Source organism: Streptomyces sp. NPDC091377, from assembly GCF_044757045.1.
Taxonomy (GTDB): domain Bacteria; phylum Actinomycetota; class Actinomycetes; order Streptomycetales; family Streptomycetaceae; genus Streptomyces.
Map to the genome: position 1 here is coordinate 113,083 of NZ_JBIVUE010000001.1, position 111,869 is coordinate 224,951.

Annotated in this window: 102 protein-coding genes, 7 pseudogenes and 1 riboswitch (1 of these 110 running past the window's edge); of the genes and pseudogenes, 64 read left to right on the top strand and 45 right to left on the bottom strand. The window is 70.8% G+C overall.

The features are described from left to right. Positions 1-171: 171 nt before the first annotated feature. From ACIQNG_RS00535 to ACIQNG_RS00545, 3 genes are read right to left on the bottom strand one after another with little or no spacing between them, the layout of a single operon-like run. Positions 172-408 carry a hypothetical protein gene (locus ACIQNG_RS00535; RefSeq protein WP_401481947.1) on the bottom strand — a complete coding sequence of 79 codons (237 nt, stop codon included), beginning with the start codon at positions 406-408 and terminating at the stop codon, positions 172-174. After that, a complete protein-coding gene (locus ACIQNG_RS00540; protein WP_401481949.1) occupies positions 405-821 on the bottom strand; it encodes a hypothetical protein in 417 nt (138 codons plus the stop codon). Before ACIQNG_RS00540 ends, ACIQNG_RS00535 begins: the two co-directional genes overlap by 4 nt. After that, a complete protein-coding gene (locus tag ACIQNG_RS00545; RefSeq protein ID WP_401481951.1) occupies positions 821-1,237 on the bottom strand; it encodes a recombinase family protein in 417 nt (138 codons plus the stop codon). Before ACIQNG_RS00545 ends, ACIQNG_RS00540 begins: the two co-directional genes overlap by 1 nt. Before the next feature lie 119 nt (positions 1,238-1,356). Here ACIQNG_RS00545 and ACIQNG_RS00550 point away from each other — a divergent pair, with 119 nt between their 5' ends. The 4 genes and pseudogenes from ACIQNG_RS00550 to ACIQNG_RS00565 all read left to right on the top strand — a co-directional run. Continuing rightward, complete coding sequence (locus ACIQNG_RS00550) at positions 1,357-2,400, top strand: helix-turn-helix domain-containing protein (RefSeq protein ID WP_401481953.1); 1,044 nt, start codon at positions 1,357-1,359, stop codon at positions 2,398-2,400. Beyond that, on the top strand, positions 2,397-3,086 hold the full coding sequence (locus tag ACIQNG_RS00555; protein WP_401481955.1) for a YdcF family protein: 690 nt from the start codon (positions 2,397-2,399) through the stop codon (positions 3,084-3,086). Before ACIQNG_RS00550 ends, ACIQNG_RS00555 begins: the two co-directional genes overlap by 4 nt. Then, a complete protein-coding gene (locus ACIQNG_RS00560; RefSeq protein ID WP_401481957.1) occupies positions 3,028-3,840 on the top strand; it encodes a WbqC family protein in 813 nt (270 codons plus the stop codon). Before ACIQNG_RS00555 ends, ACIQNG_RS00560 begins: the two co-directional genes overlap by 59 nt. Before the next feature lie 128 nt (positions 3,841-3,968). After that, a pseudogene (locus tag ACIQNG_RS00565) lies at positions 3,969-4,094 on the top strand (flavoprotein); the annotation flags it as partial. 22 nt (positions 4,095-4,116) lie between these two features. Here the strand turns inward: ACIQNG_RS00565 and ACIQNG_RS00570 are convergent. From ACIQNG_RS00570 to ACIQNG_RS00595, 6 genes and pseudogenes are all read right to left on the bottom strand, one after another. Continuing rightward, positions 4,117-6,087, bottom strand: a complete 1,971-nt coding sequence (locus tag ACIQNG_RS00570; RefSeq protein WP_401481959.1) for a relaxase/mobilization nuclease domain-containing protein — start codon at positions 6,085-6,087, stop codon at positions 4,117-4,119. Positions 6,088-6,091: 4 nt separating this feature from the next. Next, positions 6,092-6,493: a plasmid mobilization protein gene (locus tag ACIQNG_RS00575; RefSeq protein ID WP_401481961.1), complete on the bottom strand. Its 402-nt coding sequence runs from the start codon at positions 6,491-6,493 to the stop codon at positions 6,092-6,094. Between the two features lie 389 nt (positions 6,494-6,882). Further along, positions 6,883-7,596: pseudogene (locus ACIQNG_RS00580) on the bottom strand (DUF3631 domain-containing protein); the annotation flags it as partial. A gap of 199 nt (positions 7,597-7,795) precedes the next feature. Continuing rightward, positions 7,796-8,653, bottom strand: coding sequence for a hypothetical protein (locus ACIQNG_RS00585; protein ID WP_401481963.1), 858 nt, complete (start codon positions 8,651-8,653; stop codon positions 7,796-7,798). 157 nt (positions 8,654-8,810) lie between these two features. Beyond that, entirely contained in the window at positions 8,811-11,627 is a 2,817-nt protein-coding gene (locus ACIQNG_RS00590; protein WP_401481965.1) for a hypothetical protein, read from the bottom strand. A 402-nt stretch (positions 11,628-12,029) separates the two neighbouring features. Further along, positions 12,030-12,356, bottom strand: a complete 327-nt coding sequence (locus ACIQNG_RS00595) for a trypco2 family protein (protein WP_401481967.1) — start codon at positions 12,354-12,356, stop codon at positions 12,030-12,032. 186 nt (positions 12,357-12,542) lie between these two features. On the opposite strand from ACIQNG_RS00595, the gene ACIQNG_RS00600 reads away from it, so the two are divergent. Together ACIQNG_RS00600 and ACIQNG_RS00605 are read left to right on the top strand one after the other, a co-directional pair. Then, complete coding sequence (locus ACIQNG_RS00600; protein ID WP_401481969.1) at positions 12,543-12,740, top strand: transposase; 198 nt, start codon at positions 12,543-12,545, stop codon at positions 12,738-12,740. Between the two features lie 105 nt (positions 12,741-12,845). Then, a pseudogene (locus ACIQNG_RS00605) lies at positions 12,846-13,067 on the top strand (site-specific integrase); the annotation flags it as partial. Positions 13,068-13,142: 75 nt separating this feature from the next. Here ACIQNG_RS00605 and ACIQNG_RS00610 read toward each other — a convergent pair. Beyond that, entirely contained in the window at positions 13,143-13,799 is a 657-nt protein-coding gene (locus ACIQNG_RS00610; RefSeq protein ID WP_401438459.1) for a hypothetical protein, read from the bottom strand. Positions 13,800-14,167: 368 nt separating this feature from the next. Between ACIQNG_RS00610 and hemL the strand changes: the two genes are divergently transcribed. The 9 genes and pseudogenes from hemL (at position 14,168) to ACIQNG_RS00655 (ending at position 23,575) form a co-directional block, all read left to right on the top strand. After that, on the top strand, positions 14,168-15,487 hold the full coding sequence (gene hemL, locus ACIQNG_RS00615) for a glutamate-1-semialdehyde 2,1-aminomutase (RefSeq protein ID WP_401481971.1): 1,320 nt from the start codon (positions 14,168-14,170) through the stop codon (positions 15,485-15,487). Then, positions 15,484-16,212, top strand: a complete 729-nt coding sequence (locus ACIQNG_RS00620; protein WP_401481973.1) for a histidine phosphatase family protein — start codon at positions 15,484-15,486, stop codon at positions 16,210-16,212. Before hemL ends, ACIQNG_RS00620 begins: the two co-directional genes overlap by 4 nt. A gap of 186 nt (positions 16,213-16,398) precedes the next feature. Continuing rightward, on the top strand, positions 16,399-17,799 hold the full coding sequence (locus tag ACIQNG_RS00625) for a hypothetical protein (RefSeq protein ID WP_401481975.1): 1,401 nt from the start codon (positions 16,399-16,401) through the stop codon (positions 17,797-17,799). Positions 17,800-17,865: 66 nt separating this feature from the next. Beyond that, positions 17,866-18,507 carry a TlpA family protein disulfide reductase gene (locus ACIQNG_RS00630; RefSeq protein WP_401481977.1) on the top strand — a complete coding sequence of 214 codons (642 nt, stop codon included), beginning with the start codon at positions 17,866-17,868 and terminating at the stop codon, positions 18,505-18,507. Positions 18,508-18,535: 28 nt separating this feature from the next. Beyond that, positions 18,536-19,333, top strand: a complete 798-nt coding sequence (locus tag ACIQNG_RS00635; protein ID WP_401481979.1) for a cytochrome c biogenesis CcdA family protein — start codon at positions 18,536-18,538, stop codon at positions 19,331-19,333. A gap of 3 nt (positions 19,334-19,336) precedes the next feature. Further along, positions 19,337-21,220, top strand: a pseudogene (locus tag ACIQNG_RS00640) (cytochrome c biogenesis protein ResB); the annotation flags it as partial. Between the two features lie 338 nt (positions 21,221-21,558). Then, positions 21,559-22,686 (top strand): c-type cytochrome biogenesis protein CcsB, encoded by a 1,128-nt coding sequence (gene ccsB / locus ACIQNG_RS00645; protein WP_401438441.1) that lies wholly within the window; start codon positions 21,559-21,561, stop codon positions 22,684-22,686. Between the two features lie 23 nt (positions 22,687-22,709). Next, positions 22,710-23,084: a nuclear transport factor 2 family protein gene (locus tag ACIQNG_RS00650; RefSeq protein ID WP_401481981.1), complete on the top strand. Its 375-nt coding sequence runs from the start codon at positions 22,710-22,712 to the stop codon at positions 23,082-23,084. Between the two features lie 80 nt (positions 23,085-23,164). Beyond that, the gene (locus tag ACIQNG_RS00655; protein WP_401438436.1) at positions 23,165-23,575 is read left to right on the top strand and encodes an SRPBCC domain-containing protein; all 411 of its coding nucleotides are present in this window, start codon (positions 23,165-23,167) and stop codon (positions 23,573-23,575) included. Here the strand turns inward: ACIQNG_RS00655 and ACIQNG_RS00660 are convergent. Both ACIQNG_RS00660 and ACIQNG_RS00665 read right to left on the bottom strand, forming a co-directional pair. Then, a complete protein-coding gene (locus ACIQNG_RS00660; protein WP_401481983.1) occupies positions 23,547-24,296 on the bottom strand; it encodes a MerR family DNA-binding transcriptional regulator in 750 nt (249 codons plus the stop codon). The genes ACIQNG_RS00655 and ACIQNG_RS00660 overlap by 29 nt on opposite strands. Further along, positions 24,293-24,766, bottom strand: a complete 474-nt coding sequence (locus tag ACIQNG_RS00665; RefSeq protein ID WP_401481985.1) for a PLD nuclease N-terminal domain-containing protein — start codon at positions 24,764-24,766, stop codon at positions 24,293-24,295. Before ACIQNG_RS00665 ends, ACIQNG_RS00660 begins: the two co-directional genes overlap by 4 nt. Positions 24,767-24,855: 89 nt before the next feature. Between ACIQNG_RS00665 and ACIQNG_RS00670 the strand changes: the two genes are divergently transcribed. Beyond that, positions 24,856-26,307 (top strand): menaquinone biosynthesis decarboxylase, encoded by a 1,452-nt coding sequence (locus tag ACIQNG_RS00670; protein ID WP_401438427.1) that lies wholly within the window; start codon positions 24,856-24,858, stop codon positions 26,305-26,307. Further along, complete coding sequence (mqnP, locus tag ACIQNG_RS00675) at positions 26,304-27,206, top strand: menaquinone biosynthesis prenyltransferase MqnP (RefSeq protein WP_401438424.1); 903 nt, start codon at positions 26,304-26,306, stop codon at positions 27,204-27,206. The genes ACIQNG_RS00670 and mqnP overlap by 4 nt, the downstream gene beginning before the upstream one ends. Before the next feature lie 186 nt (positions 27,207-27,392). Here the strand turns inward: mqnP and ACIQNG_RS00680 are convergent, their stop codons facing one another. Continuing rightward, positions 27,393-28,010, bottom strand: coding sequence for a rhomboid family intramembrane serine protease (locus tag ACIQNG_RS00680; protein ID WP_401481988.1), 618 nt, complete (start codon positions 28,008-28,010; stop codon positions 27,393-27,395). Positions 28,011-28,102: 92 nt separating this feature from the next. Here ACIQNG_RS00680 and ACIQNG_RS00685 point away from each other — a divergent pair, with 92 nt between their 5' ends. The 9 genes from ACIQNG_RS00685 (at position 28,103) to ACIQNG_RS00725 (ending at position 36,880) form a co-directional block, all read left to right on the top strand. Next, the gene (locus tag ACIQNG_RS00685; RefSeq protein WP_401481990.1) at positions 28,103-28,882 is read left to right on the top strand and encodes a UbiX family flavin prenyltransferase; all 780 of its coding nucleotides are present in this window, start codon (positions 28,103-28,105) and stop codon (positions 28,880-28,882) included. Positions 28,883-29,042: 160 nt separating this feature from the next. Next, complete coding sequence (locus ACIQNG_RS00690) at positions 29,043-29,501, top strand: Lrp/AsnC family transcriptional regulator (RefSeq protein WP_401438416.1); 459 nt, start codon at positions 29,043-29,045, stop codon at positions 29,499-29,501. A gap of 84 nt (positions 29,502-29,585) precedes the next feature. After that, complete coding sequence (locus ACIQNG_RS00695) at positions 29,586-30,704, top strand: radical SAM protein (protein WP_401481992.1); 1,119 nt, start codon at positions 29,586-29,588, stop codon at positions 30,702-30,704. 8 nt (positions 30,705-30,712) lie between these two features. Further along, positions 30,713-31,237 (top strand): GNAT family N-acetyltransferase, encoded by a 525-nt coding sequence (locus ACIQNG_RS00700; protein ID WP_401438413.1) that lies wholly within the window; start codon positions 30,713-30,715, stop codon positions 31,235-31,237. A gap of 138 nt (positions 31,238-31,375) precedes the next feature. Then, a complete protein-coding gene (locus ACIQNG_RS00705) occupies positions 31,376-31,714 on the top strand; it encodes a DUF4229 domain-containing protein (RefSeq protein WP_401481994.1) in 339 nt (112 codons plus the stop codon). Positions 31,715-32,001: 287 nt separating this feature from the next. Further along, positions 32,002-32,079 (top strand): putative leader peptide, encoded by a 78-nt coding sequence (locus ACIQNG_RS00710; protein WP_401482497.1) that lies wholly within the window; start codon positions 32,002-32,004, stop codon positions 32,077-32,079. Positions 32,080-32,163: 84 nt separating this feature from the next. Continuing rightward, the gene (locus ACIQNG_RS00715; protein WP_401438404.1) at positions 32,164-33,519 is read left to right on the top strand and encodes a dicarboxylate/amino acid:cation symporter; all 1,356 of its coding nucleotides are present in this window, start codon (positions 32,164-32,166) and stop codon (positions 33,517-33,519) included. Positions 33,520-33,679: 160 nt separating this feature from the next. After that, positions 33,680-34,435 carry a TetR/AcrR family transcriptional regulator gene (locus ACIQNG_RS00720; protein WP_401481996.1) on the top strand — a complete coding sequence of 252 codons (756 nt, stop codon included), beginning with the start codon at positions 33,680-33,682 and terminating at the stop codon, positions 34,433-34,435. Between the two features lie 480 nt (positions 34,436-34,915). Next, complete coding sequence (locus ACIQNG_RS00725) at positions 34,916-36,880, top strand: AMP-dependent synthetase/ligase (RefSeq protein ID WP_401481998.1); 1,965 nt, start codon at positions 34,916-34,918, stop codon at positions 36,878-36,880. A 184-nt stretch (positions 36,881-37,064) separates the two neighbouring features. Here the strand turns inward: ACIQNG_RS00725 and ACIQNG_RS00730 are convergent, their stop codons facing one another. Then, the gene (locus ACIQNG_RS00730; protein WP_401482000.1) at positions 37,065-38,051 is read right to left on the bottom strand and encodes a LysR family transcriptional regulator; all 987 of its coding nucleotides are present in this window, start codon (positions 38,049-38,051) and stop codon (positions 37,065-37,067) included. A 192-nt stretch (positions 38,052-38,243) separates the two neighbouring features. Here ACIQNG_RS00730 and ACIQNG_RS00735 point away from each other — a divergent pair, with 192 nt between their 5' ends. Further along, on the top strand, positions 38,244-38,786 hold the full coding sequence (locus ACIQNG_RS00735; protein ID WP_401438393.1) for a DUF6817 domain-containing protein: 543 nt from the start codon (positions 38,244-38,246) through the stop codon (positions 38,784-38,786). 9 nt (positions 38,787-38,795) lie between these two features. Here the strand turns inward: ACIQNG_RS00735 and ACIQNG_RS00740 are convergent, their stop codons facing one another. From ACIQNG_RS00740 to ACIQNG_RS00750, 3 genes are read right to left on the bottom strand one after another with little or no spacing between them, the layout of a single operon-like run. Then, positions 38,796-39,608: a class I SAM-dependent methyltransferase gene (locus tag ACIQNG_RS00740; RefSeq protein WP_401482002.1), complete on the bottom strand. Its 813-nt coding sequence runs from the start codon at positions 39,606-39,608 to the stop codon at positions 38,796-38,798. A gap of 60 nt (positions 39,609-39,668) precedes the next feature. Next, positions 39,669-39,983: an AzlD domain-containing protein gene (locus ACIQNG_RS00745; protein ID WP_401438387.1), complete on the bottom strand. Its 315-nt coding sequence runs from the start codon at positions 39,981-39,983 to the stop codon at positions 39,669-39,671. After that, positions 39,980-40,714 (bottom strand): AzlC family ABC transporter permease, encoded by a 735-nt coding sequence (locus ACIQNG_RS00750; RefSeq protein WP_401482004.1) that lies wholly within the window; start codon positions 40,712-40,714, stop codon positions 39,980-39,982. Before ACIQNG_RS00750 ends, ACIQNG_RS00745 begins: the two co-directional genes overlap by 4 nt. 74 nt (positions 40,715-40,788) lie before the next feature. Here ACIQNG_RS00750 and ACIQNG_RS00755 point away from each other — a divergent pair, with 74 nt between their 5' ends. Beyond that, positions 40,789-41,487: a helix-turn-helix domain-containing protein gene (locus ACIQNG_RS00755; RefSeq protein ID WP_401482006.1), complete on the top strand. Its 699-nt coding sequence runs from the start codon at positions 40,789-40,791 to the stop codon at positions 41,485-41,487. A 188-nt stretch (positions 41,488-41,675) separates the two neighbouring features. Here ACIQNG_RS00755 and ACIQNG_RS00760 read toward each other — a convergent pair whose 3' ends face one another. Next, positions 41,676-41,879 (bottom strand): cold-shock protein, encoded by a 204-nt coding sequence (locus ACIQNG_RS00760; RefSeq protein WP_003992177.1) that lies wholly within the window; start codon positions 41,877-41,879, stop codon positions 41,676-41,678. A 316-nt stretch (positions 41,880-42,195) separates the two neighbouring features. Between ACIQNG_RS00760 and ACIQNG_RS00765 the strand changes: the two genes are divergently transcribed. From ACIQNG_RS00765 to ACIQNG_RS00785, 5 genes are all read left to right on the top strand, one after another. Beyond that, positions 42,196-43,044, top strand: a complete 849-nt coding sequence (locus ACIQNG_RS00765) for a menaquinone biosynthetic enzyme MqnA/MqnD family protein (RefSeq protein ID WP_401438378.1) — start codon at positions 42,196-42,198, stop codon at positions 43,042-43,044. A 163-nt stretch (positions 43,045-43,207) separates the two neighbouring features. Further along, the gene (locus tag ACIQNG_RS00770) at positions 43,208-45,067 is read left to right on the top strand and encodes a serine/threonine-protein kinase (RefSeq protein ID WP_401482008.1); all 1,860 of its coding nucleotides are present in this window, start codon (positions 43,208-43,210) and stop codon (positions 45,065-45,067) included. 2 nt (positions 45,068-45,069) lie between these two features. After that, positions 45,070-45,813, top strand: coding sequence for a prepilin peptidase (locus tag ACIQNG_RS00775; protein ID WP_401482010.1), 744 nt, complete (start codon positions 45,070-45,072; stop codon positions 45,811-45,813). Between the two features lie 157 nt (positions 45,814-45,970). Further along, complete coding sequence (gene mqnC / locus ACIQNG_RS00780; protein WP_401438369.1) at positions 45,971-47,185, top strand: cyclic dehypoxanthinyl futalosine synthase; 1,215 nt, start codon at positions 45,971-45,973, stop codon at positions 47,183-47,185. Positions 47,186-47,199: 14 nt separating this feature from the next. Next, positions 47,200-47,802, top strand: a complete 603-nt coding sequence (locus tag ACIQNG_RS00785) for a hypothetical protein (RefSeq protein ID WP_401482012.1) — start codon at positions 47,200-47,202, stop codon at positions 47,800-47,802. 96 nt (positions 47,803-47,898) lie between these two features. Here ACIQNG_RS00785 and ACIQNG_RS00790 read toward each other — a convergent pair whose 3' ends face one another. Next, positions 47,899-48,900, bottom strand: a complete 1,002-nt coding sequence (locus tag ACIQNG_RS00790) for a chitinase (protein ID WP_401482014.1) — start codon at positions 48,898-48,900, stop codon at positions 47,899-47,901. 120 nt (positions 48,901-49,020) lie between these two features. Here ACIQNG_RS00790 and ACIQNG_RS00795 point away from each other — a divergent pair, with 120 nt between their 5' ends. Further along, the gene (locus ACIQNG_RS00795) at positions 49,021-49,719 is read left to right on the top strand and encodes a demethylmenaquinone methyltransferase (protein WP_401438357.1); all 699 of its coding nucleotides are present in this window, start codon (positions 49,021-49,023) and stop codon (positions 49,717-49,719) included. A gap of 192 nt (positions 49,720-49,911) precedes the next feature. Here the strand turns inward: ACIQNG_RS00795 and ACIQNG_RS00800 are convergent, their stop codons facing one another. Then, entirely contained in the window at positions 49,912-50,250 is a 339-nt protein-coding gene (locus ACIQNG_RS00800; protein WP_401482017.1) for a PASTA domain-containing protein, read from the bottom strand. Between the two features lie 106 nt (positions 50,251-50,356). Continuing rightward, positions 50,357-50,866, bottom strand: a complete 510-nt coding sequence (locus tag ACIQNG_RS00805; RefSeq protein ID WP_401438351.1) for a GNAT family N-acetyltransferase — start codon at positions 50,864-50,866, stop codon at positions 50,357-50,359. 98 nt (positions 50,867-50,964) lie between these two features. Here ACIQNG_RS00805 and ACIQNG_RS00810 point away from each other — a divergent pair, with 98 nt between their 5' ends. Beyond that, a complete protein-coding gene (locus tag ACIQNG_RS00810; protein WP_401482019.1) occupies positions 50,965-52,254 on the top strand; it encodes a geranylgeranyl reductase family protein in 1,290 nt (429 codons plus the stop codon). 493 nt (positions 52,255-52,747) lie between these two features. Here ACIQNG_RS00810 and ACIQNG_RS00815 read toward each other — a convergent pair whose 3' ends face one another. The 9 genes from ACIQNG_RS00815 to ACIQNG_RS00855 form a co-directional block, all read right to left on the bottom strand. Beyond that, a complete protein-coding gene (locus ACIQNG_RS00815) occupies positions 52,748-53,482 on the bottom strand; it encodes a hypothetical protein (protein WP_401482021.1) in 735 nt (244 codons plus the stop codon). Between the two features lie 87 nt (positions 53,483-53,569). Beyond that, complete coding sequence (locus ACIQNG_RS00820) at positions 53,570-54,379, bottom strand: phosphotransferase family protein (protein ID WP_401482023.1); 810 nt, start codon at positions 54,377-54,379, stop codon at positions 53,570-53,572. 90 nt (positions 54,380-54,469) lie between these two features. Next, positions 54,470-54,931 carry a glycine-rich domain-containing protein gene (locus tag ACIQNG_RS00825; protein ID WP_401438341.1) on the bottom strand — a complete coding sequence of 154 codons (462 nt, stop codon included), beginning with the start codon at positions 54,929-54,931 and terminating at the stop codon, positions 54,470-54,472. A 328-nt stretch (positions 54,932-55,259) separates the two neighbouring features. Then, entirely contained in the window at positions 55,260-55,697 is a 438-nt protein-coding gene (locus ACIQNG_RS00830; protein WP_401482025.1) for a hypothetical protein, read from the bottom strand. Between the two features lie 56 nt (positions 55,698-55,753). After that, entirely contained in the window at positions 55,754-56,983 is a 1,230-nt protein-coding gene (locus ACIQNG_RS00835; protein ID WP_401438337.1) for a helix-turn-helix domain-containing protein, read from the bottom strand. A gap of 148 nt (positions 56,984-57,131) precedes the next feature. Further along, complete coding sequence (locus ACIQNG_RS00840; RefSeq protein WP_401482027.1) at positions 57,132-57,389, bottom strand: hypothetical protein; 258 nt, start codon at positions 57,387-57,389, stop codon at positions 57,132-57,134. Next, positions 57,386-57,649, bottom strand: coding sequence for a hypothetical protein (locus ACIQNG_RS00845; protein WP_401482029.1), 264 nt, complete (start codon positions 57,647-57,649; stop codon positions 57,386-57,388). Before ACIQNG_RS00845 ends, ACIQNG_RS00840 begins: the two co-directional genes overlap by 4 nt. Positions 57,650-57,716: 67 nt before the next feature. Then, on the bottom strand, positions 57,717-58,100 hold the full coding sequence (locus ACIQNG_RS00850; protein WP_401482031.1) for a hypothetical protein: 384 nt from the start codon (positions 58,098-58,100) through the stop codon (positions 57,717-57,719). Between the two features lie 183 nt (positions 58,101-58,283). Next, complete coding sequence (locus ACIQNG_RS00855) at positions 58,284-59,144, bottom strand: C40 family peptidase (RefSeq protein WP_401436501.1); 861 nt, start codon at positions 59,142-59,144, stop codon at positions 58,284-58,286. Positions 59,145-59,966: 822 nt separating this feature from the next. On the opposite strand from ACIQNG_RS00855, the gene ACIQNG_RS00860 reads away from it, so the two are divergent. The 15 genes and pseudogenes from ACIQNG_RS00860 to recQ form a co-directional block, all read left to right on the top strand. Next, positions 59,967-60,326, top strand: coding sequence for an NADH-quinone oxidoreductase subunit A (locus ACIQNG_RS00860; protein ID WP_007383963.1), 360 nt, complete (start codon positions 59,967-59,969; stop codon positions 60,324-60,326). Between the two features lie 13 nt (positions 60,327-60,339). Then, positions 60,340-60,894 (top strand): NuoB/complex I 20 kDa subunit family protein, encoded by a 555-nt coding sequence (locus ACIQNG_RS00865; protein WP_401436503.1) that lies wholly within the window; start codon positions 60,340-60,342, stop codon positions 60,892-60,894. After that, on the top strand, positions 60,891-61,646 hold the full coding sequence (locus ACIQNG_RS00870; protein ID WP_401436506.1) for an NADH-quinone oxidoreductase subunit C: 756 nt from the start codon (positions 60,891-60,893) through the stop codon (positions 61,644-61,646). Before ACIQNG_RS00865 ends, ACIQNG_RS00870 begins: the two co-directional genes overlap by 4 nt. Beyond that, positions 61,643-62,965 carry an NADH-quinone oxidoreductase subunit D gene (locus ACIQNG_RS00875; protein WP_401436508.1) on the top strand — a complete coding sequence of 441 codons (1,323 nt, stop codon included), beginning with the start codon at positions 61,643-61,645 and terminating at the stop codon, positions 62,963-62,965. The genes ACIQNG_RS00870 and ACIQNG_RS00875 overlap by 4 nt, the downstream gene beginning before the upstream one ends. Next, positions 62,962-63,855 (top strand): NADH-quinone oxidoreductase subunit NuoE, encoded by an 894-nt coding sequence (gene nuoE, locus ACIQNG_RS00880; RefSeq protein ID WP_401482034.1) that lies wholly within the window; start codon positions 62,962-62,964, stop codon positions 63,853-63,855. Before ACIQNG_RS00875 ends, nuoE begins: the two co-directional genes overlap by 4 nt. After that, a complete protein-coding gene (nuoF, locus tag ACIQNG_RS00885) occupies positions 63,855-65,201 on the top strand; it encodes an NADH-quinone oxidoreductase subunit NuoF (protein WP_401436512.1) in 1,347 nt (448 codons plus the stop codon). Before nuoE ends, nuoF begins: the two co-directional genes overlap by 1 nt. Continuing rightward, positions 65,198-67,702 (top strand): NADH-quinone oxidoreductase subunit G, encoded by a 2,505-nt coding sequence (locus tag ACIQNG_RS00890; RefSeq protein WP_401482036.1) that lies wholly within the window; start codon positions 65,198-65,200, stop codon positions 67,700-67,702. Before nuoF ends, ACIQNG_RS00890 begins: the two co-directional genes overlap by 4 nt. Next, positions 67,699-69,063: an NADH-quinone oxidoreductase subunit NuoH gene (gene nuoH / locus ACIQNG_RS00895; RefSeq protein ID WP_401482038.1), complete on the top strand. Its 1,365-nt coding sequence runs from the start codon at positions 67,699-67,701 to the stop codon at positions 69,061-69,063. Before ACIQNG_RS00890 ends, nuoH begins: the two co-directional genes overlap by 4 nt. Beyond that, a complete protein-coding gene (nuoI, locus tag ACIQNG_RS00900; protein ID WP_401436521.1) occupies positions 69,056-69,658 on the top strand; it encodes an NADH-quinone oxidoreductase subunit NuoI in 603 nt (200 codons plus the stop codon). Before nuoH ends, nuoI begins: the two co-directional genes overlap by 8 nt. Beyond that, positions 69,655-70,497, top strand: coding sequence for an NADH-quinone oxidoreductase subunit J (locus ACIQNG_RS00905; RefSeq protein ID WP_401436523.1), 843 nt, complete (start codon positions 69,655-69,657; stop codon positions 70,495-70,497). The genes nuoI and ACIQNG_RS00905 overlap by 4 nt, the downstream gene beginning before the upstream one ends. Further along, positions 70,494-70,793 carry an NADH-quinone oxidoreductase subunit NuoK gene (nuoK, locus tag ACIQNG_RS00910; RefSeq protein ID WP_401482040.1) on the top strand — a complete coding sequence of 100 codons (300 nt, stop codon included), beginning with the start codon at positions 70,494-70,496 and terminating at the stop codon, positions 70,791-70,793. The genes ACIQNG_RS00905 and nuoK overlap by 4 nt, the downstream gene beginning before the upstream one ends. 15 nt (positions 70,794-70,808) lie before the next feature. Further along, a complete protein-coding gene (gene nuoL / locus ACIQNG_RS00915) occupies positions 70,809-72,722 on the top strand; it encodes an NADH-quinone oxidoreductase subunit L (protein ID WP_401482042.1) in 1,914 nt (637 codons plus the stop codon). Between the two features lie 5 nt (positions 72,723-72,727). Next, positions 72,728-74,299: an NADH-quinone oxidoreductase subunit M gene (locus tag ACIQNG_RS00920; RefSeq protein WP_401436530.1), complete on the top strand. Its 1,572-nt coding sequence runs from the start codon at positions 72,728-72,730 to the stop codon at positions 74,297-74,299. Further along, positions 74,296-75,954 carry an NADH-quinone oxidoreductase subunit NuoN gene (nuoN, locus tag ACIQNG_RS00925; protein ID WP_401482044.1) on the top strand — a complete coding sequence of 553 codons (1,659 nt, stop codon included), beginning with the start codon at positions 74,296-74,298 and terminating at the stop codon, positions 75,952-75,954. The genes ACIQNG_RS00920 and nuoN overlap by 4 nt, the downstream gene beginning before the upstream one ends. Before the next feature lie 333 nt (positions 75,955-76,287). Next, positions 76,288-78,190 (top strand): annotated as a pseudogene (gene recQ, locus ACIQNG_RS00930) (DNA helicase RecQ); the annotation flags it as partial. Positions 78,191-78,632: 442 nt separating this feature from the next. Here recQ and ACIQNG_RS00935 read toward each other — a convergent pair. Both ACIQNG_RS00935 and fahA read right to left on the bottom strand, forming a co-directional pair. Further along, complete coding sequence (locus ACIQNG_RS00935) at positions 78,633-79,571, bottom strand: M56 family metallopeptidase (RefSeq protein ID WP_401482046.1); 939 nt, start codon at positions 79,569-79,571, stop codon at positions 78,633-78,635. Positions 79,572-79,810: 239 nt separating this feature from the next. Next, a complete protein-coding gene (gene fahA / locus ACIQNG_RS00940) occupies positions 79,811-81,025 on the bottom strand; it encodes a fumarylacetoacetase (RefSeq protein ID WP_401482048.1) in 1,215 nt (404 codons plus the stop codon). A gap of 415 nt (positions 81,026-81,440) precedes the next feature. Here fahA and ACIQNG_RS00945 point away from each other — a divergent pair, with 415 nt between their 5' ends. Beyond that, positions 81,441-82,265 (top strand): HAD family hydrolase, encoded by an 825-nt coding sequence (locus tag ACIQNG_RS00945; protein WP_401436544.1) that lies wholly within the window; start codon positions 81,441-81,443, stop codon positions 82,263-82,265. A 106-nt stretch (positions 82,266-82,371) separates the two neighbouring features. Here ACIQNG_RS00945 and ACIQNG_RS00950 read toward each other — a convergent pair whose 3' ends face one another. Together ACIQNG_RS00950 and ACIQNG_RS00955 are read right to left on the bottom strand one after the other, a co-directional pair. Then, positions 82,372-82,821, bottom strand: a complete 450-nt coding sequence (locus ACIQNG_RS00950; protein ID WP_401436861.1) for a transglycosylase SLT domain-containing protein — start codon at positions 82,819-82,821, stop codon at positions 82,372-82,374. 62 nt (positions 82,822-82,883) lie between these two features. Then, positions 82,884-83,033: riboswitch (cyclic di-AMP (ydaO/yuaA leader) on the bottom strand. Positions 83,034-83,342: 309 nt separating this feature from the next. After that, positions 83,343-85,574 (bottom strand): CocE/NonD family hydrolase, encoded by a 2,232-nt coding sequence (locus tag ACIQNG_RS00955; RefSeq protein WP_401482051.1) that lies wholly within the window; start codon positions 85,572-85,574, stop codon positions 83,343-83,345. A gap of 350 nt (positions 85,575-85,924) precedes the next feature. On the opposite strand from ACIQNG_RS00955, the gene ACIQNG_RS00960 reads away from it, so the two are divergent. The 4 genes from ACIQNG_RS00960 (at position 85,925) to ACIQNG_RS00975 (ending at position 90,647) form a co-directional block, all read left to right on the top strand. Continuing rightward, positions 85,925-86,935: a polyprenyl synthetase family protein gene (locus ACIQNG_RS00960; protein ID WP_401482053.1), complete on the top strand. Its 1,011-nt coding sequence runs from the start codon at positions 85,925-85,927 to the stop codon at positions 86,933-86,935. Between the two features lie 265 nt (positions 86,936-87,200). Next, the gene (locus tag ACIQNG_RS00965) at positions 87,201-88,415 is read left to right on the top strand and encodes an outer membrane lipoprotein carrier protein LolA (RefSeq protein WP_401436553.1); all 1,215 of its coding nucleotides are present in this window, start codon (positions 87,201-87,203) and stop codon (positions 88,413-88,415) included. A gap of 215 nt (positions 88,416-88,630) precedes the next feature. Next, positions 88,631-89,680, top strand: coding sequence for an ABC transporter ATP-binding protein (locus tag ACIQNG_RS00970; RefSeq protein ID WP_401482055.1), 1,050 nt, complete (start codon positions 88,631-88,633; stop codon positions 89,678-89,680). Further along, the gene (locus tag ACIQNG_RS00975) at positions 89,667-90,647 is read left to right on the top strand and encodes an ABC transporter permease (protein WP_401482057.1); all 981 of its coding nucleotides are present in this window, start codon (positions 89,667-89,669) and stop codon (positions 90,645-90,647) included. The genes ACIQNG_RS00970 and ACIQNG_RS00975 overlap by 14 nt, the downstream gene beginning before the upstream one ends. 44 nt (positions 90,648-90,691) lie before the next feature. Here the strand turns inward: ACIQNG_RS00975 and ACIQNG_RS00980 are convergent, their stop codons facing one another. Further along, positions 90,692-91,288, bottom strand: coding sequence for a flavodoxin family protein (locus ACIQNG_RS00980; RefSeq protein WP_401482059.1), 597 nt, complete (start codon positions 91,286-91,288; stop codon positions 90,692-90,694). Between the two features lie 90 nt (positions 91,289-91,378). Then, on the bottom strand, positions 91,379-92,677 hold the full coding sequence (locus ACIQNG_RS00985; protein ID WP_401482061.1) for an amidase: 1,299 nt from the start codon (positions 92,675-92,677) through the stop codon (positions 91,379-91,381). 191 nt (positions 92,678-92,868) lie between these two features. Between ACIQNG_RS00985 and ACIQNG_RS00990 the strand changes: the two genes are divergently transcribed. Then, on the top strand, positions 92,869-94,299 hold the full coding sequence (locus ACIQNG_RS00990) for a tetratricopeptide repeat protein (protein WP_401482063.1): 1,431 nt from the start codon (positions 92,869-92,871) through the stop codon (positions 94,297-94,299). A gap of 19 nt (positions 94,300-94,318) precedes the next feature. Here the strand turns inward: ACIQNG_RS00990 and ACIQNG_RS00995 are convergent, their stop codons facing one another. Continuing rightward, positions 94,319-95,293, bottom strand: a complete 975-nt coding sequence (locus ACIQNG_RS00995) for a M28 family metallopeptidase (RefSeq protein ID WP_401482065.1) — start codon at positions 95,291-95,293, stop codon at positions 94,319-94,321. A 246-nt stretch (positions 95,294-95,539) separates the two neighbouring features. Then, positions 95,540-96,028 carry a VOC family protein gene (locus ACIQNG_RS01000; protein ID WP_401482067.1) on the bottom strand — a complete coding sequence of 163 codons (489 nt, stop codon included), beginning with the start codon at positions 96,026-96,028 and terminating at the stop codon, positions 95,540-95,542. A 21-nt stretch (positions 96,029-96,049) separates the two neighbouring features. On the opposite strand from ACIQNG_RS01000, the gene ACIQNG_RS01005 reads away from it, so the two are divergent. Beyond that, positions 96,050-96,679, top strand: a complete 630-nt coding sequence (locus tag ACIQNG_RS01005) for a CGNR zinc finger domain-containing protein (protein WP_401482069.1) — start codon at positions 96,050-96,052, stop codon at positions 96,677-96,679. Position 96,680: 1 nt separating this feature from the next. Here ACIQNG_RS01005 and ACIQNG_RS01010 read toward each other — a convergent pair whose 3' ends face one another. Next, positions 96,681-97,193 (bottom strand): winged helix-turn-helix transcriptional regulator, encoded by a 513-nt coding sequence (locus ACIQNG_RS01010; RefSeq protein WP_401482071.1) that lies wholly within the window; start codon positions 97,191-97,193, stop codon positions 96,681-96,683. Between the two features lie 234 nt (positions 97,194-97,427). Here ACIQNG_RS01010 and ACIQNG_RS01015 point away from each other — a divergent pair. Continuing rightward, positions 97,428-98,567: pseudogene (locus ACIQNG_RS01015) on the top strand (MFS transporter); the annotation flags it as partial. An 80-nt stretch (positions 98,568-98,647) separates the two neighbouring features. Here ACIQNG_RS01015 and rarD read toward each other — a convergent pair. The 6 genes from rarD to ACIQNG_RS01045 form a co-directional block, all read right to left on the bottom strand. Continuing rightward, positions 98,648-99,679 (bottom strand): EamA family transporter RarD, encoded by a 1,032-nt coding sequence (rarD, locus tag ACIQNG_RS01020; RefSeq protein WP_401482498.1) that lies wholly within the window; start codon positions 99,677-99,679, stop codon positions 98,648-98,650. A 439-nt stretch (positions 99,680-100,118) separates the two neighbouring features. Next, complete coding sequence (locus tag ACIQNG_RS01025; RefSeq protein ID WP_401436868.1) at positions 100,119-101,120, bottom strand: 2-oxoacid:ferredoxin oxidoreductase subunit beta; 1,002 nt, start codon at positions 101,118-101,120, stop codon at positions 100,119-100,121. Positions 101,121-101,298: 178 nt separating this feature from the next. Next, on the bottom strand, positions 101,299-103,227 hold the full coding sequence (locus tag ACIQNG_RS01030) for a 2-oxoacid:acceptor oxidoreductase subunit alpha (protein ID WP_401482073.1): 1,929 nt from the start codon (positions 103,225-103,227) through the stop codon (positions 101,299-101,301). Positions 103,228-103,466: 239 nt separating this feature from the next. Then, positions 103,467-104,138, bottom strand: coding sequence for a LuxR C-terminal-related transcriptional regulator (locus tag ACIQNG_RS01035; protein ID WP_401436579.1), 672 nt, complete (start codon positions 104,136-104,138; stop codon positions 103,467-103,469). A 393-nt stretch (positions 104,139-104,531) separates the two neighbouring features. Then, complete coding sequence (locus tag ACIQNG_RS01040; protein WP_401436582.1) at positions 104,532-105,866, bottom strand: sensor histidine kinase; 1,335 nt, start codon at positions 105,864-105,866, stop codon at positions 104,532-104,534. A 388-nt stretch (positions 105,867-106,254) separates the two neighbouring features. After that, complete coding sequence (locus ACIQNG_RS01045) at positions 106,255-107,523, bottom strand: sensor histidine kinase (RefSeq protein WP_401482076.1); 1,269 nt, start codon at positions 107,521-107,523, stop codon at positions 106,255-106,257. Positions 107,524-107,721: 198 nt separating this feature from the next. Between ACIQNG_RS01045 and ACIQNG_RS01050 the strand changes: the two genes are divergently transcribed. From ACIQNG_RS01050 to ACIQNG_RS01075, 6 genes and pseudogenes are all read left to right on the top strand, one after another. After that, complete coding sequence (locus tag ACIQNG_RS01050; RefSeq protein WP_401482078.1) at positions 107,722-108,132, top strand: NADH-quinone oxidoreductase subunit A; 411 nt, start codon at positions 107,722-107,724, stop codon at positions 108,130-108,132. Continuing rightward, positions 108,123-108,818 carry an NADH-quinone oxidoreductase subunit B gene (locus ACIQNG_RS01055; RefSeq protein ID WP_401482080.1) on the top strand — a complete coding sequence of 232 codons (696 nt, stop codon included), beginning with the start codon at positions 108,123-108,125 and terminating at the stop codon, positions 108,816-108,818. Before ACIQNG_RS01050 ends, ACIQNG_RS01055 begins: the two co-directional genes overlap by 10 nt. Continuing rightward, positions 108,815-109,900: an NADH-quinone oxidoreductase subunit C gene (locus tag ACIQNG_RS01060; protein WP_401482082.1), complete on the top strand. Its 1,086-nt coding sequence runs from the start codon at positions 108,815-108,817 to the stop codon at positions 109,898-109,900. The genes ACIQNG_RS01055 and ACIQNG_RS01060 overlap by 4 nt, the downstream gene beginning before the upstream one ends. Then, positions 109,897-110,865 carry an NADH-quinone oxidoreductase subunit H gene (locus ACIQNG_RS01065; RefSeq protein ID WP_401436596.1) on the top strand — a complete coding sequence of 323 codons (969 nt, stop codon included), beginning with the start codon at positions 109,897-109,899 and terminating at the stop codon, positions 110,863-110,865. The genes ACIQNG_RS01060 and ACIQNG_RS01065 overlap by 4 nt, the downstream gene beginning before the upstream one ends. A 2-nt stretch (positions 110,866-110,867) precedes the next feature. Continuing rightward, positions 110,868-111,417, top strand: a pseudogene (locus tag ACIQNG_RS01070) (NuoI/complex I 23 kDa subunit family protein); the annotation flags it as partial. Between the two features lie 397 nt (positions 111,418-111,814). After that, on the top strand, positions 111,815-111,869 hold the 5' end (the start) of the coding sequence (locus tag ACIQNG_RS01075) for an NADH-quinone oxidoreductase subunit J (RefSeq protein WP_401482084.1). The gene runs 719 nt beyond the window's last position; 55 of the gene's 774 nt are visible here — the first part of the coding sequence; the start codon lies at positions 111,815-111,817; its stop codon lies beyond the right edge, outside the window.

Sequence of the window (111,869 nt, forward strand, 5' to 3'; positions counted from 1 at the left end):
CTTCTCGGAGTGGGGAACGTCTCGATCGGCTACGTCCGGCAGGGACGGGAACTCAGGGACGGGCTGGAGAGGCGGCGACCGCCACGCCAATCACGAAGCCGCATGAGGCGGAGATCAGCATGATCAGCAGCGGGCCCGTGTAGCGAGCCAGTCGGCTCACGACGCGGCCCATCAGGGCTTCCACCATGCCCGCCGCGGCCGCGTGATGGTCTCCCGGTACGTGTGATGCGAGGGGTTGCGGCCTCCGTGCTCGAACACCCAGCTCTGGGGTTCGGCGAAGTCGACGCTGGGCGGCGAGTTGTCACCACAGACCGAGCACTGCATCGCATAGGTTGCCGGCTCGGCGTCGGGCTCACGGTCGGGCTGGAGCGTCCATTCCTTGGGGCACACGACTGCTCGGACACTCACCAGCCCACCTCCTTCAGATCGGCACTGACATAGGGGTGCTGGAGCGCGGCGTGGAGGGCGTCGGTATCGGTGAGGGTGTCGTCGTCAGGCAGCTCGCACCAGCCGCCCAGCCACTCGTCGATCTGTTCCAGGCTGGGCGCGACGAGCCAGGAGTTGGTGGACAGATGTCGTACCGGCAGTGCGCCCCACCTTTCGGCGGTGCCGGTTCCAACGGCGTAGTAGAGGCGTTCGTTGGGCCCGTCGTAGAGCACCGGACCGATCGCCGCACCGGTGGCACGCAGGTGGGCCAGGGCCAGGAACCCGATGTCCGCGGAGGTTCGTACGAGGTCCCAGCCGTCGCCGACTCGGAGCAGGCGCAGGCCAGGGACGTCGTTGACCATGGGTGCGCTGCGCAGCGCTTCACGAAGGGACATCACGTCCCCCCTTGGCGCAGGAGGCCGGGGTTCGCACTGAGGAAGGGCGCGGGGTCCGTTGCCGGCCTGGTGGAGCGGACCACGATCAGACGAGTGCCTGGCGCCGTTATCTGCCGCTGTCGGTCGGTCGCAACGCGCCTCGGGCCGAGGTGGCTGAGGGCGGGAACCACGGCGCCATAGATGTCGGGCAGTTCGAGCGCGTCGAGGAGGCCGACGAAGGCGGGAGACCGGACGGCAGTCGTCGCCTCTCGGTCCGTGAACACTCCGCACAGGCTCAGTTCGTGCTGCCGGCAGTACTCGGTAAGACAGGAGACGAGCGCCGCGTGGCGGGCGAGGCCACCGGTGACATGGCGCAGGTAGCCGAAGACCTGGGGGAACGCGACGGGGCGGCGTTCCGTGATGAGTTCGTCGTCCATGTCCCCAGCGTCGGCTGCCGCGAACGGCCTTGAAATGACCTGCTGTTGCACTTCCGTTGCACTTCTCGCCCCGCGTCGTCACCGAGAGTGCTTCTATACGTGACGGAGGGAGGCCATCCGTGGTCAGCGTGCAGCAATGGACCGGCCGGGAAGCGAGCGCCCTGCGCGCAGCGCTGCGCATGAGCATGCGCGCCTTTGCCGAGCACCTCGGTGTCGCGCTGCGCACGGTCGCCAAGTGGGAGAGCCTCGGCACCGAAACCCAGCCGCGCCCGGACACCCAAGCCATCCTCGACACCGCGCTTGCCCGCGCGGACTCCGCCGCCCAGGCCCGGTTCGAGGCGCTGCTGTTCCCCGAGCGCAAGAGCGCGCGACCAGCGGACTTCGAGACCTGGACCGAGGACATCGAGCGCGCGGTCGTCTGCATCAGCCGCCAGGACTTTCCCTTCGCCGCGACCTTGCTGAACCGCTGGCTGGGACGCCTCGACCCGCATCGCCTGGACGACAAGGGCCTGTACCTCTACGGCCGTTCCCTCGTGCTTCTCGGCGACCTGCAACGGGATCAGGGGGCGATCCTCGGCCCGCTCTCCGCCGGGCATTCCTACACCTCAGCTCGGGGCATGTTCACCGAGCTCGACATCCCGCGCCGAGTGGCCCAGATCGATCTTTCCCTCGCTGTCGTCCAGGAGATGTCGGGTCTGCTCGACGCCTCTGCCCGCCAGTACGAACTGCTTACCAGAGACGAGCGCTTGAGCCCTCGCGATCGAGCCAGGGCGCGGCTCTGGGTGGGTACCGCGCTGAGCAAGGAGGGCAACAACGAGTACGCCACCCAGGTTATGACAGCCGCCACCCGTGCCTTCGAGGACCTCGGTGAGCCGGAGGACTGGTCGGTTGCCCACCAGAAGCTGGCCCTCGCACACCGAGGCGCCGGCGACCTGAAGCAGGCACTGCGCTACATCGACATCGCGCGCACCACCGGCACGGTCGACTCCCCGATGCAGCGAGTGCGGCTGGACACCGCCTACGGTCACATCCTTCTGTCGGACGCGGCGACCCGGAATGATGGGCTGTCCGTCCTCGATCAGGCGGCTCACATGGCCCAGGAGTATGGGCTGAGTCACCAGCTGCGCAGCATCGAGGGCATCCGAAAGGGCCAGCAGGGATGAGCCAGGGAGTGCCAGTGCCGGAGCACGAGCAGCGCCAGATCACCGACGAGCAGTTCCACGACGCGACGCTGATCTGGAACTACCACCAGATGGGCCACGAGCAGCGGCCTTGCTCGGCGGCGATCGGCTTGGGCAGCCACGACCTCGGCGTGGCTACCGCGGCGGCCGATCTGTACCGCGGCGGTCTCTTCCCGGTCGTGGTGTTCAGTGGCGGCAACAGCCCCACCACCCGCGCTCGCTTCCCCCGTGGCGAGGCCGTCCACTACCGCGAGCACGCCCTGAGTCTTGGCGTGCCGGACGAGGCGATTCTCGTGGAGCCGAAGGCCGCGAATACCGGGCAGAACATCACCTTCTCCCGCGAGCTGCTGGCCAACGCCGGTGTAAAGGTGGAATCGCTGCTTCTGATCTCCAAGCCGTACATGGAACGCCGCTCGTACGCGACCTGCCGCAAGCTGTGGCCCGAGGCCGATGTCGTGTGCGCCTCCGAGCCGCTGGAGCTGGACGACTACATCAAGTCCATTGGCGACGAGAAGCTCGTCGTCGACATGCTCGTCGGGGACCTGCAACGGGTGATTGAGTACCCCAAGCTCGGCTTCGCCGTCGAGCAGGACGTACCAGGGGATGTGTATGACGCCTACGAGCGCCTCCTGCGCGCCGGCTTCGACAGCCGCCTCATCAGCACCTGAGCCACCTCGCCTCAGCCCGCCAGGCGGGGTATGCGCGATCCATCAGCCGAACTTGTTCCCACGGCTGTCCACCTTGGCAAAACTCTTCGCCGCCGACCGGTGGATCGTCCTTGACGATGTGCAGTTCGCTCGGCGCGACTACCAGCACCGAGCCCGCCTCGCCGCTCTGGACGATCTCGGTCGGCAGCAGTGGCTTTCGCTCCCAACGCACCTTCCCCATGGACGCCCCACCTTGATCAACCGGGCGAAGCTGGCCGATCCTCGTCGTTCGCGCCGGACGGTCGAGCTGCTCGTGCGCCAGTACTACGGTCGCAGCCGCCACTGGGCTGCCGTGCGTGAGGTCCTGGAAGCGGTCTTGAACACGCTCGATACCTCGGACCGCGTGGCCGACATAGCGAAAACATCGACGATCGCCCTGCTCACCGCTCTCGGTTGGGCGGGGAAGGCGCTGGACAGTAGCGAGATCCCGACCCGCCAAGGCCGGTCCGAGCGCCTTGCCGACCTGGCGGCGGCCACGGGCAGCACCCACTATCTATGCGGGACCGGCGGTAAGAGCTACCTCGACAGTGGTCCCTTCGACGCTCACGGCATCCCCGTGCTGACCTTCCACACCCCTGTGGACACCGATGACCCGCTCTGGCAGTGGGCCCGGCGGTGCAGCGGTCTCTGGGCCATTAGCAAGATCGGACCCGAGGAACTCGCCAACCGACTGGCGGCACAACGAGAAGCTCATCGTCTTGGAGTCCACACGTGACCGAGCCGACCCCCCGGGAGCAGCAGCACTTCCTTTATATCGTCGTATGCGCGACCCGGGTCGCCGGCGACGTCGCCAACCTGATCACGGCTGCCCAAGAGGCGAACTGGGACGTCGGCGTCATCGCCATGCCGCGGGGTCTGGGTTTCATCGACGCGGCGGCCATCGAGGCTCAGACCGGCTACCCCATCCGCTCGGCTTGGCGCTCACCCGGCGATCCTCGCCCGCTGCCGCCTGCCGACGCCATGGCGGTGGCCCCCGCCACCTTCGACACGGTCAACAAGTGGGCGACGGGGATATCCGACACCCTGGCCCTGGGCATCCTGTGCGAGGCGTACGGCTTCGGCATCTCCACCGCTGTCCTGCCGTATGTGAACTCGGCCCAGGCGGCCCATCCCGCGTACCGGCAGAGCCTGGAGCGGCTGCGGGGGTGTCCTGATCGCCTCGTACGAGCCGCATCGGCCGAAGGCCGGGGGTGGGGCGGACCGCTTCCGTTGGGAGGAGGCGCTGGACCTGCTCACTCCCAAGCTGTCCGCGCGGGCGTGAGCAGCGCCGCTGTGCCGGTTGCGGCGGTGGCGGAGGAGTGGCTGCCGCAGGTTGGACGGCATGGTTGGGGCGTTGCGTGATGCCGCGAACCCTCGCTGCCTCGGCTCGTGGACCGGGGGCGTGGCGTTCGCCGAGGCGGCGGATGCGCCAGGTCAGTGCGCGGGCTGGGCTGTGGGCGTCGTCGAGCGTGCGCCGGCTGAGGGCCTGGTCGAGGATCGTGGTCGGGTTGTGCCCGGCTGTTTCCGCCTCGGCCAGCACGGTGGCCAGGGCATCCCAGGCGGGGTCGGTCAGGATGCGTTCGGCGTGTTCGGGGGCTGCCTGGTGGAGGTAGTGGGCGTAGCGGCGTTTGGTCTGCGGGCTGGGTGCGCGGCTGGAGAGGTTGGTCAGGACGGGTACGGCGATCTGCGCGTACGAGGTCTGCAGGTGGATGAGGGTCTGTTCGGCTGCTGCCTGCTGTTGGACGTTCTGGCGGGTGCGGTGCCAGTGCATCGCGTAGGCGACCGCGGTGAGTGAGACGTCCAGCAGCATCGCCAGCCCGGCACCGTCCCCGTGTTGTGCAGGGCCCTTCCAGATCGCCTGGACACTGCGGTGCAGGACGCGGGCGTTGTCGTGGTCGGCCCTGGTGCGGGAGCGGGTGGCGCGCTCGAAGACGATGGCGGCGCGTTCGAGTTCGGCCCGCACGGAGGACGGGGCGGTGAGCGGGAGCAGATCGAGTGCTCCGCCGAGTGCGGCCAGCTGGCCCTGGGCCACTTCGTCGTTGCTGTGGGTGAGGTGGTGGGGGATACGTTCGGTGGCGGCGCTGGCCTGGTGCCACGGGTTGCCCGGCCGGACGGCCACCGGTTCGGGAGTGGTGGTGGTGAGGCGTTGGCGGATCTGGGGCAGGGAGAGGTCGCCGGCGAGGGTGGAACCGGCGTAGAACACGGGCTCGCCCTTGTCGTTGGTGTCGCCGGGCAGGGCGAAGTTGCAGCCGAGAGCGTCGCCGGACGGGCCGAGCTTGAGGCGCACGGTCACGCCGGTCGCCTCCAGCAGGGTGAAAAACTCGGTCTCGGTGGTGGCGGCGGCGAGCGCGCGGCGCACGCGCAGGCGCAGGATCTCGCGGGACGTGGCGTCCTGGCCGAGGCGTTTGGCTTTGAAGTGCTCCTTGCTGGTGGGCCGCTTGGCGGCGGTGCCGTCGCCGGGCTTCAACCGGCGCAGTCCGTAGTCGATTTCGATCTGGCGGGCTTCGCGCTGCACGGCGCGGATGTCGTGGTCGCGTTTGGGGCGGCGGCCATCCTGGCGTACGAGGGTGGCGGCGATGTGGATGTGGTCGTCGGCATGGCGGACGGCCACCCAGCGGCATGCTTCTTCGTCCCCGTCGGGGGCGATGCCGGCGGCGGCCACGATGCGGCAGGCGATGTCCGCCCACTGAGTGTCGGTGAGGACCGGGTCTTCGGGTGCGGCGCGGACGGGGCAGTGCCACACGGTGTACTTGGGGGCCTTGTCGCCCAGCATCTTCACGGGCTGGTCGAGCTGTGCGGCGAGCTGGTCCTCCACGTCCTTTCGGTTGCGGTGGGGGCTGCGGCCGGGGTCGGGTGCGAAGTCGTTCCAGGAGGCCACCAGGTGCGGGTCGGTGTGCTCGTTGGCCCGGCCCTTGCCGAAGAGGTAGCCGATCGTGCGGCGCGTGGCGTGCGGTCCCTTGCCGAGAATGATCTTCGGGATCAATGGCTCACCGCGCCTCGGTGATCTGGGCGACGGCGGTGTCCAGGTCGGCGATGGACGCCTCGACGAGGTCCAGGAGCCGTTGGACGGTGTCGGGGTGGGGCCAGGCGCCGTTCTTGTTGAGGTGGTGGGTGAGCTGGTTGAGGTTGCTGCCGATCTTGCCGAGCTGTCCGTTGGCGGCCATCAGCGTCTTCACCACCGCGCGGTAGTCGGCCACGGCTGCGGTGGGGTCGTCGGCGCGGGCGGCGGCGAGCGCGCACTCGGCGACGTAGCCGCCGGGGTTCATGCGGCTGAGAGCGGCGGCGTTGTTCACGAGAGCGAGCTCGTCGTCGTTGCAGCAGGGATGGATGCGGTGCTCGCGCAGCTGATTGTCACGCAGGCGGCGACGCGGCGCGGACTGCTGCGGCACGTTCGACGACGGCTCGTTGCCCCCTGGCCCACTCGGCTCCCCCGGGCCGGCCGACTCCGGCGTCCCCGCGCCAGATGCCTCCGCCTCCCCCGGGGCGGAGGCCGGGTAAGGACTCCTTACCCGACAACTTGCTGCGCTGTCTGGCGCTGAGGCGGTGTGCGTCTGCTGCTGAGCTGTGGGTGGTTCGGGGTGCTGTTCGTGCATGTACAGGTTTCTCCGGTGGTGAGGAGGTTGGGGGGTGTCACGTCCGTCGCGTGCGTCGCATGCCTGGTCAGCACAGGTACGGACATCCGGGCAGGTACGGAGAGGTGCGTCCCGGCGAGGGAGTCCCTCCCCGCGCTGACCTGCGCGGGGACGGACGCGACGCAGTGATACGGACCCCAGGCGGGTCAGCGGCCGCGTGTGGGGCCGGCGGGGCCTGCGGGCGGGCCGATGGGCAGCGTGCCCGCCGGGGCGGCGCGTGGCGTGCCCGGGGTTGGGCGCGCGGGCGTGGTGTCGTGCGTGGGGGAGGGTGCCGGGTTGGTGAGGTCAGGGCAGTGGCGGGCCCAGGCGTCGAGGAACCGGTTGCGGGCATATGCCTTGGCCTGCCTGCCCTGGTCGAACCGGTAGTTGGCCGGGCTGATGCCGAAGTCGCGCAGCATGTTGCTCAGGTGGTAGGCGTTGAACCCCTTGGTGCCGTGCTCGGCCCAGGGGGCGTCGGGGTCCTGGAGCAAGTCGGCGACCAGAGTCTGGGAGGACAAGGCCTCGGGGTTGCCGTGTGCCTGGAAGATGCGGCGGATGTCGCGCAGTAGCCGCGTCTTCAGGCTGGTCTGCTCGTCCTGGACCGCCTCGTACCGGGTCATCGCCACACAGGCCGCACGGGCGCGCGCGGGCCAGTGACCGCCGGTCAGGTCGGCGGTGATCACCAGTGGCTCCCATGTGTCCGCTGCCCGGTCCTCCACCGGCATCGTCGGCACCATACGGGCGGCCGTGCCGCGCAGCGGTCCCAGCCAGGCGGCCAGCCGGTCACGCAGCGCGTTGAGTTCGGGCACGGAGTTCCGCGAGCGGAACTGGGCGACCTTCTCGCCCGGCTTGCGCTTCTGCATCCGCAGCGCGACTGCCCGCCGTTCTGAAGGGCACGCTGTGGCGCGCGCAGGTTCGGCAACCCAGTCGGCACCGTGTGGGACGCGTTGCCGGTCATCAGGCGAGCTGCGCAGCGTCCCCCTCAGCATCGTCCTGCCGTGGAAGACGCTGCCGCCAGGCCTATGATCTTGTTCTTGAGCTGTTCGATTTGTTTCGGCAGCGACGGGATCCTGGTCCCGATCAGTCGGTCGTGTCCTCAAGGGTGTGTGGGGGGCGGTCGTCAATCACGATGCGGGTTCTCACGGCATTACTTTGCGAGGGAAGGGCGCCCGCGATGACATTGGCGATCCGACTGTAGTACGTCGCGGCGAGCGCACGGTCCTCGCGGGAGGTTGTGTGCGCCTGCCGGGTCGTGTGCAGGGCGCTGAGGATGGCGATCAGGGTGCGTCCGGAAAGCGTCACGTTCGTCTGCTGCTCATCGTCGCCATCAGTAGCGAGACCAGGGACACGGAAGTGGGCGTTGCGGGCAGCTTGTTCGACAATGAATGCCCATGCATCGCGGTGGCAGATCAGGTCGGCGGCGCTGATGCCAGCGGCCTGCTCAAGTACGGCGCTAGGTGGCCGCTGGCCGGTAGCTGAGGGGGTCTGTTCCGCAGTCCCGGATTCGGAGGAATCAGGTGCTTCCTCTTCGCCTGAGACAGCCGGGGGCGTGGCGCTTGCGGGCGTGGGCTCGGAGTCGGATGCGACTGCGGGCGCGCCGGGGCTACTTCTCGTTCCGCTGAGAGCTTCTGTTCGTGCTTCGGCGGCTTGGCGGCGTGCTGTTTCGAGTTCCAAGCGTAGGGATTCCGATTCGCGGCGGGCCTCAGTGATCGTCTTGTGGGCATCGTTGAGTTCGCGGCGGAGTTCGCGCAATTCGTCACGGAGGTCTTGCAGGCCGGCGTCCAGGCTGGAAGCGAGCTGTTGGCGAGCATCGGTGTTGAGGCCCCTGAGCTCGGCCAGGCCGGTGCGCAGCTCCTGTCCGAATTCGGTGCGCAGCAATGCGAGCTCGTCGGCTGTCTCGTTGTGCTGTTCGTTGATGGAGCGGCGGAAGATGGCCATGCCGGTCCCTCCTTCTTGATGCATTGTTCGGCAGCCGTCCAAGGATCGTGGTGGTAAAGGTTCTGCGCGGTTCCTTGGGGGTGGTGGCCTGACAGTCCTAAATGGGTGCCCCTTCCCCGGCTGGGAGTGCGTATCTCCGGGCTTGGCACGGGTCGGGTCAAAGGTTGGTCACCAAGGGGTCGACAGTGATGGTCCATCGGGCGGCCCGACCGTTGCCGGGTGATGGGGCGCGAGTGACGACGCCCAGGCATGCTTGAGGACGGGCGTCGAGGATCCTTCCGAGCTCCCTGGCGGTATCGGTGTCCATCTGTTGGTCGGTGAGGACGATTCTGGGTTTCCACAGATCGTTTGAAGGGTCGCGTACGCGAGCGTCGCGGGGGTGATCGACGTTCAGGGCGTGGAGTGCGGAGCGCGCCTGCGCGGTGTGTGTGCCGGTGGCATCCAGCGCGTCCTCAAGGGCGTTGTGCTGTGTGGAATAGCGGATGCCCCGTGCCGGCTTTCCGATTCCTGCGATATGAACGTGCGGCCGGCTGGCTCGGGACCTCGTTGAGAACTCGAAGGCCAACTCGCCAAGGATTTGCTGAACGTGTTCGATGGGCCCATCGAGATGGACGAGTCCGACATGCTCAAGATCGACATATGTGATCGATCCTTCGGGTGTCCAGCCCAGTTGTGCCAAGGCTGGGTAGGCGTGCTGCGGGGGTTTCATCTCGGTGCTGGGAGGTAGTACGTGGTCGCCCCGGCAGCGCCACACCGTGTCAGGCCCTTGTGACTGGAACGGTGGAATGGCAAGTGCGACAGTGGAAAGGTTCAGCTCGATGGAACTGTCTGGGGCGAGGACGATCGTGTTCACCGCGGGGAGAGGACGGTTGGATCGGCGGGCCTCATCGCCGAGGCAACGCAGCGCGTGATCCATTCTCTGCTGCCTCTCGGGGTCGGTGAAGGCGCCGCTCAACAGGCGGAATAGAGAGAGAACCGGCCCTCCGACGCCGAGGTGGGCCTGTGGGGGGAGGTGGAGAGTGATGTCGCCCCCATGGCGAGGCGCCTTGCGAATTGGGAGGAAGCAGGTCGGTGGAGAAGAGCGTTGCTCGTGGCCTCCGGTGATCCGTTCAGTGGCGGCGGGAACGTCGTCTTCGGCTTCGGGCGCGGCATCGGATTGCTTCGGTGTCTCGGTGAGCGGACCTGTCTCGGGCTCTGTGCTGGTGGGCTCGGTGTCGACCTGCCGACCAGATGTGTTGGGGCATGGAGTGAGCTGGTCCAGCAGGCTATCGATGCGGTGGAGCTGGTCGTTCGGGACGTGGTTGTCAGTATTCGTTTGAGCGGCCGCAGCAGGCTTGAGAGCGTTCAGCCAGGTGATCGCATCGCTTGGAGGGAGTTCGGTGGCGATGTCGACCGCAGTGGCGAGGAGGACGTCTGGTGCGGCAGTCACGGCGCGGGCGACGCTGTTGGTGAGCGTGGATTGATGTGTGGCTGCGCGCGCCAGGACGGTCATCGCGCGGTGCTGCTGGACGGCGGAGAGACCGGCGTCGGGGAGGATGTGGACGACGAGCTCGCTGTCGCTGTCGTGGTCTGCCCGAGCGATGAGTTCAGCGGCGAGAACGTCTGGTCTCATCGCTCCCCAGCGTGCCCCGTCTGTTGCCGGGTAGAGGTCGGCAAGCATCTGCTCAATGCGGCGCACGATCTCGCGGTCCGGGAGCTGCGGAGTGTCGAAATCACGGTCGTGGAAGCGAAAGGCTGCGAAGACCGCGTTCAGCGCGTCTCGGCGTTCATCGGCCCCGACGATGCGCTGCACAGCTACGAGTTGACGTAGCAGGTCCCGCTGATGGAAGAAGACATCGTCGAGCCCGTGTGAGCGGACGCTGTGCCGCCAGTACCGGCTCTCATGGGCCATCAGAACATCGACTGGACGGATGGCGCCGACGGCGGTCGGAACAATGGCCTCTTCCAGCACCTGTGCGAGGGCAGCCATGTGGATGGAGACGATAAGTTCCTCGGGCGGCCCTGACGCTTGATCACCGCGCGGAGGTTCCTGGGGTGGGCTGGAATCGTCGCCAGCTTCCGACGGTCCTTCGAGTGCAGCAAGGTGAGCGATACGTTCACGGAAGGCTCGGGTCGCGACCTCGAAGTTCCGTGAGCTGCCGACGCGTGGGTGAAACTCGGCAGGTGCCAACGGCACTATGGTGCCCCGCTCCATTGCCGCTGTGCCCTGCCATTCGATTTGGAGATCCGTCCACCACCGGTGCGCGGTTCTGGCCAGCAGCAGTACCCGGACCGGGTCATGGGCGTGACGCGATCCTCTGAAAAGGCGCAACACCTGTTCGACCTGGTCCACCCGGGTCTCGGCGTAATCGAGGACCAGCAGGAGCGGCCGGATATTCGTCGTCAGTGATTCCAGTGACCCGCCGGCCCGCAGCACGTCCGAAAGAAACCCTGCTGTCCAGGGTGAGCGCCGATGTGTCATACGCCGTATCAATTCGGCCGCCAGGCGGGTCTTTCCCACGCCGCCGGGGCCGAAGGCCAGCGCCACGTCCACCACACGCCGACTGGTGCACCAGGACGTCAGGTCAGCGATCTCCCTCTCCATGCCCGTGAATGGCACGACTTCGGCCTGCGGTGAGAGTAGATACGACGGCGATAGGTGGGGAACGGGAGGGGCGTGGAAAAGCGCACTCTGGTCTGCCGACTCCAACTGCGGTGCGAGGCCCGTGTGGGCGGTCACCATGGCCGTGAAGTCGGCAAGCGCGAGCAGACGCCGCGCTGGCAGGGCCCACAGCGTTCGGCCTTTCCAGGATTTCGGCACCGCCTCCACCAGGCCGATCAGGATCTCGTTGCAGAACAATCCGGCACCCGACAGGCCGCTCCACCCGCCCATATTGTCCGGGAGGGCATTGGACACGTCGACGTCGTACTTCGCCGCGTTCAGGCCCGTCACCGCACTGACGTGACCGATCACTTGCCGGTCGTCGTGCACCACGGTGTGGCCGCCGTCCGGACGAACGGTGCTATGGCGCGAGGCCCGCGGGAAGCCGACAGCTGAACATTCCGGACGGGCCTTCGGACTCGAACACGTCAGCTCGCCCCATCTCGCGGGTGTCACGTCCCGACCCAACCGACTGGGGTCGCCGCCTAAGAGCACCGCATCCAGTTCACGGTCGCCGACCCAGATGACCTCCGCCGGATGCTCTTGCCGGTTACGCAGAACCCGCACTCGGATTCGCCCACCGAGCGGAGGCGGTCCCCCGCCCGCCTCCGCTACGACGTGCAACGCTGTCAGCACCAGCCCAGGAGCGATCAAGGTACCTGACCCGCACCCGCCACCTGCGCCGAGAACCTCCACGGTCCGTGACCAGCTCGCAGCCTCCACCGTGCGCCTCGGCTACTCGAACAAGCTCCCGCCGACCGTATCCCCGAAGTCAGACGCATCCCCGCTGATCAGCTGGTGATCCGCCCCGTCGACCACGAGATTCACCGTCAACCGGTGAGTCCGGGACCTAGACCACTCCCCCTTCGCGTCCGTGGAGACGACAAACGCCTTTACCCCACCTGACGCGGCACCGCTGGCCCGAAGCTCGATCCCCAGATCCAACGTCACCTCGTTGACCTTGAACCGGATAGCGGCCCCGTCCCCTTCCCGCTGGGCAGCCGCAAGACCTGCCCGCACAGCCATGAGCGCCTCGGCCAACTCAGTTCCGTCCTGCTCCACGAACCCTCCCCGTTGACGCTTCGTGACCTAGTGTGTGGCAGCAGGCTGATCCGCCGCAGACTTTTGCCCTCATTCCCCACCGCCCAAGACGGGCATCCCTCCGGCGAGGGGGACTGAGCTGCTCTGAGTTTGGTGGAGTTCCCGATGCCGGGGTTGCCTTCCTGGCGAAGGAGATTCACCAGCAGCGTGCCACCACCACGTAAATACCCCGACGAGCTCCGCGAGCGCGCGATCCGCACCACCGGCCGCCCGATTGCGCACGTTGCGAAGGACCTGGGCATCCGCAAGGAAGCCCTGCGCGTCTGGGGCCGGCAAGCCGAGGCCGACCAGCCGACGACGGTGAGCGGGATGACCGGCTCACCACCGCCGAACGCGACGGGCTGAAGCAACTTCGCAAGGAAAAAACGGAGTTGAAGTGGACGAACGAGATCCTCAAAGCCGCGAGTGTCTTTTTTGCCCATGAGCTCGACCGCCTCCGAAGGAGTCACCGACGCGGGGGAGAGCATCAAGGCGCTCTCCGAGTACCTCGGTCACTCGGACCCGGGCTTCACGCTGCGGACGTACACGCACCTTTGCCGTCCAGCGAGACCCGCACCCGCAAGGCGATCGACGACGCCTTCACCGAAGCGGACTCCCAGGACGATGGAGGATCTGAGGGCACCAGTGCCCCCGCCCAAACCAATGTGCCCTCGATGTGCCCTGACGGCCTGACGGCCTGACGGCCCTCTTCAGGCACTAGCCAGAGCAGGACCCGAAAGCCCCGCCCGAAACCACCAAAACCCCAGGTCAGGGCCACACCAGGCAGTACGGCTGATGCCCCGCCTCATGCAGCCGGTGGCTGAAGTCCTGCCACTCGTGCAGCAACTGGTACACGTTGAACGCGTCCCGGGGGCCGCCCCGGTCCGGGACCGTGGACCAGATGAAGGCCGCCGCGCCCACCGCCTCCTCGCCGATGCCGCGCAGGGGGTCGACGACCGTCATGGGGAGCTTCACGACCGCGTAGTCCGGATGCAGGACGACCAGTTCGAGGGGTGGGACCTTGTGCAGGGGGACGCCTTCGATGCCGGTGAGGACCATCGCGGCCATCGTCTCCGGCTTGATCTTGGTGAACATGCCGTTCATGCCCAGCTCGTCGCCACCGAGTTCCTCGGGACGCATCGAGATCGGGACGCGGGCCGCGGTCGCGCCGTCCGGTGCGCCGAAGTACTTGTACGTCACCCCCACCCGACCACCGTTCCTGCTTCCGGCCCGGAGCGCGTCCGGCCGGCGGTCGAACCGTCGGTCGCGCGGCTCGGGCTCGCCCGACGCACCCGGGGCGCCCTGCGCACCCTGTGCCTGACGTGTCTCCGCTGCTTCCTCCGCGTCGCGCCGGTGCCTTCCCCGCCGGGCACGTCGAGGACCGAGGTCATCAGTCCCCTCGCCCAGTCCGCCACCGCGATGCATATCTCCACCCGACTGCTTTTCTAGGACGCTCGGCTCCGGCCGCGCAACCCGATCATCGTGTCAGTGACCTCCCCCACGGCCGCTCGCCGAAACGTGCGGTGAAACACCTGTCCGCAGGATCTTCGCAGCCCCCGTCCCATACGGCCCGAGTGAGGTGTGTGTCTCACCTCTCAGTTTCGCAGATGTATGGGGGAGGGCCATCGGTTTGCGCCGCCGCGCCCCCCGCGCGCCGTCCCACAACCTCCCACGCCCCCTTCCTCCCCGCAGCCACACCGCCACCCCCGCCACGCCCGCCGCCCGAACGCCCTGTCCTACCCTGAAAACGTCACTGCACCCGGAGTCCGAGAAGTCGGAGAAGTCGCAAGGTCATGAGCGAACTGCCATATCCATACGAAGCACCCGCCTCGCAGGCGCTGTTCGACCGTGCGGCGGCCGTCACGCCCGGTGGCGTGAACTCGCCGGTGCGCGCCTTCCGCGCGGTCGGCGGCACCCCCCGGTTCATGGTGTCCGGGACCGGCCCCTATCTCACCGACGCCGACGGACGCGAGTACGTCGACCTCGTCTGCTCGTGGGGGCCGATGATCCTCGGCCACGCCCACCCCGAGGTGATCGCCGCCGTCCAGGACGCCGTCGCCCGCGGCACCTCCTTCGGCACCCCCGGCGAGGGCGAGGTCGCGCTCGCCGAGGAGATGGTCGCCCGGGTCGCCCCGCTGGAGCAGGTGCGGCTGGTCTCCAGCGGCACCGAGGCCACCATGTCCGCCATCCGCCTCGCCCGCGGCTTCACCGGCCGCGCCAAGGTGATCAAGTTCGCCGGCTGCTACCACGGCCATGTCGACGCCCTGCTCGCCGCCGCCGGCTCCGGCGTCGCCACCTTCGCCCTCCCGGACACCCCCGGGGTCACCGGGGCCCAGGCCGGCGACACCATCGTGCTGCCGTACAACGACCTCGAAGCCGTGCGCGCCGCCTTCCACGCCCACCCCGGCGAGATCGCCTGTGTGATTACCGAGGCGTCGCCCGGCAACATGGGCGTCGTCCCGCCGCTGCCCGGCTTCAACCAGGGCCTCAAGGACGCCTGCGCCGAGAACGGCGCCCTCTTCATCTCCGACGAGGTGATGACCGGCTTCCGCACCAGCCGCGCCGGGTGGTACGGCGTCGACGGCGTCGCCCCCGACCTGCTGACCTTCGGCAAGGTCATGGGCGGCGGCTTCCCCGCCGCCGCGTTCGGCGGTCGCGCCGACGTCATGGCCCACCTCGCCCCCGCCGGGCCCGTCTACCAGGCCGGCACCCTCTCCGGGAACCCGGTCGCCACCGCCGCCGGCCTCGCCCAACTGCGCCTCCTCGACGACGCGGCCTACGCCGCCGTGGACACCGCCTCCGCCCGGATCCAGGGGCTCGTCACCGAGGCCCTCGCCAAGGAGGGCGTCGCCCACCGGCTCCAGCGGGCCTCCAACATGTTCTCGGTCTTCTTCACCGACCGCGAGGTCCGCGACTACGAGGACGCCCGGCGGCAGGAGTCGTTCCGCTTCAACGCCTTCTTCCACTCCCTGCTCGCCGACGGCGTCTACCTGCCGCCCTCGTCCTTCGAGTCCTGGTTCGTCTCCGCGGCCCACGACGACCGGGCCATCGAGCGGATCGCCGACGCCCTCCCGGCGGCGGCCCGAGCGGCGGCGGAGGCCACGGCGGGATGACGACCGAGAGCAGCACGGACCACACCGGCACCACGGGCGGCGGCACCGACGTCACCGTCGTCCACGTCATGCGCCACGGCGAGGTCGCCAACCCGGACGGCATCCTCTACGGACGGCTGCCCGGCTACCACCTCTCCGACCTCGGGCTCCGTATGGCCGACCGGGTCGCCGAACATCTCGCCACCCGGGACATCACCCATGTCGTCGCCTCCCCGCTGGAGCGCGCCCAGGAGACCGCCGTCCCCGTCGCCAAGACGCACGGCCTCGACCTCGGCACCGACGCGCGGCTGATCGAGGCCGGGAACATCTTCCAGGGCAAGACCTTCGGCGTCGGCGACGGCGCCCTGCGCAGCCCCGAGAACTGGAAGCACCTGGTCAACCCGTTCCGGCCGTCGTGGGGGGAGCCCTACATCGACCAGGTCGTACGGATGATGGGGGCGCTGGACGCCGCCAAGGACGCGGCCCGCGGCCATGAGGCGGTGCTGGTGAGCCATCAGCTGCCGATCTGGATCGTGCGGTCGTACGTCGAGCGGCGGCGGCTCTGGCACGACCCGCGCAAACGGCAGTGCACGCTCGCCTCGCTCACCTCGTTCACCTACGACGGCGACCGGATCGTCTCCGTCGGCTACAGCGAACCGGCGCGGGACCTGGTGCCGCCGCATCTGCTTGCGGGGGCGAAGGGCGTCAAGGGCGTCAAGGGAAAGGACAAGGCGTTCGGGGCGTAGCGCTCCGCCCTGAGTGAGGGCCGGGCCGGAGGGTTGCCTCCGCTCGGCCCTTTTCTTCGCCCTATAGCAGTTTGTGACGGGTTTGTTGCATTTATTTGCAAACATTCACTCGTACGAGGAACCTCCCCCTGTTCGCCCTCCCTCTGACTGGGTGACCACCAGCCAGCGGGAACGGACAGGGACGGCATGCCTCACATCAATCGCAGGGGAGCGATGGCACTCGGCGCGGGAGCGGGGGCGGCTGCCGCTCTGGGACTGGTCGGGTGCGCTACCTCGACGGACGGCGGGAGCGGGTCCGGCGGTTCCGGGAGCGGACGGGCCGGCGGATCGCAGAGCCCGAGCGCCCCCGCGAAGCCGATCGGCGACGGCTCCACCGCCTTCACCGGCAAACAGCCGCACCAGCCGAAGCCCCCGCGGCCGTTGGAGCCGGGGGAGGAGCCGCCGCAGTTCGTGGTCTTCTCCTGGGACGGCGCCGGCGAGGTCGGCAACGGACTCTTCCCGCGCTTCCTCGACCTGGCGAAGGAGCACGGCGCGCACATGACGTTCTTCCTCTCCGGGCTATATCTGCTGCCCGAGTCGAAGAAGCGGCTCTACGACCCGCCGAACAACCAGCGCGGCGCCTCCGACATCGGCTACCTCACCGACGCGCACATCAAGGACACCCTCAAGAACGTGCGCCGCGCCTGGCTCGACGGGCACGAGATAGGCACCCACTTCAACGGCCACTTCTGCGGCGGCTCCGGCTCCGTCGGCAACTGGACGCCGAAGCAGTGGGCCAGCGAGATAGAGCAGGCCAAGGCGTTCGTGAAGGAGTGGCGCAGCAACTCCGGTTGGACGGACCTGCCGTCCCTCCCCTTCGACTACGACAAGGAACTCATCGGCGGCCGTACGCCCTGTCTGCTCGGCCAGGAGAACCTGCTGCCCACCGCCCGTGAGCTGGGCTGGCGCTACGACGCCTCCTCGCCGGGCGGACGCCAGGTGTGGCCGGTCAAGAAGAGCGGACTGTGGGATCTGCCCCTCCAGGCGATCCCGTTCCCCGGCCGGGGCTTCGAGGTGCTGTCCATGGACTACAACATCCTCGCCAACCAGTCGATCAACTCCACCAACGCGCCCTCCCGCAACTACCCGCGCTGGCGCGAGCAGGCCGCCGGCGCCTACATATCAGGCTTCAAGCGGGCCTACGAGGGCAATCGCGCCCCCTTCTTCGTCGGCAACCACTTCGAGGAGTGGAACGGCGGCATCTACATGGACGCCGTCGAGGAGGCCATCAAGCACATGGCGCGCGAGAAGGAGAAGGGCGGGGACATACGTCTCGTCTCCTTCCGGCAGTTCGTCGACTGGCTGGACGTGCAGAAGCCGGAGGTGCTGGAGCGGCTGCGCGGACTGGACGTCGGGCAGAAGCCGACCGGGGGCTGGAAGGCGTACCTCGGAAGCGACGGCACGGGCGGCACCGGCGACACCGGTGGTACGGGCGACACCGGAGGTACCGGAGGTACCGGCGACACGGGCGACACCGGAGGTACCGGCGACACCGGGGGAACGGGCGGCACCGAGGGCACCGGATCCGGCCAGGAAGACGCGGCCTGAAATGGGGGTTTCCGGTCCGTAGGGGGGTGCGCAAGATCCCCGGAACGGACATGCGAAACTTTTCACATGAGTGCCGCCAGCCGCGCCCCCCTGCGCTCGAACCGCACCAGCCGCCCCGCCGACCGCGTCCGCCGCCGCGCCGCCCTGGGGGCCGGCGCCGCCGTGGTCGCCCTGCTCACCACCGCGTGCAGCTCCGGCGGGACGTCGGGCGGTGGCGGTGACACCGGCTACGTCAGCGGTCCCGACGGCATCGCCACGGTGAAGAAGGCGGAGCGGGTCGCCGTCCCCGAACTCTCCGGCCCGACCGTCGACGGCGAGTCCCTGAACGTCGCGGACTACAAGGGCGATGTCGTCGTACTGAACATCTGGGGCTCCTGGTGCCCGCCCTGCCGGGCCGAGGCGAAGAACTTCGAGAAGGTCTACCAGGACGTCAAGGACCAGGGCGTCCGGTTCGTCGGCATCAACACCCGCGACAGCACCACCGACAAGGCCCTCGCCTTCGAGGAGGAGTTCGGCGTCAGCTATCCGAGCCTGTACGACCCGACCGGGAAGCTGATGCTCCGCTTCGAGAAGGGCACCCTCAACCCGCAGGCCATCCCCTCCACCCTGGTCATAGACCGGGACGGCGAGATCGCCGCGCGCACCCTCCAGGCACTCAGCGAGGAGAAGCTGCGCAAGATGCTCGCTCCGGTCCTCGCGGAGAAGTGACATGGCCGGATTGTCTGGTGTATCCGCAATGGTCGCGACCTCCGAGGTGTCCGGAGTCCCGGCCACCTCCGTACTGGCCGCCGTCGGCAACAACGAGACCGTCCTCAACGGCGCCCTCCTCGTGGCCCTGCCCATCGCCCTGCTCGGCGGGCTCATCTCCTTCTTCTCCCCGTGCGTCCTGCCCCTCGTCCCCGGTTACCTCTCCTACGTCACCGGAGTCACCGGCACCGACCTCGCCGAGGCCCGCCGCGGCCGGCTGGTCGCCGGGGCCTCGCTCTTCGTCCTCGGCTTCACCGCCGTGTTCGTCTCCACCGGCGCGCTGTTCGGCTACTTCGGGCAGACCCTCCAGGAGAACCAGACCGTCCTGACCCGTGTCCTCGGCGTCGTCATGATCGTGATGGGCGCCTTCTTCATGGGCGCGCTGCCCCGGCTCACCCGGCGCGAGTTCCGCTTCCACCGCAGACCGGTGACCGGACTGGTCGGCGCCCCGCTGCTCGGCGCGCTGTTCGGCGTCGGCTGGACACCGTGCATCGGCCCGACCCTCTCCTCCGTGATCATCCTCTCCTCCGAGCAGGGCAGCGCGGGGCGCGGCGCGATACTGACCGTCGCCTACTGCCTCGGCCTCGGCGTCCCCTTCGTGCTCGCCGCGGTCGCCTTCCGCCGGGCCCTCGGCGCCTTCGGCTGGGTCAAGCGCCACTATGTCTGGGTGATGCGCGTCGGCGGCATCATGATGATCGCGACCGGGGTGCTGCTGCTGTCGGGTGTCTGGGACATCCTCGTGCAGCAGATGCAGACCTGGTCCAACGGCTTCACTGTGGGGATCTGATCGATGAGCGACACCGAGACCGGAGCGAAGAACGGCGCGAAGAACGGCGCGACGACCGGTGCGGACACCGATGCGGACACCGATGCGGACTCCGGTGCGCGCGGCACCTCCGCCGATCAGAGCGACCAGAGCGACCAGAGCGCTCGGCGCGAGGACAGCGCTCGGCGCGAGGACAGCGCTCAGAGCGAGGACAGCGCTCAGAGCGAGGAGAGCGAACTCGGCGCGGCCGGCAGCCGGCTCTCCACCGCGCCCCGCGAGGACGCCCCCGGACCGGTCGCCTTCGGATTCGTCGGCTGGCTGCGCTGGTTCTGGCGGCAGCTGACCTCCATGCGGGTCGCGCTGCTGCTGCTCCTGCTGCTCTCGCTCGCCGCGATCCCCGGCTCGCTGATCCCGCAGACCGGGATCGACGCGACCCTCGTCGACGACTTCCGCCGGCGTCACGAGACCCTCGGGCCGGTCTACGACACACTCGGCCTCTTCAACGTCTACAGCTCGGTGTGGTTCTCCGCGATCTACATCCTGCTCTTCGTCTCCCTCATCGGCTGCATCGTGCCCCGCATCTGGCAGTTCGTGGGCCAGCTGCGCAGCCGGCCGCCGGGCGCCCCCAAGCGGCTCACCCGGCTGCCCGCCTACACCACCTGGCGCACCGAGGCCGAGCCCGAGCAGGTCCGCGAGGCCGCGCTCGCCGTGCTGGGGCGCAGCCGCTTCCGCGCCCATGTCGCCGGTGACGCCGTCGCCGCCGAGAAGGGGTACCTGCGGGAGCTGGGCAATCTCGTCTTCCATGTCGCGCTCGTCGTGATGCTGATCGCCTTCGCCTGGGGCCAGCTCTTCCGGTACGAGGGCAACAAGCTGATCCTGGAGGGCGACGGGTTCGCCAACACCCTCACCCAGTACGACGACTTCAAGTCCGGCAACCTCTTCAGCCAGGACGACCTCGACCCCTTCAGCTTCACCCTGAAGGACTTCCGCGGCACCTACGAGCCCACCGGGCCCAACCGCGGCACCCCGCGGATCTACGAGGCGAAGATCGACTACAGCGTCGGCGCGTACGGCGAGGAGCGGTCGCGGACCATCAAGGTCAACGAGCCCCTCGACATCGACGGCTCCAAGGTCTACCTGGTCAGCCATGGCTACGCGCCCGTGATCACGGTCCGGGACGGCAAGGGCAAGGTCGTGATGGACCGGGAGGCGGTCGCGCTGCTGCCGCTCGACTCGTTCGTCACCTCCTCCGGCGCCATCAAGGTCATGGACGGCTACCGCAACGCCAAGGGCGAGCGCGAGCAGCTCGGGTTCAACGCCTTCTTCGTGCCGACCTTCGCCGGTGAGGGACAGGGCACGATGGTCTCCCAGTTCCCGGCGGTCCTGGACCCGCGGCTCGCGCTCTCCGCGTACCACGGCGACCTCGGGGTGAACTCCGGCATCCCGCAGAGCATCTACCAGCTCGACAAGACCAACATGAAGGAGTTCAAGGACAAGAACGGCGAGCTGTTCAAGCAGCGGCTGGCCATCGGCGAGACCATGGAACTCCCCGACGGCGCCGGTTCCGTCACCTTCGAGGGCGTCCAGGAGTGGGCCGGCTTCCAGGTCGCCAAGCAGCCCGCCAGTGGCTGGGCCCTCGCCGGTTCCGTCGCCGCGATCCTCGGCCTCGCCGCGTCCCTGTTCGTCCAGCGCCGCCGGGTGTGGGTCCGGGCCGTGAAGGGCCCCGACGGCATCACCGTCGTGGAGATGGCCGGCCTCGGCCGCAGCGAATCCGCCCGGGTCCCCGAAGAACTGGGCCGCCTCGCCGACGAGCTGTACGACACCGCCCCCGGCACCCCGGAAGCAACCCCGACCCCGGACGCCGCCCCGGGCACGTCGGAAGCGACCCCGGCCCCGGACGCCGCCCCCGGCACCCCGGAAGCGACGTCGGCTCCGGACGCCGCCCCGGGCACGTCGGAAGCGACGTCGGCTCCGGACACCGCCCCCGGCACCCCGGAAGCGACCCCGACCCCGGACGCCGCCCCGGGCACCCCGGAAGCGACGTCGGCTCCGGACGCAGCCTCGGCCCCGGACGCCGCCTCGGCTTCGGAGACCGCTTCGGCCCCGGACGCCGCTTCGGCTCCGGACCCCACCACGTCCCCCGAACCCCTCACGCCCGCCAAGTCCCCCAAGTCCCCCAAGTCCCCCGAACTCCCCAAGTCCCCCAAGCCCACCGACCCTGCCGTTTCCGCCGAAGGGGCTGAGAAGTGACGCTCGCCGCCGCGACCAACGAGAACCTCGCGAACATCAGCAATACGCTGATCTACTCCGCGATGGCCGTCTACACCCTGGCCTTCTTCGCCTACATCGCCGAGTGGATCTTCGGCAGCCGCAGCAAGGTCGGTCGTACGGCCGCCGCGCTGACCGCCGACAGCGCGGCCACCGGGAACACCGCGGCCCGATCCGCGCCCGCCGTCACCGTCCGCGAGAACGGCGGCACCGCCGTACTGGAGCGACCCAAGGTCGTCGTACGGGCGGCGGCCGGTGCGCGGGACGTGCCCGACGGGCCCGGCGCGCACGGCGGCAGCGAGAAGGGCGACCTCTACGGACGGATCGCCATCTCGCTCACCGTGGTCGCCTTCCTCGTGGAGGCCGGCGGTGTGCTCACCCGCGCGCTGTCCGTGCAGCGGGCGCCGTGGGGCAACATGTACGAGTTCAACATCACCTTCTCCACGGTGGCCGTCGGCGTCTACCTGCTGCTGCTCGCCCTGAAGCAGAACGTGCGCTGGCTCGGGCTCTTCCTGACCACGGTGGTCCTGCTCGACCTCGGCGTCGCCGTCACCGTCCTCTACACCTCCAGCGACCAGCTGGTCCCCGCGCTCCAGTCGTACTGGCTCTACATCCACGTCTCCACCGCGATCATCTGCGGCGCGGTCTTCTACGTCGGCGCGGTCTCCACGATCCTGTACCTGTTCCGCGACTCGTACGAGCTGAAGGTGGCCCGCGGCGGCACCCCCGGCCGTTTCGCCACCTCGTTCCTGGAGCGGCTGCCCGCCGCCGCCACGCTCGACAAGTTCGCCTACCGCGTCAACGCCGCCATCTTCCCGCTGTGGACGTTCACGATCATCGCGGGCGCCATCTGGGCCGGTGACGCCTGGGGCCGCTACTGGGGCTGGGACCCCAAGGAGACCTGGTCCTTCATCACCTGGGTCGCCTACGCCGGCTATCTGCACGCCCGCGCCACGGCCGGCTGGAAGGGCCGCAAGGCCGCCTACCTCGCCCTGATCGCCTTCGGCTGCTGGCTGTTCAACTACTACGGCGTCAACATCTTCGTCTCCGGCAAGCACTCCTACGCCGACGTCGGCATGGGTGCCCTCCAGGCCGTCGGCTTCTGACCCGTTACTGGTACTACTGACGTATGCAGGAAGAGACCGCACAGTCCGCGATCGACACGTTCCTCTCCGCCTTCAACGCCTCGGACGACCGCTATGTGACCGGCCTGCTCGCCCAGGCCCTCACCCCCGATGTGATCCTCTGGGGACCGCTCGGCCGCAGCGAGGGCATCGAGGCCGTCGAACGCTTCGTACGCGACATCCGCAACCATCCCGCGGGCACCGGCACGATGGTGCGGGCCTCCGGGGTGGACCTGCCCGGCGAGTGGGCCCGCTACCGCTGGGTGTTCACCACCCCGGACGGCGGCCCCCGCCTCGCCGGTACGGACGTCGTCCGTTTCCGACGCCACCAGATCGACCAGATCGTGGTCTTCGCCGGGGAGATCGAACCCACCTCCTGACCGCCCGCCCGCTCCAAGGAAACCCCAGGTCAGCGCCGCTGAGGTGGGCGAAGTGGCGCGGTTCGCGGCACGCTGGAGACATGAGCGGACCCATCGAGCGGGGCACCGGCCGGACCACCGGCGGCAGCACCCACCTCCTGCACTTCCTGGTGCGGCTCCCGCACCCCGTGGCGGAGGTCTGGCCCGCCCTGGCCACCGGCGACGGCCTCGCCGCCTGGTTCACCGGAGTCGAACGCCTCGAACCCCGGCTCGGCGGCACCGTGACCCTGCGCGGATTCGGCACCGGCCGGGTCACCGCCTGGGACGTGGAGCGGGTCGCCGAGTACACGGTGGAGCCCGGCGGCCGGATCCGCTTCCTCCTGGAACGCGACGGCGACACCGCGAGCGTCCTGCGCTTCACCCACGAGTTTCGCGGCGGGACCGAGACGGAGAGCCGCTGGCGCAGCCGCTTCGAACGCCTCCTCACCCTGCCGACCCAGCCGCCCCCCTGAGACCGTGGCCGGGGCGGTCGCCCTGTTCCAGGTAGCCGTGGAGCGCGCCCGCCCCTTCGAGCATGGCCCGGCTACGGGCCGTCAGCGCCTCCCCGCGGGTCGCGAGCGCCGCGCGCAGCGCCTCGGCGGACCCCTCGCGGCGCAACTCCTCCAGGACCGGGCGGATCCGGTCGAAGAGCTGATGGCCCGCGCGCAGGGTCCGTACGATCCGGGCGTCCCGGACGTCGGACGGCGCGAACCCCCGCTCACCGGTGACCGGATCGCGGTACGGGGTCAGCAGCCCGGCCGCCTCCCACACCCGCAGCGCGGACGTCCGTACGCCGAGCAGCGCGGCCACCTCGCCGATGCGCAGCCGGTCGGCGCCGGGCGGGGCGGCCGGTTCCCGCGCCAGCGTGTCGACGGCCTCCCGGGTGGCCCGCAGCGCCTCGCGCTCGCCGTGCAGCACGGCATGGGCGGCGTCCACCAGCGCCAGCGCCGCCGCCACGTCCCCGCCGTGCACGGCCCGCATCACCTCGCCCGCCGTCACCGGGCCGTACCCCTTCAGCAGGGTGCGGAACGTCAGCAGCGCCTGCCGGTGGACCTCCTCGAAGGCCCGGTAGCCGGTGGCCGTACGCACGGCCGGGGGCAGGATGCCCGCGTCCTCGTAGTTGCGGATCTGCTGGGTGGACAGGCCCGCGAGCCGGGCCAGATCGACGGGGCGCAGCCGCGCGCGGGGCGTCACGGACCCTTGGGACCCTCGCCCTTCCCCTCGCCCTTTCCGCCGTCCTTCTCGCCGTCCCTGTCGCCGCCGCCCCGCTCGCCGCCCCGCTCGCTGTCCCTGTCGCCGTTCCTGTCGCCGTCCCGCTCCTCGTCCCGCGGCGCGCCCTGTGCGCCGGGCCGCTCCGGCGTACCCGGGTCCCGCGGCCGGCTCGCCTCGTCGGAGAGGGACTTGAGGAACTCCGGGTTGTCGTCGGGGGCGACGAAGCCGCCGCGCCCGCCGGTGCGGACCCCGGACCAGCCCTCGGCGGCGGGGGAGCGCTTCTTGCCCGCGATCAGCCACGACAGGGAGCCGACCAGCGGGAACAGCAGGACGAGGATCGCCCACAGCGGTTTGGGCATATGACGGATGTCCTCGTCCTTCGTGCTGATGCAGTCGATGAACGCGTAGACACTCAGCGCCAGCGGCACGAGGAACATCAGCAGCCTGAGCATGTGGGACAGCCTCCTGGAACGCGGTGGAGGGCGGGCTCGGACCGGCCCCGTGACGGGGCCAGGGTAACCGCTCGGGGATACTGGGCCCCATGGCTTATGACGATCTTCGCTCCCTGCTCAGGGCACTGGAGCGCGAAGGAGACCTGAAGCGCGTCAAGGTGGAGGTCGACCCGTACCTGGAAGTCGGGGAGATCGTCGACCGGGTGCAGAAGTCAGGGGGACCGGCGCTGCTCTTCGAGAAGGTGAAGGGGTCGTCCATGCCCCTCGCCATGAATGTCTTCGGGACCGACCGGCGGCTGCTGAAGGCGCTGGGCCTGAAGGAGTACGGCGAGATCAGCGAGAAGATCGGCGGACTGCTGCGGCCCGAACTGCCGCACGGGTTCGTCGGGGTGCGCGAGGCGTTCGGCAAGCTCGGCTCGATGACGCACGTACCGCCGAAGAAGGTCAAGGACGCCCCCGTGCAGGAGGTCGTCCTCCAGGGCGAGGACGTGGACCTGGACCAGCTTCCGGCGCTGTTCACCTGGCCCAAGGACGGCGGGTCCTTCTTCAACCTCGGCCTGACCCACACCAAGGACCCGGAGTCCGGTGTCCGCAACCTCGGCCTGTACCGCCTCCAGCGCCACGACCGGCGCACCATCGGCATGCACTGGCAGATCCACAAGGACAGCCGCAACCACTACCAGGTCGCCGCCCGCCGGGGCGAACGGCTCCCCGTCGCCATCGCCTTCGGCTGCCCGCCCGCCGTGACGTACGCGTCCACCGCGCCGCTCCCCGGTGACATCGACGAGTATCTGTTCGCGGGCTTCCTCGCGGGCAAGCGGATCGAGATGGTGGACTGCAAGACCGTGCCGCTCCAGGTGCCCGCGCAGGCGGAGGTGGTTCTGGAGGGCTGGCTGGAGCCCGGCGAGATGCTGCCGGAGGGGCCGTTCGGCGACCACACCGGCTTCTACACCCCGCAGGAACCGTTCCCCGCGCTGAAGATCGACTGTGTGACGATGCGCAAGCGCCCCCTGCTCCAGTCGATCGTGGTCGGCCGCCCGCCGACCGAGGACGGCCCGCTGGGCCGCGCCACCGAACGCTTCTTCCTGCCGCTGCTGAAGATCATCGTGCCGGACATCGTGGACTACCACCTGCCCGAGGCGGGCGGCTTCCACAACTGCGCCATCGTCGCGATCGACAAGAAGTACCCCAAGCACGCGCAGAAGGTGATGCACGCGATCTGGGGGGCCCACATGATGTCCCTGACCAAGCTGATCGTCGTGGTCGACTCCGACTGCGACGTCCACGATCTCCACGAGGTCGCCTGGCGGGCCCTCGGCAACACGGACTACGCCCGCGACCTGTCGCTCGTGGAAGGTCCCGTCGACCATCTCGACCACGCCTCCTACCAGCAGTTCTGGGGCGGCAAAATGGGCATCGACGCGACGAGGAAGTGGCCCGAGGAGGGCTACACCCGCGACGGCGGCTGGCCGGACATGGTCGAGTCCGACCCGGCCACGGCCGAACGCGTCACCCGGCGGTGGCGGGAGTACGGCCTGTGAGCAGCGCCTCCGCCGCGCTCCCGCGGCCAGGACGCACCAAGGCGTTCCTGCGGCTGGTGATGATCGAGCACTCGGTGTTCGCGCTGCCCTTCGCGTACATCGCCGCGCTGACGGCGATGTACGAGTGGGACAAGAACATCCACTGGGGCAAGCTGCTGCTGGTCACCGTCTGCATGGTGGGACTGCGCACCTTCGCGATGGCCGTGAACCGGATCATCGACCGCGAGATCGACGCGCGGAACCCGCGCACCGCCCACCGCGAACTGGTCACCGGCGCGATGTCCGTCCGCCACGCCTGGATCGGCGCGCTCATCGCGCTGGCCGTCTTTCTCGGCGCGGCGGCCCTGCTCAACCCGCTGTGTCTGGCCCTGGCCCCCGTCGCCGTGATCCCGATGGTGGTCTACCCCTACGGCAAGCGCTTCACCAACTTCCCCCAGGCCATCCTGGGTCTCGCCCAGGCCATGGGGCCGATCGGCGGCTGGCTGGCGATCACCGGCACCTGGTCCTGGGACGCCGTGCTCCTCGGCCTCGCCGTCGGCATCTGGATCGGCGGCTTCGATCTGATCTACGCCTGCCAGGACGTCGAGGCCGACCGCGAGACCGGCGTCATGTCGGTCCCGGCCCGCTTCGGCATCCCCGCCGCCGTCTGGTCGGCCCGCGTCTGCCACGCCGTGACGACGGCCCTCTTCGCCTGGTACGCCGTGGTCACCGACGCCGGTGCCTTCTTCTGGCTCGGCATCGCGGTCGTCGCCGGAGCCTTCGTCTACGAGCACACCATCGTCCGCCCCCACGATCTGACCCGCCTCGACCGGGCCTTCTTCAGCGTCAACGGGTTCATCGGCATCGCCCTGTTCGGGTGTGCGCTGCTGGATCTTCTCGTGCGGGGCCTGACCGTCTGACGGTCCGGCTGTCCGACCCGCCGGCTGTCTGACCTGTCGGCTGTCTGACCCGCCGGCTGTCTGACGGTCCGGCCGTCTGACCGTCCGGCCGACTGACCTGTCTGACGGTCCGGTCGTCCGACCCGTCTGACCGTCCTGCCGTCTGGCCGTTCAGTCCTGTGAACTGTGTGGCGGAAGGGCTCCGCCTCACTCTTGAGCGGGGCGGCGTCGGAGCAGAAACGCTCCGACCACCCCCGCTATCAGCCCTATCAGGTGGCCCTGCCAGCTGATGCCCTCCTGGGGGGCCAGGCCCGCCAGGAAGCTGGTGCCCCAGATCGCGGCGACGAGGACACCGGCCAGGATGCCCAGGGGGCGGCGCTCCACGAAACCCGTGACGACGAGGTAGCCGAAGAGGCCGAAGACCAGGCCGGACGCGCCGGCCGTGTTGGTGCCGTCGGGGGCGACCAGCCAGACGCCCACCCCGTCGGCCACGACGATCAAAGCGCACAGGGCCAGGAAGCGGTGTATCCCGCTGCCCAGCGCCGCGAGGAAGCCCAGCACCAGCAGCGGCACCGTGTTGGCCGCGAGGTGACCGAAGCCGAAGTGCACGAAGGCCGCCGGGACCACGTCCACCAGCTCGGACGGCTCACGGGGCGACACCCCGAAGGCGTCCAGCTCATGGCCTGTGATCACATCGACCACTTCCAGCAGCCACAGCAGCGCCACCCAGCCCAGCATCAGCCGGGCCGCCGTCCATACCCGCGCCCCGCGCGCCCGACCCGTCCGCACACCGCCGCCCGGCACACCCGTTCCGAAGCCCGCCATGACACCCCCCTTGCGGCTGATCCGTCCCTCCATGGAACGCCCGGCACCCCTTGACCGGTTCCCACCCGGCCGAGCCGGATAGGCTCGGTCCCGTGAACCGAACCAAGCCAGGAGAGACGCCCCGCGCGCCTTGGATCGTGGGGGTGTCCGGGGCCTCCGGCACCCCATACGCCGCCGCAGTGCTCCGTGCGCTCCTTGACGCGGGGGAGAGCGTCGACCTGGTGGTCTCCCGGGCCTCCCGACTGACCCTGCTGGACGAGACCGGTATCTCCTTCCGGGACGCCCACTGGCGCGACGACCTGCGCGAATGGCTGTCCCGCGGCGCCGACGGCAAGCCCGACACCTACGGCGTCGACCTCTCCGGCGTCCGGTACTGGAACGCCGGGGACCTCGCCGCGGGGCCGTCCTCGGGGTCGTACCCCACCCGGGGGATGCTCATCGTGCCCGCGTCGACCGCCTGCGTCGCCGGTGTCGCCCTCGGGCTCTCCAAGGATCTGCTGCAACGCACCGCGAGCGTCACCCTGAAGGAGGGCCGCCCGCTGGTCGTCGCCGTCCGCGAGACCCCGCTCGGCGGGCAGATCCTGCGGCACCTGGTCACCCTGGACGACGCCGGCGCCGTCGTCGTCCCCACCTCGCCCGCCTTCTACGCGGGTGCCACCCATATCCAGGACCTGGTGGACTTCGTCGCCGGCCGGATCCTGGACGCGGCCGGAGTCCCCCACACGCTCTACCGCCGCTGGACCGGGGAGATCGGCGGGGGAGCGACGGGTGAGGCGGCGGCCGAGCGGCCACTGGCTGAGCGCCCGGCGGTCGAGCGGCCGACGGTCGAGCGGCCGACGGCTGAGCGGCCGTCTGCTGAGCCGGGTGGCTGAGCCCGACGCCTGAGCCCGGCGGCCGTCCCCTCCAGGCTCCCTCCCCCCTCGCCCCCCTCCCTCCCCCCTCGCCCCTCTCCCTCCTCCCTCGCCCCTCTCCCCACTCCTCTCCCTCCCCCCTCGTACCCCTCAGACCTCTTCATCGGAAGGCTTCGATCGCATGGACGCCGTCGACAGGCAGCTCATCCAGGCCCTGCGGGAGAACGGCCGGGCCTCGTACGCCGAGCTGGGCCGTCTCGTCGGACTGTCGGGCCCCAGCGTCACCGACCGGATCAACCGGCTGGAGGCGGCCGGGGTGATCACCGGCTACCGGGCCACCGTGGACGCCGCCTCGCTCGGGCTCGGCGTCATCGCCCTCATCGGGATCTCGCTCTCCGACGCCGCCGACCATGAGGACGTGGCCCGCAGGCTGAAGGACCTCCAGGAGATCGAGGACTGCTGGTTCATCGCCGGGGACGACTCGTTCATGCTCAAGGTGCGGGCCACCGACGTGGACGGCCTGGAGCGGATCATCCGCCGGCTGAGCGGCACCAAGGGCGTCTCCCGCACCCGTACCACCATCGTCCTCTCCACCAAGTGGGAGAACCGCGTGGGCGAGCTTCCCGAAGAGGTCCAGTGACCCGACTCGGGTCACCAGGCACCTCACGGCTCCCGGCGGGCGCCGGAGTACGGTTGGTCGAGTTGTCGTGGAAAGGGCATACGCATGGACGCCGGGCTCAAGCGTGAGCTGGAGGAGAAGGTCCGTTCCGGTGAGCGGCTGACCCGGGAGGACGGCATCGCGCTGTACGGGTCGGACGATCTGGCCTGGCTCGGCGGCCTCGCCCACGAGGCGCGCACCCGCGAGAACGGTGACGTCGTGCACTTCGACGTCAACCGGCGCCTGGACCTGACCGCCGAGGAGGCGGTGAAGTTCGCCGGGGACCTCGCGGAGGAGAACCTCACCGAACTGCACCTCGCCGGTGCCCCGCACCCCGATCTGCCCTGGGACTCCCACCCGCGCGCCCTGCGCGAACTGAAGGCCGCGCTGCCCGGCGTGGCCCTCAAGGCGTTCACCGCCACCGGGCTCCACCAGGTGGAGACGGTCTCCGGACGGTCCGCCTCCGCACTCCTGGACGAGCTGATCGACGCCGGTCTGGAGTCCCTCACCGACGGCGCCGAGAGCCTCGACACGGCGGCCGGGCAGGACGCCGTAGGCCCTCGCACGCGGTGGGAGGACTGGGCGCGGATCCACCGGCTGGCGCACGAGAAGGGGCTGAAGACCCCGTGCGCCCTGCCGTACGGCCCGGCCGAGGAGCCCCACGGGTGCGTGGACCAGGTGCTGCGGCTGCGGGAACTCCAGGACGGGACCGGCGGTTTCCAGGTCTTCGTGCCGTTGAGCCCCCAGGAGCGGACCGGTGCGGCCGTCACCCCGCTGGAGGCACTCAAGACCGTCGCCGTCTCCCGGCTGCTGCTCGACAACGTCCCGCATGTGAGGGTCTTCTGGGCGACGCACGGCGTGCAGACCGCCCAGCTCGCCCTCCAGTACGGCGCGGACGACCTGGACGGCCCGGTCGCCGAGCACCGGCCCACCGGCGAGGTCGGAGGGGCTGGAGGGGCTGGAGGGGCTGGAGGGGCCGGAGAGGCCGGGCAGGCCGGCGGTCGCGGCACCGCCCCGAAGGACCGGACGACCCCCGGGGACCCGCTGCCCCGCGAGGACCTGATCGACCTGATCCGCGACGCCGGTTTCCGCCCGGCGGAGCACGACGGCCGCTACGGGACCGTCCGCGCGTACGACGGCCCCGACCCGGCCCGCCGGGAGTCCCCGCAGCCGATGCGGCTCTGAGCGCCACCATGACCCTGACCTTCACCCTGGACCCCGCCGTCGACACCGCCCTGCGCGACGGGATCCTCGACCTGTGGGCGGACGTCTCCCACGCGGGCGGCGCGGTGGGCTTCGTACCGCCCGTCGACCGCGAGGCGATCCGGCCCGAACTGGTCAAGCACTTCGCGGCGATGGCCGAGGGCCGCACCCGGCTGCTCGTCGGCCACGACCCGGAAGGACGGGTCGCCGCCACCGCCTTCCTCACCTTCAACAGCCACCGGCTCATGACCCACTGGGTGTGGCTCTACACGGTGATGGTCCACCCCCGCCACCAGGGCCGGGGTTACGGCCAGGACCTGCTGGCCGAGGCCGAGAGCGCGGCCCGGGGCTTCCCGGGCGTCGAGGCGGTCCGGCTCACCTGCCGGTCCGGCCTCGGCCTGGAACGGTTCTACGCCCGCGGCGGCTACAAGGAGGTCGGCCGGGTCCCCGCCGCCATCCGGGTCGCCCCCGGCGACGACCGCGACGACGTGATCATGCTGCTGCCGCTGGTCTGATCCCGCTGGTCCGACCGTCGACCCGGCACCCCCCTCCGGGGCCGGGCGCGCGGCGTGCTTGACTGGACCCCGTCCCTTTGGGGACGTTCGTACCTCCCCCGGAGCGGGGACCGCCAGGAAACGGAAGAGTGGGTTGAGATGCTCCGCTACACGCTGATGCGCCTCGGAATCTTCGTGGCCTGCCTCGTGGTCGTCTGGGGCCTCGTCTACAGCGGCCTCGCCCCGCGCGGCCTCGGTGACTCCAACGGCATGTGGGTCGTCCTGCTCGCGCTGGTGATCTCGGCGCCGATCAGCTTCGTCGTGCTGCGCAAGGAGCGCGACCGAGCCTCCGTCGGCATCGTCAACCGGGTGGACCGGATGAAGGCCGACCTGGAGGCCGACCGCACCCAGGAGGACGCGGCCGACGACGCCGCCCGCGCGCGTGCGGCGAAGGCCGCCCAGCCGCGCCCGTCCTCCCCGCAGGGCCAGACCTCCTAGGCCCCCTTCCCCCCCGCAGGGCCAGACCTCGTAGCTCCCCTCCTCCCCGCAGGGCCAGATCTCCTAGGCCCCTAGGTCCCCTTCCTCCCCGGCAGGGCCGGACCCCGTAGCTCCCCTCGGTCCCTCGCGTCCCTCCCGCTCCTTCCGTACGGCAGCGCCCCGGTCACCGGCCGGGGCGCTTTGTTTTCCATGTGTGACCTGGGTGGCATACCTCTCAAAGAAAGGCTTTGAGCAACTCAAAGCAACGGTGTTACGGTCTTGCCATGAAGTCCGCAGCCGAGTCCGCCATGCCTCCGAGCGTCCCGCTCGTCGAGCGCCTGCATGTGGACCTCTGCCGGTGCGCGTCCGCAAGCTGTCGTCCCTGACATCTCACCCCACGCCCGTCACTTCACGTCGGCCGTACGTCAGCCGCCAGCCTTCCCGTCCCCGTGCGCATCCCCCATCGGAGCATGTCCGTGTCCGCGAACACGCAGTCCCCGCAGTCCCCCAAGCCGTCCATACGTTCCCCGAAGCTGCCCTTCAAGGTGCCCTTCTGGGCCCAGATCATCATCGGTCTCCTGCTCGGCGTCCTGCTCGGCTGGATCGCCAGGACGTACGACGTCTCCTGGCTGGTCACCACGCTGGAGAAGATTGGCGACACCTTCATCGGCCTGCTGAAGCTGGCCGTCGCCCCGCTCGTCTTCTTCGCGATCCTGGTCTCGATCACCAATCTGCGGAAGGTCAACAACGCCGCCCGGCTGGCCTCCCGCACCCTGCTCTGGTTCATGATCACCTCGCTGATCGCGGTGGCCATCGGCATCGTCATCGGGCTGGTCACCAACCCCGGCGCGGGCACCGGCCTCACCCCGGCCGACGGCGGCAAGCCGGAGTACCAGGGCTCCTGGATCGACTTCCTCACCGGGATCATCCCGCCGGACGTCATCACCCCGTTCACCGAGCTGAACGTCCTTCAGATCGTCTTCATGGCCGCCGTCGCCGGTATCGCCGCCCTCCAGCTCGGCGACAAGGCCCAGCCGATCCTCAGCTTCAGCGAGTCGGTCCTCGAACTGCTCCAGAAGGCCCTGTGGTGGATCATCCGGCTCGCCCCGCTCGGCACGGTCGGCCTCATCGGCAACGCGATCGCCACCTACGGCTGGGACCTGATCAGCAAGTACGCCACCTTCACCGCCGACATCTACGTCGGCTGCGCGATCGTCCTGTTCATCGTGTACCCGGCGCTGCTCGCCACCGTCGCCAAGGTCAACCCGATCCAGTTCTTCAAGGGTGCCTGGCCGGCGATCCAGCTCGCCTTCGTCTCCCGCTCCTCGGTCGGCACCATGCCGCTGACCCAGAAGGTCACCGAGCGGCTCGGGGTGCCGAAGGAGTACGCGTCCTTCGCGGTGCCGTTCGGCGCCACCACCAAGATGGACGGCTGCGCCGCGATCTACCCGGCCATCGCCGCGATCTTCGTGGCGCAGATCTTCGACATCCAGCTCGGTGTCGGTGACTATCTGCTGATCGCGTTCGTCTCGGTCGTCGGTTCCGCCGCCACCGCCGGACTCACCGGTGCCACGGTGATGCTGACGCTCACCCTGTCCACGCTCGGTCTGCCCATGGAGGGCGTCGGTCTGCTGCTGGCCATCGACCCGATCCTGGACATGATGCGCACCGCCACCAACGTCGCGGGCCAGGCCCTGGTCCCGGTCCTCGTCTCGGCCCGTGAGGGCATCCTCGACCGTGACGCCTTCGACAGCGCGGGCGGTTCCCCGGTGGACGAGCCGAAGCACGAGGTCACCGACAAGCGTCCGGTGCCGGCCACCGCCTGACCCTCCCTGCCGCCCTCTCCGGTCTCCACCGCCTCCCCGCGGGAAGCCGGAGCGGGCCTCTCCCCACGCCGAGGGGCCGCCCGCCGACCGCGAGCGGCCCCTCGGCGTATGCGGGCCCCGTGGGCGCCCGCGACCTCCGGGCGAACGTACGCTGAGGCGCATGGGTGCTGTGAAGGCCAAACGGATGCCGCGGGCCGTGCGGGAGCAGCAGATGCTGGACGCCGCGGTGCGGATCTTCGGGCAACGCGGTTACGCGGCGGCCTCGATGGACGACATCGCGGAACTGGCGGGCGTGTCCAAGCCGTTGGTGTATCTGTACCTCAACTCCAAGGACGACCTTTTCACGGCCTGCATCCGCCGCGAGGCGCACGCGCTGGCGGAGGCCGTACGGGCCGGGGCACGGGCCGATCTGCCCGCCGACCGGCAACTGTGGGAGGGGCTGCTGGCGTTCTTCACCCACACCGCCGGGCACCCCGACGGCTGGGCGGTGCTGCACCTCAGGGCACGGACGCACGGCGACCGGTTCGCGGCCGAGGTCAACGCCATGCGGGCGGGGATCGTGGCGCTGGTGACGCAGTTGATAGCGGTCGTGGCGGAGGAGGGCTCCGGAGATCCGGACGGGCGGGGTGGTGCGGAGGCTGCGGACGATGCGAGCCTTCGTGGTGCCTCTGGTGCCTCTGGTGACCCTGGTATCCCTGGTGACCCTGGTATCCCTGGTGCACGCCCTGCCCCCGGCACGGATCTCGCCGGGCTCGCGGAGGCGCTCGTCGGGGCCGCCGAGTCCCTCGCCGCCTGGGCCAACGCCACCCCGGGCGTCACCGCCCGGCAGGCCGCGGCCACCCTCATGAACTTCGCCTGGACCGGGCTGGGCGCCCTGCTGGCCGGACAGCGCTGGTCACCCCCGGCCGCCGGGTGACGCGTCGGGCGTCCCCCACCGTCCCCGGCGGGAACACCGGTCTGCGGTACCCCGCAGGAGCGAGTTGCGGTCGCCGGAGACCCGGCCGTACCGCCGCCCGAGGCCGCCGTCGAGCCGCAGACGGACGGCCCGCACGGGGAGCGGGGACCCGTCGTCCGTGACCGTTCCCCGCACCGGCCGCCCACCGGAGCGGAGCGCGGGGGAAGTCGGCGTCGGGGCGCGGCCGTCTGAAGGGGATCGCAGGACCGAGTGCAGTGCCATCGACAACTCCCCGCGCGTTACCGGATACTGACTCCTGAGTAACATTACCGCAGGTAACGCCGTTCGCCCGGTACCACGATCACACAGCCCCGCCTCCGGACCGTCCCCCCGTCGCACCAAGGTCCCGCCCGTGAACGTCTCCGTACGCGTCGCGCGTACCTCATGCAGCAGAGCCGCGCGCACGGTGGCGTTCGGTCGCTGCGGGCCCCAGGAGCTGCCATGACCACCTCGTACTCGTCGTCCGCCGCCACCCCGCCCCCCGATCCCGACCCCGCCCTGGACTACGGCCCCGACTACGACCCCGACGGCGGCCCCGTGCTGGTGGTGCCCGAGGTGCGGCGGCTGGACGGGGAGGTGCGGGAGGCGGCCGTACCGCCGCTCGTGGCACCGGTGTCCTACGGCTCGCTGGCCGATCTGCCGTTCGACAACGCGGCCACGGCGCCCGCCCACCCGGTGCTCAGCCGGCGCGCGGCGGACGGGACCTGGGCGGACGTGACGGCGGCCGAGTTCGCCACGCAGGTGCGGGACGTGGCGAAGGGGCTGATCTCCGAGGGACTGATGCCGGGCGACCGGATCGCGTTCATGGCGCGGACGTCGTACGAATGGACCCTGCTGGACTTCGCGGCCTGGGCCGCCGGTCTGGTGACCGTGCCGGTCTATCCGACCTCCTCCGTCTACCAGGTCCGCTGGATCCTCCAGGACTCGGGCGCGGTGGCGATGCTGACCGAGACACCGGGCCAGGCCGCCGCGATGGGCCCGGAGCTGGGACATCTCCCGGAACTGCGGCACTTGTGGACCATCGACAAGGGCCATGTGGACCTGCTGGCCGAACTGGGCCGCGCGCTGCCGGACTCCGAGGTGGGCGTGCGGCGCGGGGTGCTCGGCCCCGACACCCTCGCCACCATCGTCTACACCTCGGGCACCACCGGCCGCCCCAAGGGCTGCGTGCTCACCCACGGCAACTTCCTCGCCGAGGTGGACAACGCGATCGAGCTGCTCTACCCGGTCTTCAAGGCGCGGACCGACGAAGAGCCCTCCACACTGCTCTTCCTGCCGCTGTCCCATGTCTTCGGACGGATGGTGGCGATCGCGTGCGTCCGGGCCCGGGTGCGGCTCGGGCACGCGCCCAGCCTCAAGGCCGAGGACCTCCTCGCCGACCTGGCCGCCTTCCGGCCGACCTTCCTGCTCGCCATCCCGTACATGGTGGAGAAGGTCTACAACAGCGCCCGCGCTCGCGCCGAACGCGGCGGGAAGAGCGGTACCTTCGACCGCGCGGCCCGGGTCGCCCGGCGCTACGGCGAAGCCGTGGAGGCGGGCCGCGGCGGCACCGGGAACGGTCCGGGACGCGGACTGCGGACCGCCCGCGCGCTGTACGACCCGCTGGTCTACCGCAAGATCCGCAACGCCCTCGGCGGCCGGGTCCGCCAGCTGATCTGCGGCGGCTCCCCGCTGAGCCGGGACATCGCCGCGTTCTACGCGGGCGCCGGCATGGAGATCTACGAGGGCTACGGACTGACCGAGTCCACCGGCGCGGCCACCGTCACCCCACCGCTCAAGCCCCGTCTCGGCACCGTCGGCTGGCCGCTGCCCGGCACCCGGGTACGGATCGCCGCGGACGGCGAGATCCTGCTCGCCGGCGGCCCGGTCTTCCGGGGCTACTGGGACCCGGCCGCGGGTGGGGTGGTCCCGGCGTCGCCGGACGGCTGGTTCCCCACCGGCGACCTGGGCCGCCTGGACGACGAGGGCTATCTGACCATCACCGGCCGCAAGAAGGAGATCCTGATCACCGCGGGCGGCAAGAACATGGCCCCGGCCCCGCTGGAACACTTCCTGCGTACCCACCCGCTGATCTCCCAGGCCCTCGTCCTGGGCGACCGCCGCCCCTACATCACCGCGCTGCTCACCCTCGACCCCGAGGGCATCACCCACTGGCGCCAGATGACCGGCAAGCACCCGGTACCGCCGGAACTCCTCGCCGAGGACCCGGAACTGGCGGCGATCCTGCAACGCGCCGTGGACGAGGCCAACCGGCAGGTCTCCCGCCCCGAGTCGATCCGCCGCTTCACCGTCCTGCCCGTCGGCTTCACCGAGGAACGCGGCCACCTCACCCCGACGATGAAGCCCCGCAGGGAACAGATCCTGCGCGACTTCTCGGCGGAGGTGGAGGCGATGTACGACCACTGACCCCGGTCACACCTCTCCGGCGGGGCGTGTCAGACCAGTGACACCGACACCGGTGACACCGACGTCAGTGACATCGACGCACGACACCGGTGACACCGACACCGGCGCGGTCGTCACCGTCGTCCGGGCCCGCGTCTACGCCCATGTCCCCTTCCCCCTGCTCCACATGGCCCCGGCGGTCGCCTCACTGGCCCTGGCCCTGGCCCTGGCCCTGGCCCTGGGCCTGGGTCTGGCGGCCTGGCGGCCCGGGGGCAGCGGTCCGGCCCGTCCCCCCGCCCGGCAGGGCCACCGTCTCCGCGAACGCCCGGGCCAGCGGCGACAGGGCCGACCAGCGCCGCACCGCCCACCCCACGGTCAGCGGGCGCAGCTCGGGCAGCGGCACCAGCCGCAGGTCACCCGTGACCGGAACCCCGCGCCGCCCGTTCACCCGCAGCCCCGGCAGCGCGGGCACCACCGCCCGGCCCAGCCCCAGCTCGGCCAGGAGCAGCGCCGTGTCCCAGTCGGCCACGCTGGTGTCGAACACCAACCGCACCCCGGCCTCCACGCACGCCGCGTCCAACTGCGCCGCCGACGTGGAGTTGGGCGGCAGCCGGATCAGCCGCAGGTCGGTCAGCTCACGGATCTCCGCGTACGGCCGCGCGGCCAGCGGATCGCCGGCCCGCACCGCGAGCACCCACGGCAGATCCACCACCGCCCGCTGCTCGATGCCCCGCACCGGCGGCCCCAGCGTCACCCACGCCAGATCCAGCTCGCTGCCCGCCAGCGCGTCGAAGCAGGCCCGGCTCGAACTCTCCGTACGGAACTCCAGACTCACCTCGGGATAGCGCCGCCGGAACGCCACCACCGCGTCCGCCATGAAGTGCCGTACGGTCGTCGCCCCGGTCGCCACCCGTACCGAACCGCTCTCCCCGTCGGCCAGTTCCCGTAGCCGCCGCACCGCCAGATCCAGCCCGGCGAGCCCCTCGGCCGCCGCCGCCTCCAGCAGTTGACCGGCCCGGGTCGGCGCCACCCCGCGCGGCTGCCGCTCCAGCAGACTCACCCCGGTCTCCCGCTCCAGCCGCTTCACATGCTGGCTCACCGCGGACTGGGTGCACCCCAGTTCCCGCGCCACCGCGCTCAGACTCCCGGCCCGGCACACGGCCACGAACACCCGCAGATCCTCAAGCGTCACAACCCCAAGCTAACACTGGGGTGTTGCGAGGAATCCTTAGGATTGACTAAGCGGAACAGGCGTACGACGATCTCTTCCAGGGCCCAGGGCGGCAACCCGCTCCCCGCTCCCACCGGATCCGGATCCAGGGGGACACGCCGGAGCGGGTGCCGACCCCACCGGGCGCGATCTCAGCCGTGAAAGGGGACGCCCGTGCCGTCCGCCCTCTCCCGCGCCACCACGCTGCTGCGCCATCTCGGCGCGGAGTCGCTGCCGCACCCGGGCGGCACCCTGCTCACCCATCTCGACCGCGTCCACCTACGGCTGATCAGCTGGCAGGTCCGCCCCGCCCTCCAGGTCGCCGGGTTCTGCCACGCGCTCTACGGCACCGACGGTTTCCCGAAGACCCTGATCCCGCTCGACCGGCGTACGGCCGTCGCCGCCGCCATCGGCTCCGAGCCCGAGGCGCTGGTCTACCTCTACGCGAGCTGCGACCGCCGGGCCACGTATCCGGCGCTGCCCGACGGCCCCTTCCACGACCGGTTCACCGGGGCCACCCGCACCCCGTCCCGGGCCCGGCTGCGGGACTTCGCCGAGCTGACCGCCGCCAACGAACTCGACCTGGCCGCCCACGACCCCGACTTCCGCGCCCGGTACGGCCCCGAACTCCTCACCCTGTTCACCCGCTTCCGCCCCCTCCTCGGCGAGGCGGCCTGGGCGGACTGCCGGGCGGTCCTCGGGAATCGGCTCCCTTAGGCACCACGCCTACTGCGGCTTGCGGGCGAACAGGAACGCGTGCGGGGTCAGTTCACCGGACGCCTCGTCCGTCTCCCTGACCGTGCGCGAGAACATCGCGAAGCCGGCCTCCTCCAGCAGCGCGGCCATCCGCTCGGGCCGGCGCCGCAGGAAGTCCAGGGTGACGGGGTGCCCGAAGGGCTCGGTCAGGGTGCGAGGGGCGTCGCCGACCTGGAAGGCGAGCAGCAACTGGCCCCCGGGGCGCAGAACGCGGTGGAACTCGGCGAACAGCGCCGGGAGCAGCTCCACCGGGGTGTGGATGGACGAGTACATCGAGACCACCCCGGCCAGCGACCCGTCCGCCGCCCCCGTCTCCAGCATCGAGCCCCGCTCGAAGCGCAGCCCCGGGTTCTCCCGCCGGGCCACCGTCAGCATGGACTCCGACAGATCCAGGCCGTGGGCGGACAGTCCCCGCGCGGCCAGATACCCGGTCACCCGCCCGGGCCCGCACCCCAGGTCCGCGACCTCGCCCTCCGGGCCCACGAGTTCGGCGTACAGATCGAGCAGCGCCCGCTCCAGCGGCCTGTCCTCCAGCCAGTTGCACGCCATCTGCGCGTACTCCTCGGCGATGGCGTCGTAGAAGACCCTGGTCCGCGCCTCGGCCTCAGCAGCCCGCTTCCCGCCCTCGCCTCCGGCCCCGCCGTCTTCCCTGCCCCCGCCCTCTTCCCTGCCCGTGTCCCCGTTCCCGCCTGTGTCCCCGTTCCCGTTCCCGTTCTCGTTCCCGTTCTCGTTCCCGTCCTCGTTCCCGCTCCGGTTGCCGGTCGTGGTCTCGGTGTCCGTCATGGGCCCGGACCCTAACGGCAGCCACTGACAGCCGGGGCCGTGCGCGGGCAGGGGGCCCGCTCAGGCCAGGCCGGCCATCCGCAGCACCGCCGTCGCGCCCGCCGCGCCCAGCACCACCACCACGAACGGCGCCCCGCGCCAGGCGAGGACCGCGCCGGTCAGGACGCCGAGCGGGCGGGCCCAGCCCGCGAAGCCGCCGCCCTCGGTCAGGGCGCCCGTGGCCAGCAGGGCGGCCAGCAGCACCACCGCACCGGCGGCCAGCAACTCCCGTAGCCGCCCCGGCAGCTCGACCCGGCCGTGCAGCACCGGACCGACCAGCCGGAAGGCGTACGTGCCCACCGCCAGCGCGAGCATCATCGCGACCGTCGCACTCATGCCGTCACCTCGTCCTTCCGGGCCGGCTCCGCCCGCCGCCCGCGCCCGTACAGCACCAGCCCCGCCAGGGCCAGCAGCACCGGCAGCCCGGCCGGGACCAGCGGCGTCACCGCCAGCGCGAGCCCGGCGCCGAGCAGCGCGGAACGCCGTACGGCCGGGTCCTTGCGCAGGGTCGGCAGGACGAGGGCGACGAGGACGGCGGGGAAGGCGGCGTCCAGGCCGTAGCGGGCGGTGTCGCCGAGCGCGCCGCCCGCCAGCGCCCCGGCCAGCACCCCGATGTTCCATACGGCGAACAGCCCGAGGCCCGAGATCCAGAACGCGGCCCGGCGGCGCCCGGGGTCCTCCTGGGCGAGGGCGAAGGCCACCGTCTCGTCGGTCACCAGATGCGCGCCGAGCAGCCGGGCCACCCGGCCGCGCCCGAGGACATCGGCGACGGCGAGGCCGTAGGCGACGGTGCGGGCGTTGAGCAGCAGCCCGGTCGCGGCGGCGGCCACCGGACCGCCGCCCGCCAGCAGCACCCCGACGGCGCTGAACTGGGCCGAGCCCGCGTACACCACCAGCGACATCACCACCGGCACCCACACCGGCAGCCCGCCCGCCACGGAGATCGCCCCGAAGGACACCCCGACGACCCCGCTCGCCAGCCAGACCAGGGAGGCGTCACGGACGAGCCGGGTGTCCCAGCGGGACCCCGGGGACTTCCACGGTGGTGTTCGGAACGGCGAACGCATGTTCTCTACAATGAACAGAAGACCCGCGTTCGTCAAGGCGAACGATCGGACCGCCCCAGCGAACGGAGTCCCCGATGGACGGCACGCCCCCGGACGGCACGCCCCCGGACGGCACGCCCCCGGAAAGCACGCCCCCAGGCGCGCCCCCGGACAGCACACCCCAGGACGGCACGCCCCCGGACAGCACACCCCAGGACGGCACGCCCCAGGACAGCGCACCCCCGCCCCGCCTCCCCCTGGACTGGATCGCCGCCGCGCTCCGCCGTGAGCGCGTCCGCGTCGGACTGTCCCTCTCGGAGCTGGCCAAACGGGCCGGCATCGCCAAGTCCACGCTGTCCCAACTGGAGGCGGCGAGCGGCAATCCGAGCATGGAGACGATCTGGGCCCTGGCGGTGGCGCTCGGCGTCCCCTTCAGCGCGCTGGTGGAGCCGCCCGCCCCGATGGTCCGGGTGATCCGCGCCGGGCAGGGCCCCGCGGCCCGTTCCGATCAGGCCGGCTACACGGCCGCGCTGCTCTCGGCGAGCCCGCCCGGGGTGCGGCGCGACCTCTATGACGTCGGGCTGGAGCCCGGGGCCGCCCATGAATCGGAACCGCATATTCCGGGAACGGTGGAACATCTCGTCGTGGCGGCCGGACGGGTGAAAGCCGGACCGCGCGGCGCGGAGGAAGAACTCGGCGCGGGGGACTACATGACGTATCGCGGCGATGTCGCCCATTCGTACCGGGCGCTGGTGCCGGGCACGAAGTATGTGCTGATCATGCAGCACGTTTGAGAGGGGTTCGGGGCGGCGGCGGACGGAATTCGCGGAGAATTCATCCCCGCCCGGCGCTCGACCGGCCCGGCCCGTACGGGACCCGTGTTCGACCGATGTCCGGCCCTTGGGGCGAAAAGGGCAGGAGCCCCGTCGCCTTACGGCGTGGGGCTCCTTGGGTGTTGCGCTAGATCCTGGATCCGAGCAGATCAGACAGGGGTGACGTTCTCCGCCTGCGGGCCCTTCGGACCCTGGGTGACGTCGAAGGACACCTGCTGGTTCTCCTCAAGGGAGCGGAAACCGCTCGCGTTGATCGCGGAGTAGTGGACGAAGACGTCGGGGCCGCCGCCCTCCTGGGCGATGAAACCAAAGCCCTTTTCGGCGTTGAACCACTTCACGGTTCCGGTAGCCATAAGCCCTCCTTGGGCCCAAAGGGTTGCCCTGCTCCAGAACCAGCAAGTGTGAAGATGTGTTTCTGCACAACTGCCAATGTCCAAGAACGACGAGAGCCCGCGGTCACATGCTCCGCAGGCTCTGTACTGCAAGGGAAACCAAACTGCAACTTGCGGCGAGCCTAGCACGCACGCAGGGGAATGCAATAGAGGTCAAGATCACGTCACCCGGGTGTTTGAACGGGCGGGGTCGGGAAGGGTGACACCGGCGGCCGTTCGGCAGCGAGCGGGCGGGGGCGGGCCCCGTACCGTCCCTCACAGGGTCTAGTCTCGCGATGTGGACAATTCTCGCACCCGGCCCCGCGTCGGTCACATCCAGTTCCTGAACTGCCTGCCCCTGTACTGGGGGCTCGCGAGAACCGGCACCCTCCTCGACCTGGAGCTGACCAAGGACTCGCCGGAGAAGCTCAGCGAGCAACTGGTCCGCGGAGACCTCGACATCGGCCCCATCACCCTCGTCGAGTTCCTCAAGAACGCCGACGACCTCGTCGCCTTCCCCGACATCGCGGTCGGCTGCGACGGCCCGGTGATGTCCTGCGTGATCGTCTCGCAGGTCCCGCTGGACCGGCTCGACGGCGCCCGGGTCGCCCTCGGCTCCACCTCCCGCACCTCGGTCCGGCTGGCCCAGCTCCTGCTGGCGGAACGGTTCGGCGTCCAGCCGGACTACTACACCTGCCCGCCCGACCTCAGCCTGATGATGCAGGAGGCGGACGCCGCCGTCCTCATCGGTGACACCGCCCTGCGCGCCAACCTCCACGACGGCCCGCGCTACGGACTCGCCGTGCACGACCTGGGCACCCTGTGGAAGGAGTGGACCGGGCTGCCGTTCGTCTTCGCGGTCTGGGCCGCCCGCCGCGACTACCTGGAGCGCGAGCCGGTCATCACCCGCAAGGTCCACGACGCGTTCCTCAGCTCCCTCAGCCTCTCCCGCGAGGAGGTAGGCAAGGTCGCCGAACAGGCCGCCCGCTGGGAGTCGTTCGACGAGCAGCTCCTGGAGCGCTACTTCACCACCCTCGACTACCACTTCGGCGCCCCCCAGCTGGAGGCCGTCACCGAGTTCGCCCGCCGCGTCGGCCCCACCACCGGCTTCCCGGCGGACGTGAAGGTGGAACTCCTCCGCCCCTGACGGGCCCCGGCTCCGCGTGCCCCCGACTCCCCCTGGCCGGGGAGTCCCCCTGGCCGGGCGGCTGCCGGGCGGTCGCCGCGGCCGTGCCACGGGTACGCCTTATACGCTGCCGAACACAGGCGTACGAGGCAGGACACGGGCCAGACAGGGGGAAGAGGCCGCCATGCAGCCGCTCGGAGCCGACGAACCGACCACCCTCGGGCCCTACCGGCTGCTCGGCCGGCTGGGGGCCGGGGGGATGGGCCGGGTCTATCTCGGCCGCAGCACGGGCGGCCGTACCGTCGCCGTGAAGATCGTCCACCCGCACTTCGCGCTGGACGAGGAGTTCCGCGCCCGCTTCCGCCGGGAGGTGGAGGCCGCCCGGCGGGTCGGCGCCGCCTGGACCGCGCCCGTCCTGGACGCCGACCCCGAGGCGCCGGTGCCCTGGGTGGCCACGGCGTACGCGGCCGGCCCCTCGCTCACCGCCGCGGTCGCCGACGGCGGCCCGCTGCCCGCGCACTCCGTCCGCGCCCTCGGCGCCGGACTCGCCGAGGCGCTGACCGCCGTCCACGAACTGGGCCTCGTCCACCGGGACGTCAAACCCTCCAACGTCCTGCTGACTCTCGACGGCCCGCTCCTCATCGACTTCGGCATCGCCCGCGCCACCGACGGCACCGCGTCCCTCACCTCCACCGGGGTCTCCGTCGGCTCGCCCGGCTACATGGCCCCCGAGCAGATCCTCGGCCGGGGCGTCACCGGCGCCGCCGACGTCTTCTCGCTGGGCGCGGTGCTGGCGTACGCGGCGACCGGCGAGCCGCCGTTCCCGGGGGACTCCTCGGCCGCGCTGCTCTACAAGGTCGTGCACGAGGAGCCGCGGCTGACCGGCCTCGACGGTGAGCTGCGCGAGCTGGTCGCCGACTGCCTGGCCAAGGAACCCTCCGCGCGGCCCACCCCGGCCGCCGTCGCCGCCCGGCTGGCCCCCGACGGCGCGGCCCGCCTCGTCGCGGGCGGCTGGCTGCCGGGGCCGCTGGTGGAACGGGTCAGCCGCAGCGCCGTGGCGCTGCTGAACCTGGAGACCACGCAGGACGCGCTGCCGTCCGGGCCGGTGGGGTTCAGCAGCCCGGCGGTCCCGGGCGAGGGCTTCGGACCGGCCCCGGTGATGCCCCCGGCGGCGCCCCTGCCGACACAGGCGGCGGGCACGGGGGGTACGGCGGGCGTGGCGGGCGTGGCGGGTACGGCAGGCAAAGCGGGCACGGCCCCGGCAGGACAGGCCACCCCGCACGACCCCCCACACCCCACCCCACTCCCCACCCCGCACGACGACCCCCACCGGCTGCCCACCGCCACCCCGCACGACGACCCCCACCGGCTGCCCACCGCCACCCCGCACGACGACCCCCACCGCCTGCCCACCGCCACCCCGCACGACGACCCCCACCGCCTGACCACCGCCACCTCGCACCCGCGGCCCCCCGGCCGTCTCAGCGTCTCCGTGGCCGCCGGTTCGACCGCCGGGGAGGGCGGGCGCGGGCGTCGGCTGAGCTGCACCGTCGCCCTCGCGGTGGCCGGGGCGCTGGCGGCGGTGACGGTCGGGTCGGTGTTCGTCCTCGACCTGCTGCCGCGGGACGGGTCGTCGGCCTCCGGCCGCCCGGAGTCCGGACGGTCCCCGTCGGCGGGCGACGGCGAAAGCCGGGCCGCGGTGCCCGAGCGGTTCCTCGGCACCTGGGAGGGGCAGGGATCGGCGGGCCCGCTGCCCATGGGCACCTTCCGGGTCACCGTGCGGCAGACCGCGACCGGGGGGACGCTCGGCGAGGTCCGGCACACCGACATCCTCGGCAGCCTGGTCTGCGTGGACGAACTCACCCTGGAGCAGGCCACGGACAGCCTGCTCGTCACCCGGGCCGAGGGCGCCGGGGACAACCCCGGCAACTGCGTCCGGACACCGCACACCGTCCGGCTCACCCCGGTCGGCGACGACCTCGACTACCAGTCCGACAGCGTGGGCTCCGGAAAGCCGAACGCCCGGCTGTCGAAGGTCGACTGACCATGGAGCCGGCCGCCACGGCAACCCTGGTGACGACGGCCGCGGCGGCGCTCTGGGGCGCGCTCACCGGACTGCTCCTGCCCGGTGCCGCCCACCGCCTCGCCGTCCCCCCGGACGAACCCCGGCGCGCGGGCTGCCCCCGGGGCCACCCGCTGCGGATCCGGCCCGGACGCCCGGCCTGCGGCCCCTGCGCCCAGTCCTACGGCCCCCGCGGCACCCCCCTCGTCCTCGCCGCCGTCACCGCGCTGCTGTGCGCGGGCGCGGGCGCGGTGACCGGGCCGCGCCCCGAACTGGCCGTCTGGCTGGCCGCCGTACCGGTCGGGGTGCTGCTCGCCGTGGTCGACCTCCGGGTGCGCAGGCTGCCGGACGTCCTCACCCTGCCCCTCGCGGCGGCCGTCCCGGCGCTGCTGGGCCTCGCCGCGCTGCTCCCGGCCCACGCGGGCCACTGGCCGACCGCCCTGCTGGGCGCCCTGGTGCTGGGCGCCGGCTATCTGGTCCTGCATCTGATCAATCCGTCAGGACTGGGCTTCGGCGATGTGAAACTGGCGCTCGGCGCGGGCGCGGCCCTCGGCTGGTACGGCTGGCAGGCGCTGCTTCTCGGCACCTTCGCCGCCTTCGCCTCCGGCGCGCTCTACGGCGGTGTCCTCGTCGCCGTCCGCCGGGCGGGCCGCGGGACGGCGATCCCCTTCGGCCCGTTCCTGCTCGCGGGGGCGTACGCGGGGGTACTGGCGGGGGCGGCCGGCTGAGGCGAGAGTCCCGCACGGGACGGGGTGCGCGGGGCTGGACGGCGGGTGCGCGGGGCTGGGCCGAGGCGGGCCGAGACGCGAAAACGGCTGACGTAGGCTGGTTCAGTCCGTCCAGCCCCGGGACAAAGTCCCCACCCTTGACGAAAGGGACGCTTCGGTGACCGAGCAGGCCGACCTCACGTCGTTTGATGTCACAGCCGTTCTCGACCGTGCCGCCGAAGGTGGACGGATCACGCCCGAGGAGGCGCTCCACCTCTACCGGGACGCCCCGCTGCACGCGCTGGGCGCCGCCGCCGACGCCGTACGCCGCCGCCGGTACGCCGGGGTCGAGCACATCGCGACGTACATCATCGAGCGGAACATCAACTACACCAACGTCTGCGTCACGGCCTGCAAGTTCTGCGCCTTCTACGCCCCGCCGAAGGCGAAGGACAAGGGCTGGACCCGCGATCTGGACGACATCCTGCGCCGCTGCGCGGAGACCGTCGAGCTGGGCGGCACGCAGATCATGTTCCAGGGCGGCCACCACCCGGACTACGGCGTGGAGTACTACGAGGAGCACTTCGCGGCGATCAAGAAGGACTACCCGCAGCTCGTCATCCACAGCCTGGGGGCGAGCGAGGTCGAGCACATGGCCCGGATCAGCAAGGTGTCGGTGGAGGAAGCCGTCCAGCGCATCCACGCCGCCGGGCTCGACTCCTTCGCGGGCGCGGGCGCCGAACTGCTGCCGGAGCGGCCCCGCAAGGCCATCGCCCCGCTCAAGGAGAGCGGCGAGCGCTGGCTGGAGATCATGGAGACCGCCCACGGACTGGGCGTGGAGTCCACCTCCACGATGCTGATGGGCACCGGCGAGACCAACGCCGAGCGGATCGAGCATCTGCGGATGATCCGTGACGTACAGGACCGCACGGGCGGCTTCCGGGCCTTCATCCCGTACCTGTACCAGCCGCAGAACAACCATCTGAAGGGCCGCACACAGGCCACCATCTTCGAGTACCTGCGGATGATCGCCGTCGCCCGGCTCTTCTTCGACAACATCGCCCACATCCAGGGCTCCTGGCTGACCACCGGCAAGGACGCGGGCCAGCTCACCCTGCACTACGGCGCCGACGACCTGGGCTCGATCATGCTGGAGGAGAACGTCGTCTCGGCGGCCGGTGCCAAGCACCGCTCCAACCTGCTGGAGATGATCGAGATGATCCGGGGCGCCGACCGGGTCCCGGCCCAGCGCTCCACGACGTACCAGCACCTCGTCGTGCACGACGACCCGGCGAACGACCCGGTGGACGCGCGGGTGATGTCCCACATCTCGTCCACGGCGATCGAGGGGGGCACGGCCCACCCCGAGCTGAAGCTCCTCGCCTCCAACTGACCCCGGCCGCCACCGTGCTGACGATCCACGCCGACTCCCGGGGTCGTGCCCTCACGGTGCGGGGGGAGTGGATCACGGCCGTGGGCTCCCTCGCCGAGCTGACGGCCGGGGAGCCGCGCGCCCGGGTCCGCGAGTGGCCCGGCATCCTCACTCCGGGCCTGCTGAATCTGTACGGCCCCGAACTGCTCGACGGGACCTACCACCCCGACCCGCGCGAGGCCGACGCCCTGGGCACCGCGCCGGTCACCGGCGACGCCCTCGCCGCGCTCCCCATGGACGACGCCCGCTGGGGCGCCAGCGCCCGCCGGGGCATCCAGCGCCTGCTGGCCCACGGCACGGTGGCGGTGGCCGGCGCCCCGGTCCGCCCTGCGGTGATCACCGCCGTACTGCGCTCGGGACTGGGCGTCGTGGGGCGGCTGGGCGAGCCCGGGGGAGTCCCGTCGCTGGATCCCTTCGCGGGCCCGTTCCCGGCCGAGTTCGCCCCGGACCGGGAGCCGGGCTCGGCGGCCCGCTTCGCCGTCTTCGACGTACGGGACGAGTCGGAACTGGCGGAGCGGGGCGCGGGGACGTGTGTGGCGACGGTGGTGGCGGGCCGCCTGGTCCACCGGCGCCGCTAGGGCCTGTCGTTCGGATCAGCCTGGCTGTGAGAAACGGTGCTGCTCGGCCGACCCGTGCCTGACCCCGCGACGCCGGGATGATCCGGACGACAGACCCTAGCGCGGACTGCCCCCGAGGGCCTCCCCGAACGCCCCGTCCTCCTGGTCGACCCCGCTGCACTCCTCGCTCTGCCCCTCCTGGCAGGCCCGGTCCCGGTGGGTCGCCCACATCGAGACCCACCCGACGCCCTTGCTCTCGGCGAACTCCCGCACCTGTGCGGCGTCCTGCGGAGTGAAGGTCTCCCCCTGCACGTCGTTCACGCCGATCATCGCGGTCAGCGCCAGCCCTTCCCACGCCTGGACCTCGGTGCGCCCGAAGACCTCCATGAGCTGTCCGTGCGCGGCCCCGGCGGCGGTGACGGCGTAGGCGCCCATGTCGCCGTCGAACTCCTCGCCGTAGTTCATGGTCATCAGATTGACGGTGGCCACCTCCACACCGCGCTCCTCGGCGGAGGCCAGCAGATCGAGGCTCTCCTCGTCCAGCCCGGCCGGCATCACGGGCAGGGTGTACGACACCTCCAGGTCGCCGCGCTCCTTCTGGAGCAGGGCGATCGCCTCGTTGCGCAGGTCGACCGAGCCGGCGTCGCCGAGCGCCCCGCCCTCGATGTCGAAGTCGGCCTTCTTCGCGTCGGCGGCGTCCAGCGCGGCCCCGTAGGCGCGGGCCAGTTCCTCGGCGCTGTCGCACACGGTGGCCAGTTCCGCGCCGTCCGCGCCGCCGAAGGAGACCCGCAGGTCGGCGCCGGAGCCGGTGAGCAGGGCCAGCCGGGTGGGGATCGCCGCGTCGTCCACGGCGACCGCGCCGTCCCACATCGGCGTACACCCCTCGCCGTCGGAGAGGACGAAGGCGAGGTTGTACGTGTCCGGGGCGCCGGCCGTGTCGGTCAGGGCCGGGGTGGTGGCGCTGACGTAGGGCGCGTAGCCGGTGTCGGCGGGCGCGGCGGCGGGGGACGGCTTCCTGGCGGGCGCGGGGTCGGAGGAACTGTCCCCGTCGCCGCCGGAACAGCCCGTCAGAGCCAGCAGGAAGCCCAGCCCGGCCGTCGGCCTCAGCAGACCCCTCATCGCACACGCACCCGCTTTCCCGACAGTTGTGCCGACTGCACCGGATCTTCCCGGATGGGGGACAAGGTACGTCGGCGGAGCCGATGAGGGAGGCGAACGCCGATTTGCAAGAATGGCCGGGTGACCCGCGCCTCCCTGAACAAGCAGCCGCACGAAGTCGCCTCGATGTTCGACGACGTGGCGGAACGGTACGACCTGACGAACGATGTGCTCTCGCTCGGTCAGGACCGGGTGTGGCGCAAGGAGGTGGCGAGGGCGGTCGACGCCCGGCCCGCGCAGAAGGTGCTGGACCTGGCGGCCGGTACGGCGACCTCGTCCCTGCCGTTCACGCGCGCGGGCGCCTACGTCGTGCCCTGCGACTTCTCCCTGGGCATGCTCCAGGTCGGCAAGGAGCGGCACTCGTGGATGCCGTTCACGGCGGGGGACGCGACCCGGCTGCCGTTCAAGGACGATGTCTTCGACGCGGTGACGATCTCTTTCGGGCTGCGCAATGTGCAGGACACGGACGCCGCGCTGCGCGAGATGTTCCGGGTGACCCGGCCCGGCGGGCGGGTGGTGATCTCCGAGTTCTCGCAGCCGACGTGGGCGCCGTTCCGGACCGTCTACACCGAGTACCTGATGCGGGCCCTGCCGCCGCTGGCCCGCACGGTGTGCTCCAATCCGGACGCCTACGTCTATCTCGCCGAGTCGATCCGGGCCTGGCCCGACCAGCCCGCGCTGGCCGAGCGGCTGCGGGCGGCGGGCTGGTCGAAGGTGGCCTGGCGCAATCTGACGGGCGGGGTGGTGGCCCTGCACCGGGGGTTCAAGCCGACGGAGTGAGCCACTCCACCGCGGCGCCGGGCGCGCGCCCCGGTGTCCGACACTCGCCCCGGTGTCTGCCCGGCCTTCGCCCGGGCGTCGGCCCCGCTCCCGGCGTTGGGCCCGTTTCCGGTGTCGTCGGGCCCCGCTTCCGGCATCGGGCCTCGCTCTCGGCGTCGTGGCCCCGCTCCCGGCGTCGGGCGCGTCCACCGCTCAGTGTGTCGGCTCGAACGCGTCCCCCGGGGCGTCCAGCTCCCGTTCCATGCCGCCGCCCGGCGGTGCCGGCACCCGGGGCTCCCGCACCCCCGCGCCGCCTCCGCCCTCGCCCTCCCCGAGGTCGAACCAGACGGTGACCACGGCGCCGCGCGGCACCTCGGCACCGGGCGGCGGATACTGCCGTACGACGTAGTCCACGATGGTGCGGTGGAAGTCGGGCCGGTCGGGCGTGGCGAGCTGTACACCCCGCCCTGCGGCCGTCTCGCGGGCGTCCACGGCCATCAGACCGACGAACTTCGGGACACGGACTTCGGATGTCCTGGGTGTTATGCGCACAGATGTCACCCCCAGCGGTACTGGCAGGGTAACCGCACGGGGGTGCTGTCCGGAAGCGTCAAGTGTCGTTCCGTAGCCGACGATCACTGTCGGTCATCGCGACGGCTCAGCGGAGGTCGAGCCGGTAGCAGTGGCCTTCCTGGTGGGTCGTCGGGGTCGTGAAGGTCTCCGCGAGGCGCATGCCGAGCCGCTGGGTCACGGCGATCGAGCGGGTGTTGCGCGCGTTGACCATGGCGACCACGCCCGGGGTGCCGGTGGCCCGCACCCGCTCCAGGGTCGTCCGGGCGGCGGCGGTGACATACCCCTTGCCCCAGTGCTCGCGGCCGAGCCGCCAGCCGATCTCTATCTCGCCGCTGGGGCCCCAGTCGGCGGGCCAGGGCTGGGCGCCGGTGAAACCGAGGACCCGGTCCTGCTCGTCCAGCACGGTCCACAGGCAGAAGCCGTGCTCGGCGTCGTGGCGGCGCTGGCGGGCGGTCAGCTCCTCGTAGACGGACAGTTCGGCGGACCGGCCGCCGTGGAACTCCATCACGTCCGGGTCGTCGAAGACCCGGTGCCAGGCCAGCGCGTCCTCGTCGGTGGGGACACGCAGCCGTACCACGGGCGGAGCTTGCTTCACTGGGCATCCCTTCGGCCGGTTGATCAATTGTGCTGAATAGACTGCCCGTGTCCAGTGCCGGTCGGCACGCAGATTTCGAGCTTTGGGGAGATCCCGTCGTGACCGAGCCTCTGTCGGACAACACCGCGGATGTGATCGTCGTGGGCGCGGGGCCGGCCGGCTCCACCACCGCGTACCACCTGGCCCGTGCCGGGCTCGACGTACTGCTGCTGGAGAAGACCGCGTTCCCGCGCGAGAAGGTGTGCGGTGACGGCCTCACCCCGCGCGCCGTGAAACAGCTCGTCGCCATGGGCGTCGACATCTCCGAGGAGGCGGGCTGGCTGCGCAACAAGGGGCTGCGCATCATCGGCGGCGGCTCCCGCCTCCAACTGGACTGGCCGGACCTGGCGTCGTACCCGAACTTCGGGCTCGTCCGCAAACGGGACGACTTCGACGAGCAGCTCGCCCGGCAGGCCCAGAAGGCGGGCGCGCGGCTGTACGAGCGCTGCAACGTGGGCGAGCCGATCGTGGACGACCGCACGGGCCGGATCACCGGGGTGCGGGCCAAGCTGGGCGAGGCCGGCGACAAACGCGAGGTCGCCTTCCACGCGCCGCTGGTCGTCGCCGCCGACGGCAACTCCACCCGGCTCTCCCTGGCGATGGGCCTGCACCGCCGGGAGGACCGCCCGATGGGCGTGGCGGTACGGACGTACTTCACCTCGCCCCGCCACGACGACGACTACCTGGAGTCCTGGCTGGAGCTGTGGGACCGCCGGGGCGCCGAGGACCGGCTGCTGCCCGGGTACGGCTGGATCTTCGGCATGGGCGACGGCACGTCCAACGTGGGCCTCGGCGTCCTGAACACCTCCTCCTCCTTCAAGGAGCTGGACTGGCGCGAGATCCTCAAGGCGTGGTGCGCGTCAATGCCGCAGGAGTGGGGCTACACCCCGGAGAACATGACCGGCCCGATCCGCGGCGCGGCCCTGCCGATGGCCTTCAACCGCCAGCCGCACTACACCCGGGGCCTGCTGCTGGTCGGCGACGCCGGCGGCCTGGTGAACCCCTTCAACGGCGAGGGCATCGCCTACGCCATGGAGTCCGGCCAGATCGCCGCCGACATCGTCGTACAGGCATTCGCCCGGGCGACCCCGGCCCAGCGCGAGATCGCCCTCCAGCGCTACCCGCGCGTCCTGAAGGACACCTACGGCGGCTATTACACCCTCGGCCGCGCCTTCGTGAAGCTCATCGGCAACCCGAAGGTCATGAAGCTCGCCGCGGAACGCGGTCTCACCCACCCGGTGCTGATGAGGTTCACCCTCAAGCTCCTCGCCAACCTCACCGACCCGACGGGCGGCGACGCGATGGACCGCGTCATCAACGGCTTGAGCAAGGTAGCTCCGCGTTCGTGATCATTCAAGCCGGATGGCTTGGGTCAGTTGTGGCCTACTGTGCGACTCCGTTCGCGCCGTAGGCCATGACCGGTTAGCCGATTCGAGATGTGGGTAAGCCAAGCTGCGACTGCGCAGTACGGGGTCGCGTCCGAGCCCTAGCATGATCATGAACCCAGGTGCCTGAAGCCGTAACTTCCCAGCACTACGAAGCCGGATCGGCGGGCGAGCCGTAGGTGGCGGGACATCTTCTCTACGGGGAGCTCTGTCCATGTCCACCTGGCTTGGTGACGTTGTTGTTCTCGTAGTGCTCGCACTGATCGTCTTCGTTAGCGTTCTTGCAATGCTGCATCCGAACGAGAGGAAAGCCCCACGCGCGGTTCGAGTCCTCCGGCTGCTGATCAGGTCATTCCTCGGGCGATAAGTTCAGCGACCGCGCACGCGGGAGCAAAGCGTGAGGCGGCCCCGGCCCCCCTCTGAGGGACCGGGGCCGTCGTCTGCCCCGCCTTTCAGGTCAGATCGCTCCGGCAAGGCCCGCCGCGTCACCGATGGCCTTGAGGCCGTTCGTCCAGGGCGAGTCGACCATCAGGTCATTGAATGCGATCATGCCGAAGAACAGGAGGTAGAAGGCAATGTACGGCGACGCCTCCATGGGGTCGCCGTCGATGCCGTACGTCGGGGTGAGGAACAGCTCGATGGTGTCGTCCGACTCCCGGTAGAAGCACCCGGCCGCCGTGACGGTGGCGTGCGAGAGCTGGGTTTCCCCGATGTACGACGCGAACAGTTCGCCGCCGAGGCTCTTGGTGAGAGCGTTCATCTGCGAGTACTGATGGGCCGGGTTGCTTGGGATCACCGCGTTCCGCACAGCGTCGGCAGCCTCCGAGTCGTACTTGTACCCGCCGTCGTCCGCAGCCTGGCGCAGGCCGGCGTGCTTGAACTGGTGCGCCTTGTTCATGGAGTCCACGGCGTCTTCGCCGTCCCTGACGAGCCACTGGAGGTGAGCGACGTACTCGACCATCAGGCGCCGGTTGGGAGCCGCTTCGTGGCCAAGTCCCTTGCTGTGCAGAGTGACCACTGCGGCGGCCTGCCGGTGCAGGGCGGCCACCAACCCCCAGCCGACCTGAAAGGGTCGACAGTCCTCGGGGGCGGGAGCATGGTCGGCGGCACCGCCGACCAGCAGCTTGGTCAGAGCCTCCAGGCCAGGCACTGCCAGCCTGTTGAACTCTGCGATATCTACATCTACGGTCATACGCACATCGTCCCGCACGTGGTGTCCCGTGCGTACCACAGTTTCCGATCTGGCACAGAACCGTCCGGTGCACCCCTGAACGGCCGTTTATGGAAACGGCACACTCTCGCGATGGGCAGCCCACTCTCGGGAGGCGGCGGTGAGGGCGGCACGGTGCGGCAGTGGTCGAGTCCGTTCCCAGTCTTCCCACGCGCGGAAGACGGTGCGCGCGAACGTGGTGACTGTGGCAGGGGCGGCGGCGCTGTACGCGGGAACCTGCCGGGCGATTGCTTCGGCCTGCTCCGCAGTGTGTCCGGCGGAGATGAGCCGCGGGATGATCAACGCGGTGTCTGCCCACGCTGGGGCGGGGCAGGCTAGGGCCCAGTCAAGTAGCAGCAGCTTGCCGCCGGGGGTTACCAGCATGTTGTGCGGCGACATGTCGGTGTGAGCGAGCCCTCGACCTTGCAGCCCCGCTGGAACATTCTCGGGAAGGAAATCGGCCCACCGCGTGTGAAGCGGTTTCTTGAGCAGCGCCTCAGGCCATGGAACCTCGGACACGATGGTGAGCGTCCGCACGAGGGGGGCGAGATCGTCGGACCTCGGTGTCAAGTCCGGGTAACGTCCCTCGACGTACTCGTACCCGTACAGCAGCCACCTGCCGGCGTCGACGTCCCAGAGAACGTGGGGCGCGCGAGGCGCGTTCCGGGTGACTTGTGCCTCGTGTCGGTACACCCAAGCCTGTGGGTCGTCACGGCGGGTGCCCTTGACGAACATTCGGCCCGCTCGTGTGTCGACGGTGCAGGCGAGTCGAGACATGACGCCGTGCGGTGCGGTCGCGGCCTCCTTGACCGGGCCCGTGTGGTGTTCGACGGCGGCCCGGGTTGCAGCTGGTAGGTCGTGCCATTCGATGCGGTCCACCGCCGGTCTCCCTGCGTTGGTTGAACAAAAGGGGGCCGGCCCCCGGCCTGGCCACAGCGTGGCACAGACCGGAGGCCGGCGGGGGAACCGTCAGGGACGGAACGGACTGTCCGAGCAGTTCGCGTGGCACTGCGAGCACTCGGCGAGGTCCAGCTCGGGCCAGAACTCCATGTCGATCTCGTACCCGGCGAGTGTGATCGCGTCGACCGTCCGGGCACGGAGGGCCTTGCCGCCCCCGTGCTCCTCCGGGTCGAGGTATCCGGGCTGGTGGTCCAGGAATCGGCCGAACTTCTCTTCGCAGAATTCCCGGTACGCCTTGGTGTGGAGCAGGAAGGCGTGCCAGAAGTCGTCCACGAGGGGCGAGGGGCTGAGCGGCCTCTCGCTGTAGTCGCACGCAACGAGGAAGGCGAGCATCTGCCCGACGCCGCGGTCGGCCTTCTCCTCGGTCAGCTGCGGGAACTTGGCGCGCATGTTGTCGACCAGGGTCTCGCGCAGTTCCGTGCTGATCAGCGTCCGCGCGTCGGTCGCAGTGCGCTTCTGTGCGGTGGTCACGGTCCGTGCCTCCTTGTGTTGGGTGGTGCTTCGGACGTGGTGGTGCGCACCGCGGCGGGACCCGGTTGGCGGCCTCGGCCGCGGTGGAGTCCCCGCCCGCCCAGGGGGAGCAGGAAGCATCCGGGCGGGCGGGGGGCCTTATGCCGCTTCGGGGGCGGCGTCGGGGATGGTCAGCGCCGGGCCGTTGGCTCGCGGGCTGTCGAGGCCAGTGCCCACGAGCATCCCGAGACAGGTGAAACCCGTGGTCGTGCCTATGGCCCAGAGCAGGCTGAGGAAGAACCCGACGGGATCGGAGGGGCGCCGTAATCGGCGGACGCGTGGCGGGCGCTCACAGCTTGCCCCCGCGCGCCGCGTCGCGCAGTTCGAGGATGCGCCCAACCTGGTAGGCGTACAGCTCCAACTGCGCGGGGTCGAGCACGAGCAGGGATTCGCTGATCCCGCCGTCCTCGTAGTGGACGGTGACAGGTAGGCCGCCCTGCTCGGCGCGCTGGTCGTACATCACGTCTCGCTTCTGTGGCGTGATGTGTGTGACCTGAGCGGGGACAGGGCGCAGGGTTGTTCCGTCGTAGGGCGCGGACCACTCGTCGCCGCCTCCGGGCGGCACCAGGCCGTAAGTCCGTCTGCCGTCGCCGGGCAGAGCCACGACGACACCGATCTCGCCCTTGGTGGTGTCCCGAGCGAGGTCACCGAGTCGGGGATAGAACGGTGCGGCGGTCCCTAACTCGCCGCCCTGCGAAGGGAGATGGGGGGTTCCTCGTCGAGTCATGCCCCTGACGCTAAGAGTGCGCCAGGGGCCCAATATGAATCAGAGGAATACGACCCTCATCCGTCGAGGTGGAACCGGTCCGACATGCGGCGAAGCTTCTCGCGCGTCGCGGAGCGCTCGGCGTAGACGACGCTCCGCAGCGTCGAACGGGCCATGGGATGGTTGCGCACCAGTTGTGGGGCGATACGCTCGGCGGTCTCTAGCTCGGCGAGCGCCTTGTCGCGGTTTCCGTCCCACAGCCAGGCTCGGGCGAGGTCCATGTGATGGTGCCCCTGCCTGGAGTTGGGCAGGGCGGCGACCAGTTCGGGACCCGTACGCCGGTTTATCGCGAGCGCTCGGGTCTGGTCGCCGTATTCCAGCGCAACGCTGATCGCGTGAATCTGCACGTTGCCCGGTGAGAACGTCACTGAATGCCGGTCGTAGACCGGCGGTCCCTGGTGGCTCGTCATCCGTTCGGCGGCGGCGCGGGCGTGCGCGATGCGGTCCTCGGACTCCGCCGGCCGGCCCGCGCGGGCGGCCGATACTGCGGCGCGCAGGTGCAGAGATCCCCACATGCGGACGGCGAGAGGGTCGCCGCGGTCGTAGTCGTCCTGGATGTCGCCGAGAGCCTTGTCGGACAGTGACAGGGAGTCGTCCCAATCGGCGGTGGCCCACATGTCCCAAACGCGCATCCAGTCGGCGAGTGCGGGCATGACGGGGTCACCGGACAGGCGAGCAGACCATGCTGCACGCTCGGCGGCCATGGTGATCAGCTCGGCGTGTCCGAGGGCGTGGGCTGCCGTGTGGGTGAACTTGCAGGCGACGGCGTAGATCGCGTACGCCTCTTCGCGTTCGTGGCCGTTGGAAACCTCGGCGAGCGCACGCGCCTCACGTAGCAGGTCCGGCAGCACCCGCAGGATGGCCACGTTGGCGGCGGCGTCTCGTAGGCGGTGCAGCCTGGTCATGTCGCGCCACAGTTCGCTGGACTGCCGGGGGGTGCCCTCGAATACCGGCGTGAGGTCGTAGCGGCGTAGTTCACGCAAGATGGACGCGGCGGCGACCTGCCACTGATTGTCAGCCGGGCTGCTGGTGTAAGGGCGCCCGATCAGGTCGTTGGGATGAACGTGCAGCTCAGCCGCGAGGGCGTTGAGCAGGCCAACACGGTCGATCTCGATTTGTCCGCGTTCCATCTTGGACACCCACCCCTGAGACTTCCCCAGGGCGGCGGCGAGGTCCGCCTGTGGCATGCCCAGGCGCAAGCGCGCGCGGCGAACACGGCGGCCGATCTCCTCGGCTTCTTCCAGCATGCGCGGGGCTCCATCCGTTCGGGCTCTCTCAAGAACGGTACCCATGAGGCGCGGCGAGCGTTCTTCCCCAGCGGTAGAACGACAGCAGCCCCCGGTACGGCCTGTGCGGCCGTACCGGGGGCGTTGCTCCATGTGGTGGCGTGCTTCGTCATCTGAGTTGGGCGAGTGCAGCGAGCATGAGGCCGACGAGGCCGACCAGGGCGCCGATGCTCGGCAGCGGCCACCGCCGGTCTTCGAGTTCGTCGACGCGGTTTTCGAGATCGTCGAGACGCGCCTCGGTCTGGTTGCTCCGCTGAACGAGCAGGGCGAGCGCGCCGTCGAGCCGGGCGAACCCCACCTCGACTGTGGCGCGCAGCCGTTCAAGAGCGACTGCTGCTGAGTCGGGCGGCGGCTCGGGTGTGGTCACGCGCTGCCCCCGTTCTTCCGGTCGAGAGCGAGCAGCTCGTCATCGCCGTTCGGCGCGGCGCGCAACCATGTCGGCAGCAGGTTCTCGACGACCGGCAGTGCCATCACACGCGTGATGCAGCCTGCGACGGCGAGCGCGAGGCCGACGCCGGCGGCGGCCTTCGGGATGGCGGCCGCATTGATGATCAGAGGCAGGCCGGTGGCGAGGGCGAGCACGGTCTGCACGACGGTCCGGATGGTGCGCCGGTTGGCGTCGGTCATGGGTTGTTCTCCTCTTGTGAAGTGAGCTGCGTACGGCGAGGAGAGCTCTTGGTGCTGGTGACTCAGGTCACGCAGTGGACGGACCTGTCCGGAGGAGCCGTTTCGGGGCGACGGAGACGTGCTCACTGGCCGGGCGCTCGGGCCCACGGGGCACCCGCTTGAGGCGCACGTCGAGCAAAGTCTCAGCGATCAGGCGCTGCTGCGACAGCTCCAGCTGAGCCCATGCGTCGGCAACCTCCCTGGGGGTCGCCCCCACGATGTCGCGAACGACTGAGGGCGCCTTCAGCGACCGTGCCTGCTGCTCCGCGTGAGCGATTTTCGGCAGCAGCCCCGCCTCGACGGCGACGAGGCTCTCAGCGGAGAGCGCGCCCGTGATGGCCTGGTCCCGGAACTCCGAGAGCCGCTGTCGTAGCAGCTTCACCTCGGCGTCGGCCTCTTCGATCTGGCGCACGAGATCGTCCTCGCCCTTGGTGTACGCCTCGATGAACTGCGGCGGCCGGGGATCCGGACCCGTCCATCACAGCAGAATTCCGCGCCGGGGTGCGCCCCGGCGTGGGCGCGTGCCCATGGAAGAAGGCCGCTGCCCGGGGCGGCAACGGCCTTCCTTCGTACGGCGCTTCGGGACGCCCGCGCGTCAGAGCACGCGCACCGCGCCCGACGCCGGGTAGCCGGAGAGGTCCTGGATGACGACGCCCTTGGAGGGGTTGGCCGCGTCCAGGTACTGGCCGTTCCCGATGTACACACCCGTGTGGTACGCCGAGCCCTTGCCGCCCCAGTAGAGGATGTCACCGACCTGGAGGTTGGAGGTGCCCACCTCGGTGCCGACCGTGGACTGGTCCTGCGAGACCCGGGGGAGGTCCACGCCGACCTGCTTGAACGCGGCCTGCACGAGGCTGGAGCAGTCCCACGCGTTGGGGCCGGTGGCGCCCATGACGTAGGCGTCGCCCAGCTGTGCCTTGAGGAAGCTGATGACGGTGCCGACACTGCCGCTCGCGGGCGCGGGGGCGTCCGACTGCGTGCCGCCCGCGGAGGACGACGAGGACGAGGCGGAGGCGGTGGCGAGGACGGGGCGCTCGGCGTCGCGCGCGGCGCGCTCCGCGGCCTCCTTACGGGCCTCCTCGGCCTTCTTCCTGGCCTCGGCCTTCTTCTTCGCCTCCTTGAGGTCGGACTTGGCCTCCTTGGCGGCGTCGGCCGCGGCGGCGTCACGCTCGGCCCGCAGCTCGTAGTTGGCGGCGGCCAGCTGGGTGGCCTCCGCGGACGCGGCGACCTGGGTGGCCAGGTCGGCCGTCAGGGTGGGCAGTTCGAGGGTCTGCGTCACCGGCTCGGCGGCACTCGCCGAGGCCGAGGCGCCGCCGACGGCCACCGTGCTGAGGATGCCACCGGCAACGCCGGCGCGCATCGCGAGCGACGAGGCGCTGCGGGGCCGGGGCTTCCGGTGGCTGCGTATCTGAGCGGTGTGGGACATGGGACTAAGCGGTACCAGGGGCTCCTCCATACCTTCAAGAAACGTGGCCTGCGCCACAGTTGTTCAATCGGCGTCCCGAATCCCAGGCGTGTCACTCTTTATTGACGCCGTAACGGACATTGTGGACGCGCCGTAATACGCCTGTGATCACGGCCTTTCATGGTTACGTCCGAATTGCCCCGCACCTACCACCGGTTGCGAAGGATGGCCAAGCCCCGTTCTCAGACGCCTCTCATCAATGTGGCCGAGGTCACGGAACGGTTACCGGGTGTGCTGCGTCCTTAACTGCTTTTCCCGAGCGGCCCCGTACGGCACCCTCCGTGACCGTTCGACGCGCCTCCGTCACGACCCCGACGGCGTCTCCCGTCGCGACCGTTCCCGATCCGCTCCGGGGCGGCGGCGCTCGTGAACGCGTGCACACATCATCCGCGCGTCCACACCTCGTACCCCCTCACCCCGAGGTGTGAACGGACTCCACTATCAAGCACCGCCGTGCCACGCCAATTTGCATGCAGAAGAACTCTCTTGATATTGAGACGCACCCTCTGAGCTGCCCTGACGAGCGAAGATGTCGCGATTGGTGATCGCTCGGATGCTTCCAGTGTGAAGATCACCGCTCATCCGACTTCATGATCCTTCGTCAGGTGGTGGAGATCACAAAGCTTGTGCAATACCCCGTGTCGCAGATCACAGAGCGGCGGGCATAAGATGCGGAGCAGTTGGGCTTGTGACCTGCTTCACATGTTCTCGATCTTCGATGAGGGACTCGGAGGAATTCGTGGGACGGGTGGGGCGCAACGAGCCCATGCACCACCGCCAGCAGTCAGTGCCGACTGAGAGGAGCGAGGAGCGGTGAACGCCTATGCGCCCATCCTCGTACTGGGAGCCCTCGGGGCAGGCTTTGCGATCTTCTCCGTGGTCATGGCCACGCTGATCGGTCCGAAGCGGTACAACCGCGCCAAGCTCGAAGCCTACGAGTGCGGAATCGAGCCGACCCCCACGCCGGCCGGCGGCGGGCGCTTCCCCATCAAGTACTACCTGACGGCGATGCTCTTCATCGTCTTCGACATCGAGATCGTCTTCCTCTACCCGTGGGCCGTCACCTTCGACGCCCTGGGTGTGTTCGGGCTCGTGGAGATGCTGCTCTTCGTGCTCACCGTCTTCGTCGCCTACGCCTACGTGTGGCGGCGCGGCGGCCTGGAATGGGACTGAGGGGCCTTTAGTCATGGGACTCGAAGAAAAGCTGCCGAGCGGCTTTCTGCTGACCACCGTCGAGCAGGCCGCGGGCTGGGTGCGCAAGTCGTCCGTCTTCCCGGCCACCTTCGGCCTCGCGTGCTGCGCCATCGAGATGATGACCACCGGCGCCGGCCGCTACGACCTGGCGCGCTTCGGCATGGAGGTCTTCCGCGGCTCACCGCGCCAGGCGGACCTGATGATCGTGGCCGGCCGGGTCAGCCAGAAGATGGCGCCGGTGCTGCGGCAGGTCTACGACCAGATGCCCGACCCGAAGTGGGTGATCTCCATGGGGGTCTGCGCGTCGTCCGGCGGCATGTTCAACAACTACGCGATCGTCCAGGGCGTCGACCATGTCGTCCCGGTCGACATCTACCTCCCCGGCTGCCCGCCGCGCCCCGAGATGCTGCTGGACGCGATCCTCAAGCTCCACCAGAAGATCCAGACCTCCAAGCTCGGTGTGAACGCCGAGGAGGCGGCCCGTGAGGCGGAGGAAGCGGCGCTGAAGGCCCTGCCCACGATCGAGATGAAGGGGCTGCTGCGATGAGCGACGCCAACGGCGCCGACGGAGCGTCGAACGGGGTGAACCCCGAGCAGGACCTCGGCGGCGCCAACCTCCCCGGCCGGCGCGGCGACGGCGGCGAGGAGATCCGCGTCCAGCGCGGCATGTTCGGCGCGAACAACGGCGGCGACACCTCCGGGTACGCCGGTCTGGTCCGCTCCGTCCGGCTCCCGGGCCCGGCCAACCGCCCCTACGGCGGCTGGTTCGACGAGGTCGCCGACGAACTGGAGGGCGCCCTGGAGGAACAGGGCCTGCTCCCGGAGAACGCGGTCGAGAAGACCGTCGTCGACCGGGACGAGATCACCTTCCACATCGAACGCGAGCACCTCGTCCGCGTCGCCCGCACCCTGCGCGACGACCCCGCCCTGCGCTTCGAACTGTGCACCGGCGTCAGCGGTGTGCACTACCCGGGCGACAAGGGCCGCGAACTGCATGCCGTGTACCACCTGCGCTCGATCACCCACAACCGGCTGATCCGCCTCGAAGTCACCGCCCCCGACAGCGACCCGCACATCCCGTCGCTCGTCCCCGTCTACCCGACCAACGACTGGCACGAGCGCGAGACGTACGACTTCTTCGGCATCGTCTTCGACGGCCACCCGGCCCTGACCCGGATCATGATGCCGGACGACTGGCAGGGCCACCCGCAGCGCAAGGACTATCCCCTCGGCGGTATCCCCGTCGAGTACAAGGGCGCCCAGATCCCGGCTCCGGACCAGCGGAGGTCGTACTCATGAGCACACAGCACGCCACTCCGCGCGAGACCACCGAAGGAACCGTCTACACGGTCACCGGCGGCGACTGGGACGAGGTCGTCCAGTCCGCCGCCCGCGCCGACGACGAACGCATCGTCGTCAACATGGGCCCCCAGCACCCCTCCACCCACGGAGTGCTCCGCCTGATCCTGGAGATCGAGGGCGAGACCGTCACCGAGGCCCGCTGCGGCATCGGCTATCTGCACACCGGCATCGAGAAGAACCTCGAATACCGCACGTGGACGCAGGGCACCACCTTCGTCACGCGCATGGACTACCTCACCTCGTTCTTCAACGAGACCGCCTACTGCCTCGCCGTCGAGAAGCTCCTCGGCATCGAGAACGAGATCCCCGACCGCGCCACGATCATCCGGGTGCTCCTGATGGAGCTGAACCGGCTCTCCTCCCACCTGGTGTGCATCGCCACCGGCGGCATGGAACTGGGCGCGACCACGATCATGATCTACGGGTTCCGCGACCGGGAGATGATCCTCGACATCTACGAGCTGATCACCGGCCTGCGGATGAACCACGCCTACATCCGCCCCGGCGGACTCGCCCAGGACCTGCCGCCCGGCGCGGTCGACCACATCCGCGAGTTCGTCAAGAAGATGCGCAAGAACCTCCCCGAGTACGACAAGCTCGCCACCGGGAACCCCATCTTCAAGGCCCGGATGCAGAACGTCGGCCATCTCGACCTCACCGGCTGCATGGCACTCGGCGCCACCGGCCCGATCCTGCGCTCCACCGGCCTCCCGCACGACCTGCGCAAGGCGCAGCCCTACTGCGGCTACGAGACCTACGACTTCGACGTCCCCACCGCCGACACCTGCGACTCCTACGGCCGCTTCCTCATCCGCCTGGAAGAGATGCGCCAGTCGCTCAGGATCGTCGAGCAGTGCCTGGACCGGCTGGAGCCCGGCCCGGTCATGGTCGGGGACAAGAAGATCGCCTGGCCCGCCCAGCTGGCCCTCGGCCCCGACGGACTCGGCAACTCGCTTGACCACATCAAGACGATCATGGGCACCTCCATGGAGGCCCTGATCCACCACTTCAAGCTCGTCACCGAAGGCTTCCGCGTCCCGCCGGGACAGACCTACGCGGCGGTCGAGTCCCCCAAGGGCGAGCTGGGCGTCCACGCCGTCTCCGACGGCGGCACCCGCCCCTTCCGGGTCCACTTCCGCGACCCGTCCTTCACCAATCTGCAGGCCATGGCGGCGATGTGCGAGGGCGGCCAGGTCGCCGATGTCATCGTCGCCGTCGCGTCCATTGACCCCGTGATGGGAGGCGTCGACCGGTGACCACCTCTTCTTCGGAGCGGGGCGTCAGCCTGGGCATGCCGGAACTGCCCGCGCCCGCCTACCCGGACGACGTCCGGGCCCGGCTGGAGCGCGACGCGCGCGAGGTCATCGCGCGCTACCCCGACTCCCGCTCCGCCCTGCTGCCGCTGCTGCACCTCGTGCAGTCGGAGGAAGGGCACGTCACGCGCACCGGAATGCAGTTCTGCGCGGACGTGCTGGAGCTGACCACGGCCGAGGTCACCGCGGTCGCCACCTTCTACACCATGTACCGGCGCCGCCCCAGCGGCGACTACCAGGTCGGCGTGTGCACCAACACGCTGTGCGCGGTCATGGGCGGCGACGCCATCTTCGAGGCGCTCCAGGAACACCTCGGCGTCGGCAACAGCGAGACCACCGGCGACGGCAAGGTCACCCTGGAGCACATCGAGTGCAACGCGGCCTGCGACTTCGCACCGGTCGTGATGGTCAACTGGGAGTTCTTCGACAACCAGACCGTGCAGAGCGCCAAGCGCCTCGTCGACGACCTGCGCGCCGGCCGCGAGGTGCTGCCCACCCGCGGGGCCTCGCTGTGCACCTTCAAGGAGACCGCCCGGATCCTGGCCGGCTTCCCCGACGAGCGCGCCGGCGCCACCGCCGCGGGCGGCAGCGCGGGCCCCGCCTCCCTGGTGGGACTGCGCCTGGCCAAGGGCGAGGCCACGCCCGCACGGGTCGTCCACCCGCGCGACGGCGCACCGCAGGACCCGTCGCGGGACACCGCGCCACAGGACGAGCCGCGGGACCGCCCCGGGCAGGCGCCCACCGAGCACCCCAGCTCACACGACGCGCCGCAGGACACATCGGCATCGGATCCCGCCCACCCGGCGGGGCCTGTCGCCGAGGAGGGGGAGTGATGACCTTGGCACCCGAGCTGAAAGACACCGGCCCCGAGAAACTGCTCGCGCCCGTGCTGTCCGCCTTCTGGGACGAGGACGAGTCCTGGACGCTGGACGTCTACCGGCGCCACCAGGGCTACGAGGGGCTCCGCAAGGCCCTCGCCATGGCACCGGACGACCTGATCGCCTACGTCAAGGACTCCGGTCTGCGCGGACGCGGCGGAGCCGGGTTCCCGACCGGGATGAAGTGGCAGTTCATCCCGCAGGGCGACGGAAAGCCGCACTATCTTGTTGTCAACGCCGACGAATCGGAGCCGGGGACCTGCAAGGACATCCCGCTCCTCTTCGCGAACCCGCACAGCCTCATCGAGGGCATGATCATCGCGTGTTACGCCATCAGGTCGTCGCACGCCTTCATCTATCTGCGGGGTGAGGTCGTCCCCGTACTGCGGCGGCTGCACTCGGCGGTCGCCGAGGCGTACGCGGCGGGCTACCTCGGCGAGAACGTCCTCGGCAGCGGACTCGATCTGGACATCACCGTGCACGCGGGCGCGGGCGCGTACATCTGCGGTGAGGAGACCGCGCTGCTGGACTCCCTCGAAGGCCGTCGCGGCCAACCACGGCTGCGTCCCCCCTTCCCTGCGGTCGCGGGCCTCTATGCGTGCCCCACTGTGGTGAACAACGTCGAGTCCATCGCCTCGGTTCCCGCCATCCTCAACAACGGCAAGGAATGGTTCAGGTCGATGGGGAGCGAGAAGTCCGCGGGCTTCACGCTCTACTCCCTCAGCGGCCATGTCGCCAGCCCCGGCCAGTACGAGGCCCCCCTCGGCATCACCCTGCGCCAGCTCCTGGAGATGGGCGGCGGCATGCGCCCCGGCCACCGGCTGAAGTTCTGGACCCCGGGCGGCTCCTCCACCCCGATGTTCACCGACGAACACCTCGACGTCCCGCTCGACTACGAGGGCGTCGGCGCCGCCGGCTCCATGCTCGGCACCAAGGCGCTCCAGTGCTTCGACGAGACGACCTGCGTGGTCCGCGCCGTCACCCGCTGGACCGAGTTCTACGCCCACGAGTCCTGCGGCAAATGCACCCCCTGCCGCGAAGGCACCTACTGGCTCGTCCAGTTGCTCCGCGACATCGAGGCGGGCAAGGGCCTGATGTCCGACCTCGACAAGCTGAACGACATCGCCGACAACATCAACGGCAAGTCCTTCTGCGCCCTCGGTGACGGCGCCGCCGCGCCGATCTTCTCGTCCCTGCAGTACTTCCGCGAGGAGTACGAGCAGCACATCACGGGCCGGGGCTGCCCCTTCGACCCGGCCAAGTCGACAGCCTGGGCGGACCGCCCGGAGGTGAACGCATGACCGTGACCACCAGCGCCCCCACCGGAGGGGGAGAGGCGGCGGTCCCGCCGGAGGACCTCGTCACGCTGACGATCGACGGCGTCGAGATCAGCGTGCCCAAGGGCACCCTGGTCATCCGCGCCGCCGAACGCCTCGGCATCGAGATCCCCCGGTTCTGCGACCACCCCCTCCTCGACCCCGCCGGCGCCTGCCGCCAGTGCATCGTCGAGGTCGAGGGACAGCGCAAGCCCATGGCGTCCTGCACCATCACCTGCACCGACGGGATGGTGGTACGCACCCAGCTGACCTCGCAGGTCGCCGAGAAGGCCCAGAAGGGTGTGATGGAGCTGCTGCTCATCAACCACCCGCTGGACTGCCCGGTCTGCGACAAGGGCGGCGAGTGCCCGCTCCAGAACCAGGCCATGTCGCACGGCCAGTCCGACTCCCGCTTCGACGGCAAGAAGCGGACCTTCGAGAAGCCGGTCCCCATCTCCACCCAGGTGCTGCTGGACCGCGAGCGGTGCGTCCTGTGCGCCCGCTGCACCCGCTTCTCCAACCAGGTCGCCGGCGACCCCATGATCGAACTCCTCGAACGCGGCGCGCTCCAGCAGGTCGGCACCGGCGAGGGCGACCCCTTCGAGTCGTACTTCTCCGGCAACACCATCCAGATCTGCCCCGTCGGCGCGCTCACCTCGGCCGCCTACCGGTTCCGCTCCCGCCCCTTCGACCTGGTCTCCTCGCCGAGCGTGTGCGAACACTGCTCCGGCGGCTGCGCCACCCGCACCGACCACCGCCGCGGCAAGGTCATGCGACGGCTCGCCGCCGAGGACCCCGAGGTCAACGAGGAGTGGGTCTGCGACAAGGGCCGCTTCGGGTTCCGCTACGCGCAGCAGCCCGACCGGCTGCGCACCCCGCTGGTGCGCAACGCCGACGGCGAACTGGAACCCGCCTCCTGGCCGGAGGCCCTCCAGATCGCCGCCCAGGGACTGCTCGCCTCCCGGGGCCGTACCGGTGTCCTCACCGGCGGCCGGCTCACCGTCGAGGACGCCTACGCCTACAGCAAGTTCGCGCGCGTGGCGCTCGACACCAACGACATCGACTTCCGCGCGCGCGTGCACAGCGCCGAGGAGGCCGACTTCCTCGCCGCCCGGATCGCGGGCCGCGGCCACGACCTCGACGGCACCGGCGTCACCTACGCCGCGCTGGAGAAGGCCCCGGCCGTGCTGCTCGCCGGGTTCGAGTCGGAGGAGGAGGCGCCCGGCGTCTTCCTGCGGCTGCGCAAGGCGTGGCGCAAGCACGGCCAGCGGGTCTACTCACTGGCCACCCATGTCACCCGCGGCCTGGAGAAGGCGGGCGGCATCCTGCTGCCGGCCGCTCCCGGCACCGAGACCGAATGGCTGGACGCGCTCGCGGGCGGCGTCGGCCTGGAGGAGCCCGGCGCGCGGGCCGCGGAGGCGCTGCGCGGCGAGGGCGCCGTCATCGTCGTAGGAGAGCGGCTGGCGGCCGTGGCGGGCGGGCTGACCGCAGCCGTACGGGCCGCGACCGCGACCGGGGCCCGGCTGGTGTGGATCCCGCGGCGCGCCGGGGAGCGGTCGGCGATCGAGGCCGGCGCGCTGCCGTCGCTGCTGCCGGGCGGGCGCCCCGCCACCGACCCGCGCGCGCGGGAGGAGGTCGCGGCCCTGTGGGGCGTGGCCGAACTCCCGACCCGCTACGGCCGTGACACCGGCCAGATCGTGGAGGGCGCCGCCTCCGGTGAACTCCAGGCGCTGCTCGTCGCGGGCGTGGAGGTGGCCGATCTGCCCGACCCGGCCCGCGCGCGGGAGGCGCTCGACGCGGTCGGCTTCCTGGTGTCGCTGGAACTGCGGCCCAGCGAGGTCTCCCGCCGCGCCGACGTCGTCCTGCCGGTCGCCGCGGTCGCCGAGAAGGCGGGTGCCTTCCTCAACTGGGAGGGCCGGGTGCGGTTCTTCGAGGCCGCCCTCAAGCCCGACCAGATGACCCGGCAGCCCGCGCCCACCGACACGCGCGCCCTCCAGATGCTCGCCGACGCCATGGACATCCACCTCGCCCTGCCCGATCTGCGCACCGCGCGCACCGAGATCGACCGGCTCGGCCCCTGGGACGGTCCGCGCGCGGGAGAGCCGCGGGAGAGCGCCGTACCCCTGCCGCGGCCCGCCGCCGGTGAGGCCGTCCTCGCGGGCCACCGGCTCCTGCTCGACCAGGGCGTCCTCCAGCAGGGCGACACCGCGCTCGCCGGGACGCGACACGCCGCCCTCGCGCGCGTGTCCGCGGCCACCGCCGCCGAGGCGGGCGTCGCGGACGGCGACCCGCTGGTGGTGACCGGCCCCGCCGGGACCGTCGAACTGCCGCTGAAGATCACCGAGATGCCCGACCGGGTGGTCTGGCTCCCGCTGAACTCCACCGGCGGCGGAGTCGCCTCCGACACCGGCGCCCGGCCCGGCTCCCTCGTCCGCATCGGCCCGGCGGCCCCCGCCGACGAGACCCTCAAGGAGGTGGAGGCATGAGCTTGTACCTCGCCGCTGAAGATCTCTCCATGTTCGGCCGCGACCCGTGGTGGCTGGTCGCCGTCAAGGCCGTGTTCTGCTTCGCCTTCCTCATGGTGACCGTGCTGTTCTCGATCGTCTGGGAACGCAAGGTCGTCGCCTGGATGCAGCGGCGCATCGGCCCCAACCGGCACGGCCCCTGGGGCATGCTCCAGTCGCTCGCCGACGGCATCAAGCTGATGCTGAAGGAGGACGTCGTCGTCAAGCGCGCGGACAAGGTGGTCTACGTCCTCGCGCCGATCGTCGCCGCCATCCCGGCCTTCATGGCGATCGCGGTGATCCCCTTCGGCCCGGCCGGCAACGAGGTCTCGATCTTCGGCCAGCGCACCACGATGCAGCTCACCGACCTGCCGATCGCGATGCTCTACATCCTCGCGGTCGCCTCCGTCGGCATCTACGGCATCGTCCTCGCGGGCTGGAGCTCCGGCTCCACCTACCCGCTGCTCGGCGGCCTGCGCTCCTGCGCGCAGATGATCTCCTACGAGATCGCCATGGGCGCCGCGTTCGCCTCCGTCTTCCTCTACTCGGGATCGATGTCGACCTCGGCGATCGTCGAGGCGCAGGCGGACCGCTGGTACGTGATCCTGCTGCCGGTCTCCTTCATCATCTACATCGTCACCATGGTCGGGGAGACCAACCGCGCCCCGTTCGACATGCCGGAGTCCGAGGGCGACCTGGTCGGCGGCTTCAACACCGAGTACTCGTCCATCAAGTTCGCGATGTTCATGCTCGCCGAGTACGTGAACATGGTGACGGTGTCGGCGGTGTCCGTGACGCTCTTCCTGGGCGGCTGGCGGGCCCCCTGGCCGATCTCCACCTTCTGGGAGGGCGCGAACCACGGCTGGTGGCCGATGCTCTGGTTCGTCGTCAAGGTGCAACTGCTGCTGTTCTTCTTCATCTGGCTGCGCGGCACCCTGCCCCGGGTCCGCTACGACCAGCTGATGAAGCTCGGCTGGAAGGTGCTCATCCCGATCTCGCTGGTCTGGCTGATGCTCGCCGCGACCGTGCGGACCCTGCGCAACGAGAACATCGACTTCAGCGAGATCGCCCTGTACGTCGGCGGTGCCGTCCTCGCCCTGCTGCTGCTCTCGTTCGTCGTGGACATCTTCCGCGACCGCGGCCGGGCCGCTCCCGAACCGCCGGACCGGACGCCCGGGTTCGACCCGATGGCCGGTGGCTTCCCCGTGCCGCCGCTGCCCGGACAGGAGCTGCCACCGGCGCCCCGGCGCAGTCCGCGCCGCGAGCGGGAGCTGATTGTCAGTGGTGCCCCCGATACTCACAGTGACGGACCGACGGATGGAAAGGAGGCGTCCGATGGCTGAGGAGCCCAAGGACACCACACCCGGTTTCCAGAACCCCGTGGCCGGCTTCGGCGTGACCTTCAAGGCCATGTTCAAGAAGCGGCTGACCGAGCAGTACCCGGAGCAGCAGAAGACCACCGCTCCCCGCTTCCACGGACGGCACCAGCTCAACCGCCATCCGGACGGTCTGGAGAAGTGCGTCGGCTGCGAGCTGTGCGCCTGGGCCTGTCCCGCCGACGCCATCTACGTGGAGGGCGCGGACAACACCGAGGAGGAGCGCTACTCCCCGGGCGAGCGGTACGGGCGGGTGTACCAGATCAACTACGCCCGCTGCATCCTGTGCGGCCTGTGCATCGAGGCGTGCCCCACGCGCGCGCTGACGATGACCAACGAGTTCGAGCTGGCGGACTCCAGCCGCGCCAACCTCATCTACACCAAGGAGCAGCTCCTCGCCGGTCTGGAGGAGGGCATGGTCGACTCGCCGCACGCGATCTTCCCCGGCATGGACGAACAGGACTACTACCGGGGCCTGGTGACCGAGGCCGCGCCCGGCACGGTCCAGCAGCCGGCCGTCTCCCGGGGCGAGAAGCCGGAAGACCAGGGGGTGGACGTATGAGCGCGCAGCTCGCCGCCTACTCCACCTCCACCGGCGAGGCCGTGCAGTTCTGGATCCTGGGCACCGTCGCGGTGATCGGCGCCCTGTGCACCGTCCTGATGCGGAAGGCCGTGCACAGCGCGCTGTGCCTGGCCGGCACCATGATCATCCTGGCGGTGTTCTACCTCGCCAACGGGGCCTACTTCCTCGGCGTGGTGCAGATCATCGTCTACACCGGCGCGATCATGATGCTGTTCCTGTTCGTGGTGATGCTGGTCGGCGTCACCGCGGCCGACTCCCTGAAGGAGACCCTCAAGGGGCAGCGCTGGCTGGCCCTGCTGTGCGGTCTCGGCTTCGGCGTCCTGCTGATCGGGGGCATCGGCAACGCCTCCGTCACGGAGTTCACCGGCCTCGCCCAGGCGAACGCCAACGGCAATGTGGAGGGCCTCGCGGCCCTCCTTTTCACGCGGTACGTGTTCGCGTTCGAGATCACCGGCGCCCTGCTGATCACGGCCGCCGTCGGCGCCATGGTGCTCACCCACCGCGAGCGCACCGAGCCCGCCAAGTCCCAGCGCGAACTGGCCGAGCAGCGGGTCCGCGAGGGCAAGCACCTGCCGCCGCTGCCCGCGCCCGGGGTGTACGCGCGGCACAACGCCGTGGACATCGCGGGCCTGCTGCCCGACGGCACCCCGTCCGAACTCACGGTCAACCGGACGCTGCGCGAGCGCGGCCAGATCCGTGATGTGTCCGCGGAGGCCATCAGCGACCTCAAGGCGCTGGAGCAGCGCTCCGAGGAACGCCTGGAGCGGGACGAGATCGAGCCCCCGCACTTCAAGCGGACCGAGGAGGCGTCGAAGTGAACCCGGTCAACTATCTGTATCTCGCGGCCCTGCTGTTCACGATCGGCGCGAGCGGCGTGCTCATCAGGCGGAACGCGATCGTGCTGTTCATGTGCATCGAGCTGATGCTGAACGCCTGCAACCTCGCCTTCGTCGCCTTCTCCAGGATGCACGGCAATCTCGACGGACAGATCATCGCCTTCTTCACGATGGTCGTCGCCGCTGCCGAGGTCGTGGTCGGACTCGCGATCATCGTGTCCCTGTTCCGCGCCCGCCACTCGGCCTCGGTCGACGACGCCAGCCTGATGAAGCTGTAAGGGGTCGGAAGAATCGTGGAGAACCTGATTGCGCTGCTCATCGCGGCGCCCCTGCTCGGAGCCGCGGTCCTGCTCTGCGGCGGCCGTCGGCTGGACGCCGTCGGCCACTGGATCGGCACGCTCCTGTCGTTCGTCTCCTTCGCCTTCGGCGTGGTCCTCTTCGCCGATCTGCTGGGCAAGGGCGCCGACGACCGCACACTGATCCAGCATCTGTACACCTGGATCCCGGTCGAGGGCTTCCAGGCGGACATCGCCTTCCGCCTGGACCAGTTGTCGATGACGTTCGTCCTGCTGATCACCGGTGTCGGCTCAATGATCCACCTGTACTCCATCGGGTACATGGAGCACGACGAGCGCCGCCGCCGTTTCTTCGGCTATCTCAACCTGTTCCTCTCGGCGATGCTCATCCTCGTCCTCGCCGACAACTACCTGCTGCTGTACGTCGGCTGGGAGGGCGTCGGTCTCGCCTCCTACCTGCTGATCGGCTTCTGGCAGCACAAGCCCAGCGCGGCCACGGCCGCGAAGAAGGCGTTCCTGGTCAACCGGGTCGGCGACATGGGCCTGGCGATCGCGATCTTCCTGATGTTCACGACGTTCGGCACCTTCGCCTTCGGCCCGCTGCTCGGCGGCCACGAGGAGCCCGCGCTGATCGGCGGGGCGAGCGAGGCCGTGCTCACCGGCATCGGCCTGACGCTGCTGCTCGCCGCCTGCGGCAAGTCCGCCCAGGTACCGCTCCAGTCCTGGCTCGGGGACGCGATGGAGGGCCCGACCCCCGTCTCGGCCCTGATCCACGCCGCGACGATGGTGACCGCGGGCGTCTACCTCATCGTCCGCTCGGGGGCGATCTTCAACGCCGCCCCGGACGCCCAGCTCGTGGTGACCATCGTCGGCACGGTCACGCTGCTGTTCGGTGCGATCGTCGGTTGCGCGAAGGACGACATCAAGAAGGCGCTGGCCGGCTCGACCATGTCGCAGATCGGCTACATGATCCTCGCCGCCGGTCTCGGCCCCATCGGCTACGTCTTCGCCATCATGCACCTGGTGACGCACGGCTTCTTCAAGGCCGGGCTGTTCCTCGGCGCCGGCTCCGTCATGCACGGCATGAACGACGAGGTCGACATGCGCAAGTACGGCGGCCTGCGGAAATACATGCCGGTCACCTTCATCACCTTCGGCCTCGGCTATCTCGCCATCATCGGCTTCCCGGGCCTGTCCGGCTTCTTCTCCAAGGACAAGATCATCGAGGCGGCGTTCGCGAAGGGCGGCACCGAGGGCTGGATCCTCGGCGGCGCGGCCCTGCTCGGCGCGGCCATCACCGCGTTCTACATGACGCGCGTGATGCTGATGACCTTCTTCGGCGAGAAGCGCTGGCAGCCCGACGCGCAGGGCAACGAACCGCACCCGCACGAGTCGCCGAAGATCATGACGATCCCGATGATCGTGCTGGCCGTCGGCTCGGTCGCGGGCGGCGCGTTCTTCAGCATCGGCGACCGCTTCGTCCACTGGCTGGAGCCCATCACCGGCCACGACCACGGACACCCGCCGGTCAGCGCCACGACCGTCACCCTCGCCACCGTCGCCGTCATGGTCATCGGTGTGACGATCGCCTGGCTCCAGTACGGACGCCGCCCGGTCCCGGTCGTCGCCCCGCGCGGCTCCCTGCTCACCCGTGCCGCCCGCCGCGACCTCCTCCAGGACGACTTCAACCATGTCGTCCTGGTCCGCGGCGGCGAGCACCTCACACGCTCCCTGGTGTACGTCGACCACAGCCTGGTCGACGGAGTCGTCAACGGCACGGCGGCCTCGGTCGGCGGCCTCTCCGGACGGCTGCGCAGACTGCAGAACGGCTTCGCGCGGTCGTACGCGGTCTCGATGTTCGGCGGTGCGGCGGTCCTGATCGCCGCGACCCTGCTGATGAGGGCGGTCTGATACCGATGTCCTTTCCCCTGCTGACAGCGACCGCGGCGCTCCCGGCCGTCGGGGCGATCCTCACGGCCGCCGTACCGGCCGCGCGGCGCTCCACCGCCAAATGGCTGGCGCTGCTGTTCTCGCTCGCCACCCTCGCGCTCGCGGTCACGATCCTGGTCCGCTTCGACCCGGACGGCGACCGCTACCAGCTCACCGAGTCCCACGCCTGGATCCCCGACTTCGGGGTGCGCTACGAACTGGGCGTGGACGGCATCGCGGTGGTGCTGATCGCGCTGACCGCCCTGCTGATGCCGTTCATCATCCTCGCGGGCTGGCACGACGCCGACCCGCTGGAGACCGGCAGTTCGCGCTGGCGCCCCACCCAGGGCTTCTTCGCGCTGATCCTGGCGGTCGAGGCGATGGTGATCATCTCCTTCGAGGCCACCGACGTCTTTGTGTTCTACATCTTCTTCGAAGCCATGCTCATCCCGATGTACTTCCTCATCGGCGGCTTCGGGGACCGGGCCCACGAGCACGGCGAGAAGGCGGCGGCCACCCAACGGTCGTACGCCGCCGTGAAGTTCCTGCTCTACAACCTGGCCGGCGGTCTGATCATGCTGGCCGCGGTGATCGGCCTCTACGTGGTCGCGGGGAGCTTCTCGCTGCCCGAGATCGCCGAGGCCCGCGCCAGCGGTGAGCTGACCATGGCGACCAGCACCGAACGCTGGCTGTTCCTCGGCTTCTTCATCGCCTTCGCGGTGAAGGCCCCGCTGTGGCCGCTGCACACCTGGCTGCCCAACGCGATGGGGGAGTCCACCGCCCCCGTCGCCGTGCTGATCACCGCCGTGGTCGACAAGGTCGGCACCTTCGCGATGCTCCGCTTCTGCCTCGGGCTCTTCCCGGAGGCATCGAAGTGGGCGACACCGGTGGTCCTGGTCCTCGCCCTGATCAGCATCATCTACGGCGCGCTGCTCGCGGTCGGACAGCGGGACATCAAACGCCTGGTGGCGTACGCGTCGATCTCGCACTTCGGCTTCATCATCATGGGCATCTTCGCCATGACCAGCCAGGGCCAGTCCGGCGCCACGCTGTACATGGTCAACCACGGCCTGTCGACGGCCGCGCTGATGCTGGTGGCCGGCTTCCTGATCTCGCGGCGCGGCTCGCGGCTCATCGCCGACTACGGCGGAGTGCAGAAGGTCGCCCCGGTGCTCGCCGGGATGTTCCTGATCGGCGGTCTGGCGACCCTGTCACTGCCGGGGCTCGCGCCGTTCGTCAGCGAGTTCCTGGTCCTGGTCGGCACCTTCTCCCGCTATCCGGTGATCGGCATCATCGCCACCTTCGGCATCGTGCTGGCCGCCCTCTACACCCTGGTGCTCTACCAGCGCACGATGACGGGCCCGGTGAAACCCGAGGTCGCCAAGATGCCGGACCTCAGACTGCGTGAGCTGGTGGTCGTCGGCCCGCTGGTCGCGCTGCTGATCGGGCTCGGTGTCTACCCGAAGCCGATCGCGGACATCGTGAACCCGGCGGTCGAGCACACGATGTCCGACGTCCAGAAGAAGGACCCCCAGCCCGAGGTGGAGGCGGCCAAGTGAGCGCAACAGCCGTCCACAGCCTGTGGACAACCGCGGCAACCGCGGCCGACCCGATCTCGAAGATCGACGCGCCGAAGATCGAGTACGCACAGCTCTCGCCCATCCTGATCGTCCTCGCCGCGGCGATCCTCGGGATCCTGGCCGAGGCCGTCGTCCCCCGCAAGTCCCGCTACCACGTGCAGACATGGCTGGCCGCCGTCGCGCTCGCCGCCGCGTTCGCCGGGGTGGTGGCGCTCGCCGCCGACGGGTACGCGACCACCAAGTCCGGCATCGCCGCCATGGGCGCCATCGCCGTGGACGGACCGGCCCTCTTCCTCCAGGGCACGATCCTGCTGGCGGCGCTGGTCGGACTGTTCACCTTCGCCGAGCGGCGACTGGACCCGGAGACCCACGGCAACCGGGTCGACTCCTTCGCCGCCCAGGCCGCCGCCGTACCCGGCAGCGAGGGCGAGAAGGCCGCCGTGAAGGCCGGGTTCACCACCACCGAGGTGTTCCCGCTGCTGATGTTCGCGGTCGCGGGCATGCTGCTCTTCCCGGCCGCCAACGACCTGGTGACCCTGTTCGTCGCCCTGGAGGTCCTCTCCCTGCCGCTGTACCTGATGTGCGCGCTGGCCCGCCGCAAGCGGATGCTGTCGCTGGAAGCGGCCGTGAAGTACTTCCTGCTCGGCGCGTTCGCCTCCGCGTTCACCCTGTTCGGCATCGCCCTGCTGTACGGCTACGCCGGATCGATGTCGTACTCCACCATCGCGCAGGTCGTCGACGGCACCCTCACCACCGTCAACCCGGCCCTCGCCGACACCATGGGCAACGACGCGCTGCTCCTCGTCGGCACCGCCCTGATCGTGATGGGGCTGCTCTTCAAGGTCGGCGCCGTGCCGTTCCACATGTGGACGCCCGACGTCTACCAGGGCGCCCCCACCCCGGTCACCGGCTTCATGGCGGCGGCGACCAAGGTGGCCGCCTTCGGCGCGCTGCTGCGGATCCTGTACGTGGTGCTGCCCGGGCTGCGCTGGGACTGGCGGCCGGTGATGTGGGCCGTCGCGATCGTCACCATGCTCGGCGGCGCCATCGTCGCCATCACCCAGACCGACATCAAGCGGCTGCTGGCGTACTCGTCCATCGCGCACGCCGGATTCATCCTCGCCGGTGTCATCGCGACCACCCCCGAAGGGGTGTCCTCGGTCCTCTTCTACCTCGCCGCGTACTCCTTCGTCACGATCGGCGCCTTCGCCGTCGTCACCCTGGTGCGCGACGCGGGCGGCGAGGCCACGCACCTGTCCAAGTGGGCCGGGCTCGGACGACGCTCGCCCCTGGTGGCGGCCGTCTTCGCGGTGTTCCTGCTCGCCTTCGCCGGTATCCCGCTGACCTCCGGGTTCGCCGGGAAGTTCGCCGTGTTCAAGGCGGCGGCGGAGGGCGGGGCCGCACCGCTGGTCGTGGTCGGTGTGATCTCGTCGGCGATCGCCGCGTTCTTCTACATCCGGGTCATCGTGCTGATGTTCTTCAGCGAGCCGCGCCCCGAGGGACCGACGGTGGCCGTGCCGTCGCCGCTGACGATGACGGCGATCGGGGTCGGCGTCGCGGTCACGCTGGTGCTGGGCGTGGCGCCGCAGTACTTCCTGGACCTCGCGGGGAACGCGGGGGTGTTCGTGCGCTGACCGGACAGCGGCGTCCCTGCCGTCACCGCCGGTCGCGGGTGGGTCCCGGCTCCCTCTGGGGGTCGGGACCCACCCGTTTCCGCCGGTGACGGGCTCGCGGGGCGGTGGCGTGCACCGGTGTGCGGGGCGGTGGCGTGTACCGGTCTGTGGGCCGGTGGCGTGTACGGGTCTGTGGGCCGGTGGCGTGTACCGGTCTGTGGCCGGTGACGCGTGACAGTGGCCCGTGCCGGTGTCGCGATCGGGACCTACGGGCCTGTGGACAACTCCGGAGGTGTCAGTGCGGGGCCCTATCGTGGAGGCAGTGGTCGAAGCACGACGTACGGGGGCACGGCGATGCGTGGGACGGGCGGGATCGGTGGCATGGCGGTGGTAGCCGGAAGCGGGACGAGCGAGGCGCTGGAGACGCTGCACAAGGTCTTCGGGTACGAATCCTTCCGGGGCGAGCAGGAAGCCGTGATCGAGCATGTGGTGGCCGGCGGCGACGCCGTGGTGCTGATGCCGACCGGCGGCGGAAAGTCGCTCTGCTATCAGATCCCGGCCCTGGTCAGAGCCGGTACGGGCATTGTCGTCTCGCCGCTGATCGCGCTGATGCAGGACCAGGTGGACGCCCTGCGGGCGCTGGGGGTGAACGCCGGGTTCGTCAATTCCACCCAGGACTTCGACGAGCGGCGGACGGTCGAGGCCGAGTTCCTCGCCGGTGAGCTGGACCTGCTGTATCTGGCGCCGGAGCGGCTGCGCCTCGACAGCACCCTGAACCTGCTGTCGCGGGGCCGGATCTCGGTCTTCGCGATCGACGAGGCGCACTGCGTGTCCCAGTGGGGCCACGACTTCCGGCCGGACTATCTGAGCCTGTCGGTGCTGGGGGAGCGCTGGCCGGACGTGCCGCGCATCGCCCTGACGGCGACGGCCACCCGCGCCACCCACCAGGAGATCACCCAGCGCCTCGCCATGCCGGCCGCCCGGCACTTCGAGGCCAGCTTCGACCGCCCCAACATCCAGTACCGGATCGTCCCGAAGGCCGACCCCAGAAAACAGCTCCTGGGCTTTCTGCGGGAGGAGCACGCGGGCGACGCGGGCATCGTGTACTGCCTGTCGCGCAACTCGGTGGAGAAGACGGCCGAGTTCCTCTCCCGCAACGGCGTGGAGGCGGTGCCGTACCACGCCGGGCTGGACGCGGGGACGCGCGCGGCGCACCAGTCGCGGTTCCTGCGGGAGGAAGGGCTGGTCGTCGTGGCGACCATCGCCTTCGGCATGGGCATCGACAAGCCGGACGTCCGGTTCGTCGCCCATCTCGACCTGCCGAAGTCGGTCGAGGGCTACTACCAGGAGACGGGGCGCGCCGGACGGGACGGCCTGCCGTCCACGGCCTGGATGGCGTACGGGCTGAACGACGTCGTCCAGCAGCGCAAGCTGATCCAGTCCGGCGAGGGCGACGAGGCGTTCCGGCGGCGGGCCCAGTCCCACCTGGACGCCATGCTCGCGCTGTGCGAGACGGCCCGGTGCCGGCGCGGTCAGCTCCTCGCCTACTTCGGCCAGGAGCCCGGCGCCACCGGGTGCGGCAACTGCGACACCTGCCTCACCCCGCCCGAGACCTGGGACGGCACGGTCGCGGCGCAGAAGGTGCTGTCCACGGTGGTGCGGCTCCAGCGCGAGCGGGGGCAGAAGTTCGGCGCCCTCCAGATCGTGGACATCCTGCTGGGGAAGCGGACCGCGAAGGTGATCCAGTTCGACCACGACCAGCTGTCGGTGTTCGGCATCGGCGAGGATCTCGCCGAGGGGGAGTGGCGCGGCGTCGTCCGGCAACTGCTGGCGCAGGGACTGCTGGCGGTCGAGGGCGAGTACGGCACGCTGGTGCTGACCGAGGCGAGCGGCACGGTGCTGCGGCGTGAGCGGGAGGTGCCGCTGCGCAAGGAGCCGGAGAAGCCGGCCGGGGCGGCCCGGTCGGGCGGTTCGGGTGGTTCGGGTGGCTCGCGGGGCGAGCGCAAGGCGAAGTTGGCGGCGGCCGAGCTGCCGGAGGAGCTGGTGCCCGCCTTCGAGGCGCTGCGGGCGTGGCGGGCCGAGCAGGCGCGGGAGCAGGGCGTTCCGGCGTACGTCATCTTCCACGACGCCACGCTGCGGGAGATCGCGACCCTGTGGCCCGGGTCGGTGCGGGAGCTGGGCGGCATCAGCGGCATCGGCGAGAAGAAGCTGACGACCTACGGGGAGGGTGTCCTCGGGGTGCTGGAGGGACTGGAGAGGCCGTCGGGGAGCGGGGGCGCTGGCGCTGGCGCTGGCGGCGGTGAGGGCGGTGGTGCTGGTGGTGCTGGAGGCGCTGGTGGTGGTGGCGGTGGGGCCGGGGAGGCCGCCGGGAAGGCCGGGGGGTCCGGTGGAGCGACGGGGGCCGGTGGAGCCGCGAGGGTCGGTGGGGCCGCGCGGGTCGGTGGGGTCACGAAGGGTGGTGCGGCTGCCGTTCCGGGGACGACCGCGCCCTCGCCGTCCTCTGCCGCCTCGTCCTCTGCCGCTTCGGCCCCTGCCGCCTCCTCCCTCGGGGACGAGCTGTGGCCCGAGGGCGAGATCGAGCCGGAGCCGGAGGACTGGGGATAGGGGGTAGGGGATAGGGGACCGGGGGGCCAGGGGCAGGGGGACGCGACGTGAAGGCGGGCCGGCCCCCGGGTCCGTTCCGGGTCCGCTCCGGGCCGTCAGCCCAGGGCGGTCAGGCCCGGGAGGAAGGTGATCAGCAGGGGCAGCAGCGGGACCAGCGCCGCCACCGTGGTCGCCAGGGCGCGTCGGCGGCGGTTGAGACGGGGCTTCGGCTCCAGCAGCCGGTCCACCCGCTCGCCCAGCAGCCGGTGGCTGGAGGCGCAGGACAGCACGCCCCGGTGCTGGTTCAGCTCGATCAGGGCGAGGGCGGTGGTGAGATGGCCGCAGCGCCGGGAGGCGGTGTCGTCGGCGGCGAGTTCGACCAGCCGGCGGGTCTGGTCGCAGAAGTGCGCGAAGAGCGGGACGCGCGGGAAGCCGGTGGCCAGCGCCGTGGACAGATGGAGCAGCCAATCGTGGTGGGCGCGGGCGTGGCCGCGCTCATGGGTGAGGACGGCGTCCAGCTGGTGGTCGGTGAGCTTGTGCAGGGCGCCGGTGGTGACCACGAGCTGCGGCGGGTGGCCCGGCATCCACCAGGCGTCGGGGTACTCGTCCTCCAGGACCAGCAGCGGGCCGCGGGCCCGGGGGAGCCCGGCGGGCAGCTCGGGGGCGCGTTCGCGCAGCAGGGCGCGGGTGGTGCCGCGTCGCCGCCGGGCCTCCACCAGCTCACGGGCCAGCATCGCCGTGGTCCAGGCGGCGCCGCACGCCAGGAGCCCGGTGAGGACTACCGCCCAGACCGGGGCGGCGGACAGGTCGTAGGCGGCGGTGACGGCGGGCGGCGCCGGGGCGAAGACATGGTCCCGGACGGTCTGGAAGACCGCCGCCGCGCCGAGGGTCAGCGCGGTCAGACAGGACAGCAGTACCGTCGCGACCAGGCACTGCCACACCCACAGGCCGACGACCGGTTCGCGTTCGGGCCACTCCGCCCGGGTCAGCGCACGGGGCACCGGCACGGCGGCCATCAGGCCGACGGCGCTCAGCAGGAGCAGGGTGACGGTCATCCCAGGGGCTCCGGATCCTGGTCGGTGTGGGCGGCTCGGTGGTGCGCGGGGGTACCCGGGGATCCCCGGGGTGCGGGCACGGGTGGACGGCGTGCGGCTGCCGTGCCGGTAGGCACAGGGCATGCACCCGTCCGCCGCCGACCCAGTATGACGGTCGTACGGGCCCGGAGTCAGCCGTCGGAACACCGGGAAACGAGCCACTGTCCGAGCGCCCCCGTCATTTCCCCGGCAAGCCCCCCTCAGTCCGCCGCCACGATCCTGCCCACGACCTCCCCCAGCCCCACCCGGAGTCCGTCCGGTCCCGGGGCCCAGCCGGAGAGGGTGACGACATCGCCGTCCGCGAGGAAGGTGCGCTCGCCGTCGGGCAGGGCGAGGGGGTCCCGTCCGTTCCAGGTCAGCTCCAGCAGGGAGCCGCGCTCGCGTTCGCCGGGTCCGCTGACCGTGCCGGAGGCGTAGAGGTCGCCGGTGCGCAGGGAGGCACCGTTGACGGTGAGGTGGGCGAGTTGCTGGGCGGCGGTCCAGTACATGGTGGAGAAGGGCGGTTCGGAGATGACGTGACCGTTGACGGCGACGGAGAGCCGGAGGTCGTAGCCGCCGGGTTCCTCCTCGGCGTCGTCCAGGTAGGGCAGGAGCGGATGGGTCCGTTCCGGGGGCGCGGTCCGGGCGGCCTCCAACGCGTCGAGCGGGGTGATCCACGCCGCCACCGAGGTGGCGAAGGACTTGCCGAGGAACGGGCCGAGCGGGACGTACTCCCATGCCTGGATGTCCCGCGCCGACCAGTCGTTGAGCAGGCAGAGCCCGAAGACGTGGTCGCGGAAGTCACCGAGCGCGACCGGGCGGCCCCGCTCGCTCGGCGCACCGACGACGAAACCGACCTCGGCCTCGATGTCCAGCCGGACGGAGGGGCCGAAGAGCGGCGCCGGGTCGGCCGGGGCCTTGCGCTGCCCCGACGGCCGTACGACATCCGTGCCCGAGACCACGACCGTGCCCGCGCGGCCGTGGTAGCCGATGGGCAGGTGCTTCCAGTTCGGGGTGAGGGAGTCGGTGGCGTCGGGGCGGAACATCCGGCCGACGTTCCGGGCGTGGTGCTCGGAGGAGTAGAAGTCGACGTAGTCGGCGACCTCGAAGGGCAGTCGCAGGGTGACCGAGGACAGGGGGTGCAGCAGCGGCTCGATGACTTCCCGGTGCGCGGGGACCGTGACCCAGGCGGTCAGCGCCCGCCGTACGTCCGACCAGGCGGTACGGCCGGCCGCGAGCAGCGGGCCGAGGGTGGGGCGGGCGAGCAGCGCGTGGTACGGGGAGCCGAGGGCCGCCGCCGCGGCACCGGCGTCCAGGACCCGGTCGCCGAGCCGGACGCCCACGGTCCGCTCCGGTGAACCGGCCGGGGAGAAGACGCCGTACGGGAGATGGTGCGGGCCGAAGGGGTCGCCCTCGGGGACTTCGAAGGGGGACATACGGTTCTGCCTCGCTCTCGTGTGTGCCGGGTGCCGGGTGCCGTTCGCGGGGTGGTCCGTGGAGTGGACTGTGGAGTGCGCTGTGGAGTGGGCTGTGGAGTGGGCTGTGGAGTGGGCTGTGGTGTGTCGTACCACGGGACCAACCCCGCACCAGCCGTGTGACCGCGCCACACGTTACGTGTCCCGGAGCGGATGAGTGCCTGGTCCCCGTGCGCGCGGGGTGTCCCGGCCGACCGCGAGCCCGACCACGTGGGAGTGAAAAGCTGAACCGTTTTCAACGTGGCGATCGAGGGCGTGCGGAGTGAAAGGCCGCATGGTACAGGGGAGTTGGCGGGGGCGGGCGGGACGGGGGAGAACCTGTCCGACGTCCGGTTCGGGCCGGGTCGGTGACGCGTGATGTCCGTATTCTCTGATCATGGCCGCACCCACCGCATATGCCGCGCGCACCACGTACGCACTCGTCGCCACCGACCTCGACGGGACCCTGCTGCGCGGCGACGACACCTTTTCCGACCGCTCGCGGGCCGCGCTCGCGCGGAGCGCCGACGCCGGTGCCCGGCATCTCGTGGTCACCGGCCGGCCGGCCCCCCGGGTGCGCCCGCTCCTGGAGCAGCTCGGCAGCACGGGGCTCGCGGTGTGCGGACAGGGCGCACAGCTCTACGACGCCGGCGCGGACCGGATGGTGTGGTCGGTCACCCTGGACCGGGAGCTGGCCGAGACCGCGCTCGGCAAGATCGAGGCCGAGGTGGGGGAGGTGTACGCGGCGGTCGACCAGGACGGGGTGGAGGGGCTCACCCTCATCGAGCCCGGCTATCTGATGCCGCACCCGACACTGCCGGCCGTGCGGGTCGGGCGGCGCGACGAGCTGTGGGCCGAACCGATCAGCAAGGTGCTGCTGCGCCACCCCGAGCTGTCCGACGACGAGTTGGCCTCGGTGGCCCGCGCGGTGGTCGGTTCGCTCGCCACGGTCACGATGTCGGGGCCGGGGACGGTCGAACTCCAGCCATGCGGGGTGACCAAGGCGACCGGGCTGGCGCTGGCGGCCCGGCGGCTGGGGGCGCGGCCCGAGGACACCATCGCGTTCGGGGACATGCCGAACGACATCCCGATGTTCGTCTGGGCCGGTCACGGGGTGGCGATGGCCAACGCGCACCCCGAACTCAAGGCGGTGGCCGACGAGATCACCATGTCGAACGAGGACGACGGCATCGCCGTCGTCCTCGAACGCCTCTTCCCTTGAGGGAGAGAGATCCCTTGGGGGACGAGAGATCCCTCGGGGGAACAGGGAGGTCATTCTCCTTTGCGGGCCCCAACCCGCAAAGGAGCCGCCGGGTCGTGCGGTTCTGTCAGTACGCGCCGAAGACGTTGTCGATCGAGCCGTAGCGGTCGGCCGCGTAGTTGCAGGCGGCGACGATGTTGGCGATCGGGTCGTACGGGTCGTAGGCGGTGCCCTGCACGTGGTACGCGGCGAAGGTCGGGTCGATCACCTGGAGCAGGCCCTTGGAGGGGGTGCCGGCGGCTGCGTTGGAGTCCCAGTTGTTGATGGCCGCCGGGTTGCCGGAGGACTCGCGCAGCACATTGCGGTGGATGCCGTCGTAGCTGCCGGGGATGCCGTTCTGGGCCATGATGTCGAGCGACTGGCGGATCCAGCCGTCAAGGGTGTTCGGGTAGGCGGAGGTGGCCGCCGTGACGACCTCGGGGGTGGCCGCGGAGGCGCTGGTCGCGCCGAAGAGCGGAAGCGCGAGCACGGCGGCGCCGGTACCGGCGAGGGCGAGCTTGCGGGTGATGCGGCGCATCCGGGCGGGGCGGGGCGCGGTCGTCGCGGCCGGCGGGACAGACGTGGGGACGGACATGGGTGGGTTCCTCTCCGGCGCCTGCGAGGTGAGCTGTCGGGTTCGGGCTGGGAGGTGCCCGGCCGGCCCTGACGGGCGCGGCTTCACCCCGAGCCGTCCGGAGTGTCGTGTCGGGTCTGGCCCTCGTACGACGTCCGGCGCGGCGACTTACCTGGGTCCCCCGCTCCTGCCGTGGATCTTGTCTAGGTGGGTGCGGGCGGCGGCAGGATGAGGCGTCCGCCCGACTGGCCGGGAACGTATGCGAAGCCCATGTCCGAAACAAGTGGCGGAGTCACAGAATGGCGACTTTTGATCTTCATCCGGGGATATGCCGCGCATGATCCTTTGCTACCGGAAAGGTTCAACTCCCGATAAAGGGGCGGCGGATAGGAGGATCGCCGGAGGGGTTCCATGAAAGCGAGAAAGTGAGCCAAGTCACGCGCGTGCGCAAGAGTGGCAAAACGGGCAATGAACCCAAGTGCCTATTAATCAGCGGGCCATGGAATCCGCTGCTCCCATGTGTGGTGGAAGACCACCTCGGCCCCCTCGGAGCACATCACCTCATTTACCGCCAAGAGGTCGCCCGAGAGGCCGTCCAAGAGGTCGCCCGAGAGGCCGTCCGAGAGGCCGTCCGAGAGGCCGTCCGAGAGGCCGTCCGAGAGGTCGCCTTCTTCGTGGTTCGCGCGGTCGTCCGCGAAGGCCGTGCGGTCCGTGTGTCGGAGTTCCGATCGGGTATGGACGGTCGTGGCCCAGGCGGTCTCGGGGCGGTGGAGCCGGATCGTCCGGTCCGAGCGGACGAGCGCGGACCGCGCGTCGCCGTCGCGGACCGTGTACGACTCCCGGGTCTCCTCCGTGACCTCCAGGCCGTCCGGGTGCGCGTGGGTGCCGTTCTCGCGGGGGGTGACGTCGAGCCGCCACTCGTCCCCGGCCGGGTCCCGCACCACCAGCCGCTCGGGGTCGGGCGGGTCCAGCGGGGCGTGGGTGGCGACGCCGAGGGGTTCGGCCTGCTCGGGCTCGGGGAAGCCGATGTCCGGCCGGTCGTCCGGGGTGGCTTGATCGGTGGGGCGGTCCTGGTCGGCGCCCCCGGCCCCGGTCCAGTTGGTGTTTTGTGGGTAAATGCCGGTTTCGTGGTGGCGGACCGGCAGTTCGAAGACGCTTCCCTCCGGGTCGAGGGTGAAACCGGCCTCGGAGCCGGGGGCGGGCCAGAACCAGGGCCAGTACGCGGAGGAGACGGCGAGCCGGACGGTGTGGCCGGGCGGGAACGCGTACCCGGCCGCGCCCAGGTCGAAGGAGACCTCCTCTGCCGCACCCGGCGTCCACGGCACGGCCCCGCCCTCCGCCTCGGGGGCGTGGAGCCGGCCGCCGAGCCGGAACGCGCCCCGGGTCACCAGGGTTGAGGAGCCGTCCGGGGCGACGTCGCAGAGCCGGGCGACCACCTGACCGCGCGGCACCTCGCGGCGCAGCCGCAGCCGTACGCGCGCTCGCCCCAGTACCCAGGTCTCCGCCCCGAGCGGAACGTCGAAGCAGACCGACCGCGCGTCCTCCTCCCGCTGGTCCGGCGGCAGATCGGCGTCGCCCCCGCGCGGGAGGAAGGCGCCCGCGTCGACCCCGGTGTGGAGGGGGGACCGGACGAGCCGGGGGGCGCCCCGGAGGGCGTAGGTCACCCGGGTCACGTCGGGGGAGGGCCAGCCGGCCTCGCCGATCCAGCGGCCGGGCAGGGTGCGGTACGTGGTGGCAGGAGGGTGCGTGGCGATGACGTACGCGCGCAGGAGGGGCTCGGCGAGGGCGCCCGTGTCGGTGTCCTTCAGCCAGTGGTCCCACCAGCGCAGGGTCTCCTGGAGGAAGCCGATCGCGGGGCCGGGTGGCCGGTCCCGGTCGGGGTAGGTGTGCGGCCAGGGGCCGATCAGCCCGCGGACCCGGTCGGGGGGCAGGTGCGCGATCAGGCGGAGGACGGTGTCGTGGTCCGGGTCGTGCCAGCCGCCGACGGCGAGGACGGGGGCGGTGGACGCCGTGAGGCCCGTGAGGGCCGTGCGGCCCGTGAAGGGGGTGACAGTGGTGACGGTGGTGAGGGGCGGGAAGGTGTCGTGGGTGTACGACGGTGGCTCCAGCCCCGCCAGGCGGCGCAGCCACAGTGCGCGCCAGGCCGGGCCCGCGTGGTGCGGGTCGGGCGGGAGGGCGGCGTCGGTGAGGGTGGCCGCCGCCCGGCTGTACGCGCCGCCGGTGAGGGCGGAACCTCCCGTACGGTGCCGGTCGTTGTCGTAGCGGTCGTCGGAGGCGCCGTCGGAGGCGCAGACGCTGACGACCGCCTTGAGCGGCTCGGGCGCGAGGGCCGCGGTCTGGAGGGCGAGGGTGCCGCCCCGTGCGATCCCGAACATGCCGACCTCGCCGTCGCACCACGGCTGTGCCGCGAGCCGGTCCACGACCTCCGCCGCGTCCCGCGCCGGGTGCCCGGCCCCGGGGACGCCCTCGCTGTTGCCGTGTCCGCGCGCGTCGACCCGGACGGAGGCGTAGCCGTGGCCCGCGTACCAGGGGTGGCGCTGGGCGTCGCGCGCCGCGGTCCGGTCGGTCAGCCGGGACGGGGTGTACTCCAGGAGGGCCGGTACGGGCTCGCCGCCCAGCGGGCGCCAGACGCGGGCGTGGAGCAGGGTCCCGTCCGTGAGGGGTACCCGGAGGTCTTCGTGAACCGTCTCGTGGGGGAAGGACGTACGAATGTGCATCAGGGTGTGGTCCCTAGGAATGCGGTCGTGCGGGGGGCGGCCCCGTCGTGGGGGGCGGGGTCGTGGGGCGGCTGAAAACCGTGGGGTCGTCCCGCGCGCGGCGGTCCGACCACCGGGGCGGTCACGGTATGGAATCGGGACACCCTCGCCCACTTCCCTACAACTCTATAAATGTCCACTCATATCAGGTGATCAGAAAGATACCGGGCGTGATCCGATAGCGCCCGGCCTGCGCGGGTGGGCGGCAGCGGTGATCGAAACATGACCGGATACGCTGGCGTGAGTGGTGGCAGCGACCTATCGACAAACCGGGTAATCGCCAGTAGACACCAGCAGACAGGAGACCCCTCGTGACCGTCGTCGGGCCGTTCGGGCTGAGCGTGCGGGACCAGGCTCTGGAAGCCGATGTCCAGGCCGGATTGGTTGCTGTCGAGGAAGGGCTGCTAGACGCCACCAAGAGCGAGGTCCCGTTCATCACGGAGGCCGCCCAGCATCTGGTGCGGGCCGGTGGCAAAAGATTCCGGCCACTGCTGGTGATGCTCGCCGCGCAGTTCGGCGACCCCTACGCGCCCGGCATCGTGCCCTCGGCCGTCGTCGTGGAGCTGACCCATCTCGCCACGCTCTACCACGACGATGTCATGGACGAGGCCGCCGTTCGGCGGGGGGTGCCCAGCGCCAACACCCGCTGGGGCAACTCCGTCGCCGTCCTCACGGGTGACTTCCTCTTCGCCCGTGCCTCGCACATACTGGCCGACCTCGGACCGGAGGCGGTGCGGGTACAGGCCGAGGCGTTCGAGCGGCTGGTCACCGGCCAGATCCTGGAGACCGCGGGCCCCGCCGACGGACGCGACCCGGTCGACCATTACCTCGATGTGCTCGGCGGCAAGACCGGCTCCCTGGTCGCCGTCGCCTGCCGGTTCGGCGCGATGATGTCCGGCGCCGACGAGTCGGTGGTCCATGTGCTCACGCAGTACGGCGAGCGCCTCGGAGTCGCCTTCCAGCTCGCGGACGACGTCCTGGACATCGCCTCCGACACTCATGAGTCCGGCAAGACGCCCGGCACCGACCTGCGCGAAGGCATCCCCACCATGCCCGTGCTGCGGCTGCGGGAACGCGCGGCGCAGCTGGGGCTCGCCGAGGACCTCGCGCTGTGCGAACTGCTCGACTCCGACCTCACCGACGACCGTCGGCACGCCGAGGCGCTGACCGCGCTGCGCGCGCACCCCGCGCTGGAGCAGGCCCGCCGCGACACCGTGCGGTACGCCGAGGAGGCGCGGGCCGCGCTCGCGCCGCTGCGGGAGTGCGACGCCCGGGGGGCGTTGGTGGAGCTGTGTGACGCGGTGGTGCACCGCGCCGGGTGAGCGCCCGGCGGGGTGCGTCGCCTCCCGTGTCCCCTACGGGTTGGGGGTAGTCGATCAGGGTTGTGTCATACCGCAGCAGTACACCGAGTTGACTCTGGGGTCTGACGCTTCTCGCCTGGTGATTTGGTCAGATGGTGCGTACGGAAAGGCACCACTCCTCACCGATTCGGGTGAGAATGGCGGCTCAGCGTGCGACCAGCGCACGGACGCGTAGAGACGGACGCGTGGAGACGGAAGCCGCCGCCGACACGGAGGTAACGCACACATGGCACCGTACGAATCCGACGACAGCGCGACGGCCGCGGGCGCCGACGACCGGCGGGCGAGCCGGCGCAAGAAGGCCGCCCGCTACGTCGTCCCGGTCGCGGTGACGGGGGTGGCGGCGGTGACCATCGGACTGGTCCCGGCGATCGCCGACTCCGGCAGCCCCGACCTGCCCGGGATCAGCGCGCAGCAGCTCGTGCAGAACATCGCCGAGTCGGACACCGAGCGGCTGTCCGGCACGGTGAAGATCACCACCGATCTGGGGCTGCCGAACCTCGGCGGTCTGGAGAGCGGTCTGCTGTCCGGCGCCGCCCAGGGCGGACCGGGCGGCGGCGAGGGCTCCTCGGCCGACCCGTCCAGCAAGCTCACCGAACTCGCCGCCGGCACGCACACGCTGCGCGTCGCGGTGGACGGCCCCGACAAGCAGAAGCTGTCGGTGCTGGAGAAGGGGGCCGAGTACAGCCTGATCCACAACGGCAAGGACGTCTGGGGCTACGACAGCGCCTCCAACGAGGTCTACCACTCGACGTCCCCCGAGGGCGCCGATGCCGAGAAGGACGTCCCGGCCACGCCCAAGGACTTCGCCGAGGAGGCGCTGAAGGCGGTCGACGGGACCACGTCGGTCACCGTGGACGGCACCGCGCAGGTCGCCGGGCGCGACGCCTACAAGCTGGTCGTCAAGCCGAAGCAGTCCGGCTCGACGGTCGGTCAGATCACCATCGCGGTGGACGCGAAGACCTTCACGCCGCTGAAGTTCACGCTCACCCCGGCCGGCGGTGGCGCGGCCGTGGTCGACGCCGGGTTCACGCAGGTCAGCTTTGCCAAGCCGGCCGCCTCCACCTTCGACTTCAGCCCGCCGAAGGGCGCGAACGTCACCGAGGAGTCCGACGTCCGGACCCCGGAGCGGCACGAGTCGCAGCCGCAGTCCGAGAAGGACCTGGCCAAGGGCCTCGACGGGCTGAACGTCATCGGCGAGGGCTGGAACGCGGTCGCGGTCCTCGACACCGGCGGCCAGGGCGTCCCGTCCGGCTCCGAGGTCGGCGGCGAGTTCGGCGGCTTCCTGGACTCCTTCGGCGACAAGGTCAGCGGCACGTTCGGCGACGGCACGGTCTTCAAGACCCGCCTCATCAACGCCCTGATCACCGAGGACGGCAAGGTCTACGTCGGCGCGGTCACCCAGGACGCGCTGGTCAAGGCGGCCGAGTCGGGGAAGTGACGGCATGACGGTGTGACGGCCGGGGCCGGGACCAGGTCGAAGGACCGGGCCCCGGCCCCGGCGTCTCGGGGACGGATCCCCGGCGTCTCGGGGACGGATCCCCGGCGTCTCGGGGACGCACCCCCGGCATCCCCGGGACGCACCCCCGGCATCCCCGGGCCGGAGTCTGCGGATACTGGGAGTCGTCCCGCCCACGGTCGATCGAGGGAGCCCGCATGGAGGAAGCGTCCGCCATGGAGGCACCGGGGCCGGACGTCGTGCAGGCACCGGGCTCGGATGCCGTGGGGGAGCGTATGGATGGGCAGGACGCCGGACCGGACGCCGGACGGGAGGACGAGGGCGTCATCCAGACCCGCGCGCTCACCAAGCGCTACCGGGGCGGTCAGCTCGCCGTGGACGGTCTCGACCTGAGCGTCCCCGCGGGCAGCGTCTTCGGCTTCCTCGGCCCCAACGGCTCCGGCAAGACCACCACCATCAGAATGCTGATGGGCCTCATCGAACCCACCTCCGGCACCGCCCGCGTACTGGGACGGCCCATGCCCCGCGCCACCCGCGCCGTCCTCCCGCACGTCGGCGCCCTCATCGAGGGCCCCGCCCTGTACGGCTTTCTCTCCGGCCGCGACAATCTGCTGCGCTACGACGCCGCCGACCCCACCGCCGACCCCCGCACCCGGCGCCCGCGGGTCGCCGCTGCGCTGGACCGGGTCGGGCTCGCCGCGGCGGCCGGCAAGAAGGCCAGGGCGTACTCCCTCGGCATGAAACAGCGGCTCGGACTGGCCGCCGCGCTGCTCCAGCCCCGCAGACTGCTGGTTCTGGACGAGCCGACCAACGGCCTCGACCCCCAGGGCATGCGGGAGATCCGCGCCCTGGTGCGGGAACTGGCCTCCGACGGCACCACGGTCTTCCTCTCCTCCCATCTGCTGGACGAGATCGAGCAGGTCTGCACCCATGCCGCCGTGATGGCCCGGGGCCGGCTGATCACCCAGGGGCCGGTGGCCGACCTGGCCGCCGGGACCCGCGGGCGCCTCGTCGTGACCACCCCGGACCCGGCGGACGCGGCGCGGGTGCTGAAGGAGCAGGGGGTCGGGGACGTCGTACTGGAGGACGACCGGGTCTCCGGTGAGCCCCCGGAGGGAGAACTCGCCGATGTCAACGCCGCGTTGGTCGCGGCGGGGGTGCGGGTGCGGGGGTTCGCGGTGGAGCGGGCCTCGCTGGAGGACGCCTTCGTGGCGCTGACCGGGGAGGGATTCGATGTCGCGGGCTGAGCCGAAACCCGCCAACGGGGCGAAGGACGGGGCCAGGGCCGGTGCCGAGGCCGGTGCCGGTGCCGAGAACGGGGCCGGGGCCGGTGCCGTGGACGGCGAGGCGACCCTCACCCGTGCGCCCCATCCGCTGTGGACCCTCGGGCTGCTGCGCAGCGAACTCGGCGTCACCTTCCGGCGCTGGCGCACCCTCGCGCTGCTCGGGGTGCTGGCGGCGGTGCCGATCCTGGTGGGGATCGCCGTGAAGATCGAGACCGGCGACGGCTCGTCGCCGGGCGGTGGGGGAGACGGTGGCGCGGGCCCGGCGTTCATCGCCCAGATCACCAACAACGGGCTCTTCCTGGTATTCACCGCGCTCGCCGCCACCCTGCCGTTCTTCCTGCCGATGGCCGTCGGCGTGGTGGCGGGCGACGCGATCGCCGGGGAGTCGAACGCCGGGACCCTGCGTTATCTGCTGGTCGCGCCCGCCGGGCGGACCAGGCTGCTGATCACCAAGTACGCCACCGTGGTCCTGTTCTGCCTCGCCGCGACCCTGGTGGTCGCGGTCTCGGCACTGATCACGGGCGCGCTGCTGTTCCCGATGGGTGAGCTGACGACGATCTCCGGTACGCGGATCGGCTTCGGCGAAGGGCTGGGCCGGGCCCTGCTGATCGCCCTGGTCGTCGCCGCGTCGCTGATCGGGCTTGCGGCACTGGGGCTGTTCGTGTCCACCCTCACCGGGAGCGGGATCGCGGCGATGGCGACGACCGTCGGGCTGCTGATCACCGTGCAGATCCTCGGCCAGATTCCGCAGCTTAGCGCCCTGCACCCCTACTTCTTCTCGCACTACTGGCTGTCCTTCGCCGACCTCATGCGCGAGCCGGTGTACTGGGACGACCTGATGAAGAACCTCGGACTGCAAGCGCTCTACGCGGTGGTGTTCGGCTCAGCGGCCTGGGCACGCTTCACGACGAAGGACGTCACCGCCTAACCGCCGACACCCGCCCTCCTCCCGCATCCCTCCTCCCTCATCCCTCACCCTTCTTCCCCCTCCTGCTCGTACGGGAAGCGGGCCAGGGGCGCCTCCTGGGCGAAGAAGGTCTTGGCCCGGGCCAGCGCCTCCGTGTCCTTCCGTACGTCCCCCGGCTTGCTGCCATTGCCCAGCAGCACTCCGCCGAAGCGCATCCGCATGTACGCCGCCGAGTGATTCAGCGTGCCGACGAGCGGGTCCGCCACCTCGAACTCGTCGTGCGCCAGGGCCGTCACGCCCCACAGGGTGCGGCCGGCCATGGTGTCGTGGAAGTCGAGGCCGGGGGTGCGCAGCCAGCCCGACCAGTAGTCGAGGTAGCGCTTGGTGCTGGCGGACACCGTGTACCAGTACAGCGGCGAGGCGATCACGATGTCCGTCGCGGCGAGGGTCGCGTCCAGGAGTTCGGCCACCGGGCCCTCGGTGGGCCGTAGGTGATCGCTGTCGTGACGCAGGTCCTCGAACTCGGGTACGTCGAGTGCGGCGAGGTCGATCCAGTGCTGCTCCACGTCCGAGGGCAATTGCGCGGCGGCCTCGCGGGCGAGCAACTCGGTGTTGCCGTCGCTGCGGGCGCTGCCCAGTACGAAGAGAAAGCGGCGGGTCATGAGGGCTCCCAGGGCTACGGGCAGGTCTACGGGTGAATGTCGCTGCCAGGTCTGCGGATGCATATTGCTACGCGTACGACGACTAAGCGCTCATGCATTATGTGCACATGCATTGAATGCTTGTCCAGCACTCCGCTCCGCCCATCGCCGGGCGACCTTCAGCAGGGTCTGTTCTCGGCCATGTGGGGCCACGATCTGGAGTCCGGCCGGGCATCCGTCGCCGTCGAGGCCGGCCGGGAGGCTGATCGCCGGATGCCCGCTGAGGTTGAAGGCCCAGGTCAGCTCGGTGGAGTAACGCTCACCCGGCCCGTCGTGACCGTGCGGGGCGTTGGGGGTGGTGGGGGTGAGGAGGAGGTCGGTGCGGGCGAAGAGGGCGGAGAGGCGTGCGTTGTTGGCGGCCTGGACGGGGTGGGCGAGACGGGTGGGCGGGAAGGCACCGGTGCCGGTGCCGATACAGGTGGCTGTGCCGATACCGATGCCGATACCGATACCGATACCGGTGCCGGTGCCGGTGCCGGTGCCGGTGTCGGTACGGCGAAGGGCCGTCCACGCGGGGGCCGGGTCGATGAGGCGCGGGTTCGGGGAGGGCGCGGCGAGGGTGAACGCGCCCGTGTCCGCGAGGCGGAGCGCGGCGGAGTGGGCGAGGGCCAGGGGCTCGGGGTCGGGCGTGGCGAAGCCGAGGTCGGGGGACCAGGTGGCGGTGGGGGAGGCGAGGTGTCCGTCCGGCCGCCCGTGCGGTTCGGAAACCAACCGCATGTACAGTGCGGCGTCTTCGGGGCAGCGGGTGAGGACCCCCGGGGAGGCGAGGCCCGTGCGGTCCGGGGTCGGGAGGCGGCCGTTGGTCGTCTTCAGGCCGATGACCCCGCACCAGGCCGCCGGGATCCGTATCGACCCCGCCCCGTCGCTGCCGGTGGCCAGCGGCACAAGGCCCGCCGCCACCGCCGCGGCCGACCCCGCGGAGGAGCCGCCCGGCGTGCGGTCCGGCCGCCAGGGGTTGACCGTACGGCCGTACCGCCCGAGCCCCCAGGTCTGCCAGGCCGTGCCCGGTCCGGGGACCGAGGTGGCCCCCACGGGTACGCACCCGGCGGCGATCAGTGCCCGCGCGTCCGCCGCGCGCAGCCCGGTCCGCCGCCCCTTCACCCCGATCGGCACCCCGGCCAGCGGCAGCGCCTCGCCCGCCGCCACCCGCGCGTCCACCTCCGCCGCGTGACGCAGCGCCGCCTCGTCCCACACCTCGCGGAACGCGTTCAGGGAGGGCTCGATCCGGGCGATCCGGTCGAGCGCGGCGGCCACGGACTCGACCGCGTGGAGGGCGCCGGAGCGGACGGCGGAGGCGATGGTGTGGGCGCAGGGCGCCACCGGCGGCGACAGGGCGGGGACGGGTTTCATGGGAGCATGCTCCACCGGTCCCGCTCGGGCGGTTCCTGCCCGGGCCGTGTGCCGGTGAGCGCAGGTCGGGGGAGGGACCGGTACTTGAGACAGGGCTGTGACGGGGCGGTGACGCGTGTCGTCCCGCGGGGCGGGACACTCGACGTAGATGGACGCGGAAGGCTCGCGGACACATCCGAGTGAGGGAAGCGATGTCTCGACTCAGCCGCGAGAAGATGCGGGAACCCCAGCGCGCCGCACAGCCCGGCGCCCTCGCGGCGACGCCGATCGAGGTCCAGGTCACCGGAACGGGTGATACGGGCGGTACGGCGGGTGCCTCCGTCGCCGGGGTACCGGTCGTCGTGGCGCCCGGCCAGGAACTCCAGCAGGCGGTGCTCGACCGGTTGCGCGCAGCCGCGCAGACCGCCGGCCGGTCCGTCCTCGCCAGGGTCCACGACGAGCGCGCCGGCTACGTCATCCCGCTCCGGGTCGACCCCGACGGCTCCAGCCATCTGGCGGGGGACCCGACCCCGGTGAGCGCGGCCAAGCCAGCGGCCGTGCCCACGTCAGCGCCTACGTCCGCACCCGCGCCACCCGCGCCACCCGCGCCACCCGTGCCCACACCCGCGCCTGCTCCCACGCCCGCGCCACCCGCGCCACCCGTGCCCGCATCCGCTCCCGCGTCGCCGCTGCCCGCGCCCGAGCCCGGGTCGGGCCCCGCCGCCGATCTCGCCACCAGCTTCCTACGACTCCCCTCCCAGGTCTTCGAACCGGTGCAACCCATGCCCTCAGCTCCCTCGCCCGCCGCCCCCGCCCCTTCTCTGTCCCCGTCCCCTTCCCCTTCCCCCTCCTCCTTCCCGCCGCCCACGCCCCTCGGTGAGAACACCCCCACCTTCCCGTTGCGGGCGCTCCCCGGCACCGTCGTACCGCCCACGGGGGTGTTCGGTCCGCCACCGGTCATGGACGTGCCCGTACCGCCCGTCTCCGAACCGGCCTCGGCGGCGCCCCGGGCCGAACCGGCTCCCCGTCCCGCCTCCGACGCCGAACCCCCGCGCCACACGGGGCTCGCCGCCCTCGTCCTCGGGGTCGATCCCGAGCCCGCCGTCAAGCCCACCCCGACCCCTCCGCGCGGGTTCGACGCGGTCGCCGAGGCGGTGCTGGACGACCAGCCGCCCGCCAGGACGCCGTTCGCGGAGCCGATGGCACGGATCGGGGACGCCGTGAAGGAAGGGCGTACGGAGACCGCGGCCACGCTCGCCGAGGAGGCGCTGGCCCAGGCGTCGGACACGCTGGGCGCCGGGCACCCCGAGGTGCTCAGGCTCGCCGAACTCACCGCATACGTCGCCTATCTGGCCGGGGATCCCGAGCGGGCCTTCCGGCTGTCGCTCGATCTCGCGCGGGCGTACACCCCGTCGGGCGACGAGGAGGCCGCGTACGCCGCCTACGGCAACGTACAGAGCGCGGCCACCGCGTGGCGGGCCGTACGGGATCCCGAGCGGGGGCTGGAACTGGGCCGGGAGCTGATCGCCGTATGGGCGCGGATGGCGGCCGAACCCGTGGGTCCGGCCGCCGGCGACGGCGAGCAGCTGGAGTCGGCCCGCGCCCGGATGGACCGCCTCACGGCCCGCGCGCGGCAGGGCTGAGAGGCGGGCCCGGTCGGGCTCAGCCCGAAAGCTCCCACACCGCGTGCGCTATGGCGTCGCTGTTCCGGTTGAGCGCGGTGTCGTTGACGCTGGCGGTGGTGTCGCAGGAGGAGTGGTAGCAACTGTCGAACGCGCGGCCCGCCGTGCCGCCCCACTTCGCCGCCTGTGCCGACGACTTGACCCGGCTGGCGCCCGTGAAGAGGCCGCCGACCGGTATGCCGGCGTTCTTGAACGAGGCGTGGTCGGAGCGGCCGTCGCCCTCGGTCTCGATCTCGGTGGGTACGCCGATGCCGGTGAAGTAGTCCTTGAAGGTCTTCTCCAGTACGGGGTCGTCGTCGTAGACGAAGTAACCGGCGTTGGTGGAGCTGATCATGTCGAAGTTGAGATAGCCGCTGATGCGGGCCCGGTCCCCGGTCGCCAGGCTGTTGACGTAGTACCGGGAGCCGACCAGCCCCAGCTCCTCGGCTCCCCACCAGGCGAACCGCAGATGCTTGACGGGCTTGAGGTCGGCTCGGGCGACCGCGAGGGCGGTCTCCAGTACGGCGGCGGAGCCGGACGCGTTGTCGTTGATGCCGGGTCCGGACGCCACGCTGTCCAGGTGCGCGCCGGCCATGACGACCTGCGCGGGGTCGCCTCCGGGCCAGTCGGCTATCAGGTTGTAGCCGACCCGGCCGGAGGAGGTGAACTGCTGGATCGTGGTGGTGAACCCGACCGCGTCCAGCTTGGCCTTCACATAGTCCAGGGAGGCCCGGTAGCCGGTACGGCCGTGCGCCCGGTTGCCGCCGTTGGCGGCGGCTATGGACTGGAACTGGGTGAGGTGCGCCTTGACGTTGGCGAGGGGGATGTCCGGCGCGGCGGCGACGGCCGGGGGTGCGGTGGGGACGGAGGCGGGGGCTGAGGCGGGGGCGGCACCAGCGAGGGAACCACCGGTCAGCACGGTGGCGACCGCGACGACGGCAGCCGTGGCCGCCCGCCCGGAAACGGAGAGCTTCATGTGTGGGGGCTCCGAATTCCGTGGGAGTCCCGTGGGGTGGCCACAGGGCTCCACAGTGAATGGGGTGCCTGGATGGTGAAGCTGTGACTGACTCTCCGTCAAGAGATCGAATCAGACAGTTGTTTGGCGAGGGACAGCCGTACGGTTCCGGTCGGGTCGGTTCCGGTCGGTCTCACTCGATCTGAGTCGGCCCTGGTCGATTCCGGGCGGTTTCGGTCTGTTCCGTTCCGTTCCGGTCCGTTCCGGTCAGTGCAGGCAGAACTCGTTGCCCTCCGGGTCCGACATCACGAGCCATTCGCCCCCTGCCTGCTTCACCTCTTCCAGCACACTCGCGCCCAGCGCCGTCAGCCGGTCCCGCTCGGCGGAGCGCCGCTCGGCACCGGGGTGCAGGTCGAGGTGGAGGCGGTTCTTGCCGGTCTTCGGCTCCGGAACGCGCTGGAAGAGGAGTCGTCGGCCGAGGCCGGTGCCGCTCTCCTCGTCGTAGAGGTCGTCGGGATGGCGTACGGCGACCAGGTCGCGGAAGGTCAGCCGGCCGTTGTGCTCCTGTGTGGCCTCAGGGGGGAGTGCGCCCAGTTTCAGCAGGTGCTCGATGAGGGCGTTGTTGTCCTCGACCGTGTAGTGCAGGGCGGCGCCCCAGAAGTCGGCCTGGGCCTGGGGGTCCGCGCAGTCGATGACGACCTTCCAGTGGATCGGGTCGGTGGGTCGTGCCGGGGCGGCTGTCTCGTTCTCGCTCATGTAACCATCTATAGTAGTTACATGAGTGGACGCGCAAGGGAAAAGCCGGAACGGCCTCCCGGCATCACACTGAGAACGCATGAGGGCACGCCCTACCGCTTCGACCCGGGCGCGCTCTGTCTGGAGCTGCTGACGACCGGCGGCCCCGGCGACTTCGCCCGTTTCGAGGTGCTGCACGAGCCCGCGGACCTGGCGGCGTGGGCCGACCGCAGCCGGCTGCCGAAAGGGCTGGAACTCGCCGTCACGGACGCCGAGCTGACCGCCGTGAGGGAGTTCCGGGACACGCTCTACCTGCTCGCCGCCGACCACGTGCACGGGCGTCCGGTCGACGCGGGGCGTCTCGACGCCGTCAACGCGGCGGCGGCCGAGGCGCCGCTCGTGCCCCGGCTCACCGCCGACGGCACCCGCGCCTGGCCGCCCGGCGCCGCCACCGGCACCCAGGTGCTGTCCACGGTCGCCCGGGACGTGATCGACCTGTTCGGGGGGCCGTACGCCGACCGGGTCCGCGAATGCGGCTCCCACAACTGCTATCTGCTGTTCGTGGACACCTCACGCCCGGGCCGCCGCCGCTGGTGCTCCATGGAGCACTGCGGGAACCTCGCGAAGGTGCGGGCCCATCGCGACCGGGCCCGCACCTCCGACAGGCCCTAGCTCAGCCGGCCTTCCGCGTCTCCGTCGTCTCCGTCGTCTCCGTCGTCCCTGCCGTCCCCGCTGTCCCTGCCGTCCCCGTCGTCTCCCTCGCGTCGTACGCCGCCCGGGCCGCCGCGATCTCGTTGCGGTGGTGCTCCGTCCAGGCCACCAGGGACTGGATCGTGGAGTGCAGGGTCTTGCCGAGCGAGGTCAGCTCGTAGTCGACGCGCGGCGGCACCACCGCGTGCACGGTCCGCCGGACCAGTCCGTCGCGCTCCAACTGGCGCAGGGTCACGGTCAGCATCCGCTGGCTGACCCCGTCGATCTCGCGGCGCAGTTCGGAGAAGCGCAGCCGCCTGGTGTCCAGCAGCGCGATCACCAGCAGTGACCACTTGTCCGCGATCCGGTCCAGGATCTGGCGCACCTCGCAGTCCTCCCGGGTGTCCCACTGGAACGCGTCCGCGTCGAAGCACTTCACGGTGAAATCCGCGGTGCCCTCGGAGTTACTCGGTGACTTCAAAGTGCCTTCTTCCATGGCTCCCGATGCTGCCGCACCCTTGTCGTGGTTACAAGAGGGAACCGACTCACGAGAAGGAACCGACCCACACAAGGGAACCGGCCGCTCGGAAGGGAACTGGCCCTCACCTCCGTAACCGCAATCCCCTCTCTCTCGCTGTGCTGATTTCGAGGAGTCCTCATGGGCACCCGCGCCTGGGCCTTGCTGCTCGTGCTGTGCGGAACGATCTTTCTGGAGGGCATCGACGTCGCGATGCTGGGCATCGCGATCCCGTCGATCCGGGCCGACCTCGGCCTCTCCACCGGTGAGGCGGCCTGGGTGATGAGCGCCTACGTGCTCGGGTACGCCGGTTTCACCCTGCTCGGCGGTCGCGCGGCCGACCTGCTGGGCAGGCGCCGGATGTTCCTGCTGGGGCTGTTCGTCTTCCTGGTCTTCTCCGGCCTCGGCGGCGTCGGCACCGAAGGCTGGATGCTGATCGTCTCCCGGTTCGTCACCGGGGTCTCCGCCGCCTTCATGACCCCGGCCGCGCTCTCCCTCATCACCACGTCCTACGAGGAGGGCCCCCAGCGCAACAAGGCGCTGCTGGTCTTCGCGGGCACCGCCGCCGGGGGTTTCTCGCTCGGCCTGGTGATCGGCGGACTGCTCACCCAGCTCGGCTGGCGCTGGGTCTTCTTCGCGCCCGTGCTGCTGGCGGCGGTGATCCTGGTCGCCGCGATACGGCTGGTGCCGCATTCCAGCGGTCCGGTGCCGCACTCCAGGGGTCCGGTGCCGACCTCCAGCGAGGTGCCGCCCTCCAGCGGTGGACGGGGACGGGGTGACTTCGACGTCCTCGGCGCCGTCACGGCCGCCGGTGCCATGCTGCTGGGCGCCTACACCGTCGTACGCCTCGAACACGGGCTGCACGACTGGCCGCGGACCGCCGCCTTCGGGCTCGCCGCCCTGCTGTTCGGCATCGCTTTCGTCGTCGTGGAGCGGCGGGCCGCGTCGCCGCTGGTCCGGCTGGGCATCCTGCGCAACGGGGCCATGGTCCGCGCGGACATCGGCGCGCTGCTCTTCGTCGGCGCCTTCTTCGGCTTCCAGTTCGTGGTGACGCTGTACATGCAGGAACTGCGCGGCTGGACGTCCCTCCAGACCGCGGTCGCGCTGATCGCCATGGGCCTGGACGCGGTCCTCGCCCCGACCCTCACCCCGAAGCTCGTCAACCGCTACGGCAACGTCCGGGTCGTCCTCGGCGGCTTCGTGGTCGCGATCGTCGCGTACGCGCTGTTCCTGCCCGTCGGCATGGACTGGACGTACGCGGCCATGTTCCCGACCCTCGTCCTCGCCGGGGTCGCCTTCGCGCTGGCCTACGGGCCGCTGACGATCGCCGCGACCGACGGGGTCGCCGAGCGGGAGCAGGGGCTCGCGGGCGGGCTGCTGACCACGGCGACCCAGTTCGGCTCGGCCATCGGGATCGCCGCGGTCACCGCCGTCTACGGCTTGGCGTCGACCGGTGCGGGCTCGGGGCCGGCCGGAGCGGGAGGGGCCGGAGGGGCCGGAGGGGCCGGTGGGGCCGGTGGAGCGGGTGCCGGCGCGGAGGAGACGCTGTCCGCGTTCCGCGCGGCACTGATGGTGCCGGTCGTGATGGTGGCACTCGGCACCCTGGTCACGCTGGTGTCGCTGATCAGGGTCCGCGCCGCCCGCCGTGAGGCCCGCAGCGCGTCCCAGGTGAGCATCGTCAGCGCCAGCCACACCAGCGCGAACCCGGCCCAGCGCTCGGCGGGCATGGCCTCGCGGAAGTAGATCACCCCGAGCAGGAACTGGGAGACCGGGGCCAGATACTGGAGCAGGCCCAGCGTGGACAGGGGCACGCGGATCGCCGCCGCGCCGAAGCAGATCAGCGGCAGCGCGGTCACCACACCCGTCGCGGCGAGCAGCGCCGCGTGCCCCGCGCCCTCGGTGCCGAAGGTCGAGTCGCCCTGGCTGCTCAGCCAGACCAGATAGGCCACCGCGGGCAGGAACTGCACGGCGGTCTCGGCGGCCAGCGACTCCAGCCCGCCGAGGCCGACCTTCTTCTTCACCAGGCCGTAGGTGGCGAAGGAGAAGGCGAGGGTGAGCGAGATCCAGGGCAGCCGGCCGTAGCCGACGGCGAGGACCAGCACGGCCGCGAAGCCGACACCGACCGCCGCCCACTGCACCGGCCGCAGCCGCTCCTTCAGCAGCAGCACGCCCATCGCGATGGTGACCAGCGGGTTGATGAAGTAGCCGAGCGACGCCTCGACGACCTGGCCGTTGTTGACGGACCAGATGTAGAGGCCCCAGTTGACGGTGATCACCGCCGCGGCGACCGTGATCAGCGCCAGTCGCCGGGGCTGGCGCAGCAACTGACCGGCCCAGGCCCAGCGCCGTACGACCAGCAGCACCGCGACCACCACGATCAGCGACCACGCCATGCGGTGGGCCAGGATCTCCACCGCGCCGGAGGGTTTGAGCAGCGGCCAGAACAGCGGGACGAGCCCCCACATCCCGTAGGCCGCGAAGCCGTTCAGCAGCCCTGTGCGCCGCTCGCCCCCGGGCTCGCGCCCCCCGCTCGACGTCCCGGTCACGGGCCGCCCTCCTTCACGCCTCAGCCGCACCGCCGCACCCGCCGGATGCCGGCGCGCACACGCGGTTCCCGCGCACACGCACGTGCGATGTCCGCACGCTCGCACGAAGGTAGCGCCGGGCGAGGTCCGCTGTCATGTCTGTACCGGCATACGGTCATGACATGGGTGGGGGGTGAGGGAGGGAGCGGGGAGGGGGCGAGGTCAGTCCCGGAGTGCCGCGAGGGCGGGGGTCGGTCGAGGTCTGTCGAAGTCGGTCGAAGTCGGTCGAGTCGGTGGGGTCCGGACCGGGGCAGGCAGGCGAAAGGCCCGGGTGGATCCACCCGGGCCGTCCGGCGGGTCAGCCGTCGGGGGCCGTACGTCAGCCCCCCACCGTCCAGGTGTCGCCACCGGCGAGCAGCGTGGCGAGGTCGCCCTTGCCGTTCTGTTCGACGGCGGCGTCGAGTTGGTCGGTCATCTGATCGTCGTAGACGGGCCGTCGGGTGGCCCGCAGGACGCCGATGGGGGTGTGGTGGAGGGTGTGCGGGTCGGCGAGGCGGGAGAGCGCGAAGGCGGTGGTCGGTGACGCGGCGTGGGCGTCGTGGATCAGGACCCGCGCCTCGTTCTCGGGGGTGACGTCCACGATGTGGAGGTCACCGGTGTGCGGGTCCCGGACGACGCCCCGGCCGCCGTCGGCGCCGAAGCGGATCGGCTGCCCGTGCTCCAGGCGGATGACGGCCTCCTGGGCCTGCTGTCTGTCCTTGAGGACGTCGAAGGCGCCGTCGTTGAAGATGTTGCAGTTCTGGTAGATCTCGACCAGCGCCGTGCCGGGGTGTTCGGCGGCCTGGCGCAGGACGTCGGTGAGGTGTCTGCGGTCGGAGTCGACGGTGCGGGCGACGAAGGACGCCTCGGCCCCGAGGGCGAGGGAGACCGGGTTGAAGGGGGCGTCGAGGGAGCCCATCGGGGTGGACTTGGTGATCTTCCCGGTCTCGGAGGTGGGCGAGTACTGGCCCTTGGTGAGGCCGTAGATCCGGTTGTTGAAGAGGAGGATCTTGAGGTTGACGTTGCGGCGCAGGGCGTGGATGAGGTGATTGCCGCCGATGGAGAGGGCGTCGCCGTCGCCGGTGACGACCCAGACGGACAGGTCGCGGCGGGAGGTGGCCAGTCCGGTGGCGATGGCGGGGGCGCGGCCGTGGATGGAGTGCATCCCGTAGGTGTTCATGTAGTACGGGAAGCGGGAGGAGCAGCCGATGCCGGAGACGAAGACGATGTTCTCCCGGGCCAGGCCGAGGGAGGGCATGAAACCCTGCACCGCGGCCAGGACGGCGTAGTCACCGCAGCCCGGGCACCAGCGCACCTCCTGGTCGGACTTGAAGTCCTTCATGCTCTGGAGGGCGTCGGCCTTGGGCACGAGGGAGAGGGCTTCGATCGTGCCGGTGCCGGTGCCAGTGCCTGTACTCGGGCCGGGGCCGGGGCCTGTACTCGGGCCGTGGCCGGTGCCGGGGCCCGTGGCCGGGGCCGTGCCCGTGTCCGGTGCGGTGCTCGTGTCCGGTGCGGTCGTCTCAGCCATCGATGGTCTCCTTGAGCGCCGTGGCGAGCTGCTCGGCTTTGAACGGCATGCCGTTGACCTGGTTGTGGCTGTGGGCGTCGACCAGGTATTTCGCGCGGATCAGGGTGGCGAGCTGGCCGAGGTTCATCTCGGGGACCACGACCTTGTCGTACCCCTTCAGCACCTCTCCGAGGTTCGGCGGGAAGGGGTTGAGGTGGCGCAGGTGGGCCTGGGCGATGGGCAGCCCGGCCGCGCGCAGCCGCCGTACCGCCGCGGTGATCGGCCCGTAGGTGGAGCCCCAGCCCAGGACCAGGGTGCGGGCCCCGTCGGGGTCGTCGACGGCCAGGTCGGGCACGGCGATGCCGTCGATCTTGGCCTGCCGGGTGCGGACCATGTGGTCGTGGTTGGCGGGGTCGTAGGAGATGTTCCCCGTGCCGTCCTGCTTCTCGATGCCGCCGATCCGGTGCTCAAGCCCCGGCGTCCCCGGCACCGCCCAGGGCCGGGCGAGGGTCCCGGGATCACGCTTGTAGGGCCAGAACACCTCGCTCCCGTCCTCCAGCGTGTGGTTCGGGCCCTGCGCGAACTGCACCCGCAGATCGGGGAGTTCCCCGGTCGCGGGGATGCGCCAGGGCTCGGAGCCGTTGGCGAGGTAGCCGTCGGACAGCAGCATGACCGGGGTGCGGTAGGTCAGCGCGATCCGGGCCGCCTCCAGCGCCGCGTCGAAGCAGTCGGCCGGGGTGCGCGGCGCGACGATCGGCACCGGCGCCTCACCGTTGCGGCCGAACATGGCCTGGAGCAGGTCGGCCTGCTCGGTCTTGGTCGGCAGGCCGGTCGAAGGCCCGCCCCGCTGGATGTCGATCACCAGCAGCGGCAGTTCCAGCGACACCGCGAGGCCGATCGTCTCCGACTTCAGCGCCACACCGGGACCGCTGGTGGTGGTGACGGCGAGGGAGCCGCCGAACGCGGCACCGAGCGCGGCGCCGATCCCCGCGATCTCGTCCTCGGCCTGGAAGGTCCGTACCCCGAAGTTCTTGTGCCGGCTCAGCTCGTGCAGCACGTCCGAGGCTGGGGTGATCGGGTAGGAGCCGAGATAGAGCGGCAGATCGGCCTGGCGGCTCGCCGCGATCAGACCATAGGCCAGGGCCAGGTTCCCGGAGATGTTGCGGTACGTCCCGGCGGGGAACGCGGCGGCGGCCGGCGCCACCTCGTAGGAGACCGCGAAATCCTCCGTCGTCTCCCCGAAGTTCCAGCCCGCGCGGAACGCCGCGATGTTGGCCGCCGCGATCTCCGGCTTCCTCGCGAACTTCGTCCTGAGGAATTCCTCCGTCCCCTGCGTCGGGCGGTGGTACATCCACGACAGCAGCCCCAGCGCGAACATGTTCTTGCTGCGCTCGGCCTCCTTGCGCGTCAGACCGAAGTCCTTCAGCGCCTGCACCGTGAGGGTCGTCAGCGGCACCGGATGCAGGTGGTAGCCGTCCAGCGAACCGTCCTCCAGCGGATTGTCCGCGTAGCCGACCTTCTGCATCGCCCGCTTCGTGAATTCGTCCGTGTTCACGATGACCTCCGCCCCCCGCGGCAGATCACCCACATTCGCCTTCAGCGCCGCCGGATTCATCGCCACCAGCACGTTCGGCGCGTCACCGGGGGTGAGGATGTCATGGTCCGCGAAGTGCAGCTGGAACGACGACACCCCCGGCAGCGTCCCCGCCGGAGCACGGATCTCCGCGGGAAAGTTCGGCAACGTCGACAGGTCATTGCCGAACGAGGCGGTCTCCGACGTGAACCGGTCCCCCGTCAGCTGCATACCGTCGCCTGAGTCACCCGCGAACCTGATGATCACCCGGTCCAGCCGGCGGATGTCTTTCGCCCCCGCCGGTTTGCGCTGCTCTCCCACGACGGTTCCGTCGCCCTGTTCCGTCTCGCTGCTGACCTGGCTCGTCACTGAACTGGACCTCCTTCGAGGCGGCTGTCGAGGTGCGGCCTTCCCGCAGGCCCACCCGGATCAACCCTACGTCCGCAAGGGCCGCCCACCCGGAGCCATTCGCATGATGAACACCCCCCGGGGACGACGCGCCACCCGGACGGGCACCGCCGGGACACAGCCGTTGAGCCGATCCGTACGGGCTGTACGGGGGAGGCGGGCCGTTCCCGCTGTTCAGGCTGTACGGGTGAGGCGGGCGGTCATGAGTTCAGGTAGGTGAGCACCGCCAGCACCCGCCGGTGGTCCCCGTCGCTCGGGGACAGCCCGAGCTTCAGGAAGATGTTGCTGACATGCTTCTCGACGGCTCCGTCACTCACCACGAGCTGCTTGGCGATGGCCGAATTCGTACGTCCCTCCGCCATCAGCCCCAGCACTTCCCGTTCCCGGGGAGTCAGCCCCGCGAGCACGTCCTGCTTCCGGGAGCGCCCGAGCAACTGCGCGACGACCTCGGGGTCCAGCGCCGTACCGCCCTCGGCGACCCGCACCACCGCGTCCACGAACTCCCGGACGTCGGCCACCCGGTCCTTGAGCAGATACCCGACCCCGCGACTGGAACCGGCCAACAACTCGGTCGCGTACCGCTCCTCCACGTACTGCGACAGCACCAGTACCCCGAGCCCCGGATGCGCCTTGCGCAACCGCACCGCCGCCCGGACGCCCTCGTCCGTGTGCGTCGGCGGCATCCGTACGTCCGCCACGACGACGTCCGGAAGCCCGCCCTCGGAGTCCAGCTCGGTCACCGTCTTGATCAACGCCTCCGCGTCACCGACCCCCGCGACCACATCGTGCCCCCGGTCGGTCAGCAGCCGGGTCAGCCCCTCCCGCAGCAGCACCGAATCCTCGGCGATGACCACCCGCACTCTGTCCTCCACGTTCCTCGGCCCCCCAGCCCGGCCCGCCGTCCCCGACGACCGGCTCAATCCCACACCACGAACAAGTCCAGCATTCCAGCATTCAGAGCTGAGTGTGTATGGGTGGGGGTGGGGGTGTGGGCTCTTATGGTTTTTCGGGGAGTGTGCGCCGATATCCCCGATGTGGCTGATATCGCCGATATCGCTGATGTGGGCGATGCCGGCGATGTGGCCGATGTCAGTGATGTGGGCGGGGTCGGCGATGTGGCCGATGTCGGCGATATGGGCGGGGTCGGCGATGTGGGCGATCGGCGTGAGCCGGACACGCGCCGGAGAGGGCGCCCGCCGATGGCATGGCACCCTCCCCGCCCGTTCGCCCGCCCGCCGACTCCGGTCCGGACGCCCGCCCCGCCGTCACCTACGCCACGGCAGCTCCGCCGTCACCCGGGTCGGACCCCCGGGCGGCGAGTCCACGACCAGGATCCCGTCCACCGCGTCCAGGCGTTCCGCGAGCCCGGCGAGACCGGAACCGTGCTCGGTGTCCGCGCCGCCCACCCCGTCGTCCACAACCTGGAGCATCAGCCGGTTCTCCACCCGCCACACATCCACCCAGGCCGACCTGGCCCGTGCATGCTTGCTGATGTTCTGGAGCAGCTCGGAGACGGTGAAGTACGCGATCCCCTCGATCGCCGGCGCCGGCCGCTCCACCAGATCCACCTCGACCTGCACCGGCACCGTGCACCGCGAGGCCACCGACGACAGCGCCGCGTCCAGCCCGCGGTCCGTCAGGACGGCCGGGTGGATGCCCCGGGCCAGGTCCCGCAGCTCCTGGAGCGCCGTCTTCACCTCACCGTGCGCCTCGTCCACCATCCGCGCCGCGGCCTGCGGGTCCTCGGACAGCTTCTCCTTCGCCAGCCCCAGATCCATCGCCAGATTGACCAGCCGGGCCTGCGCCCCGTCGTGCAGATCCCGTTCGATACGCCGCAGGTCGGCCGCCGCGGTGTCCACCACGACCCCCCGGTCCGACTCCAGCTCCTCGACCCGCGTCGCCAGCCAGGAGGGGCCGAGCAGCCCGTGCACCATCAGCCGGTCCACCGTCGTCAGCGCCCGCACGATCCACGGCGACGCCAGCACGATCAACACCCCCACCAGCGCGGTCACCCCGATCTCGAAGGGGTTGTCCAGATACATCCGGTGCGTCTCGTCGCCGTACAGCTGGATACCGTCCTGCTCCCCGTACGTCGGGAAGACCCAGAACCACAGCGGGTACGTCATCAGCGTCCAGCCCGTCACCCACACGGTCAGCGCCACGCTGAACGAGAAGACCGCCCACGGCAGATGCAGCACCGAGTACAGCAGCGCCCGCCACGACGAGCCGCTCTTCAGCACCGCCCAGATCCACGCCATCGCGCCGCCCTTGCGGACCCGCAACGGCTCGGGCGAGGCCACGTCGAGCTGGAGCAGCCCACGCGCCCGGGCCCGCTCCAGCGCCCCCATGCCCCGGCAGCCCGCCAGCGCGCCGGCCAGCACCGGCACACCGAGGAAGGTCACCAGCAGACCGGCGCCCAGCGAGAACATCGTGACCGCGTAGACGAACAGCACGATGCTGATCGGCAGGCTGAGCATCACGTACAGGAACTCACGCCAGGCCCGCCCCGCGAACGGCGCCCGCAGCCCGGCCGGCAGCCGCCGCCCGCCCCGGGGACCGTAGTCGGCCCCGTATCCGTGCCCGTACTCGGTTGTGGTCATCGGCTCCGTCCCGTCCTGTCCCTGTCCCTGGTCCTGCTCGCCGCCGACTCGCCTCAGGGCGGGTCTCTCGTCCGTACGCACAGCCTCCCGGCCCGGCGCCCTCCGGACCATGGAGTCCGTCGGAGTCTTGGGAGGGGGGTTTTCCCTACCCCCCCCGCAGCGCCACGGCCACCGCCCCCCCCGTTCCCGGCCACGGCTCTCACCTGATGCGCCCGGCTCCCGGCCACCGGCTCCCGGCTCTCGCCCGAGGCTCCCGGCTCCCGGCTCTCGCCTGAGGCTCCCGGCTCCCGGCTCTCGCCTGAGGCTCCCTGGCTCCCGGCTCTCGCCCGAGGCTCCCGGCTCCCGGCCACCGGCTCCCGGCCACGGGCTCCCGGCCACCGGTTCCCGGCTACCGTCCCCGCGTCCGCTCCTGCGCGTGCTCCCGCTCGCGCCAAGGCAGCTCCGCCGTGACCGTCGTAGGACCCCCTTCGGGGGAATCCACCACGAACAGTCCGTCCACCGCGCCCAGCCGCTCGGCCAGCCCTCGCATGCCCGTACCGCGGTCCAGACTCGCGCCGCCGCGGCCGTCGTCCCAGACCTGGATGAGGAGCCGCTCGTCGGACCGCCACACATCCACCGCCGCCGACCGCGCCCCGCTGTGCTTGCTGACGTTCTGGAGCAGTTCGGAGACGGTGAAGTAGGCGATGCCCTCGATGGCCTCGGCCGGCCTCTCCGGCAGATCGGCCGTCACCTTCACCGGCACCGTGCACCGCGAGGCCACCGACGACAGCGCCGCGTCCAGCCCCCGGTCCGTCAGAACAGCCGGGTGGATGCCCCGGGCCAGATCCCGCAGCTCCTGGAGGGCCAGCTTCACCTCGCCGTGCGCCTCCTCGACCATCGTCGCGGCCGTGTCGGGATCCTCCAGCAGCTTCTCCTTGGCCAGCCCCAGCCCCATCGCCAGATTGACCAGCCGGGCCTGCGCCCCGTCGTGCAGATCCCGTTCGATACGCCGCAGGTCGGCCGCCGCGGTGTCCACCACGACCCCCCGGTCGGACTCCAGTTCGGCGATCCGCCGCTCCAGCCCGTCCCACGGCGACAGCAGCCCGCGCACCATCGCCCGGTCCACATTGGCCAGTCCCCGCGCGATGTACGGCAGCACCGGCCAGAGCACCAGCAGCGACACCAGCGTCACCGCGAAGGTGAACACGCCCCAGGGGAGGCGGATGAAGTCGTACAGCAGCGTCCGCCAGCCGACCGGATCCTTGACCATCAGCCAGATCCCGCTGAGCACCCCGTCCCGCCGGTTGCGGCGCCACGACATCCGGCTCGGCTCGTCCACCCGCACCCCGAGCAGCGCACGGGCCCGCGCCCGCTCCAGCCGGCCGAGCTGCCGGGCCCCCATCAGCCCCACCGCGAGCAGCGGGAACCCGATCACCGTCACGGTCAGCGGAACGCCGGTGAACACCACCACCGCCGCGTAGACGAAGCCGATGAGCGACATCGGCAGATTCGCCAGGAGATGCGTGATCTCCTTCCACGTGCGGGTGTCGTAGGCAGGCCGGGGTGAGGGCGGGCGCTCACCGGCACCGGCCCGGGCACCGGCGGCGCCGGCACCGGCCCTGGTGCTCGCGTCGGCCCTGCCGTCCACGGCGTCCGGCTGCGGGATTCGTTCGGTCATACAGGCCAGCGTGCCTGGCGGCGGACTTCCACGCCATGAGGGGGGCCGCCCGGTCGCACTGAGGAAAACCCCACCCTCCGCGTTCCGAGCCCGACAGGCTGCTTACGGCGCGTTGAGCAGGGCCTAGACTCCCGTGCGACGACGTACAAGACGTACCAGGGGCCGAGGCCGGGACGGGCCAGGGAGTGAGGGGCGGACGTGAGGGAACCGACCGTCGTACCGACCACCGTGCTCGTCGCGGCGGACTACTTCCAGTCGTACTCGGTCGTCGGACTGCTCGCCGCGCTCGGCGTGCTCTTCGTCGCCGTCGCGTTCGGCGCCGGACGCCTGCTGCGGCCGGTCGTGCCGACCCCCGAGAAGCTCATGACGTACGAGTGCGGCGTCGACCCCGTCGGCGAGGGCTGGGCCCACACCCAGGTCCGCTACTACGTCTACGCCTTCCTCTACGTCATCTTCGCCGTCGACTCGATCTTCCTCTTCCCCTGGGCGACCGTCTTCGCCGACCCCGGCTACGGCGCGACCACCCTGGTCGAGATGTTCATCTTCCTCGGCTTCCTCGCCGTAGGACTGCTCTACGCCTACAAGAAGGGGGTCCTCACATGGACGTGACCTCTCCGGACCCGGACCCGGACCCCGTTCCCGTTCCCATTCCCGCTTCCGCTCCCGTTCCCGCTTCCACCCCGGCTCCCGTCGCCGGACCCGTGGACCTTCCCGAACCCGTACGGCTCCCCGAGCCCAAGCGGCTCGGCGCCCTCGCCCGGCTCGCCCCCGAGCCGATGAAGGTCGTCCTGAACTGGGGCCGCCGCTACTCGCTCTGGGTCTTCAACTTCGGCCTCGCCTGCTGCGCCATCGAGTTCATCGCCGCGTCCATGGCCCGCCACGACTTCATCCGCCTCGGCGTCATCCCCTTCGCGCCGGGCCCGCGCCAGGCCGACCTGATGGTGGTCTCCGGCACCGTCACCGACAAGATGGCCCCCGCCGTCAAACGCCTGTACGAACAGATGCCCGAGCCGAAGTACGTCATCTCCTTCGGCGCCTGCTCCAACTGCGGCGGCCCGTACTGGGACTCGTACTCCGTCACCAAGGGCGTCGACCAGATCATCCCCGTCGACGTCTACGTCCCCGGCTGCCCGCCCCGACCCGAGGCCCTGCTCCAGGGCATCCTCAAGCTCCAGGAGAAGATCGCCCGCGAGTCGCTCGGCGAGCGCTACGCCACCGGCCCCGCCCGCCCCTCCGCCGCCGCGCTCCAGAGCGGCCTGGTCAGCCCGCCCGCCGCCGAGGGGGAGACCCGATGACCGCCGTCGGCTGGCTGCCGGCCCCCGCCGACGAACTCTTCGGCGCCGAGGCCACCGCCGAGGAGTCCTACGACCTCCTCACCGTCGACGTACCCCCCGCCACCTGGACCGACGCCCTGCGCACCGCCCGCGACGACCTCGGCTGCGCCTACTTCGACTGGCTCAGCGCCGTCGACGAACCCGGCACCGGCTTCCGCGTCGCCGCCCATGTCGTCGCCCTCGCGCCGGTACGACGGCTGCTGCTGCGCACCACCGTTCCGCACGAGGCCCCCACGCTTCCGTCCGCCGTCGGCGTCTACGCGGGCGCCGCCTGGCACGAACGCGAGACACACGAGATGTTCGGCGTCGACTTCACCGGCCACCCCGCCCTCGACCACCTGCTCCTCCCCGACACCTTCGAAGGCCACCCCCTGCGCAAGGACTTCGTCCTCGCCTCCCGGGTCGTCAAGGCGTGGCCCGGGGCCAAGGAACCCGGCGAGTCCGAGCACGGCGGCCCCAAGCGCCGCCAGATGCTCCCGCCGGGCGTCCCCGACCCCAACGAGTGGGGGCCCCAGAAGGGCCAACTCCCCCCGGCCCCCTCCCGCCCGGCCCGAGGCGCGGGCCGCGCGGCGGCGGGGGACCGCCCGGACCGTCCCGCACGACGTTCCCGTACGGCGTCGGAGGGCTCGGCGTCACAGGCGACGACCGGCGGCCCCCGCCGAGCCCGCAGCGCGTCGGGCGGCTCGGCGTCACAACGGACGGAGGACACCGGACCGACGGAGCCCACGGAACCGACGGAGCCCACGGAACCGATGGGGCCCAAGGAACCGATGGAGCCCGGGGAGCCGATGGAGCCCAGGGAGTCCAAGGAGTCCAGGGAGTCCAGGGAGTCCAAGGAGTCCAAGGAGTCCAAGGAGTCCAAGGAGTCCAAGGAGTCGAAGGGGACGGGCAGGCCCGCACCCCGCAGCCCCGATGCCCCCTGGCACCACGCCCGCCCGGCCCCCGAGGAAGACCGAACCCCCCAAACCCCTGCCACCCCCCAAACCCCTGCCACCCCCGAATCCCCTGCCACCCCCGAAGACCCGGAAGGAGGCCGGCAGTGAACGACGCTCTCGACGTCGCCCTGCGACTCCTGATCGTCTTCGTCGTCTTCCTCACCTTCCCCCTGCTCGTCGGCCAGGCCGAGCACAAGGTGATGGCCCATATGCAGGGCCGCCTGGGCCCGATGTACGCGGGCGGCTTCCACGGCTGGGCCCAACTCGTGGCCGACGGGGTGAAGTTCGCGCAGAAGGAGGACGTCGTACCGTCCGGCGCGGACCGCAGGATCTTCCAGCTCGCCCCGGCCGTCGCGCTCCTGCCGTACCTCCTCGTCCTGCTCGCCATCCCGATCGGCCCCGGTGAGGGCGCGGTCGGCGAGGTGATCGACGCGGGCGTGTTCTTCGTCCTCGCCGTGATGGGCGTCGGCGTGCTCGGCTCACTGATGGCCGGGTGGGCCTCCGCGAACAAGTTCTCCCTCCTCGGCGGCCTGCGCACCGCCGCCCAGCTCCTGGCCTACGAACTCCCCATGCTGCTCGCCGCCGCCTCCGTCGCCATGGCGGCCGGCACGGTGTCCCTGCCCGGCATCCTCGACGCCTTCGAGTGGTGGTGGCTGCCCTGGCAGATCGTCGGCGCGATCGTGTTCTTCGTGGCGGGACTGGCCGAACTCCAGCGCCCGCCGTTCGACATGCCGGTGGCGGACTCCGAGATCATCTTCGGCGCGTACACCGAGTACACCGGTCTGCGGTTCGCGCTGTTCCTCCTCGCCGAGTACGCCGGGATCGTCGTCCTGTGCGGTCTGACCACCGTCCTGTTCCTGGGCGGCTGGCACGGACCCTGGGGCGCCGACGGCCTCGGCTGGGTCTGGACGCTCCTGAAGGCCGCCGTCCTCGCGTTCATCGTGATCTGGCTGCGCGTCACCTACCCCCGGCTGCGCGAGGACCAGCTCCAGAGGTTCTCCTGGACCCTGCTCGTCCCGCTCGCCCTCGCCCAGATCGCCCTCACCGGCGTCGTCAAGGTGGTGATCCAGTAGCCATGGCCGAGTCCTCCCGGCCCACCGGCTCCACCCGGTCCCGCATCCCCGGCAGCGGCCTCGCCAAGGGGCTGGCCGTCACCCTGCGCACGATGACCCGCAGGTCGGTCACCGAGCAGTATCCCGACGTCCAGCCCGACCTCCCGCCCCGTACGCGGGGGGTGATTGGTCTGTTCGAGGAGAACTGCACGGTCTGCATGCTCTGCGCCCGCGAGTGCCCCGACTGGTGCATCTACATCGACTCCCACAAGGAGACCGTCCCGGCGGCGGCCCCCGGAGGCCGCGAGCGCAGCCGCAACGTCCTGGACCGCTTCGCCATCGACTTCGCCCTGTGCATGTACTGCGGTATCTGCATCGAGGTCTGTCCTTTCGACGCCCTGTTCTGGTCACCGGAGTTCGAGTACGCCGAGACCGACATCCGCGAACTCACCCACGAGCGCGACAAACTCCGCGAGTGGATGTGGACCGTCCCGGCCCCACCCGCCCTCGACCCCGCCGCGGAGGAACCGAAGGAGATCACCGCGGCCCGCAAATCAACAGAAAAACTCACCACCACACCCCCCGCCCCCAACCCCGGTCCCACGCCCGACCCCAAAGCGGGCCCCCAGCCCGATGCCGGCCCCGGCCCCCAGCCCGATGCCGGCCCCGGCCCCCAGCCCGATGCCGGCCCCGGCCCCGTGCCTGGGCCGGAGGCCGGACCTACGCCCGGATCCGCAACCGGCCCCGCGTCCGAAGCCGCCCCCACCCCCGGCACGGACGCTTCCCGCACGGACGCTTCCCGCAAGGGCGCCTCCGACACCGACGGTCCCGGCACCCCCACGTCCGGCACCGACACCGACACCCCCGCTTCCGGCACCGACACCCCCGCCACCGGCGATCCCACCCCCCACGATCCCGCCACCGGCGATCCCGGTCCCGACCCCACCACCCCGCCGCAGGAGGGAGACAGATGAGCCCCGCTTCCGCCGCGCTGACCTCGGCCGCCGAGTCGCACGGCTTTCTCT

Excerpts from the sequence above, each read along its gene's own strand:
- ACIQNG_RS00540 (WP_401481949.1), bottom strand. The coding sequence starts at position 821 with ATGTCCCTTCGTGAAGCGCTGCGCAGCGCACCCATGGTCAACGACGTC.
- ACIQNG_RS00545 (WP_401481951.1), bottom strand. The coding sequence starts at position 1,237 with ATGGACGACGAACTCATCACGGAACGCCGCCCCGTCGCGTTCCCCCAG.
- ACIQNG_RS00555 (WP_401481955.1), top strand. The coding sequence starts at position 2,397 with ATGAGCCAGGGAGTGCCAGTGCCGGAGCACGAGCAGCGCCAGATCACC.
- ACIQNG_RS00560 (WP_401481957.1), top strand. The coding sequence starts at position 3,028 with ATGACGCCTACGAGCGCCTCCTGCGCGCCGGCTTCGACAGCCGCCTCA.
- ACIQNG_RS00585 (WP_401481963.1), bottom strand. The coding sequence starts at position 8,653 with ATGGCCATCTTCCGCCGCTCCATCAACGAACAGCACAACGAGACAGCC.
- ACIQNG_RS00610 (WP_401438459.1), bottom strand. The coding sequence starts at position 13,799 with ATGCATCGCGGTGGCGGACTGGGCGAGGGGACTGATGACCTCGGTCCT.
- hemL (WP_401481971.1), top strand. The coding sequence starts at position 14,168 with ATGAGCGAACTGCCATATCCATACGAAGCACCCGCCTCGCAGGCGCTG.
- ACIQNG_RS00620 (WP_401481973.1), top strand. The coding sequence starts at position 15,484 with ATGACGACCGAGAGCAGCACGGACCACACCGGCACCACGGGCGGCGGC.
- ACIQNG_RS00625 (WP_401481975.1), top strand. The coding sequence starts at position 16,399 with ATGCCTCACATCAATCGCAGGGGAGCGATGGCACTCGGCGCGGGAGCG.
- ACIQNG_RS00630 (WP_401481977.1), top strand. The coding sequence starts at position 17,866 with ATGAGTGCCGCCAGCCGCGCCCCCCTGCGCTCGAACCGCACCAGCCGC.
- ACIQNG_RS00635 (WP_401481979.1), top strand. The coding sequence starts at position 18,536 with ATGGTCGCGACCTCCGAGGTGTCCGGAGTCCCGGCCACCTCCGTACTG.
- ACIQNG_RS00650 (WP_401481981.1), top strand. The coding sequence starts at position 22,710 with ATGCAGGAAGAGACCGCACAGTCCGCGATCGACACGTTCCTCTCCGCC.
- ACIQNG_RS00655 (WP_401438436.1), top strand. The coding sequence starts at position 23,165 with ATGAGCGGACCCATCGAGCGGGGCACCGGCCGGACCACCGGCGGCAGC.
- ACIQNG_RS00665 (WP_401481985.1), bottom strand. The coding sequence starts at position 24,766 with ATGCTCAGGCTGCTGATGTTCCTCGTGCCGCTGGCGCTGAGTGTCTAC.
- ACIQNG_RS00670 (WP_401438427.1), top strand. The coding sequence starts at position 24,856 with ATGGCTTATGACGATCTTCGCTCCCTGCTCAGGGCACTGGAGCGCGAA.
- ACIQNG_RS00680 (WP_401481988.1), bottom strand. The coding sequence starts at position 28,010 with ATGGCGGGCTTCGGAACGGGTGTGCCGGGCGGCGGTGTGCGGACGGGT.
- ACIQNG_RS00690 (WP_401438416.1), top strand. The coding sequence starts at position 29,043 with ATGGACGCCGTCGACAGGCAGCTCATCCAGGCCCTGCGGGAGAACGGC.
- ACIQNG_RS00695 (WP_401481992.1), top strand. The coding sequence starts at position 29,586 with ATGGACGCCGGGCTCAAGCGTGAGCTGGAGGAGAAGGTCCGTTCCGGT.
- ACIQNG_RS00700 (WP_401438413.1), top strand. The coding sequence starts at position 30,713 with ATGACCCTGACCTTCACCCTGGACCCCGCCGTCGACACCGCCCTGCGC.
- ACIQNG_RS00705 (WP_401481994.1), top strand. The coding sequence starts at position 31,376 with ATGCTCCGCTACACGCTGATGCGCCTCGGAATCTTCGTGGCCTGCCTC.
- ACIQNG_RS00710 (WP_401482497.1), top strand. The coding sequence starts at position 32,002 with ATGCCTCCGAGCGTCCCGCTCGTCGAGCGCCTGCATGTGGACCTCTGC.
- ACIQNG_RS00715 (WP_401438404.1), top strand. The coding sequence starts at position 32,164 with ATGTCCGTGTCCGCGAACACGCAGTCCCCGCAGTCCCCCAAGCCGTCC.
- ACIQNG_RS00720 (WP_401481996.1), top strand. The coding sequence starts at position 33,680 with ATGGGTGCTGTGAAGGCCAAACGGATGCCGCGGGCCGTGCGGGAGCAG.
- ACIQNG_RS00725 (WP_401481998.1), top strand. The coding sequence starts at position 34,916 with ATGACCACCTCGTACTCGTCGTCCGCCGCCACCCCGCCCCCCGATCCC.
- ACIQNG_RS00740 (WP_401482002.1), bottom strand. The coding sequence starts at position 39,608 with ATGACGGACACCGAGACCACGACCGGCAACCGGAGCGGGAACGAGGAC.
- ACIQNG_RS00745 (WP_401438387.1), bottom strand. The coding sequence starts at position 39,983 with ATGAGTGCGACGGTCGCGATGATGCTCGCGCTGGCGGTGGGCACGTAC.
- ACIQNG_RS00750 (WP_401482004.1), bottom strand. The coding sequence starts at position 40,714 with ATGCGTTCGCCGTTCCGAACACCACCGTGGAAGTCCCCGGGGTCCCGC.
- ACIQNG_RS00755 (WP_401482006.1), top strand. The coding sequence starts at position 40,789 with ATGGACGGCACGCCCCCGGACGGCACGCCCCCGGACGGCACGCCCCCG.
- ACIQNG_RS00760 (WP_003992177.1), bottom strand. The coding sequence starts at position 41,879 with ATGGCTACCGGAACCGTGAAGTGGTTCAACGCCGAAAAGGGCTTTGGT.
- ACIQNG_RS00770 (WP_401482008.1), top strand. The coding sequence starts at position 43,208 with ATGCAGCCGCTCGGAGCCGACGAACCGACCACCCTCGGGCCCTACCGG.
- ACIQNG_RS00775 (WP_401482010.1), top strand. The coding sequence starts at position 45,070 with ATGGAGCCGGCCGCCACGGCAACCCTGGTGACGACGGCCGCGGCGGCG.
- ACIQNG_RS00790 (WP_401482014.1), bottom strand. The coding sequence starts at position 48,900 with ATGAGGGGTCTGCTGAGGCCGACGGCCGGGCTGGGCTTCCTGCTGGCT.
- ACIQNG_RS00815 (WP_401482021.1), bottom strand. The coding sequence starts at position 53,482 with ATGACCGTAGATGTAGATATCGCAGAGTTCAACAGGCTGGCAGTGCCT.
- ACIQNG_RS00830 (WP_401482025.1), bottom strand. The coding sequence starts at position 55,697 with ATGACTCGACGAGGAACCCCCCATCTCCCTTCGCAGGGCGGCGAGTTA.
- ACIQNG_RS00835 (WP_401438337.1), bottom strand. The coding sequence starts at position 56,983 with ATGCTGGAAGAAGCCGAGGAGATCGGCCGCCGTGTTCGCCGCGCGCGC.
- ACIQNG_RS00845 (WP_401482029.1), bottom strand. The coding sequence starts at position 57,649 with ATGACCGACGCCAACCGGCGCACCATCCGGACCGTCGTGCAGACCGTG.
- ACIQNG_RS00855 (WP_401436501.1), bottom strand. The coding sequence starts at position 59,144 with ATGGAGGAGCCCCTGGTACCGCTTAGTCCCATGTCCCACACCGCTCAG.
- ACIQNG_RS00865 (WP_401436503.1), top strand. The coding sequence starts at position 60,340 with ATGGGACTCGAAGAAAAGCTGCCGAGCGGCTTTCTGCTGACCACCGTC.
- ACIQNG_RS00870 (WP_401436506.1), top strand. The coding sequence starts at position 60,891 with ATGAGCGACGCCAACGGCGCCGACGGAGCGTCGAACGGGGTGAACCCC.
- ACIQNG_RS00875 (WP_401436508.1), top strand. The coding sequence starts at position 61,643 with ATGAGCACACAGCACGCCACTCCGCGCGAGACCACCGAAGGAACCGTC.
- nuoF (WP_401436512.1), top strand. The coding sequence starts at position 63,855 with ATGACCTTGGCACCCGAGCTGAAAGACACCGGCCCCGAGAAACTGCTC.
- ACIQNG_RS00890 (WP_401482036.1), top strand. The coding sequence starts at position 65,198 with ATGACCGTGACCACCAGCGCCCCCACCGGAGGGGGAGAGGCGGCGGTC.
- nuoH (WP_401482038.1), top strand. The coding sequence starts at position 67,699 with ATGAGCTTGTACCTCGCCGCTGAAGATCTCTCCATGTTCGGCCGCGAC.
- nuoI (WP_401436521.1), top strand. The coding sequence starts at position 69,056 with ATGGCTGAGGAGCCCAAGGACACCACACCCGGTTTCCAGAACCCCGTG.
- ACIQNG_RS00905 (WP_401436523.1), top strand. The coding sequence starts at position 69,655 with ATGAGCGCGCAGCTCGCCGCCTACTCCACCTCCACCGGCGAGGCCGTG.
- ACIQNG_RS00920 (WP_401436530.1), top strand. The coding sequence starts at position 72,728 with ATGTCCTTTCCCCTGCTGACAGCGACCGCGGCGCTCCCGGCCGTCGGG.
- ACIQNG_RS00935 (WP_401482046.1), bottom strand. The coding sequence starts at position 79,571 with ATGACCGTCACCCTGCTCCTGCTGAGCGCCGTCGGCCTGATGGCCGCC.
- fahA (WP_401482048.1), bottom strand. The coding sequence starts at position 81,025 with ATGTCCCCCTTCGAAGTCCCCGAGGGCGACCCCTTCGGCCCGCACCAT.
- ACIQNG_RS00945 (WP_401436544.1), top strand. The coding sequence starts at position 81,441 with ATGGCCGCACCCACCGCATATGCCGCGCGCACCACGTACGCACTCGTC.
- ACIQNG_RS00950 (WP_401436861.1), bottom strand. The coding sequence starts at position 82,821 with ATGCGCCGCATCACCCGCAAGCTCGCCCTCGCCGGTACCGGCGCCGCC.
- ACIQNG_RS00955 (WP_401482051.1), bottom strand. The coding sequence starts at position 85,574 with ATGCACATTCGTACGTCCTTCCCCCACGAGACGGTTCACGAAGACCTC.
- ACIQNG_RS00965 (WP_401436553.1), top strand. The coding sequence starts at position 87,201 with ATGGCACCGTACGAATCCGACGACAGCGCGACGGCCGCGGGCGCCGAC.
- ACIQNG_RS00970 (WP_401482055.1), top strand. The coding sequence starts at position 88,631 with ATGGAGGAAGCGTCCGCCATGGAGGCACCGGGGCCGGACGTCGTGCAG.
- ACIQNG_RS00975 (WP_401482057.1), top strand. The coding sequence starts at position 89,667 with ATGTCGCGGGCTGAGCCGAAACCCGCCAACGGGGCGAAGGACGGGGCC.
- ACIQNG_RS00980 (WP_401482059.1), bottom strand. The coding sequence starts at position 91,288 with ATGACCCGCCGCTTTCTCTTCGTACTGGGCAGCGCCCGCAGCGACGGC.
- ACIQNG_RS00985 (WP_401482061.1), bottom strand. The coding sequence starts at position 92,677 with ATGAAACCCGTCCCCGCCCTGTCGCCGCCGGTGGCGCCCTGCGCCCAC.
- ACIQNG_RS00990 (WP_401482063.1), top strand. The coding sequence starts at position 92,869 with ATGTCTCGACTCAGCCGCGAGAAGATGCGGGAACCCCAGCGCGCCGCA.
- ACIQNG_RS00995 (WP_401482065.1), bottom strand. The coding sequence starts at position 95,293 with ATGAAGCTCTCCGTTTCCGGGCGGGCGGCCACGGCTGCCGTCGTCGCG.
- ACIQNG_RS01000 (WP_401482067.1), bottom strand. The coding sequence starts at position 96,028 with ATGAGCGAGAACGAGACAGCCGCCCCGGCACGACCCACCGACCCGATC.
- ACIQNG_RS01005 (WP_401482069.1), top strand. The coding sequence starts at position 96,050 with ATGAGTGGACGCGCAAGGGAAAAGCCGGAACGGCCTCCCGGCATCACA.
- ACIQNG_RS01010 (WP_401482071.1), bottom strand. The coding sequence starts at position 97,193 with ATGGAAGAAGGCACTTTGAAGTCACCGAGTAACTCCGAGGGCACCGCG.
- rarD (WP_401482498.1), bottom strand. The coding sequence starts at position 99,679 with ATGTGGGGGCTCGTCCCGCTGTTCTGGCCGCTGCTCAAACCCTCCGGC.
- ACIQNG_RS01025 (WP_401436868.1), bottom strand. The coding sequence starts at position 101,120 with ATGAAGGACTTCAAGTCCGACCAGGAGGTGCGCTGGTGCCCGGGCTGC.
- ACIQNG_RS01040 (WP_401436582.1), bottom strand. The coding sequence starts at position 105,866 with ATGACCACAACCGAGTACGGGCACGGATACGGGGCCGACTACGGTCCC.
- ACIQNG_RS01045 (WP_401482076.1), bottom strand. The coding sequence starts at position 107,523 with ATGACCGAACGAATCCCGCAGCCGGACGCCGTGGACGGCAGGGCCGAC.
- ACIQNG_RS01055 (WP_401482080.1), top strand. The coding sequence starts at position 108,123 with ATGGACGTGACCTCTCCGGACCCGGACCCGGACCCCGTTCCCGTTCCC.
- ACIQNG_RS01060 (WP_401482082.1), top strand. The coding sequence starts at position 108,815 with ATGACCGCCGTCGGCTGGCTGCCGGCCCCCGCCGACGAACTCTTCGGC.